This is a genomic window from Phytohabitans aurantiacus (assembly GCF_027923225.1).
GTDB lineage: Bacteria > Actinomycetota > Actinomycetes > Mycobacteriales > Micromonosporaceae > Phytohabitans > Phytohabitans aurantiacus.
The window spans coordinates 19,063-130,913 of the sequence record NZ_BSDI01000013.1; the positions used below are offsets into that span (position 1 = coordinate 19,063).

Here is a 111,851-nt window from a genome sequence, read left to right on the forward strand (position 1 = left end):
AAGTCGCTCTAGCGACTTGAGGGACGCCCTGATCACGAGTTAGAGGGAAAGGGTTTGGGCTACTGCTACCAGGTCGGAGGTGTGGGAGCCGGCCACGCCTACGCCGGGTGGGCGGGGGATGTAGCCGGGGAGAGCCGTCAAACCGTCGCTGCCGTCCATCACGCGGAAGCGCACCGGGGAAGCGGCGGACGGGCGGAGGACCAGGTCCAGCTCGATGCCCTCGGGCGGTGGGGCGTGGAAGACGAGGCCGAAGGACCAGCGTTCGCCCTCCCGGCCTACCGGTGCGGGCTGGCCCGCGATCCGGGCCGATATGACTGTCGCGGTGGCGGCGTCGACGTGCAGCGCGACCATTCGCACCGGGCGCTGGGGGCGCAGCCGGAGCCGGAGAGTCCGTTCGGTGCCCGCTGTCGTCGAGGAGAGTACCTCCAGTGCTGGCGCCGGCAGGGTGGCCGCCGGAGCGGGGCCGGTGCGTAGCGGGTCGGTGCCCAGGGCCGGGAAATCACCGTCCACTGTGGCGCGAGCTGAGACGTAGTGTGAGGTCCAGTCCTGGACGGTTGACTCTTCGCTCAGCCAGCGGGCCTGCCCGGTGCCCGCGTCCAGGGCGTACATCAAGTGTGTCGGGATCGGGTGCGCGGTGTCGAAGCGGTCGGCGCGTAAGCCGGTGCCGGCGAGCACCAGCGCGGCCAGGGTCGCGGCGAGTGGCGGGTACATCGCGCGGCGGCGGGCGCGTGCCGCGTGCATGCCGAGTTGGCCGCCGGCCTCCGGCCACAGTAGATCGAGTATCGGCAGTGCGGCGAGCCCCAGCAGGATGGCGAACAGGGCGGCGGCTCCGCCGGTGGCCATGCCCAGCGCGGGAAACAGCAGGGCGACCGTGGGCACGAGGATCAGGACGGCGACGGTGGAGCCGAGGGTCAGGATCGGGACCGCGAAGCGGGGGAACGCCAGAGCCGCCAACCCGGCCAGGGCACCCGCGAGGCAGGGGAGCGTGGCGAGGTACGCCCCGCCGGGCGTGACCGCCGCCAGTGCGGCGCCTATGACGGCCAGCCAGCCGAGTCCCCCGATCGCCAACGAGCCAGGGCCGAGGCGCCGGCGCAGAAACGCGTACCAGATCATCAGGACCGCGGCGGCGAGCGCGATGACCGCGAGCCTGAACCACAGTGGACGGTATGGGTCGAGCACCGCGGCGTAGCCGGGCCGTACCGCGGTGATGGCGGCCCACAGCAGTTGGGCCGCGGCCGGGCCGGCGGCGACGGGGATGAGCGCGAGGCCGAAGCCGCCCGCGACGCGGGGCCAGGTGGTGAGACCGCGGCGGCGAGCCAGCCAGGCGAGCGCGGCCACCGCGGCGAGGGCGAGTGCGGCGAGCGGCCAGGTCAGCCAGCCCGGGTACCGGATGAGCGCCCCCGGCACCGGAAAGTAGGTGGCGTCGCCACCAGCGTCCAGGGTGGACATGTCGGTGGCGCCGAACTCTCGGGCCAGCCCGAGCGCGTTGTCGCCGTGGTGCTGGAGGCTTGCGCGGTTCATGGCGGCGGGAGTGTCGAGCGGCGTGTGATAGACCGCGCCGCCGTCGATGTAGGCGGAGTTGAGCCCGGTGAAGCCCTTGTCGAGGAACGCGGTGAAGTCGGTGTCGTTGGGCAGCAACCGGTAGACCTCGACGGCGAACGACGTGCCCACCGGGTGTGGGGCCGCCCGGCCGTAGACGCCGACGAGCGCGGCGTTGCGCTCGGACGTCTCGAACATGATCACGGGACCGGTGCTGCCGCGCGCCTCCAGGTTGAGCACCACGCCGCCGCCGGCCGCGAGCGGATGGCTGCCCGCGAAGGCGGCGGCGCCGCACAGGCACGCCTCCTCGGCGTCGGTGAGCACGAACACGATGTCGTTGCGCGGGCGCGGCCCGACGGCCAGCGCCCGGGCCACCTCCAGGATCGTGCCGACGCCGGCGCCATCGTCGTTGCCGCCCGGACCGGTCTGCACGGAGTCGTAGTGCGCGACAAGAAAGAGCCGTCCGGTCGGCGCGGTGCCCGGCAGCAACGCCACGACGTTGCGCACCCGGGCGAACGTGCTGCCGCCCTCTCCGCCGGAGAGTTGCCCGGCCTCCGGTCCGACGGTGTCCTGGACCGACGTGTCGAGGCCCAGGCCGCGCAGTGCGGCGGTGACGTGGTCGCGGACCTGGTCGTTCGCGGCGCTGCCGGCGACGTGGGTGCGCGCGCCGACGGCACTCACATGGGTGAACGCGCGCTCGGCGCTGAAGGCGTCCGCTGGCGCCCCGGCGTCGCGCGGTGCCGGCGGCCGGATATCGAGCAGGGTGACGGCGCCGACCGTTGCCAGCACGAGGATCGCGGCCGCGGCGGAGAGCGCGCGGCGGTGCGGGCGGGCGAGCGCCCGGTCGGCGTTCGGAAGCAGCACGACGGCCATGTCGAACATCATGCTCGGCGGGTGGGTCGCACGCCTCCGGTGCCGTGTCCTAGCGTGTGCGCATGACTCCTGGCTCTCGGGTGTCCGCGACGCAGCCGTATCCACACGGTGGTCGCGGTCCGAGCGGTCGCGTGCCCACAGAGGAACGCTTGCGGGTCCTGCTGGTCGAGGACGACGAAGCGGACGCCTTTCTGGTCGGCGAGCTGCTCGTCGAGGCCGACGCCCGCGTCGACCTGGTGGTAGCGACCAGTCTCAACGAGGCACGCCAGCGGATCGCTGGCGTCGACTGCGTCCTGCTCGACCTCGGGTTGCCCGACGCGCAGGGCCTCGACGGCCTGCGCCAGGTGCTGGCCATGGCGGGGCCGGCGGCGGTGTGCGTGCTGACCGGCCGGCAGGATGAGCACGTCGGCATCGGCGCGGTGGCCGAGGGTGCCCAGGACTACCTGCTCAAGGGTCAGGTCGACGGTGTGTTGCTCGCGCGGGCGCTGCGATACGCCGTCGAGCGGAAGCGCTCCGACGAAAACGCCCGGCGGCTGCGCGAGATCGAGTTGCGCCAGGCCGAGTCGGCACGCCTGGAGCGCGGCCTGCTGCCGCAGCCGCTGATGACCACCGACCAGGTGCGGATGTACCCGTTCTACCGGCCCGGCCGCCACGCCGCTGTGATCGGCGGCGACTTCTACGACGTGGTGCAGACCGGCGAGCGGCTGCACCTCATCGTCGGTGACGTGTGCGGGCACGGCGCCGACGAGGCGGCACTGGGCGTCGAGTTGCGGGTGGCCTGGCGGGCACTGATCCTGGCCGGCGTGGCCGACGAGGCGGTGCTGCCGGCGCTGGAGCAGGTGTTGGTCAGCGAGCGCCGGGCGAGGGAGATCTTCGCCACAGTCGCAACGGTGTGCCTGGAGCTCGCCGAGGGCCGCGCCACGGTCAGGCTGGCCGGTCATCCGCCGCCGCTGCTGCTCTCCGGCGGCAAGGTCGCCCCGGTGCCGGCGCCGCACGGGCTGCTGCTCGGCGTGCAGCCGCGCAAGCCACCGGCGTTCGACCTCGCGTTCGACCGGGACGACTGGTCGCTGCTCATGTATACGGATGGGCTGATCGAGGGTCGGGTCGGGCGCGGCGACGAGCGGCTCGACGTGCCCGGGCTCTGCGAGCTGCTCGGCGAGCCCGAGGCGCGCGAGGTGCCACTGCCGTCCCTGCCGCAGTGGCTGGTCGGGCGGGCCGAGAGCGCCAACGGCGGCCCACTGGCCGACGATGTCGCCATGCTGCTGGTCACGAAGAGCGATGGCCGGTGAAGGAAGGCGGCGGTATCACCATGCTGCTGGTCACGAAGGGTGCTGGTCGTGAAGGGTAATGACCGGTGAAAGAACGGTGGACGCTGCGGCGCCGGGTCACCGTGCTCTGCATCGTGGTCGGCGGGCTGCTGGGCGTGGTCGCGGTGCTGGCGGCCGGCACGGCCGCGGCGACCCGGGGGCAGGTCGACACGCTCGCCGACCGGGCGGGCCCGCTGCGCTCCGACTCGGAGGAGCTCCTCACGAGGCTTGTCGACCAGGAGACGTCGGTGCGCGGCTATGCCGTGTCCGGCGACGTGGCAGACCTGGTGCCCTACAACGACGGGCGGGTTCGCGAAGGCGAGCTGCTCGCTCACATGGCCGAGCTGGCGGCGGGCCACGACGTCCTGCTGGCCCGGCTCCGCGACGTTTCCGCCCGGTCCGCCGAGTGGCGCCAGACGGTGGCCGAGCCGGTGATCGACGCGGTCCGGAGCCAGGGCCCGGCTGCTGGCCAGATCCTGCTGGGCGTCACGGCTCGGGAGAAGTTCGACACGATCCGCAGCGCCGTGGACCTCCTGGAGGTAGAGATCCAGGGGTTTCGGGAGGACGCCTCCAACCAGGCCAAGGAGAGCAGCAACATCCTCGTGCTGCTGTTGATCGCCGCGACAGTGATCGTCGTGGTGGCCGGAGTCGCGCTGATGGTGTCGCTGCGCCGCCTGGTGATCGTGCCGATCACCGACCTCGCGGAGTCGGTGCGGCGCATCGCCGGAGGTGATTACGAACACACCATCAACATGGACGCCGCGCCCGAGCTGGCCCGGCTGGCGCACGACATCGACGGTATGCGCCGCAGGATCGTGGCTGACCTGGGTGAGGTGCGCGAGGCCCGGGAGCGCGTCGAGTGGGTCAACAACCAGCTTCAGTCTCAGGCCGAGGAGCTGCTTCGCTCCAACCGCGACCTGGAGCAGTTCGCGTATGTGGCCTCGCACGACCTGCAGGAGCCGCTGCGGAAGGTGGCCAGCTTCTGCCAGCTGCTGCAACGGCGGTACGCGGGCCAGCTCGACGAGCGGGCTGACCAGTACATCGCGTTCGCGGTGGACGGTGCGCAGCGGATGCAGCGGCTGATCAACGACCTGCTGGCGTTCTCGCGTATCGGGCGGATGACGAGCGGCTTCACCGAGATCGACCTGAACGCGGTCATGTCGGATGTATCCGGGCAGCTCGAATCCGCGCGGCAGTACGCCTCCGGCGAGATCACCTGGGGGGACCTGCCGACCGTAGAGGGCGAGGAGGCGCTGCTCACCACGCTGCTGGCCAACCTCGTGTCGAACTCGCTCAAGTTCCGGCACCCCCAGCGGCCGCCGCGGGTGCACATCTCCGGTCGCCGTGACGGCGACGAGTGGGAGATCACCTGTCAGGACAACGGCATCGGCATCGAGGCGGAGTTCGTCGACAAGATCTTCGTCATCTTCCAGCGGTTGCACGCGAAGGACGCATACCCGGGTACCGGGATAGGGTTGGCCATCGCGAAGAAGATCGTCGAGTATCACGGAGGGCGAATCTGGGTAGACCCAGAGGTGTCGGAGGGCACCGCAATCCGATTTACACTCCCGGTGACCACTTCGCCGGCGCGCTCCGACGCGGACGCCGAGCTAGACGACAAGACCGAGGTGACGACAGCATGAGCGCTCCGACGGGCGAGACATCCCAGATCGAGGTGCTGCTGGTCGAAGACGACCCCGGCGACGTGCTCATGACGCAGGAGGCGTTCGAGGAGCACAAGCTTCGCAACCGGCTCACCGTCGTGTCGGACGGCGTCGAGGCGCTCGCCTACCTCCGGCGCGAAGGCCAGTACGCCGACGCGGTCATGCCCGACCTGATCCTGCTCGACCTCAACCTGCCCCGCAGAGACGGTCGACAGGTGCTCGCCGAGATCAAGGACGACGAGCAGCTCGGCAAGATCCCGGTGGTGGTGCTCACCACATCGCAGGCCGACGAAGACATCCTGCGCAGTTACCAGTTGCACGCCAACGCGTACGTGACGAAACCGGTCGACTTCGACAGGTTCATCGCGGTGGTCCGGCAGATCGACGAGTTCTTCGTCAGCGTGGTGAAGCTGCCCCCGCGTGGCTGACCTGATCGAGTCCGTCGGCGGGCTGCTGCGCGAGGTGGCTGCCACGGTCGTGCTGCCCATGTACCAGCACCTTGCCGAGGACGACGTGGAGGAGAAGGCGCCGGGCGACCTGGTGACCGTCGCCGACCGGCGCGCCGAGGAGCGGATCTCGGCCGGCCTGCTCGACCTGCTGCCCGACTCGGTGGTGGTCGGCGAGGAGGGCGTCGCGGACGACCCCGCTGTGCTGCGCAGGCTCCGCGAGCCAGGGCCGGTGTGGCTGGTCGACCCGATCGACGGCACCGGCAACTTCGCGGGTGGGCGAGGGCCCTTCGCGATGATGGTGGCGCTGCTGCGCGGCGGTGCGCCGGTCGCGGGCTGGATCTACCAGCCGCTGGAGGAGACGCTCGCGGTCGCCGAACTTGGCTCCGGGGCCTACGTCGACGGGGTGCGCGCCACACCGAACGGCGACGTGCTGGCAGCGAGCGGGCTGCGCGGCGCGGCGACGACCCGGTACCTGCCACAGGACCTGCGAACGGCGGTCCGCGACGGCAGTTCCCGGATCTCCGAGCTGCTGCGGCCGCAGCACTGTGCCGGCCGGGAGTACGTCGACATCGTCACCGGGCGCCAGCATTTCGTGATCTTCTGGCGCACCCTGCCGTGGGACCACGCACCGGGTGCGCTGATGGTCGAGGAGATCGGTGGGGTGGTACGCCGGATCGACGGTGCGCCCTACGACCTCGCCGACGACCGCTACGGCCTGCTCGCCTGCGCCAGCGAGGCGGTGTGGGACCAGGTGCGGGCGGTACTGCTCAGCTGACGGCCTCGCTCGCCCACTGCGTGCCCACCACGCTGAGCAGCTTCAACGCCTCCGCCGACGCGCTGCCGGGCGCCGCGCTGTAGATCACGAGGCGCTGGCCGTGACCGGCGATGTCGAGCACCTCGCACTCCAGGGTCAGCTCGCCGATCACCGGGTGCTTGAGGTGCTTGGTCGTGGAGCCCTTCCGCACGCACACCTGGAGCTCCTCCCAGCGCCGGACGAACTCCGGGCTCGCCGCCCGCAGCCGCCGGATCAGATCCTGGATGCCGGCGTCGTCCGGGTACTGTGCCGCGGCGGCGCGCAGCTCGGCCACGCACTCGTAGGCGAACCTGGACGCCTCCGGGTCTGCCAGGGCCATCTCGGAGTGTTCGCCGGCGAAGAGGTTCCAGATCAGGTTGCGCTGGTGCGGCGGCGGCTCGCCCATCAGCGCGGCGGCCATCGGGTTCCAGGCCAGCAGCTCGTACTTGGCGTCGATGACGTACGCCGGGGTGTCGTCGAGCCGGTCGAGCAGGTGCAGGACGCCGGCCGGTACGTCGCGGCTGGGGCCGGTCGGCGGGGCGGGCACCTCGCCGACCAGGTGATACAGGTGAGCCCGCTCGGCGTCGAAGAGCCGCAGCGCGCGGGCCAGCGCGGAAAGCACCTGCCGGGAGGGGCGGGGCCCGCGTCCCTGCTCCATCCGCGCGTAGTAGTCGACCGAGATGCCCGCGAGGCGGGCCACCTCTTCGCGGCGCAGGCCGGGCGTGCGGCGCCGGGTACCGGTGGGCAGTCCCACGTCGGCGGGGGTTACCCGGGCACGGCGACTGCGCAGGAACTCGGCGAGCTGGCGGCGGTCCATGCGGCAATCCTCCGCCGCGGGCGGCGGCGTAACCAGGGACCGGGAGTCCGTGGTTAAGCCGGTCTCTCCTCAACGGGCCGGATCCGCCGCACGGTGTGTCCATGAGCGAAACGAAGGTCGCCCTCGTGACGGGTGCCAACAAGGGAATCGGGTACGAGATCGCGCGCGGACTGGCTGCCGCGGGCGTGACCGTGCTGGTGGGTGCGCGGGACGCGGCCCGCGGGGCGGAGGCCGCGGGAAAGCTGGCCGCCGAGGGATACACGGCGGTGCCGGTGGAGCTGGACGTGACCGACCCGCTGTCGGTGTCGGCCGTCGCGGCGCGCGTCGAGCGGGAGTACGGCCGGCTGGACGTACTGGTCAACAACGCCGGCATCCTCGTCGAGCGCGGCCAGCGGCCCAGCGAGATGCCGGTGGAGGCGCTCGCGCGCACGTTCGCCACCAACGTGTACGCGATCGTGGCGCTGACCAACGCGCTGCTCCCGCTGATCCGGCGATCAGCGGCCGGCCGGATCGTCAACATGTCGAGCGGGCTGGGCTCGCTCGCGGCCACCAGCGATCCCAGCGGTCCCTACGCGGCGTACCCGTTGCTCGCGTACAACGCGTCGAAGAGCGCCGTGAACTCGGTCACGGTGTCGTACGCGAACGAGCTGCGGGACACCGGCATCAAGGTGAACGCGGCCGACCCCGGGTACTGCGCCACCGACATGAACGGGCACGCCGGCCCGCGTACCCCGGCGCAGGGGGCGATCGCCGCCGTGCGGCTCGCCACGCTGCCGGACGACGGCCCCACCGCCGGCTTCTTCAGCGAGGACGGCGCCGAGCCTTGGTGAGTGATCAGGGCGTCCCTATCGCCCTAACGACTTCAGGGACGCCCTGATCACGAAGGATAAGGTGGGCCGCGTGGCGGGCTTTCTTGACGAGCTGTTCTCGCTGGACGGTCGGGTCGCCCTGGTGACCGGCGGCAGCTCGGGGATCGGGCGGACCATCGCGGAGGCGTTGGGCCGAGCCGGTGCCCGGGTCGTGCTGGTCGCGCGGCGGCCCGAGCCGCTCGACGCGGCGGTCGCCGAACTGGCCGGGCACGGCGTCGAGGCCACCGCGGTGCCCGCCGACCTCGCCGACCGCGCGGCGCTGAAGGCCGCGGTGGAGCGGGTCGCCGAGGTGTACGGCGAGCCGGACATCCTGGTCAACTCGGCCGGGATCAACCTGCGCCCGCCGATGTCCGACCTGACCGAGAGCGACTGGGACGCGACGATCGCCGCCAACCTGGACGCGCCGTTCCTGCTCGGACAGCGGTTCGGTCCGGCGATGGCCGCCCGGGGCTGGGGCCGGATCATCAACATCGTGTCGCAGCAGGCCGTGCGGGCGTACGGCAACAGCGGGGCGTACGGCGCGGCCAAGGCGGGGCTCGCCGGCCTCACCCGATCGCAGGCGGAGGCGTGGTCGCGGCACGGGGTGACCAGCAACGCGATCGCCCCTGGTGTCGTGCCGACGCCACTGACCAGGGAGTTCTTCTCCGACGCCCAGCGGGTGGCCACCGCGGCGGCCCGCAGCATGGTCGGGCGCAACGGCGAGGTCGGCGACTTCGCGGGCGTGGCCGTGTTTCTGGCGAGCACGTCCAGCGCCTACGTCACCGGACAGACAATCTTCGTCGACGGCGGGTTCTCCGTGACCTGACCGTTCGGATCTGGTAGTGCAGCGCGGCCTTAATTCTGAGGCTGGAGGGACTTGTGGGGCCGGTGTGTCCGGTACTCTGACGCACCGTGCTTCGTCCTCTAGCTGTGGCGCTGGTCGTCGTCGCGTCGGTCGCCTTCGGTGGCCAGGCGCTCGCGGCGCCCAACACCGACGATGAGGGTGGCACCAAGACGCTGCGCGCCGCTCTCGAAGCCGCCGCCAAAGGCCACGTCGAGGCCCAGACCAAGCTCGACAACTCCAAGAAGCGCCAGCTCGAGCTGAGTGTCGAGCTGACGCGCGTGGAGAACCGGCTGGCCGAGGTCAGCGTCGAGGTGAGCGCGATCGCGGCCCAGTCCTACCGGGTCGGCCGGCTCACACCCATCTCCATGCTGCTCAACAGCGCCTCGCCCGAGGATTTCCTGGAGCGCGCGGCCGGGCTGGAGCTGCTCGCCCAGCGTGACGGTGTGCAGATGCGCGAGCTCAGCGAGGCCCGTGAGTCGGTGACCCGCACCAAGGCGGCCATCGACAACGAGGTGCGTGAGCAGGAGAAGCAGGTCGCCATCATGGCGAAGAAGAAGAAAGACGCCGAGCGGGCGCTCGGCGCCTCGGGCGGCACGGCCACCGGCGGCTTCATCAACGCCAACTCGCCGCTGGCCAAGCCAGCGCCGAAGAACTCGGACGGCTCGTGGCCCAAAGAGTCGTGCACCGTCGACGACCCGACCACCAGCGGCTGCATCACCCCACGCACCCTGCACGCGATGAACCAGGCCCGGGCCAACGGCTTCACGCGGTACCGGTCCTGCTACCGCGGCAGCGGCGGCGGCGAGCACCCCAAGGGCAAGGCGTGCGACTTCGCGGCCGCCCCGAACGGGTTCGAGAACGTCAACGCCACCGGCGGCGACAAGGCGTACGGCGACCGGCTGGCCGCCTTCTACGTCAAGAACGCGAGCCGGCTCGGCGTCATGTACGTGATCTGGTACCGGCAGATCTGGATGCCCGGCAACGGCTGGCGGGCCTACAGCGGCAGCGGCGGCCCGGCGGCCACCCACACCAACCACGTGCACCTGTCGATGCTCTAGAACGGGCCCTGATTAGGCTTCACGGGTGGAGCCCCTGCCTTCCAAGCTCGCCGCGACGCTTGTCTTCCTCGCAAGCGGCGCCGTGCTCGTTCTCGAAACCGTCGCGTTGCGCCTCGTCGGGCCGTACATCGGGGTGACCCTTCAGGTCACCAGCTCGGTGATCGGCATGGCGCTGGGCGCGATCGCGTACGGCGCCTGGCTCGGCGGGTTCCTCGCTGACCGGTACGACCCGCGCAAGCTGCTCGCCCCCGCGCTGGTGCTCGCCGCCATCGCCACCGCCGTGACGCTGCCGATCGTCCGGTACGCCGGCGAGGTACTGCGCGGCGAGGCTGCCGGCGGCATCCTGCTGCTCACCGCCCTGGCCGTATTTGTGCCGGCGGGGCTGCTCTCGGCGGTCACCCCGCTGGTGGTCAAGCTGCAGCTCGGCGACCTGGCCCGCACCGGCCGGGTCGTGGGCCGGCTGTCGAGCATCGGCACGCTGGGCGGCATCACGGCGACCCTGGCGACCGGGTTCGTGCTGGTCGCCGCGCTCTCCACGAGCACGATCATCGTGAGCCTGGCGGCGGCGCTGGGCCTGACCGGGATCGGCCTCTGGCTGTACCTGCGCCGTCGCGCGCCGATTCCGGTCACCCGTACCGGTGCCGCGCTCGCCGCCCTGGGAGTGGTGGGCGCCGGACTGTCCACAGTGGCGCCCAACCCGTGCGACATCGAGACCGCGTACCACTGCGCGACGGTCACCACCGACCCCGCCCGGGACACTGGTCGCACGCTGATCCTCAACTCGGCCAACCACTCGTACGTCGACCTCGCCGACCCGCGGCACCTGGAGTTCGAGTACACCCAGTGGTTCGGGGCGGTGGCCGACGTGATGGCGCCGGCGGGCCAGCGGCTGGACGCGTTGCACCTTGGCGGTGGCGGGTTCACGATGCCGCGGTACCTGACCGCCACCCGGCCCGGCACCGACAACGACGTGTACGAGATCGACGGCGGCCTGGTCGACCTGGCCCGCCGCGAACTGGGCCTGCGCACCGGTCGCGACCTCACAGCCGTGGTCGGCGACGCCCGGGTACTTGTCACCAACCGGCCCAAGGACAGCGCGGACCTGGTGGTCGGTGACGCCTTCGGGCACCTTGTGGTGCCGTGGCACCTAGCCACCCGCGAGATGGTCGTCGAGATCCAGCGCGTCCTTCGCCCGCAGGGCATCTATACCCAGAACGTGATCGACTATCCGCCGCTGCGCTTCATCCGCGCCGAGATCGCCACCGTGGCGGACGTGTTTGCGCACGTTCTGCTGATCGGGGAACCGGCCGCGCTGGCCGGCGAAACGGGTGCGAACTTCGTGATCGTCGCATCCGACGCGCCGCTGCCGCTGGAGGAACTGCGCGCTCGGGTGGGCCCCGGCGTCACCGTGCTCGAAGGCGACGAACTGGCCGACCTCGTCGGCAACCCGCACGTACTAACCGACGAGTTCGCGCCGGTCGATCAGCTCCTGGCCCGCTAAAGCCCTGCGAGAGGCGGGTGTAAGGGGCGCCGCGGGTGGGCATCGGAAGGTAATGACACTCCTTGGCGGCAGGTACCGCCTGGTGGAGCGGCTGGGCACAGGCGGCATGTCGATCGTGTGGCGCGGGTTCGATGAGGTGCTCGGGCGCCAGGTGGCGGTCAAGGTGCTCGACGGCACGCTGGCGTCGGACCCCGCGTTCCGCCGGCGGATCCGGATCGAGGCGAGAGCGGCCGCACGGCTCTGCCACCCGCACATCACCAACGTGTACGACTACGGCCAGTCGGACGGCACGCCGTTCGTCGTCATGGAACTCGTCGACGGCGAACCGCTCGCCGATGTGCTCGCCCGCGACGGCATGCTGCCCTGGCAGGACGCGGTGACGATCTGCGGCGAGGTGGCGTCCGCGCTGGTGGCGGCGCACCGGCACGGCATCGTGCACCGCGACGTGAAGCCGGCCAACGTGATGCTCACCGACGCCGGGGCGAAAGTGGTCGACTTCGGGCTGTCCGCGCTCATCGGCGAGAGCGACGTCGGGCCGGACGGGAACCTGCTCGGCACGCCCGCCTATCTCGCGCCGGAACGGCTCGACGGCGGCGCGGTCTCGCCCGCCGCCGACGTGTACGGCCTCGGCCTGCTCCTCTACCGGACCCTGAGCGGTCAGCGCCCGTGGCACGTGGCATCGATGACCGACATGCTGCGCGCGCACCGGTACGCCGAGCCGATCCCGCTGCCGCCGGTCGACGGGCTACCCGAAGAGGTGGCCGAGTTGTGCGAGCGCTGCCTCGCCAAGGACCCCCACGAGCGGCCCACGAGCGTCGAGGTGGCCGAGGCGCTGGGTGCCGACACGGTCCGGCCCCGCCTCGACGACACGGCGGTCCTGCCCCTGCCGCCGGCCCCCGTACCGGCCGAAGGGGTCGGGTTTCGCAGGCGCGCCCAGGCCGCGCTCGTCGGCGTGGTGCTGATGGCGGCGACCGGCCTGCTCTGGGCGAACGCCGCGCATTCTCCGGGCGGCGGCACGGCCGGCAGCGGTGCGGCAGCGGCGGCGACTCCCACGACTCCCAGCGCGGCTGCCAGCGTTTCCGCCGGCCCAGCGCCGGCCGGGGCGGTCGCTTGCCGGGTCCGCTACGCCGTGCGGCAGGACTCCGGCAGCACCTTCCGGGCCGACGTGACCGTCACGAACGCGGGGCCCAAGCCGGTGGCGGGCTGGCGGTTGACCTTCGCCTTCCCGGGCGACCAGGAGGTCACCGAGTCGGCACGGGTCGCGCAGGCCGGCCAGCGGGTATCGGCGCGCGGCGACGCTATTCCCGCGGGCGGGTCGACGACGCTGGCGCTCGCTGGCCGGTACGGCGAGGCAAATCCGGCGCCGGTCGGTTTCGCGCTCGACGGCATGACGTGCGAGATGTCCGTCGCCGACCTGAGCGCGCCGCCGCCCACGACGGCGTCCGCCGTGGGCGAGCCGGACAACGCCGGCAAGGGCGGTGACAACAAGGGCAAGGGCAAGAAGGGCAAGGGCTGAGCGCTACGTGGCGGCCGCGAATCGCTGGACCTGCTCGGTGGTACCGGCCACGATCAGCAGACTGCCCGACGGTACGACGGTCTCTGGACGGGCGTAGGTGAAGTCGGCGCCGCGTTCCTTGACCCCGACGACCGTCACGCCGAACTTGCTGCGCAGCGCCGCCTCGGCGAGCGTCCGGCCGACCGCGTCGGCCGGTGGCCGGGTCTTCGCGATCGCGAAACCGTCGTCGAACTCGATGAAGTCGAGCATCCGGCTGGTGATGAGATGGGCGACGCGGTCACCCATCGCCGCCTCCGGGTAGATCACGTGCTGCGCGCCCACCGACTTCAGGATGCGGCCGTGCTTCTCGGAGATCGCCTTCGCCCAGATCTCCCGTACCCCGATCTCGGTGAGCGCCAGCACGGTGAGCAGGCTCGCCTCGATGTCGGTGCCGATGCCGACCACGACGCGGGGAAACTCGGCCAGTCCCACCTGCCGTAGAGCCGCCTCGTCGGTGCTGTCGGCCTGCACCACGTGGGTCAGGTCTTCCGACCACTGCTGCACGATCTTGGGGTTTTCGTCGACGCCCAGCACCTCGTGCCCCAGCCGCACGAGCGACTTGGCCACCGTGCCGCCGAACCTGCCCAGACCGATCACGGCGACGTTTTCGTCCGCTGTCGGTGCCTTCGCGTTGTTAGCCAACGATGGGTCTCTCCTCTGGGTATCGGTACAGCCGGCGCCGGGTCTTCAGAGCCAGCGCCGAGGCGACGGCGATGGTGCCCACGCGGCCAACGAACATCAGGACGGCCAGGACGATCTGCCCGGCCTCGTTGAGGGTCGCCGTCAGGCCCGTGGACAGGCCGGACGTGCTGAAGGCGGACATCGCCTCGAAGAGCACCCGGTCGAACGGTACCCCCGACGTGAGCCCGAGAAGGATCAGCGTGCCACCCGCGACCACCGCCACGCCGAGCAGCGCCACCGAGGTCGCCTGGCGCTGGGTCGATTCGGCGATCCTCCGGCGGCCGACGACCACGTCGGGCTCGCCGCGTGCCTCGCTCCAGATCACGTACGCGAGCAGGAAGAACGTCGTCACCTTGATGCCGCCGGCGGTACTCGCGCTGCCCCCGCCGATGAACATCAGCCCCGTCGTCACCGCCAGCGTGTCGGTGTCCATGGCCGAGAAGTCCACAGTGTTGTATCCGCCCGAGCGCGGGATGGTGCCCTGCACGAACGATGCCAGGATCTTCTCGGTCACCCCGAGCGGGCCGAGGGTGCCCGGGTTGCTCCATTCGAAGCCGAGGACCGTCGCGAACCCCACGGCGAGCAGGATCAGCGAGCCCCACACGGTGAGCCGGGTGTGCGTCGACCAGTGAACCGGGCGGCGTAGCTCGCGGGTCACCTCGACGAGTACCGGCACGCCGAGCCCGCCGACGATCACGGCGAGCGTGAGCGGTACGCAGATCCACCAGTCGGCGACGAAGCTCAGCATCCCGTCGCCGCGCAGCGCGAACCCAGCGTTGTTGAACGCTTGTATGGAGGTGAAGGCGCCCTCCCACAGCGCCGCGCCGAACGGTTCGTCGTAGGCGGTCCACAACCGCACCGTCACGATCAGCATGGTGACGAACTCGGTAGCGAACATGATCACGGCGGCCCGCATCAGTACGCCGCGGACCTCGCCGAGCGCGATGCCGGGGCTGGTCTCGACCTGCGCCATCAACCGGCTGCGCAGCCCCAGCCGGCGCGACACGAGCATGCCCAGCAGGGTCGCCATCGTCATGATCCCGTACCCGCCGAGCTGGGTCAGCACGGCGAGCATGGCGTGGCCGAAGCCCGACCAGTACGTGGCGGTGTCGACCGTGGCGAGGCCGGCCGTGCAAATGGCGGAGGTCGCCGTGAACAGGGCGGTGATCAGCGGCGCGTGCCCGTCGCCGGCCCGGGACACCGGCAACATCAGCACGACGGTGCCGACCGCGATCGCACAGACGAACGCGAACGGGACTATCCGGGCGGGGTGTTGCAGGGTCCTGCGCATCCCGCCTGTCTTACCACGGGTGATCAAACCGCAGTTCACCCGGTGGACAGGTGGCGGTCGCCCGGGACGGTTTGACTCCGTCCGAGCGTCCACATCGCGAGGAGAAAATCGTGAAACCCACCATTCCCGTACTCGGCCTTGCCGGCGCGCTGCTGGCGGCTCTGGTCGCCGTCCCGTCCAGCGCAACCGCGCATCGGGAGGAGGAGCCCATCGTCATCGGCCACCGGGGCGCGAGCGGATACCGGCCCGAGCACACCCTGGAGGCGTACCGGCTGGCGATCGCACAGGGCGCCGACTACATCGAGCCGGACCTTGTCTCCACGAAGGACGGCGTGCTTGTCGCGCGGCACGAGAACGAGATCTCCGGCACCACCGACGTGTCGGCGCGCCCCGAGTTCACGGCGCGCAGGACCACCAAGACCATCGACGGTACGGCCGTCACCGGGTGGTTCACAGAGGACTTCACGCTGGCCGAGCTGAAGACGTTGCGCGCCAAGGAGCGGCTGCCCCAGGTGCGCCCGACGAACACCGTGTTCGACGGGCGGTACGAGGTGCCGACGCTGCAAGAGGTGATCGACCTCGCGAAGTCGGAGAGCCGGCGGCTCGGCCGGACGATCGGCGTCTACCCGGAGACCAAGCACCCCACGTACTTCCAGAACATCGGGCTGGCGCTGGAGGAGCCGCTGGTGCGGGTGCTGCGCCGCAACGGGCTGACCAAGAAGAAGGACGCGGTGATCATCCAGTCCTTCGAGACCGCCAACCTGCGCAAGCTCAACAGGCTCACCGACGTCAAGCTGGCCCAGTTGATGGACGCCAGCGGTCGGCCGTACGACTTCGCGGTGGCCGGTGACACGCGCACGTACGCCGATCTCGCCAAGCCTGACGGTCTCAAGTGGATCGCCACGTACGCCGACGGCGTGGGCGTCAACAAGAACCTGATCGCGCCCGGCGGCGTGCCGACGACGCTGGTACGGGACGCGCACCGGGCCGACCTGATCGTGCACGCGTGGACGTTCCGCGCGGAGAACCAGTTCATGGCGGCGCCGTTCCGGATCGGCATGGATCCGAACGCCCGCGGTGACATCACGGCGGAGTACGCGCTCTTCTTCGGTCTGGGACTGGACGGAGTCTTCGCCGACCACCCCGACACCGCGGTAGCCGCCCGAGCCGGCCGCTAACCGCCTGCGGACGTCACGGCCACCGTCGGTCCGTCCAGGTCCGTGGGGTCCGCGGGAGTCCGGCGGCGGTACCACCAGCCGAGCGTCCCCACCGCGAGGACCGCGGCCGCTGCCAGGGCCAGCCCGGCGCCGATCAGCGGCGCGGATGGGCCGCCGGCGAGTCGGTCACTCTGGCTCAGTGCCGGCGGCTCGGTCGCCGCTGGTTCGTCGCCGCCCGCCGGGCCCGGGGATTCCTCGTAGGCGGGCGCCTCGGTTGTGGGGGGAGCCTCTGGAGTGGACGGTGCCTCCGTGGGCTCGGAAGGCATTGGCTCAGAAGGCGTCGGCTCGGGCTCCTCCTCCAGTGGCGGTTCCTCTTCCTCCGCCGGCGGTTCCTCTTCCTCTTCGTCCGGCGGGGGTAGGGCCACGGCGCCCGCCACCACGACCGTCTCCGTCGCGTTGCCGAGCGGCTTGCCCGCGGGCGAACTGACGGCGACGTCGAGCCGGGCCTCGCCGGTCGGTGCCTCGTCGGCGAACGTGATCCGGTACCGGGCGGCGGCCGTGGCGTCGCCACAGATGAGGGTCGCGTCGGCGAGCGGGTCGAGCGCGGTGACCGTGCCGTTGGCGGCGGTCTCGACGAGCACCAGCGGCACGCCGGCGGTCACCCGCTCCACGCGTACGTGCCGGGCCCGGAGGCCGTCCAGGGCGACGGAGACCGTGCGGCGGGTCGGGGTGCAGCCCTTGCCGTTGCGGGCCACCTCGATGTCGAGAGTCACGGGCGTTCCAGCACTGGAAACGCCGGGCGCGTCGGCCGCCACCTCGCAGCACCTGTCCTTGCTCGCGGCCAGCGTCGGCACTGTCAGCGCCAACCCGGTCAAGCCAGCGGCCACCGCGCCGACGCGCGCGAAACTCCGCAGTCCCGACATGTCACCCCCACCTGTGTGGACCCAAACCTATGCGGACGCGCGCTGTCCGTTAAGGCCGCTTTCTCGCACCTTCTGCTGATCAAGGGCCGGCTTAACGCGGACGGTGGTGAACCGGGCACGGGCGGTGATCTTCCCCGGTCACCTGGTAGGAAGGTTCGATGCGGGAAGAGGCGGAAGCGGTACTGCGACGGCTGGCCGGCGAGCACGCGCGGCTCCGGGACGACCAGTGGCGGGCCATCGAGGCCCTGGTGGCCGATCGCCGCCGGGTGCTGTGCGTGCAGCGCACGGGCTGGGGAAAGTCCGCGGTGTACTTCGTCGCGACCGCGCTGCTGCGAGCCCGCGAGACCACCGGGCCCACCGTGATCGTGTCGCCGCTGCTCGCACTCATGCGCAATCAGGTCGAGGCGGCCGCTCGTGCGGGCATCCACGCCCGCACGATCAACTCCGCCAACCTCGACGAGTGGGACGAGATCACCGAGCAGATCCACGCCGGCGCGGTCGACGTGCTGCTCATCAGCCCGGAGCGCCTCAACAACCCAGACTTCCGCGACACCGTCCTGCCCCGGCTCGCCGCCACGACCGGCCTGCTGGTGGTCGACGAGGCGCACTGCGTCTCCGACTGGGGCCACGACTTCCGGCCCGACTACCGGCGGCTGCGCACGTTCCTCGCCGGGCTCCCCGAGCGCACCCCGGTACTGGCCACCACGGCGACGGCCAACGCCCGGGTCACCGCCGACGTGGCCGACCAGCTCGGTGACGCGCTCGTGCTGCGCGGTGCGCTCGACCGCGACTCGCTGCGGCTGGCCGTCCTCGACCTGCCGACGCCCGCTCACCGGCTTGCCTGGCTGGCCGACCACCTCGACAAGCTGACCGGGTCGGGCATCGTCTACACGCTGACGGTGGCGGCCGCCGGCGAGACCGCCGAGTTCCTGCGGTCCCGCGGTTACGCGGTCGCCTCGTACAGCGGGCAGTCCGACGACACCGACCGCCGGGCCGCCGAGCAGGACCTGCTCGATAACAAGATCAAGGCGCTGATCGCGACGTCCGCGCTCGGCATGGGATTCGACAAGCCCGACCTCGGCTTCGTCGTGCACCTCGGCGCGCCGCCCTCGCCGATCGCGTACTACCAGCAGGTGGGCCGTGCCGGCCGCGGCGTCGACCAGGCTGAGGTGCTGCTGCTGCCAGGGCCGGAAGACGCGGCGATCTGGCGGTACTTCGCGTCGCTCGCGTTCCCGCCCGAGGAGCAGGTGCGGTCGGTACTCAACGCGCTGTCCACCGACCGTCCACTGTCGACTCCAGCGCTGGAGCCGATCGTCGACCTGCGGCGCACGCGGCTCGAACTGATGCTCAAGGTGCTCGACGTCGACGGTGCCGTGCGCCGGGTACGCGGGGGATGGCTCGCGACCGGCCAGCCGTGGGAGTACGACGCCGCGCGGCTGCGGCGGGTCGCCGAGGCGCGCACCGCCGAGCAGCGGGCCATGCGGGAGTACGCCACGACGGGCGACTGCCGGATGGAGTACCTGCGCAGGTGCCTCGACGATCCGGGCGCGGCGCCCTGCGGCCGCTGTGACCGTTGCGCCGGCCCGCGCTTCGACTCGGAGGTCTCGCAGCCCGCCTTGGCGGCCGCGCAGGCGTTCCTGGGCCGGCCCGGCGTCGAGATCACGCCGAAGAAGATGTGGCCGACCGGGTTGGAGGCGGTCGGCGTGCCGCTTCGGGGAAAGATCGCACCAGGGGAGCAGGCGGCTTCCGGCCGCGCGGTGGGGCGCCTGTCCGACCTCGGCTGGGGCTCGCGCCTGCGCGGGCTGGTGGGCCCCGAGTCGCCCGACGCGCCGCTGCCCGACGACGTGGCCGGCGCGGTCATCGAGGTGCTCAAGGCGTGGGCGCGGGGCGACGACCCGTGGCCGGCCCGGCCGGTGGGGATCGTCGCCGTGGACTCCCGGCGGCACGGCCAGCTCGTGCGCGGCCTCGCCGAGCGGGTCGCGGCGGTCGGCCGGCTGCCGCTGCTCGGCGCGGTGCGGCGGGTCGGTGGCGGTGCCGGTCCGCGAGGCAACAGCGCCCAGCGGGTACTGGCGCTGCACGACGCGTTCGAGGTGCCGCCGGAGCTCGCCGAGCGACTGGCCACACTGGACGGTCCGGTACTGCTGGTCGACGACCTGGTCGACTCCGGCTGGACGCTGACGATGGTGGCGCGCCTGCTGCGCCAGGCCGGCGCCCCAGCGGTGCTCCCGCTGGCGCTTGCGATAGCCGGCTAGCCCGGCCGTCCGTAGCCGTGGATCGGTTGGTAATCCACGTTGTCGACGCGCACCGGTTCGCCGTGCTGCGGGGCGTGGATCATCTTGCCGCCGCCGACGTACATCCCCACGTGGTGGATGCTGCGGTAGTAGAAGACCAGATCGCCGGGCTTCAGCTCGTCGCGGCTGACCCGGCTGACCGCGCGCCACTGGCGGCGGGCGTTGTGCGGCAGGGGTACGCCCGCCTTCGCCCAGGCCGCCGAGGTGAGACCCGAGCAGTCGTACGAGTTGGGGCCGTCGCTGCCGAACCGGTACTGCTTGCCGAGCTGGGCGTACGCGAACCGCACCGCCGCGCCCGCCCGGCCCGGTGAGAACGTCGGCTTGAAGCCCTTGATCGTGGGACGCGGCTTGAAACCGGTCTGCTCGCGCAGTCGCTCCAGCCGGGTGATGTTCTCCTCGATCTGCTGCTTCTTCGTGGCGAGCGCGAGTTCCTGAGACGCCTGCTGGCCGGCGGCCGCGTCGAGGGAGCGGCGGGCCGCCTCGACGCGATCGCGGGCCGCGCTGAGGCTGTCGATCGCCTCCTTCTGCTCGCTCGCCAGCCGGTCGAGCACGAGCAGCCGGTCAGCGAAGTCCGACGCGGACTCGGCCGAGATCACCGCGAGGGCGGTGCTGACGCCGCTCGACCGGTACGCGGCCGTGGCGATCACGCCCACGCGGGCCCGCCGGGCGGCCAGCTGCCGCTCCAGCGGCCGGATCTCCTCGTTGAGGTCGGCGATCTGGCGGCGGGTGGTGCGCAGGTTGTCGCGGACCTCGTTGTAGTCCTCGATCACCTTCTCCAGGTGCTCGCCGGCCGTGTCGAGCTGGTCGCCGATCGGTGTGGCCTGCGCGGGTGCGGGTAGCAGCACGATCACGAGGGCGGCGATGAGGGCGGTCGTCGGGACGGGGATACGCACGCAGACCTAACGAGGCATCTCGGGCAAAAGCCACGCAAGCGTGATCCCGCATACATGGCTGGCGCGCTGCCAGGGAAGAATCCCACCTATGCCCGCACCCACCGCCCGGATCGCCATCGTCGCCGCCGCCCTGGTGGTCGCGCTGCTGGGCGGGTTCGGTCTGGGGCGCCTGACCAGCGGCGACGGGCAGGGGGCCACGGCCAACCCGCCGGCCGCTACGGACCCCGAGGCGAGCCCTCATTCGCACGGCACCACGGCCGGCCAGGCCACCGCCGATGTGGGCGGGCTCGCGGTCAGCTCGGGCGGATACACGCTGGTGCCCGAGGAGACCGCCTTTACCGCCGGGCAGCCCCGCGACTTCGCTTTCCGGATCGTGGGCCGGGATGGCAAGCCGGTCACCACGTTCGCGGTCGTGCACGACAAGCCGCTGCACCTCATCGTGGTGCGCCGGGACCTGTCGGGGTACCAGCACCTGCACCCGGCGATGGCGGTGGACGGCAGGTGGCGGGTGCCGCTCAACCTGCCCGCGGCGGGCGCCTGGAGGGCGTACACGGACTTCACCGTCGACGTGGGTGGGCAGCAGACGGCGCTGACGCTCGGCGTCGATCTGTCCGTGGCCGGCGACTACGCCGCGCGGGCGCTGCCCGCGCCGGCCCGCGAGGCGGCCGTCGGGGGCTTCTCGGTGAGCTATGAGGGCGCGCCGGTGCCGGGTGCGACCCAGCCGATCTTCTTCCGGGTACCCGGTGCCACGCTGGAGCGGTACCTCGCCGCGTACGGGCATCTCGTGGTGGTGCGCGAGGGCGACCTCGGGTACGTCCACGTGCACCCCGAAGACCGGCTCGTCGACGGGGCCGTGAAGTTCTGGCTGGCGGTGCCGAGCACCGGCCGCTACCGGATGTTCTTCGACTTCCAGGTGGCTGGAAAGGTGCACACGGCGGAGTTCACTCTCGTGGTGAGCTGAGCAGCGACTCAAGTGCCGGGCGCACACCCCACTGCGTGGTGAGCGACGCGTACTCGGCCCGCTGCTCCACTGTGGGCGGTGCGTCGGCGCGGCGGGCACGCAGCATCAGATTGCGCGGAGTGTGTTTGGAGTCAACGAACTCCACAACCTCCACTTTGTACCCGTAGAGGCGCAGGATCGCGGCCCGCAGCGCATCGGTGAGTACGTCGGCGAGGCGCTCGCGCAGGATGCCCTGCCGGGTGATGAGGGGGTACGGCTCAGGCGCCGGCTGGGCGCGCAGCTGCGCGGCGATGTCGTGGTGGCAGCACGGCGCCGCCAGCACCCACCGCGCGTCCCAACGCACCGCTCGGGCCAGCGCCTCGTCGGTGGCGGTGTCGCACGCGTGCAGCGCCAGTACCAGATCGGGCCTCAGATCGACCTCGGCACCGGCGATCGTGCCCGCCACGAACCGCACCTTGTCGGCACAGCCCAGCCGCTCGGCCACCTCGGTGTTGCGGCGCCGCTGGTCTTCGCGCACGTCGACGCCGACGATCCGCACGTCGACGCCCAGCCCGGTCAGGTACCGGTGGGCGGCGAACGTCAGGTATGCGTTGCCGCACCCCAGATCCACCACGTCCAGCCTGGCGGGTGGCTCGGGCAGGGTGGCCGCCAGCGCCCGCAGGAACGCGTCGACCTGCCGGCGCTTCGCCGCGTTGCCCCCGATCACGTCGAACAGCGGGTCACCCGGATCGAGCAGGTACTCCTTGGCACGGTCGTGCTCGGTGTCGGGCGCCTCGCGGGCGGCGGTCGCGCGGTGCACCTGGGCGTCGCCCTTTTTCGTGACCCGCAACTGCACGGTCGCCTCGCCCGTCTCCACATGCCAGTTTCCGAACGGCTCCGCCAGCAGCGAATCCACCGCCGCTCCCGCGTCGGCCCCGGCCACGTTGCGAGTGTGCGGCCGGGCACCGTCGGACGTCACGATCTGCAGGTGTGGCCCGCCCTTCAGGGTGACCGGGCGCAGCTCCGCCCGCACCAGGGAAGGGGTCTGACCCCGGCGCCGCCCCGCGGCGACCGCGCGCACGAGTCCAGGGTCGAGCAGCAGCTCACGCACCTCTGCCAGCGCGTCGTCCAGTTTGACCGGCATCCTCCGAGCCTAGATCTTCTCGAAAGTCGCGTTGAACCATGGGAGCGCGTCCACCGTAAGAAGATGCGAGGCGGACGGCGAAACCAGCCGTCGGACGGCGCTTCTCATCCACCGGCGAGCCCGCGAACAAGTGGCGCGGCTGCCGGCCACCTTAGGCCCGAAGGGTTGGGTTGTCACGCGCATGTCCACGAGCACGCACGAGTACAAGGAACGGCGCACGTTCGGTCGCCGCTGGAAAATAGCCGCCACCGCGGGTGTCGCCGTCGCCCTTGTCGGGGGCGGGATCGGCGTCGCGGCGGCCGGTGGTGAGGCCGCCGCTTCCACGATCAGCTGTCCGACGGTCGCCGACAAGCTGCAGAATGTGCCGGCCTCCGCCCAAGCGGAGGTGGAGCGGAACCTGGCACTGCTCAACACGCAGATCGCCGAGGCAAACCAGCGCCTCGCCACGAGCAAGGGCCAGGGCGGGCCCAACTTCGTCCAGAACGCCATCCTCGGCCCGCTGGCCAGTAAGCGTGGCGCCGCCATCGACCGGATCGCCATCGCGATCGGCCGGCAGGGCACCCGCCCTCAGGGCCTGGAGTCGCTGGCCACGTGCACGCTGGGAACCGGTGGCGGCAGCACCGCGACCGAGCCCGCTGAGCTGCCGGAGACGGCTGCCGGCGGCGCTGCCGCTGGGCCGGGCACGATCGTCTGCCCGGACGTGAAGAGCCAGCTCCCGGCTGTACCGGCCGGTGCGCAGGCGGAGGTCGACCGCAACCTCGCCCAGCTCCAGACGCAGATCAACGAGGCCAACGCGCGGCTCGTCGCGACGGTCGGCCAGGGCGGACCGAACTTCGTCCAGAACGCGATCCTCGGCCCGCTGGAGGACAAGCGCGTCGCGGCGATCAACCGCATCGCGACCGCGATCGGCCGCATCAACGCCCGCCCGCAGGGCCTGGACGCGCTCGCGCCGTGCCAGATCCAGGCGGACGGTGCCGCCGGTGGCGACGACGCGGCCGGTGGCGACGACGCCGCTGGTGGTGACGATGCCGCGGGTGGCGATGACGCGGCCGGTGGCGACGCCGGTGACGGTGGCGCCGCCGAGGTAGGCACGATCAGCTGCCCCGACGTCGGCAGCCAGCTCCCGGCTGTTCCGGCCGGTGCCCTCGCCGAGGTGGAGCGCAACCTGGCGCAGCTCGACACGCAGATCGCGGAAGCCAACGCGCGCCTGCAGTCCACCGTCGGCCAGGGCGGACCGAACTTCGTGCAGAACGCGATCCTTGGTCCTCTGGAGGACAAGCGGGTCGCAGCGATCAACCGCATCGCGACGGCGATCGGTCGGATCGACGCACGCCCCGTGGGTCTCGACGCACTGGCCCCCTGCACGGTCAGTTGACCCACGGCACCTCGGTGCGACCCGCAGCGCACTGAGGACGCAGGCCCCTCCGCCGAGCCCTTGTCGAACCCCCGGCGGAGGGGCCTCCTTACACAAAAGACCGCGCCCGCCGTTTCCGGCGGGCGCGGTCTCGTGTGAACGGTTACTCCGTGGGCGACGCGGCGGGGGAGCGGCGACGGCGACGGCGGCGGGGCTTCGCAGCCGCGGTCGCGTCGGTGGCCTCCGCGACCGGCGCGACGTCGGCGGTCTCAGCGGCGGTCGCGGCGACTGCCGCGTCGCCAGCTACCACCTCGCCGGCACGCCGGCGACGGCGAACGCGGGCCGTCGCGGGCGCCTCGTCGGTCGTCGCGGGCGTCTCGGCCTCGGCGGTGCTGCCGCCACCGCTGTCACCGCTGCCACCGCGGCGGCTACGGGACCGGCTGCGGCCGCCTTCGGCGCGCCGGCGGCCGCGCGTCTTGGGGTTGAGGTCCTCCTCGACCTCCGCCGACAGCCCGGCGCGGGTGCGCTCGGCGGTCGGCAGCGTGCCGCCGACCTCGGACGGGATGTCGAGGTCCGTGTACAGGTAAGGCGACGTGTGGTACGTCTCCGGCGGCTCCGGCATCTCCAAGCCAAGCGACTTGTCGATGAGCCGCCACCTCGGCATGTCTTCCCAGTCGACGAACGTCACGGCCACGCCGCTGGCGCCGGCCCGACCGGTGCGCCCGATGCGGTGGGTGTACGTGTCGGGGTCTTCGGGGCAGTCGTAGTTGATGACGTGGGTGACGCCGGAGACGTCGAGCCCTCGGGCGGCGACGTCGGTCGCGACCAGTACGTCGATCTTGCCGGCCCGGAACGCGCGGAGCGCCCGCTCGCGCGCGCCCTGGCCCAGGTCGCCGTGGACCGCGGCGGTGGCGAAGCCACGGAAGTCGAGGTCTTCGGCCACCCGGTCGGCGGCACGCTTGGTGCGCGTGAAGATCATCGTCAGCCCACGCGCCTGCGACTGCAGGATGCGGGCGACCACCTCGACCTTGTTCATCGGGTGGGTGCGGTAGACGAGCTGCTTGGTCAGCGGTGACGGCCCGGTCTCGGCGGTGTGGCCGGCGTGGATCGTCACCGGGTGGCGCAGGAACCGCCGCGCCAGCGCGACGATCGGGTCAGGCATGGTCGCGGAGAACAGCATGGTCTGCCGGTCTTCGGGCAGCATGGCCAGGATCTTCTCGACGTCGTCGAGGAAGCCCAGGTCGAGCATGCGGTCGGCCTCGTCGAGCACGAGCGCGTGCACGCGGTCGAGGCGCAGCTTCTTCTGCTTGGCGAGGTCCATCAGCCGGCCAGGCGTGCTGACCAGGATCTCCACGCCGGCACGCAGCGCCTCGACCTGTGGCTCGTACGCCACGCCGCCGTAGATGGGCAGGACGCGCACGCCGCGGGTCTTGCCCGCGGTGGCGATGTCCTTGGCGACCTGGAGGCCCAGCTCGCGGGTCGGGACGATGACCAGTGCCTGCGGTACGCCGTCGCTGCCCTCGCTGGGGGCGAACACCCGCTGGAGCAGCGGGACGCCGAAGCCGAGTGTCTTGCCGGTGCCGGTGGGCGCCTGGCCGATGAGGTCGGTGCCGCGCAGCGCGATCGGCAGCGCGTACTCCTGGATCGCGAATGCCCTCGTGATGCCCGCGGCAGCGAGCGCCTCCACCGTCTCGGTGCGCACACCGAGGTCGGCGAAGGCGGGGCTGTCGGGTCGTACGGGAGCTCGCGTGATGGTTTCTTCGGTTTCGCTCATGGAGTTTTGGGGGTGCCCTCTCGTGGTGCGCCCCGTCGCATCCGAGGGCGCTAATTCGGTATGGCGCGGGCCGCACGCGATCGCAGTGGTCGATGCGATCGCGGGCCACACGCGCGCCGCGGGCTGGGGTAATTACTGATCTAGTGCCGCGGCAACAGCGCAATGTTACCTGACAGGCATGAACGGCGCCTCAGGCGTCAGGTTGGCGGCGCCGTGACACCCGTCGAAATGTGGCGCGGATCACGCAACGCTGAGGCGATCGGGTGGGCGAGCGGCGTACCGCGCCCGGCGGTAGCCTGCGGGCGTGTCCCAAGGAACAGAGCCGGCAGGTCCGGAGAGCGCGGCGGTCGTCGACCTGCTCGGCATGGTGGCGTACGCCGAGCTGCTCGCGTTCGAGCGGATGGCGGTCGACGCCCGCCTCGCTCCCGATCTGCGCCGGCGCGCCGTGCTCAGCGAAATGGCCGCTGCCGAGATCGACAACTATCGCCGTCTCGCCGGTCGCATGGCCGAGCTGGGCGCCGACGCGGAGAAGGCGATGGCGCCCTACGTCACGCCGCTGCAGGAGTACCACGAGCTGACCGAGCCGAAGGACTGGCTGGAGGCGCTCACCAAGGCGTACGTGTGGGACAGCATCGCCGACGACTTCGTGCGCGAGGTGGCCCTGTTTCTCGCCTCGCCCGACCGCGACCTCGTGCTCGACGTGCTGCACGACTCGCAGTACAGCGACTTCGCCGCCGCCGAGATCCGGGCCGCGATCGCGGTCGACCCCAAGGTGGCGAACCGGCTCTCGATGTGGGCCCGCAGGCTGGTCGGCGAAGGGCTCTCGCAAGCTCAGCGAGTGGCGGGCGAGCGGGTCGCGCTGACCATGCTGATCATGCAGGGCTCCGGCGACCAGGCGGGCGTGCAGGGGCTGTTCAAGCGGCTGACCGCCGCACATACCACTCGGATGGCGGCGGTCGGCCTGAACAACTGACCCCGAAAGGGCTTAGCGGGCGGTGAAGCCCACCGCACCCACGGTGCGCTCGGCGATCTCTACGTAGGCGAGCTTGTCGACCGGCACGATCACTCGGCGGCCCTTTTCGTCCAGCAGCGTGAGGATGCCCTGGGTCTCAATCGCCTCTGCCACGATCTTCTCGACCTCGGCCTGCGACTGAGCGCTCTCCAGCACCAGCTCGCGCGGGGCGAACTGCACGCCGATCTTGACCTCCACGGAATCCTCCTCAAGGCTTTGCCGCTGCAAACGTTAGCCGACTGTCTGGGGTGGTTGTCAGGCTGACTCGCCTTGCAGCGGGAAGCTCGCGATACCGCGCCAGGTCAGGGTCGCGAGCAGCGCCTCGGCGTCGGCCTTGGGCACCTTGCGGCCGGCGGCGAGCCAGAACTGCGCCGCGGTCTCGGCGGCACCCACCAGACCGGAGGCGAGCAGCTCGGCGTGCGCGCGGCTGACGCCGGTGTCCGAGATGATCGTATCTGTGATGGCTGCGATACAGCCCTTTTCCACCCGCTCCACGCGTTCCCGCACGGCGGGCTCGTTGCGCAGGTCGGACTCGAAGACCAGCCGGAAGGCCTCGCTCTCGTGGTCGACGAAGTCGAAGTACGCCTGGACCGCGCCCTTGACCCGCTCCTTGTTGTCAGACGTGCCGACCATCGCGGACCGCACCTGCGCCACGATGGCGTCGCAGTGCGTGTCCAGGAGCGCCAGATACAGCTCCAGCTTTCCGGGGAAGTGCTGGTAGAGGACTGGTTTGGAGACGCCCGCGCGCTCGGCGATGTCGTCCATCGCGGCGGCGTGGTAGCCCTGCGCGACGAACACCTCCTGCGCCGCGGCGAGCAGCTGCTTGCGGCGCGCCGAACGCGGCAGGCGGGTGGGCCGCCCCGTCGGCGGCGCGCTCCCCGACCCTACGGCCATGCCGTTCACCTCGACTTTCGGTCTCTCTACTATGACTTGCGGCCAATGCGGCGGATCGGTAAACACACCCCGACCGCCGAACTAGCCGGACGTTGCGGCTTATCGCCACTGCAAGCACACGGTAGCCTCAGCGGGGGCGACCGAGGAGCGCACGGTGGACGAAACAGGGCAACACGGTGGCGCCACACCGGGAGAGAACGGCAACGGCGCAGGTCCGCACGGTGACAATGGCGGTCCGGCCCGGCGGGGTGGCTGGGCGGCCGCCGATTCCGCGTGGTCGAACGCGGGCTCCGCGCTGGAGCCGAGTGGCGAGCCGGTGCGGCCGAGCTGGCGCACGTCCGGCCAGCAGCCGGGGGGCGACAGCGCCGCAAGCCGGGGCTGGGCCGACGCGTCGCCGCGCTACGCCGACCTGCTGTCGCCGCTGAGTCCCGCCGCGCCCCTCCGCCCGGTCGCCAACGGCGCCACCTACGAAGACCGGCCCACCGGCGAGCACACACCCATCGCCCTGCGCGTGCCGGCGAGCGCCCCGCCGTACCCGTACGAGGGCGACCTCGAAGACCGCACACCGCCGCCGATTCCGGCTGAGCGGCCGGCACCAACCGTCGAGCGTGACTCGGCACCGGCCCTGCCGCCCGTCGCCGAGGCGGCCCGGCACGCGATCGAGGAGTCCACGCCCTCCGGCGGCCTGCCGCAGGCGTCCCGGGGGGAGCGCCCGCAGGCCGAGCCGCCCGCGCCGCGCTGGCCCGAGCGGCCGGAGCTGCCCCAGCCACCACCGGGCGGGCCCGCCGCTCCCGCTATGCCCACCGCTCCCGCCATGCCGGGCTATGCGTCGTTGGAGAGCCCGCCGGCGTACGAGCCGCCGCCTGGGTTCCGGCCACAGCCCGAGCGCCCCCTCCGGCCGTACGACACCTCGATGTACGAGCGCCCGCCGTCGCCCGGTCCCAGCCGGTCCAACACGCCCTGGGATTGGCGCCCCGAACGGTCGCAGGAGAGCACCGAAGCCCGCCGCGCCGCACCCCCTGAGCCAACCCTGGAGCCACCACCCCCACCTCCAGCGGTTCTGCAAGCACCGGCACCCCCGGCAGTTCCGGCGGCGACCCAGGCGCCGCCCCGACGCACACCTGAACCGGTGCCCGACGCGCTGCCGCAGCGGGTGCCGGCCGAGCCGGACGTGCCCACCGTGCCCGAGCCACCCACCGTCGAGCCTTCCGCCGACGCCCCTGACCTCACCCGCATCTGGAGCCACCTGCGCCGCGACGACGTGCAGCCGCGCGAGCGGCCCGAAGGCTTCGACGTGCAGGCGATCGTCGCCGCCGTGCGCGGCGTCGAAGGTGTCCGTGACGCATCCGTCCGCCAAACCCCGTCCGGAGCGCACAACCTGCGGCTCGACCTCGCCGACGGCGCCGACCCGGCCGAGGTGAGCCGGATGGTCGCGCGCCTGTTGCAGGAGCGCATGGGGCTGGCGGCGGCACCGCGCGAGGTCCCGGCGGCCGCCGCGCAGCAGCAGCCTCAACAGCCCCAGCCCTCATCGGGCTCGTCTTACGTGCCCGCCCAGCCGCAGCCGACCGGTCGCGCGTCGGTGCCGAGCCCGGGCGAGCCGCGCCGGCGGGCCGCACGCCGGGCGTACCAGGAGGACGAGGAGGAGTTGGCGCCGCCGCCGCGGGTGGTCGCGGCTCCGCCGGCCGCCGTCCCGCCGCCCGGGGTGGCGCCTGACGAGCCTGAGGAGCCGGCGTATCCGCTGGGCCAGAGCGCCCCGGTGGAGGCCGCCCCGCCCCGGCCGCTGAAGCCGCTCCCCAACCCGGGCCCGCGCGTGACCATCGACGAGGTACAGGTCAGCACGTTCGGCCTGGACGCCACGGTCGAGGTACGGCTGGCCGCCGACGAGCGGCGTGCCACCGGTCGGGCCAACGGTCCGGCGGTCGACGCGTACGTGCTGCGGCTGTGCGCCACCGCGGCGGCGGCCGCGATCGACGATCTGCTCAGCACCGCCGAGCAGCCCACCGACCGCGGGCGGTGCTTCGTCGAGCACACCGCGGTGGTGCCATTCGGCACCTGCGAGGTCGCGATCGTCGTGGTGCTGCTGGTGTGCGGTGGCTGGGTCGAGCAACTGGCCGGCTCCGCGCTCGTGGCCGGCGACCCCCGGCAGGCGGTGGTGCGCGCCACACTCGGGGCCGTGAACCGCCGGCTGGAGTCACTACTCTCGTAACACGCGGCACACTAGATAGATGAAGCGCGCGGCCCTCGTGGCGGATCAGCTGTTTCCGCCTGACGACGCGCCGCCGCCGTGGCCCGGGCGTTCGGTGCTCCTCGACGGCTCGATCATGTACGTGCGGGACACGCCGGCCACCTCAGCCGGCGCCGAGCCGGCCCTGTACGTCCACGGGCTCGGCGGCTCGTCGACGAACTGGACCGACCTCGCCGGCCTGCTCGCGCACCGGCTCGACGGGCAGGCGATCGACCTGCCCGGGTTCGGTCGCAGCGAGCCCGCCCGCAGTTACAGCATCCCGGCGCAGGCCGCTCGCGTCGCGCGCTGGATCGAGTACAGCGACCGTGGCCCGGTGCACCTGTTCGGCAACTCGCTCGGCGGTGCCATCGCCGTGCGGGTCGCGGGCACCCGGCCCGACCTGGTGCGCACGCTGACCCTGGTGTCGCCCGCGATGCCTTTCCTCGACCCGAGGCGCTCGATGCAGAGCCGCATGCTGCCGCTGCTGGCCGTGCCGCTGGCCGAGCGGCTGGCGACCTGGCAGCTTGCGAAGATCACGCCGGAGGAGATGACCCGCCAGGTGACCGACGCCTGCTTCGCCGACCCGAGCAGGATCAGCGAGCAGCGCCGCCTGGAGGCGATCGAGGAGCTGAGGCGGCGCTACGAGGTCGATCACTACGTGGCCTCCTACCTGCGCACCTTCCGGGGTCTGATCTCCAGCTTCCTCCGGGCGTACCTGCCGGGGCCGGGCTCGCAGTGGAGGGTCGCCGCCCAGATCGGGGTGCCCACGCTGGTGATCGGTGGCCGGCAGGACCGGCTGGTCGACATCCGGGTGGCGCCGCAGGTCGCCAGGGTGATTCCCGACAGCCGGCTGCTTATTTTGGATGGCGTGGGGCACGTGGCGCAGATGGAGGTGCCACGGATGGTTGCCCGAGCTGTTGTCGCGCTACTCGACGAGGTCGGTCACCGGGCTGACGCCCGTTGAACGCCACGCGCGCGATCTTCCTGGCGGCGGCCGGGGTGATCCTGACCGGCCTCGCGCTGCCGAAGCTGGCGGGTGACACCGACACGGCGCCGGTGTCCGTGACGCCAACCTCGGCGGTGGCCACATCGGCCGCACCGTCCCCGACGCCGTCGCCATCACCGGCGGGAACACCACCGCCGGCCGATCCGATCGCGCTGCCCGGGCCGGTGCCGGCCCGTGGGGAGGGCACGTTCCAGTACGGGACGGCGGGCGGGCCGGTCTTCGGGCGCGGGGGCACGGTGCACCGGTACCGGGTGGCGGTCGAGCGCGGCTCGAACGAGGACGTGACGGAGTTCGCGGTGGCCGTCGACAAGGCGCTCGGCGACCAGCGGAGTTGGATCGCGGGCGGGCACCGGATGCAGCGGGTACCGGACGGGCAGGCGCACGAGTTCACGGTGTACCTGGCGACGGGCGAGACGGCCCAGCGGATGTGCGCGGCCGGAGGCGTGAACATCCAGGCGGGCGGCCGGCCGTACACGTCCTGCCGCACCAGCGGCAGAGTGATCATCAATCTGGACCGGTGGCGGCTCTCGATTCCGGACTACACGTCGGCAAAGGTGCCGCTGTCGGTGTACCGCACCTATGTGGTGAACCACGAGGTCGGGCACCAGTTGGGGCGCCAGCACGAGTTGTGCCCGGGAGCGGGCCGGCCGGCGCCGGTGATGATGCAGCAGACGCTCGGGCTGGACGGATGCGCGGCCAACCCGTGGCCGTACCTGAACGGCCGCCGGTACACAGGTCCACTGAAATAGCGTGTTAAATACGGACAATTGAGGATAGTCATGGCACGCTGAACGGACCATGGCGACTCCGGCGACCCGTCCAGTCCGCGCCACCGCAGACCACGTGGCAGCGCCCGGCAGCGTGTCCGATTCTCGCCGCCCGCCAGCACATCGGCTCGAAGGGCGCCGCATCGGGCAGGAACGCATGCGGCACCGGCAACGGCGGACGGCGGTACTCCTGCTGCTGGCATCGGCCGCGGGCCTGGTGCTGATCGACCTCGCGCGGGGCCGGCCGGTGGAGCTGCGGGTCGCGGCGCCGGAACCCACGCCGACCACCGCGGCGTCCGTGGTACCGGCGGCGGTCGCGCTGCGCCCCACGTCGCCGTCGCCGGAGCCGCCGTCGCCCACCCCGGTCGCGGTCGCCACGACGTTCCCGATCACCGGTCCGGGCACCTTCCGGTACGCGGACAGCACCGGCGCGCTCCTTGGTACCGCCGGCACGCTGCGCCGCTTCCGGGTGGCCACCGAAGACGGCCTCGCGCAGGACGCGAAGTCGTTCGCGGCGAGCGTCGACCAGATCCTGGGCGACCCGCGGAGCTGGATCGCCGGACGGCAGTTCCGGCTGCAGCGGGTACCGCGATCCGCCCCGGCCGAGTTCACGATCTTCCTCGCCACGCCGGCCACGTCGGAGCGGATGTGCGCGGCCGGCGGCCTGGCCACCGAACAGTACACGTCGTGCCGCCTGCCCGGTCAGGTGATCATCAACGTGGCGCGGTGGCTCACCGCCGTACCGGACTACGGCGCGCCGCTCGCGGAGTACCAGGCGTACGCGGTCAACCACGAGGTGGGCCACCAGTTGGGCCACGGGCACGAGCGCTGCCCGACGCCCGGCGGACCGGCCCCGGTGATGCAGCAGCAGACGCTCGGGTTGAAGGGCTGCGTCGCCTACGGCTGGCCGTACCTGGACGGGCGGCGGTACGCGGGCCCGCCTATTCCCTGACCGCCCGTGTGCCACGTCATTGCGGAGTGGCGTCGCGGGCGCGCAACAATAGTCCGGTATCGCTGCCGCTAGCTACCGGGAGTTGACCGTGTCGCTGCCCCCGCTCGTCGCACCAGCCGCCGAGCTCACCGTCGACGAGATCCGCCGTTACTCGCGCCACCTGATCATCCCGGACGTCGGGGTGGACGGGCAGAAGCGGCTCAAGAACGCCAAGGTGCTGTGTGTGGGCGCGGGTGGCCTCGGCTCGCCGGCTCTCATGTACCTTGCCGCCGCCGGCGTGGGCACGCTCGGCATCGTCGACTTCGACACCGTCGACGAGTCCAACCTCCAGCGGCAGATCATCCACGGTCAGTCCGACATCGGCCGCCCCAAGGCGGAGTCGGCCGCCGCGTCGGTCCGTGAGATCAACCCGTACGTCAACGTGGTGATCCACAACACCGCCCTCGACCGGGACAACGTCAAGGAGATCTTCTCCCAGTACGACCTGATCGTCGACGGCACCGACAACTTCGCCACGCGGTACATGGTCAACGACGCGGCGGTGCTGCTCGGCAAGCCGTACGTGTGGGGTTCGATCTACCGCTTCGACGGGCAGGCGAGCGTGTTCTGGGCCGAGCACGGCCCCTGCTACCGCTGCTTGTACCCCGAGCCCCCGCCGCCCGGCATGGTCCCGTCCTGCGCCGAGGGTGGTGTGCTGGGCGTGCTCTGCGCGTCGATCGGCTCCATCCAGGTCACCGAGGCGATCAAGCTGATCACCGGCATCGGCGAGCCGCTCGTGGGCGGGCTGACGGTCTACGACGCGCTGGAGATGACGTACCGGAAGATCAAGGTCCGCAAGGACCCGGCCTGCGCGCTCTGCGGCGAGAACCCGACGGTCACCGACCTGCTCGAAGACTACGAAGACTTCTGCGGCGCGGTGTCGCCGGAAGCCGAAGAGGCGGCCGTCGACTCCACCATCACCGCGCGGGAGCTCAAGGACTGGCAGGACTCCGGCAAGTCGATCTTCCTGGTCGATGTGCGCGAGCCGGCCGAGTACGAGATCGTGCGCATCCCGGGCGCGACGCTGATCCCCAAGGGCGACATCCTGTCCGGCGAGGCGCTGGCCAGGCTCCCGCAGGACCGGCAGATCGTGCTGCACTGCAAGTCGGGTGTCCGGTCCGCTGAGGCGCTCGCCGCTGTGAAGGCGGCCGGCTTCAAGGACGCGGTGCACGTGCAGGGCGGCGTGCTCTCCTGGATCAAGCAGATCGACCCGTCCCTGCCCGCGTACTAAACCACCACCGTGATCAGGGCGTCCCTCAAGGCGTTAGAGCGACTTCAGGGACGCCCTGATCACGGTTCAGCGGGCGGCGCGGATCGCCGTCAGGGTGGTGTGCACGTCGAACTGGCGGCCGTCGTCGCTGGGCCAGCCGCCGTCGCTGCGCTGCGTCTCCGAGAGGCGCCGGCGCGCGGCGGCGAGCAGCCAGTCTTCGGTTGCCAGTCCGGCGCGCCGCAGCCGCGCCGCCAGTAACGCGATGTCGGCCGGTGTCATCCGCGACAGCCGGTCGCCCAGCATGATCTGCAGCCGCGCCGACTCGTAGAACATGCCCTGCTGGTACAGGACGCCCGCGCCCAGCCAGGCGCTGACCAGGAACGACGGCCAACTGCCGTCTGGGCCGACGTGTGCGGCGATCACCTGGCTGGCGGCGCGGGCCGGGTCGGCGTACCCGGTCAGGCCGAGCCAGAACGCGGCGTTGGTGGTCAGGTAGAGGCGCGCCTCGGGGTCGCCCGGCTGCGCCCAGGGCGGCGCCTCGCCGGCCAGCGTCTCGTCTTCTTCCCACATGCCGTCCGGCCGCTGCGCGCTCGCGAGCCAGTCGAGCGCGGTGCGCGCGGCGGGACGGTCCAGCGCGCCGAGGTCGTCGAGTTCCGCCAGGCGAAAACACGTCGCGTCCACCGAGGCGACCTCGCCGCCCCAGGTTGCCGGCCAGCCGCCACTGGGCGCCTGCCCGATCTCGGCGTCGGCGAGCAGGTTTTCGCTGGGCATACCGCCCGTACGCAGGTGCGATAGGCGGGCCCGGTCCACGGCGTCGCCGTGGGCTACGACGAAGCCGATCGCGGCGTCCATGTCGACCACGGCGACACGCTACATCCACACCCGCCGCCCGGCGACCGCTCAGGAGCGGATGTGACCATCGCCCGTCACGATGTACTTCGTAGAGGTCAACTCGGGTAGTCCCATCGGCCCACGCGCGTGCAACTTCTGCGTGGAAATGCCGATCTCGGCCCCGAATCCGAACTCGCCGCCGTCGGTGAAGCGGGTGGAGGCGTTCACCATCACGGCCGCCGCGTCGACCCGGGCCACGAACTCGCGGGCGGCCGCCACCGACTCGGTCACGATCGCCTCGGTGTGCTGCGACCCGTACCGGGTGATGTGCGCGACGGCGGAGGAGAGCGAGTCGACCACCGCGGCCGAGATGTCCGCGGAGAGGTACTCGGTGCCGAAGTCCTCCTCGGTGGCGGGCACGACCGTGTCTGAGTACGCCGCGACGGCCGGGTCGCCGTGAACCGTGACGCCCGCCTCCTGGAAGGCTGCCAGTGCGCGCGGGAGGAAGGCGTCGGCGACCGCGGCGTGCACCAGTACCGACTCGGCGGTGTTGCAGGTGGACAGGCGCTGCGTCTTGCTGTTGAGCAGCACGGTGAGCGCCTTGTCGAGATCGGCCGCCGCGTCGACGTACACGTGGCAGTTGCCGACGCCGGTCTCGATGACGGGCACGGTCGACTCCTCGACCACGGTCTTGATCAGGGAGGCGCCGCCGCGCGGGATGAGAACGTCGACCAGGCCGCGGGCGCGCATCAGCTCCTTGACCGAGTCGCGGGACGAGGCGTCGAGCAGTTGGATCGCGTCGGCGGGCAGGCCGGTGGCGGCGACGGCGTCCCGGAGTACCGCCGTGAGGGCCGCGTTCGACCGAGCGGCCGACGAGGAACCGCGCAGCAGCGCGGCGTTGCCCGACTTGAGGCAGATGCCCGCAGCGTCCACCGTCACGTTGGGGCGGCCCTCGTAGATGATGCCAACGACACCGAACGGCACCCGGACCTGCCGCAGCTCCAGCCCGTTGGGCAGCGTGGAGCCGCGTACCACCTCGCCGACCGGATCGGGCAGCGCGGCCATCTCGCGCAGCGCCCCGGCCATCGCCTCGACCCGGCCCTCGGTCAGCGACAGGCGGTCGATGATCGCCGCCGTGAGGCCGTTGTCGCGGGCCGACGAGACGTCTTCCGCGTTGGCGGCCAGGATCTCGCCGGCGCGGGCGACCAGCGCGTCGGCCATCGCCAGTAGTGCCGTGTCTTTGGTGGCCCGGGTCGCGGTGGCCAGCGCGGCGGCGGCCTCGCGGGCTCGCTTGGCCTGCTCGTGAACACTCATTTTTCTCCCTAGAGAAGTACCAGGTCGTCGCGGTGCACCACTTCACGTTCGTATCCCGGGCCGAGCGCGGCGGCCAGCTCGACCGTGGACCGGCCGAGCAGCGACGGCAGCTCGACCGCGTCGTAGTTGACCAGCCCGCGGGCGACCGGGGCACCCGAGGCGTCGACCAGGTCGACAGGGTCGCCGGCGGTGAAAGCGCCGTCCACCGCGGTGATGCCCGCTGGCAGCAGCGACTTTCGCCGGCCCACCACGGCCTGTACCGCGCCCGGGTCCAGGTGCAACCGGCCGCGGGGCGAGGTGGCGTGCGCGAGCCAGAACAGGCGCGCGGTGGGCCGCTGGCGTACCGGATGGAAGAGCGTGCCCACCTCCTCGCCCGCCAGCGCTGACGCGGCGAGCGGCGCGGCCGTGAGCACCACGGGGATGCCGAAGCCGGTGGCGATGCGAGCCGCCTCGACCTTCGTGATCATGCCGCCGGTGCCGACGCCCGCCTTGCCCGCCTTGCCGATGGACACCCCGTCGAGGTCGTGCTCGTCGCGTACCTCGTCGATCCGCTGGGTGCCGGGCCGGCTCGGGTTGCCGGTGTAGAGCGCGTCGACGTCCGAGAGCAGTACCAGCAGGTCGGCGTGGGTCAGCGCGGCGACCAGGGCGGCCAGCCGGTCGTTGTCGCCGAAGCGGATCTCCTCGGTGGCGACGGTGTCGTTTTCGTTCACGATCGGTACGGCGCCCATGTCGAGCAGCTTGCGCAGCGTGCGGTACGCGTTGCGGTAGTGCGCCCGGCGGGTCACGTCGTCGACCGTGAGCAGTACCTGCCCGACGACGAGCGCGTGCCGGGCGAAGCTGGCCGCGTACCGGCCGATCAGCAGGCCCTGCCCCACGCTGGCGGCGGCCTGTTGGGTGGCCAGGTCACGCGGTCGGCGCGGGATCGACAGCGGTGCCAGACCGGCGGCGATGGCCCCGGAGGAGACCAGCACGATCTCCCGCCCGTCGGTGGCCAGGGCGCCGACGGCGTCTACGAGGGCGTCGACACGTTCGGTGTCGAGCCCCCCGGTGGCCGTGGTCAGCGACGACGAACCGATCTTGACGACGATCCGCCGTGCCGCTGTGACTGCTTCGCGCACCCAACCATTCTGCATAGGGTGTGTCCTCGTGACGCCGGAGGAGTACGTCGAAGAGGTGCTCGCAGTGGTCGAGCGGATCCCGTCGGGACGGGTGATGTCGTACGGGGCGATCGCCGACTACCTGGCCGACCGGTCTGGTCGCGCGTCGGCACGGCTGGTCGGCACGATCATGTCCCGGTACGGCGGCCCGGTCCCCTGGCACCGCGTGGTCAACAACGCTGGCCGGGTGGTGCCGGGCCACGAGCTGGAGGCGATGGCCCGGCTGATCGGCGAGGCCACCCCGATGCGCAACGGCCGCGTAGACATGAAGCGCGCGATGTGGTGGCCCGACGAAGCGTGATCAGGGCGTCCCCGAAGTCGTTAGGGCGACTTGAGGGATGAACGGTCCGAGTCGCCGCGCGGCGCTCGCGCACGACGGAGTATGCGACTCGGACCGTTCACAGCCCTGATCATGGGAGGACCGCGCCGACGCCGCCGCGGCGGGGGTCGCCCGCGGCGCCGGCCCGGCCAACCGCGCTGACGCCGCCGAAGTAGTGGTTCATGTCGGGCCACTGGTTGATCGTGTACCCGGCCGCCGACAGCGCGTCCAGCTCGTCCGCCGGGTACCCCAGCTCGGCGTGCACGACGTCGCCGACCACGTGAAACCGGGGCCGGGCGATCGCAGCGGGCATGTCCAGCCCGTCGATGAGTACGCCGAGCAGGGTGTCGACCAGGGCGGTGCGGATGCGGGAGGCGCCCGCCGAGCCGGCCGCCACCACCAGCCGCCCGTCTTCGTCGACCACGACGAGCGGGCACATCATCGACGACATCCGCCGCCCGGGCGCCAGGTCGGGAGTGATCAACTCGCCCTCGCCGAGCATCGAGTTCAGGTTGATGCCGCAGCCGGGCAGCCAGACACCCGAGCCGATACCGAGCGTCGTGGTGATCACGCAGGCGTCGCCCTCCGCGTCGACCACGGAGATGTTGGTGGTGTCGCCGAGGCGCTGCGCCCCGTACTGCCGGAGCGCGTTGGCCACGGCCACGGCCCGGTCCCGCCGGGACATATCGGGCAGCTCCGCCGGCAACGCGGCGATCGTGTGGATCGTCTCGTTCATGTCGTGCCGCGCGTAGATGTGGTTGTGGCCGAGCGTCGCGTGCCCGACCTCCAGCTCCAGCACGCGGTACGCCGCCAGGTCGGCCGGGCCGAGCGCCCCGCCACCCGCCCGTACCGTGTCGACCAGTAGCTGGCCCAGGCGGCCGGTGTAGAAGACGGACGGGCCTTCCTCGGCCATCGCGTCGAGGGCGCTGTCGAGCCCGGGGTGGTGCAGCAGCTCGCCGCCTTCGAGCAGCCGCCCCGTGGGCGCGTAGATGGCGGCTCCCTCGCCGGGCAGCAGGGCCGGGGCCACGGACACCAGCGTGCGGGCCTGGGCGGCCGGAAGCAGTACGCCGCTGCGGGCCAGCGTCACGGCCGGCTCGACGACGCGCTGCCACGGCAGCCGGCCCCAGCGCCGGTGCACCTCGCCGCAGCCGGCGGGTACGCCCGGTACGGCCACGCTGGCGCCGCCGATCGAGTAGATCTGGGGTACGGCCCCGAAGTACACCTCGATCGGGGTCATCGGGTCGGGCGTGACGTCGCCGTCCAACCCGGGCACCGAACAGAAGAAGTCGAGACAGGTGACCGTCTGGGTGGCCGCGTCGAAGTAGGTGGCGAAGCCGCCCCCGCCGATCCCGGTCAGGATGCTCTCGCTGACCGACGTGGCGAGCACAGCCGCCACCGCGGCATCCGCCGCCGACCCGCCCGCCGCGAGGATGCGCAGACCCACTTCGGCCGTGGCCGGGTGACCTGCGGCGACACCGGCGGGCACCCGCATCGCCTCCTCTCTGGGCGGCGCCGAGGCCCGGGCCGTCGCCGTGGGGACAGTAACAGTCACGGGGCGCAGCGTAGATGCATCTGTCCTTCCGCGCGTCCCGATGGCTAACATCCGCGCGCATGAGTACTGGGTTGGCGCGGCGGGTGCATCTCGGGTACGCGCTGGGGTCGCTGGCCACGGGCGCGTTCGGCACCGTGCCCGGGCTCCTGCTGCTGCCGTACCTGACGGACACGCTCGGCATCGCGGCCGGCGTGGCGGGGCTGCTGGTGCTCGTGCCGAAGGCGTGGGACGTGCTGGTCAACCCGGTCGCCGGACGGATTTCCGACCGCTGGGGTGGCCGCCGCCAGTACCTGCTGGCCGGTGGTCTCGCGATGGCCGCACTCTTCGCGGCGATCTTCGCCGGTCCGCTGGGCACCGGAGCGGACGCCGGCGCCTACGCGGCCTTCGCCTTCCTCGCCACCGCGACCGCGTACGCGTTCTTCCAGGTCCCCTACGTGGCGATGCCGGCCGAGATGACCGACGGCTACGCCGAGCGGACCCGGCTCATGACCTGGCGGATCGCCGTGCTGGCGCTGGCGATCCTGATCTCCGGCGCGGTGGCCCCGCTCGTGGTGACCGCCGGCGGCGACGGCATCCCCGGCCATCGCTGGATGGGCCTGTTCGTCGCCGCGCTGATCGTGGTGGGCGTGCTGGGGGTCTACGCCGGCACCCGGGGCGTCGGCGGCGCCAGCGTCCGGGACATCGAGCCGAGCCTGCGTGCCCAGCTCCGGGTCGCCGCCAGCAATCGTCCCTTCCGGCTCCTGCTGACCTGTTTCGTCATCCAGGCGGCGGGCATCGGCACGATGCTGGCGGGCGTCAAGTACTTCGCCGACCACGTGCTCGAACGCCCCGACGACGGCCCGACGGTGCTCTTCGCGTGCTTCGTCGGCCCGGCTCTGCTCGTGATGCCCGCCTGGCGGCGGGCGGGGGAGCGGCTGGGCAAGCTCCGGTCGTTCGCCGCCGCCTCGGTGATCTTCGCGGCCGGGGCGCTCGCGCTCGTCGCCGCGCCCGCGCTGCCGGCGGTAGCCGTCTACCTCCTGGTCGCCGCGATCGGCTGCGGGTACGCCGGGCAACAGGTCTTCGGCTTCGCCATGCTGCCGGACTGCATCGCCCACGACACCGCACGCACCGGACGCCGGCAGGCCGGCGTCTTCACGGGCCTATGGACAGCCGGGGAGACGCTCGGGCTCGCGCTCGGACCCGGGATCTACGCCGTGGTCCTGCAGCTTTTCGGGTACGCCTCGTCAGCCACCGGTCAACCGATGGCGCAGGACGGCACGGCCCGCCTCGGGGTACTGCTGGGCTTCACGGTCCTCCCCGCGGTGGTGGTCGCCGTGGCGCTGGCATTCCTGCGCGGGTACGACGACACTTTCGCCCGTGATCCCGATGTCGTTGCCGAAGGACGGCCTGCCGGCTGAGCAGGTACTCGACGAGATCCGTGCACTGCGCACGGCCGACCGCCCCACCCATGGCGGCCGCCTCTTCGCGTACGTCTACGACCCCGCCGTACCAGGGCTCGACGAGCTGGCGATGTCCGCGTACTCGCTGGCCGCACACGTCAACGGCCTGGACCCCACCGCGTTCCCGTCCCTGCTGGTCATGGAGAACGCCCTGGTCGGCGCGGCGGCGCAGGTGCTCGGCGGGCCGCCCGGCGTGGTGGGCAGCGTGACCAGCGGCGGCACCGAGTCGCTGCTGCTGGCGGTTAAGACGGCACGGGACGCGCGACCCGATGTCGACCGGCCGCGGATGGTGGCCCCGGTGACCGCGCACGCCGCGTTCGCGAAGGCGGCGCACTACCTGGGCGTGGCGCTCGACCTGATACCGGTGGACCCGGATTCCTTGCGGCCGCTGGCGACGGACGTGGCCGCCGCCATCGGACCCGACACCGTGCTCGTGGCCTGCTCCGCGCCGTCGTACGCCCACGGCGTGGTCGACCCGGTGGCCGAGATCGCGGAGGTGGCCGCCGCCGCGGGCGTGCGCTGCCACGTCGACGCCTGCTTCGGCGGCTGGACGCTGCCCTACCTGCGCCGCCTCGGCGTCGATGTGCCGCCGTTCGACTTCGCGGTGCCCGGTGTCACGTCGATCTCGGTGGACCTGCACAAGTACGCGTACTGCCCCAAGGGCGTGTCGGTCCTGCTGCACCGCGACGAGGAGCTGCGCCGGCCGCAGTACTTCGGGTACGCCGGCTGGCCCGGGTACACGATGGTCAACCCCGTGATCTCGTCGACCCGGTCCGGTGGCCCGATCGCGGCGGCGTACGCCGTGCTCCGCCATATCGGCGACAGCGGCTACCTCGCGCTCGCTGGCCGTACCCGGGAAGCCGTCCGCGGCCTGGCGGCGGCGGTCTCCGATGTGGACGGATTGCGGTTGCTCGCGCCGGCGGAAACGACGGTCGTGTGCTTCACCTCGGACGGCGACCCGGACCTGTTCGTACTCGCCGACGAACTCGCCGCGCGGGGCTGGCACACCCAGCCGCAGTTTGCGTTCGGTGACCTGCCGGCGAGCATCCACCTCACCGTGGCCGCCGCGGTGGCGCCGCAGGTGGCGGCGTTCGCCACCGACCTGGCCGTGGCGGTGGACGCGGCGAGGGCGGCCGGCCCGGTGGTCCTGCCACCGGTGGATCCGTCCGCCCCGCTTCCGGAACTGCTGGCCGCCCTGGGCCTTTCCGGGGGCCTCCCGGAGCGCATGGCGACGGTGAACACGCTGCTCAACGCCGCGCCGCCCGCGCTCCGGGAGCGACTACTGATCGACTTCCTCAGCCACCTCCAGCGGCCCTAGAAGGTCACCTTGAAGGCGTCCCCATTGTCGGACTCCTTGAGGTCCCCCGACGGATCGCGGTTGATGTTCAGCCGCATGACCCTGGCCGTTCCGGAGGCAGTGGCCGTCGTGCCGGTTTTCTTCATGCCGAGGGTCAGCGTCTTCGTCTCGCCCGCCCGCATCGGGCCGACCAGGCACTCCAGCGTGATCGGCGGGTGTTCCTTGTTGAGGTTCGACTCCTTGCACGCGGACCAGCCGGCGCCGTCGAGGTCCACGTCGCTGTCGCCCATTTCGAGCCATAGGAAGACGTTCTCGGCATCCACCGGTCCGGCGTTACGCACCGTGACTTTGATGCTGGCCTTGCCGTCGGCGCCGAAGACCACGTCGGTCGCCGTCACCCGGAGGTCCGTCAGCGGCTTGTCGGGAAACACGGTGGGGCCGCCGCTCTGCCGGAACTTGTCACCGTTCCAGGTGTAGGTGCGCCATTGCTTCCGCGCGGCGCTTGCCGGCGTGTCGCAGCAGGGCTGGATGTCACCGACCTGGACCTGTATCGAGCCGGGCGTGTCGATCTTGAGGGTGATGATCCAATCGAAGCCGATGCCGGTGCGGACGACCTGGCCGAACGTGTGAATCTTGCCGGCGGCGTCCCGATCGAACACGACCACCTGCTGCATGGCCGCCTCGCCCGGCCGGCAGCCGAGGATCGCGATCGTCTCCTGCGTGCCGTCGCCGTCGGCGTCGCCGTAGGTCAGGCTCATGAGGCCCGGCCTGCCGGTCTTCGCCTCGGCGTCCAGCCGGACGTCCTTGGTGACGCAGCCCGACGGCGCGTCGCTCTGCCACGCTGGCAGGGTCAGCTTCGCCTTGAGCAGGTCGGCCTTCGTGATCCGGCCGTCGGGCCCGGCCGGCGTCGTGGCGCTCGCGCTCGGCGACGGGCTGGCCGACGGCGAGGGGGACGCCGAGATCGTGGGCTCCGAAGTGGTGCCTGGTGCTGGAGGTGCCGGCCCTCGGCTGAGCGCCGCGAAACCCGCAGCCGGGCCGGCGATGAGTGCGATCGCGAGGGCGGTGCCGGCCGTGACCGCGACCCTGCGGCGCCGCCGCACCGTCATGCGTACCGCATCCGTGCCGGCGGGCGTCACGTCCGCGATCAGCTCGTTGCGGTAGGCGGCGAAGTGGCTGTTCAGGAAGGTGTCGTCGTCGTTAGGCACGGCGGTTCTCCTCGGTGCGCTCGGACAGGTGGACGGCCAGGGCGGTACGGCCCCGGTGAAGCCAGGACTTGACGGTTCCCTCGGGGATGCCTTCCTGGCGGGAGATCTCCGAGATGGGCATGTCGGCCAGGTGGTACAGGACGACGACGCGGCGCTGATTGGGAGGCAGGAGCGCCAGGGCCGCCTCGAGGGCGACGCGATCCGGACTAGGGCCCGGCACATGCTCCTCGCGCTGTTTGCGCAGGAAGCGCTGAGCGGTACGCACGCGGCGCCACCGGCTCGTGGCCAGATTCCAGGCGACCTTGCGGACCCAGGCCACGGGGTCCTCGTACCGGACGATCTTCTGCCACCGCGTGAACGCGCGGCAGAACGCCTCCTGTACCAGGTCCTGGGCGTGCCCCAGGTCACCCGTGTACGCGCACAGCTGGGTGGTCATCGCCCGGTAGTGCGCCTGGTAGAAGGCGTCGAAGTCGACCTCGGTCGACTTCCGGCCGGCGCCTGGCGGTGGTGGCTCGTCGAGGCGCGGCGGTGTGGACAAGTGCACGATCCCTCCCCTGTAGCTCCCGATCACCATCGGGAAGCGCCGGTAACACGTGCGGTCCCCGGGAACGGTTGCGGCGAGTTGCGTTGTGATTGACTTGTGTCGTGCAGTTGCCAGGAGTGCTTGGTGAACCGATCCGGTTCGTCCTGAACTGGGGCCGGCGGTACTCGCTGTGGGTCTTCAACTTTGGCTTGGCGTGCTGCGCGATCGAGTTCATCGCGACGAGCATGGGGCGCCACGACTTCATCCGGCTGGGCGTGATCCCGTTCGCGCACGGCCCTCGGCAGGCCGATCTGATGGTCGTGTCGGGCACCGTCACCGACAAGATGGCACCCGCGATCAAGCGGCTCTATGACCAGATGCCCGAGCCGAAGTACGTCATCTCGTTCGGCGCCTGCTCGAACTGCGGCGGCCCCTACTGGGACTCGTACTCGGTCACCAAGGGCGTCGACCAGATCATCCCGGTCGACGTGTACGTCCCCGGCTGCCCGCCTCGGCCAGAGGCGCTGTTGCACGGCATCCTGCGCCTACAGGAGAAGATCGCCGGCGAGCAGGCCGGCATCGGTGGGGTGTCCCGCCCCGATCCGCTCGCGGTGACGAAGGGCCACGACGCCGAGGCCCTGACCGCGCCCCTGGTGACCGGTCCGGAGCAGCCGCACAAGCGCGTCGTCTTCCCCGACAACATCGACTGGCACCGCACCGTCCCGCCGCCGCTGCCGCCTCCGGTCGGGCCCGACGGCCGGCTGCCCGTAACGGAGATCACCGGCGACCGGCAGGGCGCCGGCGCACCGTTCGGCGACGACCGCGACCTGCCGCTGCCCTCGACCGACCTGGACTACCAGCACCCCCACCCCGAAGACCGCGACTGACCGATCCGTTCGGACGGGCCCGGGGCTGGTCATGGCCGGCTACCGTCCGAATATGGGTGACGACGAGCGGCCCGAGATGATCACCGAGGTGCTGCTGCGCGAGTTCGGTGCGCTGATGGCGATCGACCCGGCCGCGTTCCGGCGCAAGTTTCGCAAGATGGCGGCCTCCCCCTTCGCGTTCTACCGGGGCAGCGCGGCGCTGTTCTACGCCGACGTGACCGGTGACTTCGCCGACGACCGGTTCCTCGACGAGTGGACCAGCCGGGTGTGGATCCACGGCGACCTGCACGCGGAGAACTTCGGCACGTACATGAACGCGTCCGGCCAACTCGTCTTCAACGTCAACGACTTCGACGAGGCGTACGTCGGGCCGTTCGTGTGGGACCTCAAGCGGTTCTGCGCGAGCGTGGCGCTCATCGGGTACGCCAAGGCGCTCTCCGACGCGGTGATCACCGACCTGGTGACCCGCTTCGCCGGGGCGTACCTGACCGAGCTGCGCGCGATCGCGGCGGGTGGCGACGACGCGATCGGCTCGATCACCCTCGACAACGCCGACGGCGTGCTGCGCACCGTGCTCCAGCAGGCTCGGCTGAACGCCCGGGTGGAGTTGCTCGCCACCCAGACCACGATCGACAACTACGAGCGGCGCTTCTCGCTGGGCGACGGCGTGTACGAGATCGACGAGTCCACCAGGGAGGTCGTGGTGGCCGCGTTTGAGCAGTACCTGACGACGCTGCCGGCGGGCAATGAGGCGCACCGGCCGATCGCCTCGCACATCAAGGATGTCGTGCTCCGTAAGGGCGTCGGCATCGGCTCGGCCGGCCTGCCGTCGTACAACCTGTTGCTGGAGGGGCACACCCAGGCGCTGGAAAACGACGTGATCATCTACGTGAAGCAGGCGCAGGTGCCGGCGGTGGCCCGGCACATCGCCGACGAGAAGGTGCGCGCCTACTTCCGGCACCAGGGGCACCGCACGGCGGAATCGCAGCGGGCGCTCCAGGCCAGCGCCGACCCGTGGCTGGGCTTCACCGAGCTGGGCGGCGTCGGCCAGCTCGTCGCCGAGGTGTCGCCGTACGCCGCCGACCTGGACTGGGCCGACGTCAACGAGGCCGACGAACTGGCGGGCGTGGTCACGGACCTCGGCCGGGCGGTCGCCCGGATGCACTCGGTCGCCGACGACGAGTCCAGCCACGACCTGGTCGACTTCTCCACCGAAGAGGCGATCGTCGCGGCCGTCGACCGCGACCCCGACGGGTTCGTGCCACACCTGGTCGAGTTCGCCCACGCATACGGCGCCCAAGCCCGCCGCGACCACCAGATCTTCGTCGACCTCTTCCGCAACAGCCTCCTCCCCGGCCTCTAGTTTTGAGCTGCCGCGACGCCCGTCGCGCTCCATACCGTCGCTCCCGCGGCCGCACCCTCCGCGTCCCCACGACCCACCCCGCCTCGGCGGGGGTTGACCGTGACTCGCGCAGGGCGAGGCTGCGGGCGATCAAGGGCAATCGCCGGGATCAAGGGCGAACGCACGCGGAAAAGCGATCGAACCACGTGCATTTGCCCTTGATCGGCGGAAAGAGGGGGCGGTGGGCGGCGGGGCTAGGCGGAGGCGATTAGGTCGTTGATTTCGGCTTCGTAGAGGAGGGCGGGGTCGAAGCCCATTGTCTGGAAGTGGCCTTCGACCTCCAGGCTCAGTACGCCGTGCATGCGGGTCCAGCCGGTCACGCCCAGCCGTAGCGTCGCACCCGCCCAGCCGGTGTTGCCGTCGCGGTCGGCGAGGCTGGTGGCCAGTTGCCGTTCCAGCTCCGGGTGGCGGGCGGCGGAAGCCAGCTCGGCCAGCGGCTCCAGGAACGCGCTCAGCGTGCGGGTCGCCGCCTGGATCGTGTGCGCCGGTGCGGCGTATCCGGGCACTGGTGTGCCGAACAGCAGCAGGTACCGGTGTGGCTGGGCGAGCGCCCACTCGCGGTACGCCCGGGCGAGCGCGCGGATGCGGTCCGCTGGCGGCTGGCCCTCCACCGCCGCTCCCGCTGTCAGGACCGCGTCGGCCAGATCGTGGTATCCGTCGCTGATCAGCTCGGTGAGCAGTTCGTCCCGCCCCGCGAAGTACCGGTAGAGAGCCGGCCCGGTCATCCCCAGCTCCTTGCCGATCGCGTTCAGCGACAGCGACTGCGGCCCGGCGGCGGCGATCTGCCGTAGGGCGGCCGCCTTCGCCTCCTCGCGTGTCTGAGCGCGGATTCTCTCCCGGCGTGTTGCGTTCTCCACGGATGAGAGTCTAACCTGAGTTAGAGCTTCTAACGTATGTGAGGAGATATAACGATGGAGACGGCGCAGGTGGTCATGCCACACGCGGGCGGGCCCGAGGTCCTGGAGCTTCAGCGGCGCGAGCTGGCCGAGCCCGGGCCGGGCGAGGTGCGGCTGCGCGTCGAGGCGACCGGAGTGGCGTTCGCCGAGGTGCAGATGCTTCGCGGGCGGTACTACGCGCAGCCGAAGTTCCCGTTCGTGCCCGGATACGACCTGGTCGGCCGGGTCGAGGCGGTTGGATCAGGCGTCGCACTGCCGGTCGGCGCGCGGGTGGCCACGATGACGCGCACGGGTGCCTGGGCTGAGCGGATCGTGCTGAAGGCGACCCACCTCGTGCCAGTACCGGATGAGTTGGACGCCGGCGAGGTCGTCGCGCTCATCACCAACGGTGTCACGGCGTACCAGATGACGCACCGCGTCGCGAAAGTGCGTCCCGGTCAAACCGTGCTTGTCCACGGCGCCGCGGGAGGTGTCGGCACGCTGCTGGTCCGGCTCGCGCAGCGGGCCGGCGCCAAGGTCATCGGCACCGCCTCGCCCGGCAAGCACGACACGCTGCGCGCGATGGGCGTGATCCCTCTCGACTACCGCGAGCCGGGCCTGGCTGACCGGGTCCGCGAGCTCGCGCCCGACGGGGTAGCGGCGGTCTTCGACCATGCCGCCGGCCCCGGCCTGCGCGAGTCGCACCGGGCGCTCGGCCGCGGCGGGATTCTGATCGTGTACGGCAGCGCCGCGACCGTCGACGACAATGGCTGGCGCCTCGCGCCGTTCGCGTCCGCGATGGGCAAGATGCTGTGGTGGGCGCTCAAGCCGGACGGCCGGCGGGGCCGCTTCTACTCGATCAACCACGAGCGGCACTTCGACGAGGACCTGGCCACGGTCATCGATCTGCTGCGCACCGGTGAGCTGCGGCCCGACGTGGCTGTCCGCATGCCGCTCGCCGAGGCTCCGAAGGCGCTGCGCATGCTCACGGACCGTGCCGTCGTCGGCAAGATCGTGCTAGAGCCCTAGCACCACCTTGATGTCGTTGTCGTCGCGGGCGTAGGCGTCGGCGTACTGGTCGAGGGAGACTCGGCGGCTGATCAGCTTTTCGAGCCACCGCAGGTCGGCCCGGCCCAGCGCGACCGCCGCCGCCGTCCAGTGTCGACGGTTGGCGTTGACCGAGCCGAAGACGACGTTGTTCTCCAGCACCACGGCCCGGTTGAGGGCTCCCACGTCGACGCCGACCTGCTTGCCGGCCGACGACACGCCGGTCAGGCACACGATCCCGGTGGGGCCGACCTTGTCGATGACCTGCACGACCACCGGGGGAGCGCCGGTGCACTCCACGACGATGTCGGGCTCAAGGTCGAGGTCGGCCACCTGTCCGGTGTGGTAGGTCGCGCCCAGCGCGGTGACGAGCGCCGGTTTCGGCCCGTCGACAGCCCGATCCAGCACGTGTACTTCCAACCCGCGCTGCGCACCCAGCAGCGCGGCGAGCAGGCCGATCGGGCCCGCGCCGGTGACCAGTACCGTCTCCGGCTCCCAGCGGGCCCGGACGCCGACCCGCTCGATGTGCTCCCACGCCTTGGCCACGACACTGGTCGGCTCCAGCAGCGTGCCGACGGACTCCAGGGCGGGATCGAGCCGCACCGCGAAGTCGGGCTCGACCCGCCAGCGTTCGCGGGCGAAGCCGTGGCGCGCCTTGATGCCATGCTCGGTGTACAGGCCGTTGCGGCACATGTCCCACTCGCCGACCGCACAGTTCAGGCAGGGCACCGGGTCGGGGAGCCGCACGATGCCGGCCACGAGATCGCCCGGTTGGAGGGTGCCGGTCGGGTCTTCGATGACCCGGCCGAGCGACTCGTGGCCGATGATCAGCTGGCCGGTACCCGGTGGCGCCTCGCCGTATTCGCCAGCGATGATCTCGCGGTCGGTGCCGCAGACGCCGACGGCGATCGCGTGCACGAGCACCGCGCCCTCGGACTCGGGCGGCTCTGGAGCGTCGTCGACGAGGCGCAGCGAGTTCGGCTGTCCCGGGGTGATCGTGACTGCTCGCACCCCGCCATCATGTCGGATGATCAGGTTGATGAGGGAGAAACCGGGGTCTCCACACAGACGTCGGCCTTGCTGGAGTCGATGACGTTGGAGTAGCCGCCGCCGTCGGGCGGGATGAGTTCGCGGATCTCGGCGGAGCCGGCGCCGACGTACCACGACCGGCAGTCGCCCGACGGGAGCCGCACTTCCAGGCGCACGGTGGGCTGGCCGGCGTCGAGCCGCCCGGTCCCGGAGTCGAAGAGCCGCTGGATGCCGCCCGGGTCGATCTCGTACGACGCCCAGAAGACCCGGATCACCTCGCCGGGGCACAGCTTGCGCTCGTCGCCGGCGTCGACCCGCGCGGCGAGCGTGATCGCGCCGTCGGTCATCGGCTCGGCGATGTCGACCTCGCCGTACTCCCGGCACGTCTTGCCGCCCTGGTTGCCGCCGTCCTTGCGCGGCGTCTGGTCGCCCGCGTCCGGGCGTACCTTGGTCGCGCCGGCCGACGGGCTCGGCGTGGCGCTCGGCGATGGTGAGGTCGCTGGGCTGGCCGAGTCTGTGATCTCCGGTTCCGCGCTGAGCGGCCCGGCGAGCGCGACCCCGGTCAGGGTCAGTACCGCGACCACGGCGACCGCCGCGCCGCTCTGCACAGCGCGCCGGCGGATCCACCGGCGGCGTACGTCGGTCACGCCGGGTGCCTGGAGGTCCGGCAGCGCGTCGGCGCGGAAGCCGTCGAAAGCGGAGCGCAGAGGGTCGTCGTCAGACATCCTCCGTCTCCCTTCCGGCCGGTTCCCGATCAGCCATTCTGATGGCGAGCGCCGCTCGCGCGCGATGTAACCATGATTTGACGGTGCCTTCGGCCACCCCGGCGATGTCGGCGATCTCATTAACCGGCAGGTCGGCCAGGTAATGCAACACCACGGCCTGGCGATGGCGTGGCGGCAACGTCGTCAGGGCCTCCATGAGCGCTATGCGATCTGGGGTCGGCCCGGCGACGGGCTCGACGCGCTGGTGGCGGGTGAGGTCCAGCAGCCGTCGGGCGCGCCGCCACCGGCTGGTGGCGAGGTTCCACGCTACCCGGCGCACCCAGGCGGCCGGGTCGTCGTAGCCGCTCAGCTTCGACCATCGGGGGAGTGCGCGGCTGAACGCCTCCTGCACGACGTCTTGCGCTTCGGTGAGGTCACCGGTGTACGCGTACAGCTGGAGGGTCAAGGGACGGAAGGTCGCGGCGTAGAAGTCCGCGAAATCCCCGTTCTCGGCCACGGCCAAGGGTAACCGCTTGCGTCACGCCCCGTGGGGAGTAATAGTTGACGGAGTCAAAGGAAAGGTTGAGTGGGGCAATGAGCGATCGTGTTGCGGAGATCCGCGCTTTCAACCGCTTCTACACCCGGGTGATCGGCGTCCTTGGCGAGGGCATGCTGAGCACTCCGTACACGCTCACCGAGGCCAGGGTGCTCTTCGAGCTCGCGCACCGGGACTCCGTCGAGGTCGTCGACCTGCGCCGCGCGCTCGACCTGGACGCGGGCTACCTCAGCCGCATCCTGGCCCGCTTCGAGTCGGACGGCATGATCACCCGGTCCCGATCGGCCGTCGACGCCCGCCGCCAGGTGATCGAGCTGACCGAGGCCGGCCGCGCCACCCAGGCCGAGCTGGACAAGCGCACCGACGTGCAGATCGGCGAGCTGGTGAGCGGCCTGGGCGAGGCCGACCAGCGCCGGCTGCTCGGCGCCATGGCCACCATCCAGGACCTGCTCGGCGAGCCGACCCGCCGCGACCTCGTCGTCCTGCGCCCACCGACCCCCGGCGACCTGGGCTGGATCGTGCAGCGGCACGGCGCGATCTACGCACGGGAGTTCGGGTGGGACGCCAGCTTCGAGGCGCTCGTCGCGCGGATCGTCGCCGACTACGCCGCCGACCACGACCCGCGCCGCGAGGCCGTCTGGATCGCCGAGGTCGACGGTGCTCCGGCCGGCTGCGTCATGTGCGTACGCCGCGACGACAAGACCGCCCAGCTCCGGCTGCTGCTGGTCGAGCCGAGCGCCCGAGGCATGGGCGTCGGCGGCCGGCTCGTCGAGGAGTGCCTACGCTTCGCCAAGCGCACCGGGTACGAGCGGATCATGCTGTGGACGTACGACGCGACCAAGGACGCGCACCGCATCTACGAGCGCGCCGGGTTCACGCTCGACGAGCAGCGCGAGGCCACCGCCTTCGGCTTCAAGATGGTCGACGAGATCTGGTCACGGGACCTGTAGCCATGGAACTCCTGATCCTGGCCCTGTTCCTGCTGGCCCTCGGCGCCGCGTCCGCGCTCGGCCTGACCGTCGACAGCCGCGACAGTGCCGACTGGGCGCCCAGCGAGGGCGGGTTCAGAGCACGTCGCCGGACAGCTGCGGGAACACCTTCGCGACCTTCCCGAGCAGGTAGTCGCCGTACGTACCGGTGAAGGCGCGCGGGTCTGCGCCATCCCACCATGGCTCGCCGGCCGCGGTGGTCCGGGTTCGCGCCGGCAGCGCCGGCACCTCGGCGGTGAAGTCAGGATCGAAGAAGAAGGGGTACGACAGCCGGTCGCGCCCGCTCACGTTGCGCACCCGGTGCAGCGTCGAGCGGTACCAGCCGCCGGTCAGCTTCTCCAGCATGTCGCCGATGTTGCACACGAACGTACCGGGAATCGGCGGCGCGTCGATCCAGCCGTCCGGGGTACGCACCGAGAGGCCCCCGTTGTCGTCCTGGGCGAGCAGGGTGAGCAGCCCGTAGTCGGTGTGCTGCCCGACGCCCCAGTCGTCGCTGCCAGGCGGGGAGGGCGGGTAGTGGAAGATCCGGAAGAGCACGGTCGGCTCGGCCGTGTAGCTCGCCTCGAAGTAGTCCGCCGGCAGGTCCAGGCTCCGGGCCACCGCACGCAGTACCGAGTGGCCGACCGAGGTGAGGGCGTCCAGGTACGCCAGCACCGCGGCGCGCAGCTCCGGCACCTGGCGGGGGAAGAGGTTGCGGCCGTGCAGCGGGAGCCCGGCGCGTACCCGGGGGTGGTCGTCGGGCAGCTCGGTGCCGAAGTACACGCCCTCCTTGAGGTCGGGTCGGCCCGACGTCAGCTCGCCGCCCACCGGGAAGTACCCGCGCCAGGCGCGACCGCCGCGGTCCATCGCGATCTCCATCTTGTCCGCTTCGGGCAGCGCGAAGAACGCCCGGCTGGCGGCGTCGAGGCTCCCCAACAGCCCCGGAGGCACCCCGTGCCCGGTCAGGTAGAAGAAGCCGGTGTCGCGGCAGGCCGCCTCGATCTGCCGGGCCGGGCGGTCACCGGGCGCCGAGAGGTCGATCACGGGCAGGGTGGGAGTGCTTGTCATAGCCCTATCCTTGACGCTTGTGACGTTCCTGGTAGTGGGCGAGAGCCTGGTCGATCTGATCAGTCGTGGCGGCAGTTGGAGCTTCGACGCGAAGCCGGGCGGGAGTCCGCTCAACGTGGCGGTCGGGCTCGTCGCCGACGGGCACGAGGTGCGGTTCGCGACCGAGATCGGCGGGGACCTGTTCGGTGGGCTGCTGCGGGAGCACCTCGACACGTACGGCGTCGCGCCTACGGACATCGCGGTCACCGAGGCGCCTACCAGCGTGGCGTTCGCCCGGATCGACGAGGTCGGCGGCGCGACGTACGACTTCCGTTTCGGTTGGGCGTACCAGGGCAAGCCGGCCCTCGACGGCGTCACCCTCCTGCACACCGGCTCGCTGGCGACGGCGGTGCCGCCGGGCGCGGACGCGGTGCTGGAGCTGATCCGGGCCGCCCGGAGTGCCGGCACGCTCGTCTCGTACGACCCCAACGTCCGGCCCAAGCTCGTCGGCGACCGGGCCGACGCGCTCGCCCGGGTCGAGGAGATCGTGCGCACCGCCGACATCGTCAAGGTCAGCGACGAGGACCTGCGCTGGCTGCTGCCCGGTGAGTCCGACGTCGAGGTGGCGCGGCGGTGGGCCGGGTACGGGCCGCGCCTCGTCGTGGTGACACGCGGCGGCAAGGGCGCCGTGGGCGTACACGATGGGCAGGTGGTCGAGTGCGCCGCGCCGAAGATCACCGTCGCCGACACGGTCGGCGCGGGTGACGCGTTCACCACCGGCCTGCTCTCGGCGCTGAGCCGCGCGGAGGGCTTCAGCCCCGAGGCGGTCGGCCACGCCATGCGGTACGCCGTGGCGACCGCCGCCGCCGTCTGCGCCCGCCCTGGCGCGCTTCCCCCGCCGCGCGCCGAGATCGCAGCGCTCCTTGCGTGATCAGGGCGTCCCTGACGTCGTTAGAACGACTTGAGGGACGCCCTGATCACGACGCGGCTTCGGCGGGCCCGAGGGCCTAGACTCCCCTGCATGACGCCGGAGGAGGTCGGGGAGCGGCTCGCCGGGCTGGTAACGGACGGCGTGGCGACCGTATCGGGCGGTGGGGCGTACGCGCGCGGCACCGTCGACGTACCACCGGACGCCTGGGCCGGCGCGCTGACCACCGCGCGCGACGACACCAGCCTCGCGTGCGACTTCTTCGACTGGCTGTCGGCGGTCGACGAGCTGGAGTCCGGGTTCGGGATCGTCGCGCACCTGTGGTCGACGAGCTGGCGGCACGGCGTACTGGTCCGCACGGTCGTGCCGCGCGCCGAGCCCGCCGTCCGGTCGGTCGTGTCGATCTACCCGGGTGCCGCGTGGCACGAGCGGGAGACCCACGAGATGTTCGGCGTCGACTTCGTCGGTCACCCCGGCCTCGCGCCACTGCTGCTGCCACCCGAGTTCGAGGGGCACCCGCTGCGCAAGGAGTTCGTGCTCGCTTCCCGCGTCGCGAAGGCGTGGCCGGGCGCCAAAGAGCCAGGCGAGTCGGGGCACGGCGGCGGCAAACGGGCTCCCATGCGGCCGCCCGGCGTGCCCGCGCCCGGTGAATGGGGGCCTGCCTGATGCCCCTGTGGCTGGAGCTCACCATCCGGGTCGCCGGCGTGGTGGTCGCCTTCCTGACCCTGCCCCTGATCGTCGGCCAGGCCGAACACAAGGTGATGGCGCACATGCAGGGCCGCCTCGGCCCCATGTACGCGGGCGCGTTCCACGGCTGGGCCCAGCTCATCGCCGACGGCGTCAAGTTCGTGCAGAAGGAAGACGTGACCCCGCGCGCCGCCGACCGGCCCGTGTTCCAGTTGGCGCCGCTCGTCGCGCTCGTGCCGTACCTGCTGGTGCTGCTGGTCATCCCGCTCGGCCCCGATGACCTGGTCGGGCAGGCGCTCGACATCGGACTGTTCTTCGCGCTCGCCGTCGTGGGCGTCGGCGTCGTGGCTGTACTGATGTCGGGCTGGGCCTCGGCCAACAAGTACAGCCTGCTAGGTGGGCTGCGGGCGGCGGCCCAGCTGCTCGGGTACGAGCTGCCGCTGGTGCTCGCCGCGGCCAGCGTCGCGATGGCGGCGGGCACGCTGTCGTTGCCGGGCATCGTCGAGGCGTGGGAGCCGTGGTGGCTGCTGTGGCAGGCGCCCGCCCTGGGGGTCTTCTTCATCGCCGGTGTCGCCGAGATTCGGCGGCCGCCCTTCGACATGCCGATCGCCGACTCCGAGCTGGTGTTCGGGTACATGACCGAGTACACGGGACTGCGGTTCGCGTTCTTCCTGCTCGCCGAGTACGTCGGCATCGTGGTGATCGCCGCGCTGACGACCGTGCTGTTCCTGGGCGGCTGGCAGGGGCCGTTCGGCGACGACTACCTCGGCTGGCTGTGGACGCTGATCAAAGTGTTCGCCGTGTCGTTCGTGATCATCTGGCTGCGCGTGACGTACCCGCGGCTGCGCGAGGATCAGCTCCAGCGGCTGTGCTGGCTGGTGCTCGTACCGGTCGCTCTGGCCCAGCTCGTCTTGACCGCCGCCGTCAAGATCGCGACGTAGCTAGTAGCCGGGTGCTCGCGCCGCGGAGTCAGACGGGGCAGGATATGCGGCATGGGCGTGCCTGGCGAGGGGTTGGCGAAGGGGCTGGCGGTCACCCTCAAGACGATGACCCGCCGTTCCCACACACGGCAGTACCCGGACGTCGAGCCTGACCTGCCCCCGCGCTCGCGGGGCGTGATCGCGCTGCTCGAAGAGAACTGCACGGTCTGCATGCTGTGCGCCCGCGAGTGCCCCGACTGGTGCATCTACATCGACTCGCACAAGGAAGAGGTCGTGGTGCCCGGCGCGGCCCGGGCTCGGCAGCGCAACGTGCTCGACCGCTTCGACATCGACTTCTCGCTGTGCATGTACTGCGGCATCTGTATCGAGGCGTGCCCTTTCGACGCCCTGTACTGGACACCCGAGTTCGAGTACGCCGAGTACGACATCCGCGACCTGCTGCACGACAAGAGCCGCCTCGGCGAGTGGATGGCCACCGTGCCGCCGCCGCCACCGCACGACCCCAACGGCGAGCCCTCCAAGGAGGAGACGGCCGCCGTCAAGAAGGCGGCACCGAGGTGACCGCCGCTGACGTGTTGCTGCTCGGGCTCGGTGCCGTGGCGGTGGGCTCCGGGCTGCTCGTGGTCACCACGAGACATCTGGTGCGCGCCGGCCTGTACCTGGTGGTGTGCCTGGGGGCGGTGGCCGGCCTGTACCTGGTGTTGACCGCCGAGCTGGTCGCCTGGGTCCAGGTGCTGATCTACGTCGGTGCCGTCGTGGTGCTGCTGCTCTTCGCGGTGATGTTGACCCGGGCGCCGATCGGGGCGTCCGACGACCTCGACCGGCCCGGCTGGCCGGCGCTCCTGGTCGGAGGCGGCGCGGGGCTGGGCCTGGCGGCGCTGCTGGTCGACGCGTTCCGGTGGACCAAGGTCGACCTGCCCGAGGCCGGCACCGCTGAGCGGCTCGGCACCGAGATCTTCCGCTCCTGGGTGCTGCCGTTCGAGGTGCTGTCCGTGCTGCTCCTGGCGGCGCTGGTCGGGGCCATCGTCGTGTCCCGCCCCGACATAGGGACACGAGAATGAGGCCCGTCATCCCGTACGTCACCGCCGCGCTGCTGTTCGGCCTCGGCGTGTACGGCGTGCTCCGCCGCCGAAACGCGGTGCTCGTGCTGATGTCGGTCGAGCTGATGCTCAACGCCGTCAACCTCATCCTGATCACCGCCGACACCACGGTCCGGGCCGCGCTGCCGCAGACCGGGCAGGTGTTCGCGCTCTTCGTGATCGTGATCGCGGCCGCCGAGGTGGGAGTGGGGCTGGCGATCGTCCTCCAGCTCTACCGCCTCCGGGCGACCGTCGCGGTCGACGACGTACCCCTAGAAAAGGTCGACGCATGAGTGGGGTCGGGTTCGCGCTGCCGGCCGTGCCCTTCGCCGTGGCGCTGATCGGCCTCCTCCTGCCCCTACGAGCCCGCGCGGTGGCGGCCGCCCTCGCGGTGGCCGGTGCGGCGGTGGCGCTCGCGCTGGCGATCTGGGTGCTGGCCGCCGTGGGCGACGGGCACGAGAGCAGCCGGGAGTGGGTCGACTTCGGCGGGCTCGCGGTGACGCTCGGCGTCCGCCTCGATCAGGCGTCCGCGCTGGTGGCGGTCGCGGTGGGCGTGGTGGCGCTGGCCGTACAGGTCTACTCGATCACGTACCTGCGTGACGACGACCGGTACGCCCCGTACGCCGCCCAGGTCAGCCTCTTCACCGCGGCGATGCTGCTGGTCGTGGTCGCCGGCGACCTGATGATGCTCATGGTCGGCTGGGAGGTCATGGGCATCTGCTCGTACCTGCTCATCGGCCACGACCGGCGCCTGCCCGAAGCGCCCGCGGCGGCGGTCAAGGCGTTCCTCGTCACCCGGGTCGGCGACGTCGGGTTCCTGCTCGGCATCGCGGTACTCGGCGTATCGGCCGGCAGCTTCCGCATCGCCGACGTGCTGGCCGCCGACCTGAGCGGCACCACCGTGACGGTCTCCTGCCTGCTGCTGCTCGCCGGGGTGGCGGGCAAGAGCGCGCAGTTCCCCCTGCACACCTGGCTGCCCGACGCGATGGCCGGCCCCACGCCGATCTCCGCGCTCATCCACGCGGCCACGATGGTCGCGGCCGGCATATACGTGGTCGTCCGGCTGTACCCGCTGTTCCTCTCCTCCGGCGCGGCGCTCGCCGTGCTCGGCGTGATGGCGGCCGTCACCCTGCTGATCGGCGCGCTGACGGCGACCGCGCAAGACGACATCAAGCGGGTGCTGGCCTGGTCGACGGTCTCGCAGATCGGGTACATGGCTGGCGCGCTCGCGGTCGGCTCCACCTCGGCGGCGCTGTTCCACCTGCTCACGCACGCCGCGTTCAAGGCGCTGCTCTTCCTCGCGGCCGGCTGCGTGATCCACGCCGTCGGCAGCAACCTGATGTCCGCGATGGGTGGGCTGCGGCGCGACATGCCGGTGACGTTCTGGTCGTTCGCGATCGGGCTCGGCGCGCTCGCTGGGCTGCCGCCGCTCGCCGGCTTCTGGAGCAAGGAAGGGATCATCGCGGTCGCGCGGCACCCTGAAGGGCCGGCGCCCGCGTGGGTGGGCTGGCTGGTGCTCATCGCCGCTCTGGTGGGCGTGGCGGTCACCGCGTGGTACGCGACCCGCCTACTGCGCCGCACCTTCCTCGGGGTGAAACACACATCGACCGCGCACGATCCGCCGCCGCTCATGCGGTGGCCGGTGGTCGTGCTGGCCGTGCCGAGCGCCCTGCTCGGGCTCGCGGCCTTCCTGCCGGCGTTCCGCGACGCGCTCGGCCTCGACGACGTGCACATCGACGCGTGGCTGCTGCTCCCGGTCGCGCTGCTCGCGCTGGGCGTCGCGCTCGGCTGGCGCGACCTGCCCGCCGTCCCGGCCTTCGCCCGCGCGTTCTGGCTCGACGAGGTCCAGCACGCTCTCGTCGTACGTCCGGCACGCGCCCTCGCCGCGGTGGTCCGGCGCGCCGACGAGTCCCTGGTAGACGGAGCGGTCGAAGGCACCGCGACCGGTACCGTGACCCTTGCCCGGCGCGTCGCCGGCGCCCACCGGTCCGCACTCCCGAGGGCCGCCACCGCGGTCCTGGCGGCCGCTGTCCTCCTCGCGGCGGTAGGAGCCTTCCTGTGAACGCGCTGCTCATCGTGGTGCTCGCCGTGCCGGCCGCCGGTGCGGCAGCCGCCGCGCTGCTTCCCGACCGCGTGGGGCGCATCGCCGGCACGGTCGCGGCGGCCGTCGCCCTGCTCGCCAGCCTGCCGCTGTACCGGGACTCGTGGTTCTCGTACGGGCCGGCCGGGGTGCGGCCCTGGCACGAGGTCGACTACTCCTGGGTACCGGCGCTCAACCTGCACTTCCACCTGGGCGTCGACGGTGTCTCGTACCCCCTTGTCGTGCTCACCGCCCTGCTGACGTTGCTGTGCTGCGGGTTCACGCTGTGGCGGGCCCCCGAGCCGGGCCGCGGCAACACGCTCGTCGCGCTGCTGCTGGTGATCGAGGTCGGCATCCTGGGCACGTTCCTGGCGCTCGACCTGGTGCTCTTCTTCGTGTTCTTCGAGGTCGTGCTGCTGCCGATGTACGCGGTCATCGCCGTCTGGGGCGACCGCGACCGGGCGCACGCCGCGCGCAAGTTCGTGCTCTACACGCTCTTCGGCTCGGTGCTGCTGCTGGTCGGCGTGTTCACGGTGGTGGCGAGCGCGGGCACCGCCGACATCGTGGCGCTCACGGGAGGCGGCGAGCTGTCGCGCACCACCCAGCTCGTGGCGTTCACGCTGCTGGCGATCGGGTTCGCGGTGAAGAGTCCGCTGTGGCCGCTGCACACGTGGCTGCCCGACGCGCACACCCAGGCACCCACGGTCGGCAGCGTGATACTGGCCGGCGTGCTGCTGAAGATGGGCACGTACGGCCTGATCCGGGTCGCCGTCGGGGTGGCCCCCGAGGGCGCACGCTGGGCCGCGCCGGTGCTCGGTGTGCTGGCCGTCGCCGCGATCATCATCGGCTCGCTGGTCTGCCTGGCGCAGACCGAGCTGAAGCGCCTGATCGCATACTCCAGCGTCGGCCACATGGGCTTCGTCCTGCTCGGCATCGCCACGCTGACCGCCACCGGCATCCAGGCAGCCCTCATCGGCAACGTCGCGCACGGCGTCATCACCGGCCTGCTCTTCTTCCTGGCCGGCGCCATCAAGGAACGCGCGCACACCGGCGACCTCGCCCAGCTCGGCGGCCTCCGCGAGACCGCGCCCCGGCTGGCGGGCGTGCTCGGCTTCGCGGCGATCGCGTCGCTTGGCCTGCCGGGGCTGGCCGGGTTCTGGGGTGAGGCGTTCGCCGTGGTCGCCGCGATCGACCGTGGCGGACCACTGTGGACGACCCTCGGCGTGGTGGCGGCGGTGGGTGGCGCGCTGACCGCCGCGTACTTCCTGCGCCTGCTCCGCCGCGTCACACACGGCCCGGCGATCGGTTCGCTCGCCCCACCGACCCTGGCACCCGTCGAGGTGGCCGCCTGGGCGCCGCTCGTGGTGCTCGCGCTCGCCGTGGGGCTGGTGCCCGGCCTCGTACTAGGAATGGCCGACGGCCCCGTGCAGGCCCTCTTGGAGGCGCTGCCATGACCCTGGAATTCCACGCTCGCCTCCGCTCGCGGGGATCACGCGCCCCGAAGCCTCCCGGTAGCCGCAAGTCGCTGCGCTCCCTCCGCTTTGTGGCGGCTGCGGGAGGCGGCGCATGACCCAGCAGGTCGACCACGTTGCACTGCTGCCGGCGTATCTGGCGGCCGGCACCGCCGTACTGGCGCTGCTCGCGGATCTGTTCGTAGGGCGACGCGGGGTGGTTTTCGCGTCGGCGGCCCTGGGTGCGGCGGCGACCGCCGCGGGCGCCGTGATCGTGGGCCGGGGCGACGACCGGGCGACGTTCTGCGCGGGCGACGCGTGCTCGTTCCTGTCGACCGACAGGTCGGCGCTGGTGGCGGCCCTGTTCGCGCTGCTCACGCTCGGTGTGCTGGGCATCTCGGCCGCGACCCGCGACATCCCGCCGGGGGAGTACGCCTTCCTCCTAGCCTGCTCGATGACCGGCGGCGTGGTCCTCGGCTCGGCCGGCGACCTGATCACGTTGATCGTGGCGCTGGAGACCCTGACCCTGCCCCTCTACGTGCTGGTGGGCCTGCGGCGGCGCACAGTGGCGAGCGCCGAGGGCGCGGTCACCTTCTTCGTGGTGAGCGTCGTGGCGACCGCCGTGACTCTGCTCGGCGCCGCCCTCCTCTACGCGGTCGCGGGCCGGGTGCACTTCAGCACCCTCGCCACCGGCGACCTGCCCGACCTCCCGCTGACCAGCGTGGCGGTGGTGCTCATCCTCGCCGGGCTCGCGTTCAAGGTCGCGGCGGTGCCGTTCCACGCGTGGGCCCCCGCCGCGTACGACGGCGCCCCGGTCCCCATCGCCGCCTACCTGTCGACCGCCTCGAAGCTGGGCGGCATCATCGCCATCCTGTACGCCGTGGTCGACGGGCTGCGCCCCGCACTCGACAAGTCCGGTCCGGCGCTGGCGGTGCTCGCCGTGCTGACCATGACCGTTGGCAACCTGGTCGCCCTGCGGCAGACCCGGATGGTGCGCCTGCTGGCCTGGTCGTCGGTGGCGCAGGCCGGGTACATCCTGGCGCCGCTGGGCGCGTTCATGCTGGCCGACGGCCGCGCCGAGCTGGGCACGGCGGTCGCGGCGACGCTCGCGTACACCGTCTTCTACGTGGTGCTGGAGCTCGCCGCCTTCGGCGCGGTGGTCGCGCTGCGGCCGGGCGACGACGGCGGGACGCTGGAGGAGTACCGCGGCGCCGCCCGGCAGCGGCCCTGGGTGGGCGCGGCGCTGGTGCTCGCGCTCATCGGCCTCGCCGGGCTGCCGCCCGGATTGGCCGGCCTTTTCGCGAAGGTCGCGGTCGTGCGATCACTGCTGGAAGGCGGTGCCGGCTGGCTCGCGGTCGTCGTCGCACTCAATGCCGTGGTCGGTTTGGCCTATTATGTACGTGTTTCCGCACTCCTCTACGCTCCGGTGATCCGTGCCACTCCGCCTCGCGTGCCGTGGCCGGTCGTCACCACGCTCGCCGCCGTCACATTGATCGTGGTGATCGTCGGATTCGCCCCTCAACTAGTGCTCGACGCGGTTAACAGCTAACTCTCAGCTACGCGCGGAAGATCAGAGGGGTACCCGGTTGTTTGAAGGGGTACCGGAGCCCACAGGCTTCGCGTGCTGAAGGAGTGATCGTGCACAGCTTCCGGAACGGTCTCAAGACGGCCGCTCTGCTCGGCCTGCTATCCGCATTCGTGCTGGCCGTCGGCTACTGGTTCGGCGGCACCTCTGGTCTGGTCATCGCGCTGTTCGTCGCGCTGGCCATGAACGGCATCAGCTACTTCTTCTCCGACAAGATCGCACTGCGCTCGATGCGGGCCCAACCGGTCAGCGAGGCGCAGTTCCCCGCGCTGTACCAGATGGTCCGTGAGCTGGCCACCGAGGCCGGGCAGCCAATGCCCCGCCTCTACGTGAGCCCGACGCCACAGCCCAACGCGTTCGCCACGGGACGCAACCCGCGCAACGCCGCGGTCTGCGTCACCCAGGGCATCACCGAGATCCTCGACTACCGCGAGCTGCGCGGCGTCATCGGTCACGAGCTGTCGCACGTCTACAACCGCGACATCCTGATCGCGAGCGTCGCCGGCGCGCTGGCGAGCATCATCACCGTGATCGCGCACATGGCGATCTTCCTGCCGTTCGGCGGCAGCGACGACGACGGCGTCAACCCGGCAGCCCTGCTGCTCATGCTGATTCTCGGCCCGCTGGCCGCCGGCGTGATCCAGATGGCGATCAGCCGGAGCCGCGAGTACCAGGCTGACGCGTCGGGCGCGAGCCTCACCCGTGACCCGCTGGCGCTGGCATCGGCGCTCCGGAAGATCCACTACGGCACCCAGAAGCTGCCGCTCCCGCCCGAGGGTCAGCTCGCCAGCCAGGCTCACCTGATGATCGCCAACCCGTTGAAGGGCGGCGGCCTGGCGGGCCTCTTCTCCACCCATCCGCCGATGGCCGAGCGCGTCCGCCGCTTGGAGCAGATGGCCGCCCAGTCCGGCCCCATCGAGTACCGCTAACAACCGCCCGCGCTCCGCGCCCCGCTTTGCGGGGCTCCGCGCGGTCCGCGGGCGCGCCGCGCTGGCCGCTCTTTCCGCCGATCAAGGGCGAACGCACGTGGTTTGATCACCGATCCGCGTGCGTTCGCCCTTGATCCATGCGGATGCCCTTGATCGGCGGATGGTGTGACGTCCGGCACCACGGCCTTCGTGCCGGCCAGGCTCTCTGGTTAGGGTCGAAGCGGCAGTTCGCTCATTACATGGGGAGGTTGGCTGTGGCGGCGCTGGGCCGTTACCTGGCGGTATGGCGGATTCCCGGCGCGCCGGTACTGCTCGTCGTGGGGATCATCGCTCGCCTAGGCATCGGCATGACCCCGCTCGCTCTCCTGCTCCTCGTCGAGGACCTCGCCGGCCGGTACACGCCCGCCGCCATCGCGGGCGGCATCTACGCCATCGCCGGCGCCGCGCTCAGCCCGGTCGCCGGGCGCGTCGCGGACCGGATCGGTCCGTCCCGGGTACTCCTTGCCACCGGTATCGCGCACCCGCTCGCCCTGATCGTGCTCCTGGCCGCCACGGCCGCCGAGGCGATGCCCCTGGTGTTCGCCGGCTCGGCGCTGGCCGGTGCGACGTACCCGCCGCTCACCGCCGCGATCCGCGGCGCCTGGAGCAGCCTGACCGACCCCGGCGGCGGCCGTCACCACCTGCGCGGCGCCGCCATGGCTGTGGAAACCTCGCTGTTCGAACTCGTGTTCGTGTTCGGCGCGCTACTGGTCGCCGGCTTCGTACTGGTAGCCAGCCCCGCCGCCGCGATCCTCGGCGTCGCCACCGTCACGCTCGGCGGCACCGTGGCCGTCGCTCGTGGCCGGGCGATGCGGGCCTGGCGCCGCCACCCGGACGAGGCCCAGACGCGAGGCCTCGGCCCGCTCCGCGTCGCCGGCTTTCCCGCCCTGCTCATCTGCGCCGCCGGCCTGGGCACCGCCTTCGGTGCGGCGGCCGTGACTGTACCCGCCTACGCCGCCGCCCACAGCACCGGCGACAGCCTCGGCGGCGTACTGCTCGCCGTGTGGGCGCTGGGCAGTGCGGTGGGTGGCATCTGGTTCGGCGTACTGCGTCCCGCCCGCAACCAGGCCCGGCAGTTCGCGCTCCTGCTCGGTGCGCTGGCGGCCACGTTTGCGGTGTTTCCGCTCATGCCCAGCCCGATCGCACTAGGCCTGGCACTCGCGGTGGGCGGCGCCACGATCGCGCCGGCCCTCACCGTCGAGAACAACATGGTCGGCCGGATCGCCCCGCCCAGCATGCTGAACGAGGCGTACACCTGGATGGTGACCGTGGCCGTGGCGTTCAGCGCGGTCGGCGGCTCCGTCGCGGGCGTGATCGTCGACCAGCCCGGTGGAGTGCCGTGGGCGTTCATCTTCGCGGGCGCGGCGGTGGGCGCCGCTGCCATCGTGACCGCGATGCCATCCGGCGGTATCGCCCGCGCGGACGCCCTCGCCACCGCCCGCCTCGACCAGGCGCTGGCCGCTACCGGTAGTTCGTGAACTGGAGTGCGACCCCGAAGTCTTCCTGCTTCAGCAGCGTGATGACCGCCTGCAGGTCGTCCTTCTTCTTGCCGGTCACCCGCAACTGGTCACCCTGGATCTGCGCCTGAACGCCCTTCGGGCCCTCGTCGCGGATCTTCTTGGTGATCGCCTTGGCCTTCTCCTGGTTGATGCCCTGGAGGACCGTGCAGTCGATCTTGTACGTCCTGCCGGAGCTACGCGGCTCGCCGGACTCCAGGGACTTGAGCGAGATGTTCCGCTTGACCAGCTTCTCCTTGAAGACCTCCAGAGCCGCCTTGACGCGGTCTTCGGTCTCCGCCTGCAGGCTCACGCCTTCCTCGCCTGACCAGGAGATCTGGGCACCCGTGCCGCGGAAGTCGAAGCGAGTGGAGAGCTCCTTCTCCGTCTGGTGGAGCGCGTTGTCGATCTCCTGCCGGTCGACCTTGCTAACGATGTCGAACGACGGGTTCGCTGCCATGATTCATGCTCCTGCTACGTGGCGTCCGTGGGTCTCTGGTGTCCGACCGTACCCGTTTGCAGGGCACCCCGGTGCACCCGCTATCCTTGCTTCCGCTGCCGCGAACGATGCGGCGGCACGCCCTAGGCGGGTTGCCCGAGCGGCCAATGGGAGCGGACTGTAAATCCGTCGCGAAAGCTACAGAGGTTCGAATCCTCTACCCGCCACAGGCTCTCCGATCGGCCCCTGACCAGCGTTGATGCTGGCAGGGGCCGATCTTGTTGTGTCCCGCTATCCGCCGGGCGCTCTCGGTGACAACGTCTGTCCACAGGCGACACGCCTGCGCTGGTCAGGCACGGCCCTTGCGAGTCTGCGCGACCCGCCACCCATCAGCAGCGCCGCTCGATCAAGGAAGATTGCGTTGATCAAGGGCAAATGCACGCGAAAAAGAGATCCAACCACGTGCGTTTGCCCTTGATCGGCGCGCCAGGCGCGCCGCGCGGGGCGGGGTGCGCGGGGCGGGGTGCCGCGCTGCGCGGCGCGGCGGGGAGTGGGTATGGGTGTCGATGGACCTAGGGGTGCTGGTGTCGGTGGGGGTGATCATGGGGGGTGAAGAAAAGAAGTGGTAGACAAACCAGACGAACAGCAAACATCGCCACTACCGCATAAAGCGCTTCCTATCGCCTCTATTGACTCCTCGCAAAACCGGGAAAACCGAACTTTTCTCAAGTGTTGTGCCTGGTCAGCGTGTTCCTGGTGGTGCCAGAAGTGAGCCGTGACTTAAAACTAAGCCAAGGTTGCGGTCAGCCTTTCAGTCAGGATTTTGCGTACTGTGGTGCCAACGGGCGGATGAGTGTGTGTCTCGCCGCCTGGATGTGGCACGATCAGGGGAACCTCTCACTGACCCGTCATATTTGGTCATCCCCCGACAGGAGCGATTCGATGCGCGCAGGCAGACTGGGCCGACTCGCCGGCTTGGTTCTGGCGCTGGCCGCTGTGGTTGTCGTCTCCACCGTGGGCTCCGGCGGTTTCACCACCATGGACTGGGACTGGGGCGCAGTGTGGACCGTGCCAGGTGTTGACGGTGGTTCCGGGGCGGGAGCCGGCAGCATCTTCGGGCTCTGAGTCATGGCCCAACGGCAGCGCGTCGGGCGCCGTTCGGCCAACCAGGCTTGGCTGATCACGGGCCCGCTGGTAGTTCTCGCGACGATCTGGGCAACAGCGATCGGGTTGGTCGACGGCCAACCGGCCGGAGCGTGGGCTGACGCTGGTCTCATCCTGGGCGTCTTCGTGGCCGCCGAGGTCGCGGTCTTCCACTTCGTGGTGCGCCGCCAGGGATACTTCATCACGATCAACGAGATCCCTCTGACGCTCGCGTTCTTCTACCTGCCGACGCTGATGGTGGTGTTCGTCTTCACGGTCGGCGCGATCATCACGCAGTTGCGTCGCCACAGCGCGCCGGTGAAGGCGGGATTCAACGTCGCGAAGACCGCCGCGGCGACGTCGCTCGCAGGCTTGGTGCTGCTGGCATTCCCCCCGATGGAGGGGGTGGGGCCGGGCACCTGGGGCATCCTCTTCGCGGCCGTGAGCACGAGCACCCTGGTTACGTTGGCCGCGGTGGCCGGCGTGCACACGCTGGTACAGGGGACGCAGGCGGGCATCGAGGTCTTGCGCACCGCCGGGATCGGGCTGATCACAGCGGCGATCAACGTGGTGGTCGGCCTGACGATCGTGATCGTCCTATCTGTGACGCTGTGGGCAGCGTTGTTGCTGGCCGCACTCGCCGTCGTGCTGGTGCTGGTCTACCGGTCATATGCGCGGTTCCTGCGCCAGCACAGGATGCTCTCCGATCTGTACGACCTGACCCGGGCGATCAGCGAGGCGCCTCAGGGCGGGTCGCTCGCCGACGCGCTGCTGGGTCGCGTGCGCGCCATGATGCAGGCCGAGTACGCGACGCTGTGGCTGCCCGCGCAGGGGCGGCACCCGGAGGTGTTGCTCTCCGCACGCGTCGATGATTCCGGACTCCTCGACATCGCGCCGGCGCCCGCAGAAGTGCGGGCCCTGGTAAGGAAGGATGGCGGCCAGACGGTCGCTCTCGGCGCCCGGCTCGGTGGCGACGAAGGCTTGCGACAGACGCTCCGCGAGGCGCGGGTCAAGGATGTCATCATCACGCCGCTGCGCTCTGGCCGGGCGGTCGTGGGCAGTCTCGAAGTGGTCAACCGGATGGGCGACCTCGGCCAGTTCACGAGCGGCGACGTGCGGATGCTCGAGACGATCGCCGCTCACACCGGTGTCGCGGTGGAAAACTCGCGGCTCGTCGACCGGTTGCGCTACGACGCCTACCACGACGGCCTCACCGCCCTCGCCAACCGCCGGCGCATCACCGAAGCGCTGGAAGAGTCGGTCGCGGTGCGCGCGCCCGGCGAGGTGGTCGCGGTACTGCTCTTCGACATCGACCGGCTGCGCGACGTCAACGAGTCACTCGGGCACGCCGCCGGCGACAAGCTGCTCGCCGAGGTGGCCAGCCGGCTGCGCCGGCACGCTCCGCCGGCCGCCCTGGTGGGACGCGTCGGTGGCGACGAGTTCGTGGTCAACCTGCGGGCCGAGAGCGCCGAGGCGGCCACCGACCTGGCCATCCAACTGCGCGAGCAGGTCCGCGATCCCATGGTGTTCGGCGCGCTGACGCTCGACGTCGACATGGCCATCGGTGTCGCCGTCCATCCTGATCACGGAAGCGACCCCGCGACGCTGCTGCAGCGTGCCGACGTGGCCGCGACGTCCGCCAAGGCCATGCCCGGTGGAGTCCAGCTTTTCAGCGCGGGCTTGGAGTCGCGGTCGGTGCGCCGCCTGGAGCTCGCCGGCGACCTGCGCCGGGCGCTCGACAACGACGATCTCGAGGTGTACTTCCAGCCGAAGGTGCTGCTGACCGACCGCCGCCTGGTGGGTGTCGAGTGCCTCGCACGGTGGGAGCACCCCGCGCATGGCGCGGTGGCGCCGGAAGACTTCGTCGCCGTCGCGGAGCACACCGGCCAGCTCGGCCGGCTCACCGAAGCGGTGCTCAGGGAAGGGCTACGGCGCTGCCGAGACTGGGCCGACGCCGACCGCCCGCTCTCCGTCGCGGTCAACCTTTCTCCTCGTACTCTCATCGACCCGGGCTTCCCGGCGCGGGTGGAGGCCCTTCTGGGCGAGTACGGGGTGGCACCCGAGCAGGTCACCTTCGAAATCAAGGAAGACAGCGTCGTCGGGCCGACCGAGCGCCCGATGCCCACCTTGCGCCGGCTGCGCGACCTGGGCGTACGGCTCTCGGTCGACGACTTCGGCACCGGGTACTCGTCACTGTCCTATCTGCGCCGCCTGCCAGTACACGAGGTGAAGATCGACCGGACCTTCGTGCAGGGCATGGCGACCGACCCCGGCGACCTGGCGATCGTGCGGGCCGTGGTGGCGCTGTCGCTGCAGTTCGGGCTGACCGTGGTGGCCGAGGGCGTCGAGAGTGAGCTGACGCTGGAGCTGCTCAAGGAGATGGGCTGCGAGGTCGGGCAGGGCTTCCTCTTCAGCCGTCCGCTGCCGTACGAGCGGCTGGAGGCGTGGTTCGGTGCGCGTACCGAATCGGAGCCCACGCCGCTCGGCGAGGTCCGCCGTCTGCGGGCCGTGACTTAGGTCCAGACGTAAGCCTCGACACGGCCTATCCGATTTCCTGTCGCGGAGGCTGCCGTGTACTCTTACCCCTGCGCACGCGCCCCCTTAGCTCAGTCGGCAGAGCGTCTCCATGGTAAGGAGAAGGTCTACGGTTCGATTCCGTAAGGGGGCTCAGCGGGTCACCTTGGGCCCAACGCGGCGGTGTAGCTCAGATGGCAGAGCAAGCGGCTCATAATCGCTGTGTCGCCGGTTCAAGTCCGGCCACCGCTACGCACGAGACGGGCGCCGGTTGGCGCCCACTTTGCGTGTCCGGGTACTCTCGTACGCCGGTAGGTTAGTCCGTTAGCGAGGAAGGCACTCCGCCGTGGCCAAGGCGACCGACGTCCGTCCCAAGATCACTATGGCGTGTGTGGAGTGCAAGGAGCGCAACTACATCACGCGCAAGAACCGTCGCAACGACCCGGACCGCATCGAGCTGAAGAAGTTCTGCCCGCGTTGCGGCAAGCACACCGCACACCGCGAGACTCGATAGGTTGAAAGGGCCTGCTGCCGGTAAGTTCGGCGGCATGCCCTTGGACCCGTCCTTCGCCGGTCGCAGCTATCCGCCGACCGCTTCTTACCAGGTCGGCCGCGAAAAGATTCGTGAGTTCGCGACTGCCATCGGTGCCGCCGACGACCTGCATCACGACCCCGAGGCCGCGCGCGCGGCGGGCTATGCCGACGTCGTCGCGCCGCCCACCTTCGCAGTCGTGATCACGATGGCGGCCAACCGCCAGATCGTCGACGACCCGGAGCTGGGCGTCGACTACAGACGTGTGGTGCACGGCGACCAGCGCTTCGAGTACACCCGGCCGATCGTCGCCGGTGATGAGCTGGTCTCCACCAACACGATCGAGGAGATTCGGTCGCGGGGCGGGCACGACTTCCTGACCATGCGCACCGACGTCGCGTCGGCATCCGGTGATCTGGTGGTCACGGCTTGGTCCAAGCTCGTCGTGCGCGGGGAGGGCTGACATGGAGCTGCCGGTTCAGACGTTTCGCGTGACCCGGGCCGACCTCGTCCGGTACGCGGGTGCCTCGGGTGACTTCAACCCGATCCACTGGAGCGAGCGGTTCGCCACCAAGGTCGGCCTTCCGGGCGTGATCGCGCATGGCATGTACACGATGGCGCTGGTCGGTCGCGCGGTGACCGCCTGGGCCGGGTCCGCGGACGCCGTGGTCGATTTCAGCGTGCGATTCAGCCGGCCGGTGCCGGTTCCTGACGACGACGAGGGCACCGAACTAGAGGTCCGAGGCGTGGTCAAGGGCCAGACCGAGGCGGGGCTGACGCAGATCGATGTCACCGCGACCTGCCGTGGCGAGAAAGTGCTGTCCCAGGCCAGAGCGTTGGTGCGCCGACCCGCCTAGCCCAGGTTGGGAAACTCAGGTGTCTACCCGTACACTGGTCCGCCGTGGGGTAGTAACCCCTGCCCGAGCGCGCCTCGGGCGGGTAACTGCCCCCACAGGGGTGTGGCGCAATTGGCAGCGCAGCGGTCTCCAAAACCGCAGGTTGCAGGTTCGAGTCCTGTCGCCCCTGCGCCTAAGGCCTGACCGGCCCCGGGGTTGGTCCCGCCGGCTGTAGCTGGTCGTGGTCCTTCCTCAGCCGGTGGGTCGCCGCCGCAGTACCCAACGACCCACGGAGGGCGAAGTGGCCGACAGAAATCGGCGCGACGACGACGATGCCGTCGACGACCTCGACGAGTCCTTCGACGACGCTGTCGACGACGACGCCGACGACGAGGATGACGCCGACGAGCCGGTCTCGCGCGGTGGCACCGCCACTCGGGCGCGCCCAAAGGCGGAGCCGACCGACAAGCCGAAGGCCAAGAAAGACGTCTCCCGGGTCGGAATCTTCGGGCGGCTGGTGCGGTTCGTCCGCGAGGTCGTGGCTGAGCTGCGTAAGGTCATCTGGCCGACGCGCAGGGAGCTGCTGACCTACACCGCAGTTGTGGTCGTGTTCGTCGCATTCATGCTGGCGATCGTGGCCCTGCTGGACTACGGGTTCGCCAAGGGCGTGCTGTTCGTCTTCGGCAACCAGGAATAACAACACGGAAGTGAGCGAGCGTGCCTGAGTACGACGAGACCGCTGAAATCGCCGACGAGCAGTCCTCGGTGGCCACCGCCGCCGACGACCGCGTCGTGGCCGACAGCGAGCCGGAGTACGCGCCGGTCGCAGAGCCGGACGGCGACTTCGACCCGGTCGCCGAGCTGCGCCAGAAGCTGCGCTACGCGCCGGGCGACTGGTACGTGGTGCACTCGTACGCCGGCTACGAAAACAAGGTCAAGACCAACCTCGAGACGCGCATCACGAGCCTCGACATGGAGGATTACATCTTCCAGGTCGAGGTACCGACCCGCGAAGAGGTCGAGGTCAAGAACGGCAAGCGCCTGCAGGTGCAGAACAAGGTCTTCCCCGGCTACATCCTGGTCCGCATGGAGTTGACCCCGGAGTCGTACTCCTGCGTGCGGAACACCCCGGGCGTCACCGGCTTCGTCGGTGCGACCGACCGTGCCGATCGCCCGGCGCCCCTGTCGCTCGACGAGGTGCTGAAGTGGCTGGCGCCGGCGGTCGAGACCGAGCAGAAGAAGGCCAAGCCCGAGGTCAAGGTGCTCGACTTCGAGGTGGGCGACTCGGTGACCGTCACCGACGGCGCGTTCGCGTCGCTGCCCGCGACGATCAGCGAGATCAACGCCGATCAGCAGAAGCTCAAGGTGCTGGTATCGATCTTCGGTCGTGAGACCCCGGTCGAGCTCAACTTCAACCAGGTCGCGAAGATCTAATCGGTCTGCGCTACGCTTGAACGTCGGCCTGCGGCCGCGTTGCCTGCATTCGGGCAAGGGTGCGAAGCGCCCGCCCGGGGAGATGATCCGTGCGCGCCCGCGGCCGCCAGTTTGTGTGCTGGCCGTGCGGCCGGCACGTCACCACCACCGCCCAGGAAGAGACATGCCTCCGAAGAAGAAGAAGCTCGTCAAGACGTTCACGCTTCAGCTCCCGGCGGGCCAGGCCACCCCGGCGCCGCCGGTCGGCCCGGCGCTCGGTCAGCACGGCGTCAACATCATGGAGTTCTGCAAGGCGTACAACTCCCAGACCGAGTCGCAGCGCGGCGACATCGTCCCGGCTGAGATCAGCGTGTACGAGGACCGCTCGTTCACGTTCGTGCTGAAGACGCCCCCCGCCGCCCGCCTGCTGATCAAGGCTGCTGGCGTGCAGAAGGGCTCCGGCGTCCCGCACACCGACAAGGTCGGCTCGGTCACCCGCGCCCAGCTGCGCGAGATCGCCGAGAAGAAGATGGCGGACCTCAACGCCAACGACGTCGAGCAGGCCGCGAAGATCATCGCCGGCACTGCCCGGTCGATGGGTATCACCGTCAAGGACTGAAAAGCCCGCTACGTGGGAGGGCCGCGCACCGGCCCGCCAATGACCACAGGAGAAACAAGCAATGCAGCGCAGCAAGAGCTACCGCAAGGCACTCGAGCAGATCGACCGCAGCCAGCTCTACACCCCGGTTGAGGCGATCAAGCTCGCCAAGGAGACGTCGCCGACCAAGTTCGACGCCACGGTCGAGGTCGCCATGCGCCTCGGCGTCGACCCCCGGAAGGCTGACCAGATGGTCCGCGGCACGGTCAACCTGCCGCACGGCACCGGTAAGACCGCCCGCGTGATCGTCTTCGCGGCAGGCGCGAAGGCGGAGGAGGCAGCCGCCGCTGGCGCCGACGAGGTCGGCACCGACGAGCTGGTCGCCCGCATTCAGGAGGGCTGGCTGGAGTTCGACGCGGCGATCGCCACGCCGGACCAGATGGCCAAGATCGGTCGGATCGCGCGGATCCTGGGCCCGCGCGGTCTTATGCCGAACCCCAAGACCGGCACGGTGACCATGGATGTCACCAAGGCGGTTACCGAGATCAAGGGCGGAAAGATCACCTTCCGGGTGGACAAGCACTCCAACCTGCACCTGATCATCGGCAAGGCGTCGTTCGCCGAAGACAAGCTCCTCGAGAACTACGCCGCCGTCCTCGACGAGGTGCTGCGGGTCAAGCCGTCCGCGGCCAAGGGCAAGTACCTGAGGAAGGTCACGGTCGCGACGACGATGGGGCCCGGCGTGCCGGTCGACCCCAACGTGACGCGTAACGTCGCCGAGGTCGAGAGCTAGTCGCCGTTCTCCGTCGATCAAGGGCAAATGCACGTGGTTCGATCTCAAATCCATGTGCATTTGCCCTTGATCGATACGATCTTCCTTGATCGACGCCCAGCCGGGGCGCCGCCCCCTCCAAACCAGAATCTGAGCTACCGCGATGTTCGTCGCGGTCCAGACCGCTGCTCCCGCGGCCTCACCCGCCGCGTGTGGTCGCGCTCACCCCTCTTCGTCGCCTCGCCGCCCGCGCTCAAGGTCCCGACGAAGTCGCTGATTTTTGTTGCCTCGACCGCACTCGAAGGCCGCAGTTTCATGGATCGCGCCGCAACGCGAGCGCGGGGCTGGAGACCGCGGAGGATGCGGCCGCGGGAGCAGCGATCCGGACCACGACGGGCATCGCGGTAGCCCACTATTTCTTGGAAGAGATCGACTACTCCCCAGGCGTTCCCACCGACGGCGCGGTCCCCTGTGATGGGGAACGCGCCGTTCGCGATTTGGAGGCACGCGGGGAGGCCGCGTATTCTTCGATCCGAAACTGGATGATGCAGGCAGGGATTCCCTGCGAGGCATCGTGCAGTTTCTAGAACCACCCGAAGACCGCTGGTCACCACGCATTGCGTGGTCGAAGGTCCCGCCTCGACGGGGCGACCCGCGCAGGGCGGTGTACGAACCGCGTGACCATGTCTCGCCCCGTGCGCCCCTTGCGCCGGGGCGTTTCTCGTTGTCGGGCCTGGCTGCACCAGCCTGGAGCAACGAGAGGAGGGACATGGCGGACAAGCCGGTTCGGGCCGACAAGGCCACCGCCGTCGCCGAGCTCACCGACCGCTTCCGCACCGCGGACGCGACCGTGCTGACCGAGTACCGCGGCCTCACGGTCGCGCAGCTCACCAAGCTGCGGCGCACCCTGGGCAAGACCGCGTCGTACTCGGTGGCGAAGAACACCCTGGCGAAGCGGGCTGCGGCAGAGGCGGGGATCAGCGGACTCGACGAGCTGTTCACCGGTCCTACCGCGCTCACCTTCGTCTCCGGCGATGTCGTGGAAGCGGCGAAGGGCCTGCGCGAATTCGCGAAGGCCAACCCGCATCTGGTCATCAAGGGCGGCGTTTTCGAGGGCAAGGCGATCTCGGCGGCCGAGGTCAACAAGCTCGCCGACCTCGAGTCCCGTGAGGTGCTGCTGGCCAAGCTGGCCGGCGCCATGAAGGCGAACCTGAGCAAGGCCGCGGCCCTGTTCCAGGCTCCGCTTACCAAGACCGCTCGTCTGGCGGCTGCCCTGCAGGAAAAGCGCGAACAGGAATCCACAGCCGCGTAAGCGGCCTACCCGAAGGAAAGGACGCCAGACATCATGGCGAAGCTCAGCACCGACGAGCTGCTCGACGCGTTCAAGGAGATGACGCTGATCGAGCTCTCCGAGTTCGTGAAGCAGTTCGAGGACACCTTTGACGTCAAGGCCGCCGCGCCGGTAGCCGTTGCCGCCGCCGCCCCGGGCGCCGCGCCGGCCGAGGCCGAGCCGGAGCAGGACGAGTTCGACGTCGTCCTCGAGTCGGACGGTGGCAAGAAGATCCAGGTCATCAAGGTCGTGCGTGAGCTGACCGGCCTGGGCCTGAAGGAGGCCAAGGACGTGGTCGAGGCCGCGCCGAAGGCCATCCTGGAGAAGGTCAACAAGGAGACCGCCGAGAAGGCCAAGACCAAGCTCGAGGGCGAAGGCGCCAAGGTCACCCTCAAGTAGGTTTTCGAAGAGCGCCGAGCGTTCTTCGCAGAACAGCGCGAAAGGCGCCGTCCGGACAGGGCGGCGCCTTTTTCGTATCGCGACACGCCGGGGACACGCCGGGCAAAGTGCCTGATCAGCCGCGAGGATGGTGACGTGGCGCCGATCACGGCAGTCCGACCCGCGGCAGAACCCTTGACGCAGCGTTTGCTGACAGGCACGCTGACATCAGCAAGTCCTTCCGCACTTGCAACGGCCACCGGTCGGGCGGCAGCGCTTGAGATCGCAAGATCGCAACGCTGTCGGCGTCTGGCCGGCACACCGCGGTTAGCGCCGCGTTCTGAGCGGCCCGGAGGCACCGCAGAGGTGTTGATGGGAGCGTTCCGCGACGCGCTGCCGTAAGGTGGGCTGGGTGGGTGGACAGCGGTTAGCCGCTCGGCTACACTGCTAGTTTGCGCTGCCTTCCGACTTCAGCCCTGCCCGGAATGTCCGAAACTGGCCTTCTGGATCGGGTCCAGTCGGGGTGCGCGCGCAACGGCCGTTTTGCAGCACCGGTCCTCGGAAGGACGCATCTTGGCAGCTTCCCGCCCTGCGAAGACCAGTCGTACGTCGAGCGCATTCGCTCCGCGCCGAGTTTCATTCGGCAGGATCACTGAACATCTCGAGGTCCCCAACCTCCTCGCCATCCAGAACGAGTCTTTCGACTGGCTGGTCGGCAACGAGGGCTGGCAGGGCCGGTCGGCTGACGACCCGCACGCCCGCTCTGGTCTCGCGGAGATCCTCGAAGAGATTAGTCCTATTGAGGACTTCTCGGGCACCATGTCCCTTTCCTTCTCCGCCCCGCGCTTCGACGAGGTCAAGGCCTCGATCGAGGAGTGCAAAGAGAAGGATCTGACCTACTGCGCGCCACTGTTCGTGACCGCGGAGTTCACCAACAACACCACTGGCGAGATCAAGAGCCAGACGGTGTTCATGGGTGACTTCCCGATGATGACGCCCAAGGGCACCTTCATCATCAACGGCACCGAGCGCGTCGTGGTCAGCCAGCTCGTCCGGTCTCCGGGCGTCTACTTCGACAAGCAGCCGGACAAGACGTCCGACCGCGACCTCTCCAGCGTCAAGGTCATCCCGAGCCGGGGTGCCTGGCTGGAGTTCGACATCGACAAGCGCGACACCGTCGGTGTCCGCATCGACCGTAAGCGCCGCCAGGCCGTCACGGTCCTTCTCAAGGCCATCGGCTGGACCGCAGAGCAGATCCGCGAGCGGTTCGGTTGGTCCGAGCTCATGATGACCACCCTGGAGAAGGACCACATCGCCGGCGTCGACGAGGCGTTGCTGGACATCTACCGCAAGCTGCGGCCGGGTGAGCCGCCGACGCGGGAAAACGCGCAGACCTTGCTCGACAACCTCTTCTTCAACCCGAAGCGGTATGACGTCGCCAAGGTCGGCCGGTACAAGTTCAACAAGAAGCTCGAGGTCGAAGTACCGATCACCACGGGCGTCCTCACCGTCGAAGACATCGTGGCGACGGTCGAGTACCTCTGCCGGCTGCACGCCGGTGAGGAGGGGTACGAGGCCGACGACATCGACCACTTCGGCAACCGCCGCCTGCGCACCGTCGGCGAGCTGATCCAGAACCAGGTTCGGGTCGGTCTCTCCCGGATGGAGCGGGTCGTCCGCGAGCGGATGACCACCCAGGACGTCGAGGCGATCACGCCGCAGACCCTGATCAACATCCGCCCGGTGGTGGCGGCGATCAAGGAGTTCTTCGGCACGTCGCAGCTCTCGCAGTTCATGGACCAGACCAACCCCCTGGCGGGCCTGACCCACCGCCGGCGCCTCTCGGCGCTGGGCCCCGGTGGTCTGTCCCGTGAGCGGGCCGGCTTCGAGGTCCGTGACGTGCACCCGTCCCACTACGGCCGGATGTGCCCGATCGAGACGCCGGAAGGCCCGAACATCGGCCTGATCGGCGCGCTCTCCACCTTCGGGCGCGTCAACCCGTTCGGTTTCATCGAGACGCCGTACCGGAAGGTCGAAAACGGTCGGGTCACCGACCAGATCGACTACCTGACGGCCGACGAAGAGGACCGGTTCGTCAAGGCCCAGGCCAACGCTCCGTTGAAGTCCGACGGCACGTTCGCCGAAGACCGGGTGCTGGTCCGCCGGAAGGGCGGCGAGGTCGACTACGTCGTCCCGGCCGCCGTCGACTACATGGACGTCTCGCCGCGCCAGATGGTGTCGGTCGCGACCGCCATGATCCCGTTCCTCGAGCACGACGACGCCAACCGGGCGCTCATGGGCGCCAACATGCAGCGCCAGGCGGTGCCGCTGGTCAAGGCCGAGTCGCCGCTGGTGGGCACGGGCATGGAGTACCGTGCCGCGGTCGACGCCGGTGACGTGGTGGTCGCCGAGGTCGGTGGCGTGGTCGAGGACCTGTGTGCCGACTACGTGACGGTGCACCAGGACGACGGTCACCGCCGCACCTACCTGCTGCACAAGTTCCGCCGCTCCAACGCGGGCTCCTGCGTCAACCAGAAGCCGGTCGTGTTCGAGGGTGACCGGGTCGAAGCCGGTCAGGTGATCGCCGACGGTCCGTGCACCGACGAGGGCGAGATGGCGCTCGGGCGCAACCTGCTCGTGGCGTTCATGTCCTGGGAGGGGCACAACTACGAGGACGCGATCATCCTGTCGCAGCGCCTGGTGCAGCAGGACGTGCTCACCTCGATCCACATCGAGGAGCACGAGGTCGACGCCCGCGACACCAAGCTGGGCCCGGAAGAGATCACCCGTGACATCCCGAACGTCAGCGAGGAGATGCTCGCTGACCTCGACGAGCGCGGCATCATCCGGATCGGCGCCGAGGTCGTCCCCGGCGACATCCTGGTCGGCAAGGTCACGCCCAAGGGCGAGACGGAGCTGACCCCGGAAGAGCGGCTGCTGCGGGCGATCTTCGGTGAGAAGGCGCGCGAGGTGCGTGACACCTCGCTGAAGGTGCCGCACGGCGAGACCGGCACGGTCATCGGCGTACGCACCTTCTCCCGGGAAGACGGCGACGAGCTGCCTCCGGGCGTCAACGAGCTGGTCCGGGTCTACGTGGCCCAGAAGCGCAAGATCCAGGACGGTGACAAGCTCGCGGGCCGCCACGGCAACAAGGGCGTCATCTCCAAGATCCTGCCGGTCGAGGACATGCCGTTCTTGGAGGACGGCACGCCCGTCGACATCGTGCTCAACCCGCTGGGTGTGCCGAGCCGTATGAACATCGGTCAGGTCCTCGAGACCCACCTTGGCTGGATCGCCAAGACGGGTTGGAAGGTCGAGGGCGAAGACACCGACTGGAAGCGCGCTCTGGCTTCCATCGGGGCCAGCGAGTCCGAGCCGGGCACCAACGTCGCGACGCCGGTGTTCGACGGTGTGAAGGAAGCCGAGATCACGGGTCTGCTCGCCAGCTCGCTGCCCAACCGGGACGGCGTGCAGCTTGTCGGCGGTTCGGGCAAGGCCCGGCTGTTCGACGGGCGCTCCGGTGAGCCGCTGCCCGACGCGATCGCGGTCGGCTACCTGTACATCCTCAAGCTGAACCACCTGGTCGACGACAAGATCCACGCTCGGTCGACCGGCCCGTACTCGATGATCACGCAGCAGCCGCTGGGTGGTAAGGCGCAGTTCGGTGGCCAGCGGTTCGGCGAAATGGAGTGCTGGGCCATGCAGGCCTACGGCGCCGCGTACGCCCTCCAGGAGTTGCTGACGATCAAGTCCGACGACGTCCTCGGCCGGGTGAAGGTGTACGAGGCGATCGTCAAGGGCGAAAACATTCCCGAACCGGGCATCCCGGAGTCGTTCAAGGTGCTGCTCAAGGAGCTGCAGTCGCTGTGCCTCAACGTCGAGGTGCTGTCCAGCGACGGCGTCGCCTTGGAGATGCGCGAGACCGACGACGAGGTCTTCCGGGCCGCGGAGGAACTCGGCATCGACCTGTCCCGGCGTGAGCCGAGCAGCGTCGAGGAAGTCTGAACCGTGGTGCCGGAGCGGGCGACCGCTCCGGCACCANNCCCCCCCCCCCCCCCCACGACAAGGCCTAGAACCCACCCTGCAACACGAAATACGAGGGATAGGACCAAGTGCTCGACGTCAACTTCTTCGACGAGTTGCGCATCGGCCTGGCCACCGCTGACGACATCCGCCAGTGGTCGCACGGCGAGGTCAAGAAGCCCGAGACCATCAACTACCGCACGCTCAAGCCGGAAAAGGACGGGCTCTTCTGCGAGAAGATCTTCGGTCCTCAGCGGGACTGGGAGTGCTACTGCGGTAAGTACAAGCGGGTCCGCTTCAAGGGCATCATCTGTGAGCGCTGCGGCGTCGAGGTGACCCGCTCCAAGGTGCGGCGTGAGCGGATGGGCCACATCGAGCTGGCCGCGCCGGTCACCCACATCTGGTACTTCAAGGGTGTCCCCAGCCGGCTCGGCTACCTGCTCGACCTGGCTCCCAAGGACCTCGAAAAGATCATCTACTTCGCGTCGTACGTGGTCACCGGTGTGGACACCGAGGCCCGGCACCGCGACATGTCGACGATCGAAAACGAGCTTCTCGCCGAGAAGCGGCAGTCGGAAAACAGCCGCGACTCCGAGATCGAGAAGCGGGCCGCCAAGCTCGAGGCCGACCTGGCCGAGCTGGAGGCCGAGGGCGCCAAGGCCGACGTGCGGCGCAAGGTCAAGGAGGCTGGCGAGCGCGAGATGCGCCAGATCCGTGACCGGGCCCAGCGCGAGATCGACCGGCTCGACGAGGTGCTCGACACGTTCCGCAAGCTCGAGCCCAAGCAGCTGGTCACCGACGAGCTGCTGTACCGCGAGCTGCGCGACCGGTTCGGCGAGTACTTCAACGGCGCCATGGGTGCCGAGGCGATCAAGGCCCTGCTCGAAAACATGGACCTGGACGCCGAGGCCGACAACCTGCGCGAGATCATCCGGTCCGGCAAGGGCCAGCGGAAGATCCGGGCGCTCAAGCGGCTCAAGGTCGTCGCGGCGTTCCTGAACACCCGCAACTCGCCGCTCGGCATGGTGCTCGACTGCGTACCGGTGATCCCGCCGGACCTGCGTCCGATGGTGCAGCTCGACGGTGGCCGCTTCGCGACCTCCGACCTCAACGACCTGTACCGCCGCGTGATCAACCGGAACAACCGCCTCAAGCGACTGATCGACCTCGGCGCGCCCGAGATCATCGTCAACAACGAGAAGCGGATGCTGCAGGAGGCCGTCGACGCGCTGTTCGACAACGGTCGCCGTGGCCGTCCGGTCACCGGTCCGGGTAACCGCCCGCTCAAGTCGCTGTCCGACATGCTCAAGGGCAAGCAGGGCCGGTTCCGCCAGAACCTGCTCGGCAAGCGCGTCGACTACTCCGGCCGTTCGGTCATCGTGGTCGGCCCGCAGCTCAAGCTGCACCAGTGCGGCCTGCCCAAGCAGATGGCGCTGGAGCTGTTCAAGCCGTTCGTGATGAAGCGCCTGGTCGATCTCAACCACGCGCAGAACATCAAGTCGGCGAAGCGCATGGTCGAGCGCCAGCGCCCGGTCGTGTGGGACGTCCTGGAAGAGGTCATCGGGGAGCACCCGGTGCTGCTCAACCGGGCACCGACCCTGCACCGCCTCGGCATCCAGGCGTTCGAGCCGCAGCTCGTCGAGGGCAAGGCGATCCAGATCCACCCGCTGGTCTGCACCGCCTTCAACGCCGACTTCGACGGTGACCAGATGGCGGTACACGTGCCGCTGTCCGCCGAGGCGCAGGCCGAGGCGCGGATCCTGATGCTGTCGTCGAACAACATCCTCAAGCCGGCTGACGGCAAGCCCGTCACCATGCCCACGCAGGACATGGTCATCGGGCTGTACTACCTGACCCACCTGAAGCCGGAAGGCAAGGGCAAGGGCCGGGAGTTCAGCTCGGACGCCGAGGCGCGGATGGCCTTCGACAACGGCGAGCTGCAGCTGGGTACGCCGATCCGGATCCGGTTGCGAGGTGTGGTCGAGGTCGACAACGGCGTCGGCGGTGCCGAGTGGACCCCGCCGGAGGGCTGGACCCCCGGCGAGCAGCTCATCGTCGACACCACGATGGGGCGTGTCCTCTTCAACGAGACCCTGCCCCAGGGCTACCGCTACGTGAACTACGAGATCCGCAAGAGCCAGCTCTCGGCGATCGTCAACGACCTCGCCGAGCGGTTCCCGAAGGTGGCGCTGGCCGCGACGCTCGACGCGCTCAAGGAAGCTGGCTTCCACTGGGCGACCTGGTCCGGCGTGACCATCGGCATGGAAGACGTCATCGCTCCGGCGCGTAAGCCCGAGATCATGGAGCGGTACGAGAAGGAAGCCGAGCGGATCGACAAGCAGTACCAGCGTGGTCTGATGACCGCGGAGGAGCGCCGCGGCGAGCTGATCGAGATCTGGACCAAGGCGACCAACGAGGTTTCCAAGGAGATGGAGACCTCGCTGCCGCAGGAGAACCCGCTGTGGGTCATGATCAACTCTGGCGCTCGCGGTAACCTGCTCCAGCTCCGTCAGATCGCGGCGATCCGTGGCCTGGTGGCCAACCCCAAGGGTGAGATCATCCCGCGGCCGATCAAGTCGAGTTACCGCGAGGGCCTGTCGGTGGTGGAGTACTTCATCTCCACGCACGGTGCCCGCAAGGGTCTGGCCGACACCGCTCTGCGTACCGCCGACTCGGGTTACCTGACCCGTCGTCTGGTCGACGTGTCGCAGGACGTGATCATCCGCGAGGAAGACTGCGGCACCGACCGCGCCATCACGATGGCGGTCGGCCAGGTCATCAACGGTGATCTGCAGGTGCACGAGCACGCCGAGACCGGTGTGCACGCCCGCACCCTGGCCGACGACATCAAGGGCCCCGACGGCGCCGTCGTGGCCGAGCGCGGCAACGACCTCAACTCGATCCTCGTCGACCGGCTGGTCGCCGCGGGTGTCGAGAACGTCCGGGTACGCAGCGTGCTTACCTGCGAGTCGAAGCTGGGCGTCTGCGCGGCCTGCTACGGCCGGTCGCTGCCGACCGGTAAGACCGTCGACGTCGGCGAGGCGGTCGGCATCATCGCCGCCCAGTCCATCGGTGAGCCTGGCACGCAGCTGACGATGCGTACCTTCCACACCGGTGGTGTCGCCGGTGAGGACATCACCCAGGGTCTGCCGCGTGTGCAGGAGATCTTCGAGGCCCGGGTGCCCAAGGGCAAGGCGCCGATTGCCGACACCCCGGGGCGCATCCGGATCGAAGATGGCGAGCGCTCGCGGAAGATCATCGTGGTGCCCGACGACGGCAGCGACGAGATCGTGCACGACAAGATCTCGAAGCGCGTCCGCCTGCGAGTGCACGACGGCGACCACGTCGAGGTCGGCGAGAAGCTCACCGAGGGCACCATCGACCCTCACGAGCTCCTGCGCATCCTCGGCCCGCGCGCGGTCCAGGTCCACCTGACCCAGGAGGTCCAGGAGGTCTACCGCTCGCAGGGTGTGCTCATCCACGACAAGCACATCGAGATCATCATTCGGCAGATGCTGAAGCGCGTCACGGTGATCGACTCGGGCTCCACCGAGTTCCTGCCGGGCGTCCTGGTCGACCGGGCGGTCTTCGAGTCGGAGAACCGCCGGCTCGTGGCCGAGGGTGGCGAGCCCGCCGCCGGTCGTCCGGTGCTCATGGGTATCACCAAGGCGTCGCTGGCGACCGACTCCTGGCTCTCGGCGGCCTCCTTCCAGGAGACCACCCGGGTGCTGACCGACGCGGCGATCAACGCGCGTAGCGACTCGCTGATCGGTCTCAAGGAGAACGTCATCATCGGTAAGCTCATCCCGGCCGGTACGGGCATCAGCAAGTACCGCAACATCCGGGTCGAGCCCACCGAGGAGGCCAAGGCCAAGGTGTACTCGATGACCGGGTACCCGGAGACCGACTACGGGTTCGGGCCGGCCAGCGGCCAGGCTGTGCCGCTGGACGACTTCGACTTCGGGTCGTACCGGTAAAGAGCTGTTGGTCAAAGAGGCGCCCCGCACTGTTTCAGTGCGGGGCGCCTCCGCTTTGTAGGCTTGTGGCGTGGTGACGTCGCCGGCCCTGCGCCATCCGATGGATCCGGAGCCGGTGCGCTCCACCAAAGCCGGCACCGTGTTCGCGCTCGGCCTGATCGGGCTCCTCACCGGCCCGATGGTCGGCGGGGTGGTGCCAGCCACCATCGCGCTCGTCCTGTCCATGCAGGCGCGCCGCGAGGCGTACGCCTCCGGGGGCTATCTGACCGGCGGCGCGTGGCTGCGCCGCGGTGAGCGGCTGGCCTGGGCCGGCATCGCGCTGGCCGCGATCACCGTGGTGATCGCGCTGATCATCGGCGTGGTTGACTTCGCGGGCAGCCCAGCCGGGCGCGACTTCAGCCCGACGGTCGACTAGGGGGACAGATGAGTACCGACGGGGCGCCGCCGGACGGGGCTCCGACCCCTACAGATCCGCCCACGGCGCCGCTCTCGCCTGGGCCGGCGGGGTCGACAGACCCGGCACCGGCGCCATCTGCCCAGCCGCTGGCGCCGGAGCTGGCGTGGTCGACGGATTCGCCGTGGTCAGTAGGTGCGGTTCCGCCTCCAGTGCCGCAGCCTGTCCCGACCGCCGGGTGGTCCGGCGCCGCTGGGCCGCCGCACCTCGGCGCACCGGGCCAGGTGGCAGCGGCAGAGCCGCCCGGCGCGCCGCCGCGGCCCGTTCCGCCGCCGCCGCGCGAGGCATGGGCGCGGCCGCGCAAGGTCGAGGCCGTGCCGGGCACCAGCTTCGCCCTGGTACACCTCGACGTCCCGCCGGTCACCTCTGGGCTGGCGGTCGGCGCGCTGGTGGCAGGCATCGTGTCCATCCTGGTTTCGTTCGTCGTCGGCTGCTTTGGTCTCGCCGGCGCGCAGGACGGCTGGGGCGTCTGGGTTGGTGGGGCGTTCGCTCTGGTGGCCGCCGTCACGGGAGGCGCCGGCGTCGTGCTCGGCTGGCTGGGCATGCGCCAGATCCGGCAGGTGGCCCCACCGCCAGCGATCCGCTTCACCGGCCGCGGCGTCGCGATCTCCGGCATTGCCTGCGGCGCTACCGGCCTGGGCCTGACCGTGCTGGGCTTGGCGATGGCCGCCCTGATCCAGGCGGCCTCCTAGCACCTGCCCGCGGGCCGGCGGGTGTGGGCGGGGGATGGGTGCCCCGGGCCGGTGGGGGTGGATCGGGGCGAGGTACACTTGTCAACTGGAGTCGTCCGCCGGTGGGTGGGATGGGGAAGAGGGAGTCCTCCGTTTTGACCTGTGCGCTCACGGTGGGTACTCTTTCCCCTCGTGCCCGGGCTTGCCCGGGCAATCCGTGCGTGCGCCCTTAGAGGGTCGCCGCACGACAACGAGACAGCCCGGTTCACGCGTCAGCGTGCGCCGGAACCGTGTGCCGGACGACACGCCCGACCGCGGGTGCCGGAGAAGCCCGCGAGGGCCGACCCGGAAGCACGACAGAAGGCACACAAAAAGAAGCAAGCAAGGGAGCGGAGAGACCCCGGTGCCCACGATCCAGCAGTTGGTCCGCAAGGGCCGTCAGGCGAAGACGAGCAAGACCAAGACGCCGGCGCTGAAGGGAAGCCCTCAGCGGCGCGGTGTGTGCACGCGCGTCTACACCACCACCCCGAAGAAGCCGAACTCGGCGCTGCGCAAGGTCGCTCGTGTGAAGCTGAGCAGCCAGATCGAGGTGACCGCGTACATCCCGGGCGTCGGCCACAACCTGCAGGAGCACTCGATCGTGCTCGTCCGCGGCGGCCGGGTGAAGGACCTCCCCGGCGTGCGGTACAAGATCGTCCGTGGTTCGCTGGACACGCAGGGCGTCCGCAACCGCAAGCAGGCCCGCAGCCGCTACGGCGCGAAGAAGGAGAAGAGCTGACATGCCGCGTAAAGGCCCCGCTCCGCGCCGGCCGCTGGTCGCGGACCCGGTGTTCAACTCGCCGCTGGTCACCCAGCTGATCAACAAGATCCTGATGCGTGGCAAGCGTCAGCTCGCCGAGCGGATCGTGTACGGCGCGCTCGAGGGCTGCCGTGAGAAGACCGGCACCGACCCGGTCGTCACGCTGAAGCGCGCGATGGACAACGTCAAGCCGACCCTCGAGGTACGCAGCCGCCGTGTCGGTGGCGCGACCTACCAGGTTCCCGTCGAGGTGCGTCCGCCCCGGGCGACCACCCTGGGCCTGCGGTGGCTGGTGACGTACTCGAAGGCGCGTCGCGAGAAGACCATGATCGAGCGCCTGCAGAACGAGCTGCTCGACGCGAGCAACGGCCTCGGTGCCGCCGTGAAGCGGCGCGAGGACACGCACAAGATGGCGGAGTCCAACAAGGCCTTCGCTCACTACCGCTGGTAACCACAGCGGTCACCGACGAGACGAAGAAGTAGGGATTATCGTGGCTGCCGCCGACAACGCGCTCGCCAAGCTTCGCAACATCGGCATCATGGCGCACATCGACGCCGGTAAGACCACCACGACCGAGCGGATCCTGTTCTACACCGGCATCACGTACAAGATCGGTGAGGTCCACGAGGGCGCCGCCGTCATGGACTGGATGGAGCAGGAGCAGGAGCGGGGCATCACCATCACTTCCGCCGCCACCAAGGTGGAGTGGAAGGGTCACCCGATCAACATCATCGACACGCCGGGCCACGTCGACTTCACGGTCGAGGTGGAGCGCAACCTCCGCGTGCTCGACGGTGCGATCGCGGTGTACGACGGTGTGGCGGGTGTCGAGCCGCAGACCGAAAACGTCTGGCGCCAAGCGGACAAGTACAACGTCCCGCGGATGTGCTTCGTCAACAAGCTCGACCGCACGGGTGCCGACTTCTTCCGCTGCGTGCAGATGATGATCGACCGGCTCAACGCCATCCCGCTGGTGCTCCAGATCCCGATCGGCCTCGAAGGCGACCACATCGGCGTCGTCGACCTGATCGGGATGCGCGCGCTCACCTGGCGCGGCGAGACCATGAAGGGCGAGGACTACGCGGTCGAGGAGATCCCGGCCGACCTTGCCGACGACGCCGCCCTGTGGCGCGACAAGCTGCTCGAGACGCTCGCTGACGTCGACGACGCGATCATGGAGAAGTACCTCGAGGGTGAGGAGCTCTCCGGCGACGAGATCAAGGCGGGCATCCGCCGGGCTACCGTCGCTGGCAAGGCCAACCCGGTGCTGTGCGGTTCGGCGTTCAAGAACAAGGGCGTCCAGCCCATGCTCGACGCCGTCATCGACTACCTGCCGTCGCCGCTCGACATCCCCGCGATCGAGGGCACCGCGACGGACGGCGAGACGCCGCTGCTGCGGAGGCCGTCGGTGAGCGAGCCGTTCTCCGCGCTGGCCTTCAAGATCCAGACGGACAAGCACCTCGGCAAGCTGACGTACGTGCGGATCTACTCCGGCAAGCTGGAGTCCGGTTCCCAGGTGATCAACTCCACCAAGGACCGCAAGGAGCGCATCGGCAAGATCTACCAGATGCACGCCAACAAGCGTGAGGAGAAGTCGTCGGCGCAGGCCGGTGACATCATCGCCGTGCAGGGTCTCAAGCAGACCACCACCGGTGACACGCTGTGCGACCCCGCCAACGCGGTGATTCTGGAGTCGATGACCTTCCCCGAGCCGGTCATCCAGGTGGCGATCGAGCCGAAGACCAAGGCCGACCAGGAGAAGCTGGGCACCGCGATCCAGCGTCTCGCCGAGGAAGACCCGACGTTCCGCGTCGCCAATGACGAAGAGACCGGCCAGACCGTGATCTCCGGCATGGGCGAGCTGCACCTCGACATCCTCGTCGACCGCATGCGTCGCGAGTTCAACGTCGAGGCCAACATCGGCAAGCCGCAGGTCGCGTACCGCGAGACGATCCGCCGCAAGGTGGAGAAGGTCGAGTACACGCACAAGAAGCAGACCGGTGGCTCCGGTCAGTACGCGAGCGTCATCATCAGCATCGAGCCCCTGCCGCTCGACAATGACTCTCCGACGTACGAGTTCCAGAACTCGGTCACCGGTGGTCGCATCCCCAAGGAGTTCATCCCGTCGGTGGACGCCGGTGCCCAGGACGCCATGCAGTACGGCATCCTCGCCGGCTACCCGCTGGTCGGTGTGAAGCTGACCCTGGTGGACGGCAAGTACCACGAGGTTGACTCGTCCGAGATGGCGTTCAAGATCGCCGGTTCGATGGTGCTCAAGGAAGCGGCCCGCAAGGCCGACCCGGCACTGCTCGAGCCGATGATGGCCGTTGAGGTCACCACTCCTGAGGAGAACATGGGTGACGTCATCGGCGACCTCAACTCCCGCCGGGGCATCATCCAGGCGATGGAGGAGCGCGGGGGTGCCCGCGTCGTCCGCGCCCTAGTTCCCCTGTCGGAGATGTTCGGCTACGTCGGCGACCTGCGGTCGAAGACCCAGGGCCGGGCGAGCTACAGCATGCAGTTCGACTCCTACGCCGAGGTTCCGCAGAACGTCGCGAAGGAAATCATCGCCAAAGCAACAGGCGAGTGAGAGCTGCGCTAGACCGGGCCTGATGGCCGCACAGTTGCAAGACCAAGCGTACGAACCAAGAAGTCCACAGGAGGACACCAGTGGCGAAGGCGAAGTTCGAGCGGACTAAGCCGCACGTCAACATCGGCACCATTGGTCACATCGACCACGGTAAGACGACGCTGACCGCGGCCATCACCAAGGTCCTGCACGACAAGATGCCCGACCTGAACCCCTACACGCCGTTCGACGAGATCGACAAGGCGCCGGAGGAGAAGGCCCGCGGCATCACGATCTCGATCGCGCACGTCGAGTACCAGACCGAGGCGCGCCACTACGCGCACGTCGACTGTCCTGGTCACGCCGACTACATCAAGAACATGATCACCGGTGCCGCCCAGATGGACGGCGCGATCCTGGTGGTCGCGGCGACCGACGGCCCGATGCCGCAGACCAAGGAGCACGTGCTCCTGGCCCGCCAGGTCGGCGTTCCCTACATCGTCGTGGCGCTCAACAAGAGCGACATGGTCGAGGACGAGGAACTGCTCGAGCTGGTCGAGCTCGAGGTCCGCGAGCTGCTGAGCACGTACGAGTTCCCGGGCGACGACGTCCCGGTCGTGCGCGTGTCGGCGCTCAAGGCCCTCGAGGGCGACGCCGAGTGGACCGAGAAGCTCATGGAGCTGATGGGCGCGGTCGACACCGCGATCCCGCAGCCCGAGCGTGAGACCGAGAAGCCGTTCCTCATGCCCATCGAGGACGTCTTCACGATCACCGGTCGCGGCACCGTGGTGACCGGTCGCGCCGAGCGCGGCATCCTCAAGCCGAACGAGGAGGTTGAGATCGTCGGTATCCGCGAGAAGTCGATCAAGACCACCTGCACCGGCATCGAGATGTTCCGCAAGCTGCTCGACGAGGCTCGCGCTGGCGAGAACGTCGGTCTGCTCCTGCGTGGCGTCAAGCGCGAGGACGTCGAGCGCGGCATGGTGGTCGTCAAGCCGGGCACCACGACCCCGCACACGGAGTTCGAGGCGACCGTCTACATCCTCTCCAAGGAGGAGGGTGGCCGGCACACCCCGTTCTTCCAGAACTACCGGCCGCAGTTCTACTTCCGCACCACCGACGTCACCGGTGTCGTCACGCTGCCCGAGGGCACCGAGATGGTCATGCCGGGCGACAACACCTCGATGACCGTGAAGCTCATCCAGCCCATCGCTATGGACCTGGGTCTGAAGTTCGCGATCCGCGAGGGTGGCCGCACCGTCGGCGCCGGTCAGGTTACCAAGATCATCAAGTGAGCTGGGTAACCCGATTGGACCTGCTGTACGCGAGTACGGCATACTAGTCAGGTTGCGCTTTGCGCGGGGTGGCCGGCTGCCCATTGCAGCCGGCCATCCTCGCGGGTGGCCGGGGGTTTGATACGCCCGGTACCTCGAACCCCGCACCAACCAGATCGCCTCGTTCGCACGGGGCGGAGCCTGGCCAAGGGGCGCGACACGCCCGACCGCGGGGGTCGGACAAGGGGTGCGAAGCCCCTCACCACAGCGGCATCGAGAGAAGGAAACAGAAGCCACCATGGCGGGACAGAAGATCCGCATCCGGCTCAAGGCCTACGACCACGAGGTCGTCGACTCCTCGGCGCGCAAGATCGTGGAGACGGTGACCCGTACCGGTGCTCAGGTCGCGGGCCCGGTGCCGCTGCCAACGGAGATCAACCGTTTCTGCGTGATCCGTTCGCCGCACAAGTACAAGGACTCGCGCGAGCACTTCGAGATGCGCACGCACAAGCGTCTGATCGACATCATCGACCCGACCCCCAAGACGGTCGACTCGCTCATGCGTCTCGACCTGCCGGCTGGCGTCGACATCGAGATCAAGCTGTAGGGACTGCGAACTCATGGACAGGCAAGTGAAGGGCATCCTGGGCGCCAAGCTCGGCATGACCCAGGTCTGGGACAACGGCCGCGTCGTCCCGGTGACCGTGGTTCAGGCCGGCCCTTGTGTCGTGACCCAGGTCCGCACCCCCGACAAGGATGGCTACTCGGCGATCCAGCTCGCGTTTGGCGCGATCGACCCCCGCAAGGTGAACAAGCCGGAGTCCGGCCACTTCGCCAAGTCGGGTGCCGCGCCGCGCCGGCACATCGTCGAGCTGCGCACGACCGACGCGAGCGAGTACGAGCTGGGGCAGGAGGTCACCGTCGAGGCGTTCGAGTCCGGCGCGCTGATCGACGTCACCGGCAAGACCAAGGGCAAGGGCTTCGCGGGTGTGATGAAGCGTCACGGCTTCCACGGCCTGCGCGCGAGCCACGGTGTCGAGCGCAAGCACCGCTCGCCCGGCTCGATCGGCGCCTGCGCCACCCCTGGCCGCGTCTTCAAGGGTGTTCGGATGGCTGGCCGCATGGGCGGCGTCCGGTACACCGTGCAGAACCTGACGGTGCAGCGGGTCGAGTCTGACGACAACCTGCTGCTGATCAAGGGCGCGATCCCCGGCCCGAAGGGTGCGCTCGTGTTCGTGCGCTCCGCGGCCAAGGCGCCCGCGAAGGGTGGTGCGGCGAAGTGACCACGGTTGGCGTTCTGACCCCCGAGGGCACCACGGCCGGCTCCGTCGAGCTGCCGGGCGACGTCTTCGACGTGCAGGCGAACATCCCGCTGATGCACCAGGTCGTCGTCGCCCAGCTCGCGGCCGCGCGCCAGGGCACGCACAAGGTCAAGACCCGCGGTGAGGTCGCCGGTGGCGGCAAGAAGCCGTACAAGCAGAAGGGCACCGGCCGCGCCCGTCAGGGCTCGATCCGGGCGCCGCAGTTCGCCGGCGGTGGCGTCGTGCACGGCCCCGTGCCGCGCGACTACAGCCAGCGGACCCCCAAGAAGATGAAGGTGGCCGCCCTGCGCGGTGCGCTGTCCGACCGGGCCCGCGAGGGGCGGGTGCACGTGGTCCAGGCCTTCATCGGCGGCGAGAAGCCGTCGACCAAGGAGGCGCTGAAGACCCTGCGCACCGCCACCGAGCGCGCCCGCGTCCTGGTCGTGCTGGGTGCGGAAGACGAGCTGAGCTGGCTGTCGCTGCGCAACCTCGCCGGCAACGGCGTCCACGTGCTCGACGCGGGTCAGCTCAACACGTATGACGTGCTGGTCTCCGACGACGTCGTGTTCACCAAGGACGCTCTCGACGAGTTCCTGGGCCGGGGCGCCAGCCAGGCCGAGACCAGCGAGGAGGCGGACAAGTGACCACCATCGCGGATCCGCGCGACATCATCGTCGCGCCGATCGTTTCGGAGAAGAGCTACAGCGTCCTCGACCAGAACTGGTACACGTTCCTGGTCCACCCGGACGCGAACAAGACCCAGATCAAGATCGCTATCCAGCAGATCTTCAACGTCCGGGTCCTGACGGTCAACACCGCCAATCGCGAGGGCAAGCGCAAGCGCACCCGCACCGGATGGGGCAAGCGCAAGGACACCAAGCGGGCGCTGGTGAAGCTGGCTGACGGTGACCGCATCGAGGCCTTCGGCGGCCCGGTCAGCTAAGGGGTTGTCTAAAAATGCCGATTCGTAAGTACAAGCCGACGACGCCGGGCCGCCGTGGCTCCAGCGTTGCCGACTTCGCTGAGATCACCCGGTCCACGCCGGAGAAGTCGCTCCTGGCTCCGTTGCCGAAGAAGGGCGGCCGCAACGCCCACGGCAAGATCACCACGCGGCACCAGGGCGGCGGCCACAAGCGGCAGTACCGCCTGATCGACTTCAAGCGGGTCGACAAGGACGGTGTGCCGGCGAAGGTCGCGCACATCGAGTACGACCCCAACCGCACCGCCCGCATCGCACTGCTGCACTACGCCGACGGCGAGAAGCGCTACATCATCGCGCCGAAGGACATCAAGCAGGGCGACCGGATCGAGTCCGGCCCGGGCGCCGACATCAAGCCGGGTAACAACCTGCCGCTGCGCAACATCCCGGTGGGTACCCAGATCCACTGCGTGGAGCTGCGTCCCGGCGGTGGCGCCAAGATGGCCCGCTCGGCCGGTGTCGGCATCCAGCTGCTCGGCCGCGAGGGCGCGTACGCCACGCTCCGGATGCCCTCGGGCGAGATCCGTCGCGTCGACGTGCGCTGCCGCGCGACCGTTGGCGAGATCGGCAACGCCGACCAGTCAAACATCAACTGGGGCAAGGCCGGCCGTATGCGCTGGAAGGGCAAGCGCCCGACCGTCCGCGGTGTCGCCATGAACCCGGTCGACCACCCGCACGGTGGTGGTGAGGGCAAGACCTCTGGTGGTCGCCACCCGGTGAACCCTCAGGGCAAGCCCGAGGGCCGCACCCGCCGCAAGGGCCAGCCGAGCGACCGGCTGATCGTCCGCCGTCGTTACGCCAACCGGAAGCGGGGTTAACCCATGCCGCGCAGTCTCAAGAAGGGCCCGTTCATCGACGACCACCTGCTCAAGAAGGTGGAAGTCCAGAACGAAAAGGGCTCCAAGAACGTCATCAAGACCTGGTCTCGGCGTTCGACGATCATCCCCGAGATGCTCGGGCACACGATCGCCGTTCACGACGGCCGCAAGCACGTCCCGGTGTTCGTCACCGAGTCGATGGTCGGGCACAAGCTCGGCGAGTTCGCGCTGACCCGCACGTTCAAGGGTCACGAGAAGGACGACCGCAAGAGCCGCAGGCGCTGAGCGGGCAAACGGATTAGGGATCAAGGGGTTTACAGCGATGCCAGTTAAGGGCGACGCTCCGGTACTCCCGGGCGCCCGGGCGGTTGCACGCCACGTGCGTATCTCGCCGACCAAGGCGCGCCGGGTGGTCAACCTCGTCCGCGGTTTGCCCGCGCAGGAGGCGCTCACGGTGCTGAAGTTCGCGCCGCAAGCCGCGAGCGAGCAGGTCTACAAGGTCCTCGCCAGCGCGATCGCGAACGCCGAGAACAACGAGCGGCTGGACCCCGACGCGCTGCTCGTCAGCGAGGCGTACGTCGACGAGGGTCCGACGCTCAAGCGGTTCCAGCCGCGGGCGCAGGGCCGCGCGTACCGGATCCGCAAGCGCACCTGCCACATCACGATCGCGGTCGAGGCCGTGGCGCCCTCGGCGCCGGGTCCTCGCAAGGCTGCTAACAAAGCCGCGGCCAAGGCGGCCGAGCCGGCCGCCGAGACGAAGCCGGCCGAGACCAAGGCCGAGGCTGCCGAGGAAGGGACCGAGTAATGGGTCAGAAGGTTCACCCGCACGGGTTCCGGCTCGGCATCTCGACCGACTGGAAGTCCCGCTGGTACGCGGACAAGCTCTACAAGGACTACATCGCGGAGGACGTCAAGATCCGCCGGATGATGTCCAAGGGGCTTGAGCGTGCCGGCATCTCGAAGGTCGACATCGAGCGGACTCGCGACCGGGTGCGCGTCGACATCCACACCGCCCGGCCGGGCATCGTCATCGGCCGCAAGGGCGCTGAGGCCGACCGCATCCGTGGCGAGCTGGAGAAGCTGACCGGCAAGCAAGTGCAGCTCAACATCCTCGAGGTGAAGAGCCCCGAGTCGGACGCCCAGCTCGTCGCGCAGGGCGTGGCCGAGCAGCTGTCCAGCCGGGTCAGCTTCCGCCGGGCGATGCGTAAGGCCATGCAGTCCGCGATGAAGAACCCGATCGTTCGGGGCATCCGGGTGCAGGTCTCGGGCCGCCTGGGCGGCGCCGAGATGAGCCGCACCGAGTTCTACCGCGAGGGCCGCGTGCCTCTGCACACCCTGCGGGCCAACATCGAGTACGGCTTCTTCGAGGCGCGTACCACCTTCGGCCGGATCGGCGTGAAGGTCTGGATCTACAAGGGTGACGCCGTGCCGGGTCGCGAGGCTCCGGCCGAGGCGGGCCCGCCGCGTCCGCGCCGCGACCGTGGTGACCGTCCCGACCGTCCGCGTCGTGGCCGTTCCGGTTCGTCGGGCACGACCGCCGGCGGCACCGAGGCGGGTCGTGCCGCGGCTGCGGCTTCCGCCGCGGCCGCCGAGCAGACCGCGCCCGCCGCGGAGGCTGCGCCCGCTACGGCGCCGAGTGAGCAGCAGGAGGGCTGACACATGCTGATGCCGCGTAAGCCCCCGAAGGGCTTCCGCAAGCCGCACCACCCGTCGCGTACGGGTGCGAGCAAGGGCGGCAACCGGGTGGTCTTCGGCGAGTTTGGTATCCAGGCTCTGGAGCCCGCCTACGTGACGAACCGGCAGATCGAGTCGGCGCGTATCGCGATGACCCGTCACATCAAGCGTGGTGGCAAGGTCTGGATCACGGTCTTCCCGGACCAGGCCCTGACCAAGAAGCCTGCCGAAACCCGGATGGGTTCCGGTAAGGGTTCGCCGGAGTGGTGGGTCGCCAACGTCAAGCCGGGACGGGTGCTCTTCGAGATGTCCTTCCCGAACGAGACGATCGCGCGAGAGGCGATGCGCCGCGCGATCCACAAGCTTCCGATGAAGTGCCGCATCGTGACGCGCGAAGTGGGTGAAGTCTGATGGCAGCGGGCACCAAGGCCGCTGAGCTGCGCGAGCTTCCGGACGAGGAGCTCGTGGCGCAGCTGCGGGAGGCCAAGGCGGAGCTGTTCAACCTCCGGGTGCAGAACGCGACCGGTCAGCTTGACAACAACCGCCGGCTGCAGGTCATCCGTCGGGAGATCGCCCGGATTTACACGATCATGCGTGAGCGTGAGCTGGGGCTCTCGGCCGCGCCGACTGAGGTGACTGCGTCATGAGCGAAAACACTGTGCAGCGCAACCAGCGCAAGGTCCGCGAGGGCCTCGTCGTGAGCGACAAGATGGACAAGACCGTGGTCGTCGAGGTCGAAGACCGGGTCAAGCACCCGCTGTACGGCAAGGTCATCCGCCGTACCAGCAAGCTGAAGGTGCACGACGAGCAGAACGCGTGCGGCATCGGCGACCGCGTGCTGCTGATGGAGACCCGCCCGCTGTCCGCTACCAAGCGGTGGCGGGTCGTGGAGATCCTCGAGAAGGCCAAGTAGCAAAGCCGACCGTTCCGCCAAGCTCCCTGGGAGAACTGGCAGACATAGGAGTTTGACGTGATTCAGCAGGAGTCGCGACTGCGCGTCGCCGACAACACGGGTGCTCGGGAAATCCTGTGCATCCGGGTTCTCGGTGGCTCGGGTCGGCGCTACGCCGGCATCGGCGACGTCATCGTGGCCACGGTCAAGGACGCGATCCCCGGGGCGGGTGTCAAGAAGGGCGACGTCGTCAAGGCGGTCGTCGTGCGCACCGCCAAGGAGAAGCGGCGGCCCGACGGGTCGTACATCCGCTTCGACGAGAACGCGGCCGTCATCATCAAGGACGGCGGCGACCCCCGCGGCACCCGTATCTTCGGCCCGGTTGGGCGCGAGCTGCGGGACAAGCGGTTCATGAAGATCATCTCGTTGGCACCGGAGGTGCTCTAACCGTGAAGGTTAAGAAGGGCGACACGGTCGAGGTCATCGCCGGCAAGGACAAGGGTGCCCGGGGCAAGGTCATCGCGGCCTACCCGCGGCAGGACAAGGTCATCGTCGAGGGCGTGAACCGCGTCAAGAAGCACACCCGCATCCGCACCACCCAGCGCGGTGCGAAGACCGGTGGCATCGTCACCCAGGAAGCCGCGATCCACGTTTCGAACGTGGCTGTCGTGGACTCCGACGGCAAGCCGACCCGCGTCGGTTTCCGGGTCGACGAGAACGGCCAGAAGGTCCGCATCTCGCGCCGTACCGGTAAGGACCTGTGATGACTGCCCCTGTGAAGACTCTCCCGCGCCTCAAGGAGCGGTACCGCAACGAGATCGTGGCGCAGTTGAAGGAGCAGCACAACTACGCCAACCCGATGCAGGTGCCCGGCCTGGTCAAGATCGTCGTCAACATGGGTGTCGGCGAGGCCGCTCGTGACGCCAAGCTGATCGACGGCGCGGTCCGCGATCTCGCCACGATCACCGGCCAGAAGCCGCTGGTGCGTCGGGCCAAGAAGTCGATCGCGCAGTTCAAGCTGCGCGAGGGCATGCCGATCGGCGCCAAGGTGACGCTCCGCGGCGACCGCATGTGGGAGTTCCTGGACCGCCTGCTGTCGATCGCGCTCCCGCGTATCCGCGACTTCCGTGGTCTCGACGCCCGCAAGCTCGACGGCAACGGCAACTACACGTTCGGTCTGACCGAGCAGTCGGTGTTCCACGAGATCGACCAGGACCGGATCGATCGTGTCCGGGGCATGGACATCACGGTGGTCACCACGGCCACGACCGATGACGAGGGCCGGGCGCTGCTCAAGCTCCTGGGCTTCCCGTTCAAGGAGAACTGAGTTAATGGCGAAGAAGGCGCTGATCCTGAAAGCGGCCGCGAAGCCGAAGTTCTCGGTGCGCGCATACACCCGGTGCCAGCGTTGCGGGCGTCCGAAGGCGGTCTACCGCAAGTTCGGTCTCTGCCGGGTCTGCATCCGGGAGATGGCTCACCGCGGTGAGCTGCCAGGCGTTTCCAAGGCATCTTGGTAGAACTTCTCTTCGCCGTAGGCCCGGCGGGGCTGGGAACCGCGGCGAGAAAGGCTGATTCACACCCATGACGATGACTGACCCGATCGCAGACATGCTCACGCGTCTGCGTAACGCCAACCAGGCGTACCACGACCGGGTGACGATGCCCTACTCGAAGATCAAGGCGAACATCGCCGAGGTCCTCAAGGCCGAGGGTTACATCGCCGCCTGGTCTGTCGAGGAGCCCGAGGAGGGTGTCGTCGGCAAGCGACTGAACGTCGAGCTCAAGTACGGCCAGAGCCGCGAGCGCAGCCTCGCCGGCATCCGCCGCGTGTCCAAGCCCGGCCTGCGCGTGTACGCGAAGTCGCCGGAGCTGCCGCGTGTTCTCGGCGGCCTGGGCGTAGCGATCATCTCGACGTCTCAGGGACTGCTCACCGACCGGCAGGCCCGCAAGCGAGGGGTGGGCGGGGAAGTCCTCGCCTACGTCTGGTGAGGAAGATCTACCATGTCGCGAATCGGACGTAAGTCGATCCCGGTCCCCGCGGGCGTCGACGTCACCATCGACGGCCGGACCGTCAAGGTCAAGGGCCCCAAGGGCGAGCTCTCGCACACCGTCGCCGAGCCGATCTCGGTCGAGCGCGGCGACGACGGCCAGCTGAACGTCATCCGGCCGAACGACGAGCGCAAGGCCAAGGAGCTGCACGGCCTCTCCCGCACCCTGGTCGCCAACATGATCCTTGGCGTGACCGAGGGATACCGGAAGAGCCTGGAGATCGCTGGCACCGGTTACCGGGTCACGGCCAAGGGCAAGGACCTCGAGTTCGCCCTCGGCTTCTCGCACCCGGTACTGGTCGAGGCGCCGGACGGCATCACCTTCACGGTGGAGCGGCCGACCCTCTTCCACGTGGCCGGCATCGACAAGCAGCAGGTCGGCGAGGTTGCCGCCAACATTCGGAAGATCCGCCCGCCGGAGCCCTACAAGGGCAAGGGCGTCAAGTACCAGGGCGAGGTCATCCGCCGTAAGGCTGGAAAGGCAGGTAAGAAGTGAGCGCGACTCTGCTTAAGCGCCGCCGCGGTGTCGCCGCGCAGCGCGCCGTCGGGCGGGCGCGTCGGCACTTCCGCGTCCGCAAGAACGTGCTCGGCTCGTCCGAGCGTCCGCGCCTCGTGGTCACGCGTTCGTTGCGGCACATCACTGCTCAGGTCGTCGACGACACCAAGGGGCACACCCTGGCGTCCGCCTCGACGCTGGACGTGTCCATCCGTAGCGCCGAGGGCGACAAGAGCGCGCTCGCCGGCAAGGTGGGTACGTTGCTCGCCGAGCGGGCCAAGGCCGCGGGCATCTCCCAGGTCGTCTTCGACCGCGGTGGCAACAAGTACGCGGGGCGCATCGCCGCCCTCGCGGACGCCGCCCGCGAAGCCGGACTCGAGTTTTAGGAAGGAAAACCAATGCCAGGTCAGCAGCGCCGCGGCGGCGGGTCCGGTAACACCGAAGGTGGCGGCCGTCGCGAAGGTCGCGGTCGGGGTCGTGACGGGGGCAACGCGCCCGTCGAGAAGACCCCGCATCTCGAGCGAGTAGTCACCATCAACCGGGTTGCCAAGGTCGTCAAGGGCGGCCGCCGGTTCAGCTTCACCGCGCTGGTCGTGGTGGGCGACGGCGACGGCACGGTCGGCGTCGGCTACGGCAAGGCCAAGGAGGTGCCGGCCGCGATCGCCAAGGGCGTCGAGGAGGCCAAGAAGCACTTCTTCAAGGTGCCCCGCATCGCCGCCACGATCCCGCACCCCGTGCAGGGCGAAGACGCCGCCGGCGTCGTCCTGCTCAAGCCGGCCTCTGCCGGTACCGGTGTCATCGCCGGTGGCCCGGTGCGTGCCGTGCTGGAGTGCGCGGGCATCCACGACGTGCTCTCCAAGAGCCTCGGCTCGTCCAACCCGATCAACATCGTGCACGCCACGGTCCGGGCCCTGAAGAGCCTGGAGGCGCCCGAGGCGGTCGCCGCCCGTCGTGGCCTGCCGGTCGAGGATGTCGCGCCCGCGGCGATGCTCGCGGCTCGTGCGGGGGTGGGGGCGTAATGGCACGCCTTAAGGTCACCCAGGTCCGGTCCGAGATCGGCTCCAAGCGCAACCAGCGGGACTCGCTGCGGTCGCTCGGGCTGAAGCGGATCAATGACGTGGTGGTCAAGGAGGACCGCCCCGAAATCCGGGGCATGATCTTCACGGTGAACCACCTCGTGAAGGTCGAGGAGGTCGAGTAATGACGATCATCAAGGTCCACCACCTCCGGCCCGCCCCGGGCGCCAAGACCGACAAGACCCGTGTGGGTCGCGGTGAGGGCTCCAAGGGCAAGACGGCCGGTCGCGGTACCAAGGGCTCGAAGGCCCGGAAGAACATCTCGGCGGCGTTCGAGGGTGGGCAGATGCCGATCCACATGCGCCTGCCGAAGCTGAAGGGCTTCAAGAACAAGAACAAGGTCGTGTTCCAGGTCGTCAACCTGGACCGGCTGGCCGAGCTGTTCCCGCAGGGCGGCGAGGTCGGTCCGATCGAGCTGGTGCAGGCGGGCGCGGTCCGCAAGGGCCAGCCGGTCAAGGTACTCGGCACGGGCGACCTGGGTGGCGTCACGCTCCAGGTGTCGGCGCACGCTTTCAGCGCGTCGGCCAAGGAGAAGATCACTGCCGCAGGTGGCGCGGTCACCGAGCTGTAGCGAGAGAGTGCGGACGTGGCGCCCGATCAGTTGCCTGGCGACTGACGGGCGCCACGCCCTACTATCTGGTGTTTCGTCCCGTTAATATAGTGACCGGTGTATGTCCCCGGGCGCATCTGCCCGAACTCACACCGTACTGTTAGAGTCCGTTCCCAGTATGGATATCGGGCGTCCGCCCGGTGCCCAAACCCGCCCCGCCACCTGAGGCGGCCGCCTCGCGCAGGAGGAAGAAGTTGCTCTCCGCGTTTCTCAGTGCGTTCCGCACGCCTGACCTGCGCAAGAAGCTGCTGTTCACGATAGGTATCGTGGCCATCTATCGGCTCGGCGCGACACTTCCGAGCCCGGGTGTTTCCTACGGCAACGCGCAGAAGTGCATCGAGGCGTTGGAGACCGGCACGCCCGGTGTCTTCACGCTTCTCAACCTTTTCTCCGGCGGCGCGCTACTGTCGCTGTCGGTCTTCGCGCTGGGCATCATGCCCTACATCACCGCGTCGATCATCCTGCAGCTGCTCACCGTCGTGATCCCGCGGCTGGAGCAGCTCCGCAAGGAGGGTCAGGCCGGCCAGGCGAAGATCACCCAGTACACGCGGTACCTGACGCTGGGCCTCGCGATCCTCCAGTCGTCCGCCTTCGTGGCGCTGGCGCGGTCCGGTCAGCTCTTCAACAACCGGTGCAACGAGTGGCCGCTGATCCCCGAGGGCACCGGAATGCCCATGTGGATCACGCTCGTGACGCTGGTCGTCACGATGACCGCCGGCACCGGCGTCGTCATGTGGCTGGGCGAGCTGATCACCGACCGCGGCGTCGGCAACGGCATGTCCGTCCTCATCTTCACCTCGATCGCCGCCCGGCTTCCTTCCGAGGGTTGGTCGATCAAGGAGAGCCAGGGCTGGGACGAGTTCTTCCTGGTCATCGCGCTCGTTCTCGTGGTCATCACCGCGGTCGTCTTCATCGAGCAGGCGCAGCGGCGCATTCCCGTGCAGTACGCGAAGCGCATGATCGGCCGGCGCATGTACGGCGGCACCTCGACGTACATCCCGCTCAAGGTCAACCAGGCGGGTGTCATCCCGGTCATCTTCGCGTCGTCCCTGCTGTACCTGCCGCAGCTCGCGCTCCAGTTCGGCGACCCGAACGACCTCAACAGCTTCGAAGCGTGGATCCAGAACCACCTGGCCAACCCGGCCGACTGGGTCTACATCGTCGTCTACTTCTTCCTGATCATCTTCTTCACGTACTTCTACGTCTCGATCACGTTCAACCCGACCGAGGTCGCGGAGAACATGAAGAAGTACGGCGGCTTCGTGCCGGGCATCCGTCCTGGCAAGCCGACCGCCGAGTACCTCGACTTCATCCTGAGCCGGATCACCCTTCCGGGCTCCCTGTACCTGGGCTTGATCTCGGTCCTGCCGAACTTCTTCTTCATCTGGCTCGACAGCACCGCCTACCAGAACTTCCCGTTCGGTGGCACCGCCGTGCTGATCATGGTCGGTGTCGGCCTGGAGACGGTTAAGCAGATCGAGAGCCAGCTCATGCAGCGGAACTACGAAGGGTTCTTGCGGTAGATGAGGTTGGTATTGGTCGGTCCTCCCGGGGCGGGCAAGGGAACCCAGGCCGAGTTCATCGCCGCACACCTGGCGGTGCCCAAGATTTCGACGGGAGACATCTTCCGGTCGAACGTCTCGCAGGGCACTCCGCTAGGTGTGGAGGCACGGCGATACATGGACGCCGGTCAGCTCGTCCCGGACGAGGTGACGATCAACATGGTGCGCGATCGCCTGGCCGAGCCGGATGCCGCCGACGGCTTCCTGCTCGACGGCTTCCCGCGCACCACCCCGCAAGCGGTGGCGCTCGACAAGCTGCTGGCTGACCTCGGCACCGCGCTCGACCTCGTGATGGAACTCGTGGTCGACGACGACGAGGTCATCCGGCGGCTGTCGGGCCGGCGCACCTGTCGTGGCTGCGGCAAGATCTGGCACGTCGAGTTCGACGCCACCACGCACGAAGACGTCTGCGACCGGTGCGGCGGGCAGCTGTTCCAGCGCGACGACGACAAGCCGGAGACGATCGCCAACCGGCTTGTCGAGTACGCGCAGAAGACCTCGCCGCTGGTCGACTACTACGGCGCGCAGGGCAAGCTGGTGGGCATCGACGCGACCGGCCCGGTCGAAGATGTCACGGTGCGAGCGATCGACGCCCTGCGCTCGTACGGCGGTTAGCCTCAGTCTTATGCGCCGCCACCAACTCGCCATTCAGCTCAAGACGCCGGCCCAGATCGAAAAGATGCGCGCCGCCGGCCTTGTCGTCGCGGCCGCGCTGGCCAAGATGCGTGACGCGGTGGCGCCCGGCGTCTCCACGGCCGAGCTGGACGCGATTGCCGAGTCGGTGATCCGGGAGGCCGGGGCGGTGCCCTCGTTCAAGGGCTACCACGGCTTTCCCGCCTCGATCTGCTCGTCCGTCAACGAGCAGATCGTGCACGCCATCCCGTCGCCGAAACAGGTGCTCCGCGACGGCGACATCATCTCGATCGACTGCGGGGCCGTACTGGACGGCTGGCACGGCGACGCCGCGGTCACGGTACCGGTCGGCGAGGTGCGACCCGAGCTGCTGCGCATGGCACAGGTGGCGGAAGACGCGATGTGGGCGGGTATCGCCGCCGCCGCGCGTGGCGCCGCCTCCGGTCGCGGTCGCCTGACCGACATCTCGTACGCCGTGGAGTCCGCCGTACGGCACGGTGGGCGCTACGGGATCGTCGATGGCTACGGCGGCCACGGCATCGGCACCGAGATGCACCAGGACCCGCACGTGCTCAACCACGGCCGCCCGGGACGCGGTCCGCGACTGGTACCCGGGTTGGCGCTGGCGATCGAGCCGATGATCACGATCGGCTCGCCGCGCACGATGGAGCTGGACGACGGCTGGACCGTGGTGACCCGCGACGGCTCGGTGGCGGTACACGTCGAGCACTCCATGGCGATCCTCGAAGACGGCGTGTGGGTGCTGACCGCCGAGGATGGTGGCCGCAACCGTCTCGGCAACCTGGTGAGCTCGCTGGCTGCCGTCGGTTGACGGGTGAGGCATTCTCGTATGTATGGGAGTGCCGGACGGGATGCGCGCGGGAGACGCTGACCGGCAGGCGGTGGCCGACAAGCTGCGCGCCTCGCTCGACGAGGGCCGGCTCGATCTGCACGAGTACGACGAGCGCCTCCAGCAGGCATACGCGGCGAAGACGTACGGCGACCTGGACCGCCTGCTCGCCGATCTGCCGGGCACCGTGCCGACGGAGCGCGCCCAGGTGGTGCCCGTGCAGCCAGCCCAGCCGCCCGAGGTGGTCCCGGATGCGACCCGGCGATGGCTCGCCGAGACGTGGGACGGGTACTTCGGCGTCGTGGCGGTGTGCGTCGCGATCTGGGCGGTCATCGGCATCATGGTCGGCGACATCATGTATTTCTGGCCCGGATGGGTGGCCGGCCCGTGGGGTGCCGTGCTTCTCGTCACCACCGTAAACGGCCTGGTCACCGGTGAGCCCCAGAAGTGGGCTGCCAAGCAGGCTCGCAAGAAGGCCGCGAAGATCGAGAAGAGGGCCCGTAAGCAGGGCGAACGCGAACGTGAGGCGAGCGAGGGCGCCGACTGACGGCTCAGTTTGCTGTCGATACGTGAACGGGCGTACACTGGCTGATCGGCGCGCAGCGTCCACTCCGGCATGCCCACCTGCGCTCTTGTGGGCATCTGGAGCCGCGGCTGGCGCGGGTCCCTCAACCCGTGAAACAGACGTTGCGAGCCTGTCCGAAGAACCCGACGTCAGGACAGCGGAGGACATGCCCAAAAAAGACGGGGCCATCGAGATCGAGGGCCGAGTTATCGAGCCACTCCCGAACGCCATGTTCCGGGTGGAGCTCGCCAACGGCCACAAGGTACTGGCTCACATCAGCGGCAAGATGCGGCAGCACTACATCCGCATCCTGCCCGAGGACCGGGTCGTCGTCGAGCTATCGCCGTACGACCTGACTCGTGGGCGGATCGTCTACCGCTACAAGTAGTCGGGTTCAACCACTTCAGTCCGGCACCGCGACGCGTCGCGGCCACGGGCGTGGATGAAGTAAAGGCAAACCGTGAAGGTCAAGCCGAGCGTCAAGAAGATCTGCAACAAGTGCCGGGTTATCCGCCGGCACGGCCGGGTCATGGTCATCTGCGCTGACCCGCGCCACAAGCAGCGCCAGGGCTGACGCGCCCAACTGAAAATGCTCGCCCCAGCCGCAGAGCGGTCTACCCCCGGTCGGAGGCCGGGGCCTCACCAGGGCAGGTGAGGGGTGGGGCGGGTCCAGACCTCCGTGAGATACCTGAGGAGTACGCCCGCACATGGCACGTCTAGTCGGCGTCGATCTCCCCCGCGAAAAGCGGATGGAGATCGCGCTCACCTACATCTTCGGGGTCGGTCGCACCCGCGCCAGCGAGACGCTGGCCGCCACCGGCATCAGCCCCGACAAGCGCGCCAAGGACCTCACGGACGACGAGATCGTTCAGCTCCGTGACCACATCGAGACCAACTACAAGGTCGAAGGTGACCTGCGCCGCGAGGTCGCCGCGGACATCCGCCGCAAGGTCGAGATCGGCTGCTACGAGGGCATCCGGCACCGCCGGGGCCTGCCGGTGCGTGGGCAGCGCACTCGCACCAACGCCCGCACTCGCAAGGGCCCGAAGCGGACCGTCGCCGGCAAGAAGAAGCCCGGCAAGAAGTAATTAGGAGCGCATCAACCTATGCCACCGAAGGCTCGTGCCGGGGCCGTCAAGAAGGTCCGGCGCAAGGAACGCAAGAATGTCGCGCACGGTCAGGCGCACATCAAGAGCACGTTCAACAACACCATCGTCTCGATCACGGACCCGACCGGTGCGGTGATCTCCTGGGCGTCCGCCGGTCAGGTGGGCTTCAAGGGCTCCCGCAAGTCGACGCCGTTCGCCGCGCAGCTCGCCGCCGAGGCGGCCGCCCGCCGCGCCATGGAGCACGGCATGCGCAAGGTCGACGTGTTCGTCAAGGGTCCTGGCTCCGGCCGGGAGACCGCCATCCGTTCGCTGCAGGCCGTTGGCCTTGAGGTCGGCCAGATCGCCGACGTCACGCCGCAGCCGCACAACGGGTGTCGTCCGCCGAAGCGGCGCCGGGTCTGAGGGAGAACGAGAGATGGCTCGCTACACAGGTGCTGACTGCCGCCGTTGCCGGCGGGAGAAGATGAAGCTGTTCCTCAAGGGCAGCAAGTGCGATGGTCCGAAGTGCCCGTTCGAGTCCCGGCCGTTCCCGCCCGGGCAGCACGGCCGCGGTCGCACGAAGGAGTCGGAGTACCTGCTCCAGCTCCGCGAGAAGCAGAAGGCCCGCCGCGTGTACGGCGTGCTGGAGAAGCAGTTCCGCGGGTACTACGAGGAGGCTGTCGCCAAGCCGGGCAAGACCGGTGAGGTGCTGCTGCAGATCCTCGAGTCGCGGCTCGACAACGTGGTCTACCGGGCCGGCTTCGCCAAGTCTCGTGACATGGCCCGCCAGCTCGTCAAGCACGGCCACTTCCTGGTCAACGGCAAGAAGGTCGACATCCCGTCCTTCCGGGTCACCGAGCACGACATCGTCGACGTGCGCCCGAAGTCGAAGGAGCTGACCCCGTTCATCGTGGCGCAGGCCGAGGCCGGCTCGAAGACGGTGCCGGCGTGGCTGGAGGCGATCCCCAGCCAGATGAAGATCCTTGTGCACACCCTCCCGGCCCGGCAGGTCATCGACACGCAGGTCCAGGAGCAGCTGATCGTCGAGCTCTACTCCAAGTAAGGCTCGTTGGCCCGGCGCGTCCTGCAAGGGGCGCGCCGGCCATCAGGTTCGCGGTCGTCAAATAGTGGGCGGCCCCGGCAGAAAAGAGAAACACAGTGCTCATCACCCAGCGGCCGACTCTCTCCGAGGAGTCGATCAGCGAGACCCGTTCGCGGTTCACCATCGAGCCGCTCGAGCCGGGTTTCGGCTACACGCTTGGTAACTCCCTCCGGCGTACCCTGCTCAGCTCCATCCCCGGTGCCGCGGTCACCAGCATCAAGATCGACGGTGTGCTGCACGAGTTCACCACGATCCCCGGGGTCAAGGAAGACGTCGTCGAGCTCGTCATGAACGTCAAGGAGCTGTGCGTCAGCTCCGAGCACGACGAGCCGGTCAGCATGTACCTGCGCAAGCAGGGCCCGGGCGACGTCACTGCTGGTGACATCCAGCCCCCGGCCGGCGTGTCCGTGCACAACGCCGACCTCAAGCTCGCGACCCTCAACGGCAAGGGCCGGCTCGACATGGAGCTGACCGTCGAGCGGGGCCGCGGCTACGTCACCGCCGCGCAGAACAAGCAGGCCGGCGCGGAGATCGGCCGCATCCCGGTCGACTCGATCTACTCGCCGGTGCTGAAGGTGACGTACCGCGTCGAGGCGACCCGTGTCGAGCAGCGCACCGACTTCGACCGGCTGATCATCGACGTCGAGACCAAGGCGTCGATCGGCCCGCGTACGGCGCTGGCCTCGGCCGGCTCCACCCTGGTCGAGCTCTTCGGCCTGGCCCGCGAGCTCGACGAGACCGCCGAGGGCATCGACATCGGCCCGTCGCCGCAGGACGCGCAGCTCGCTGCCGACCTGGCGCTGCCGATCGAGGAGCTGGACCTGACCGTCCGGTCCTACAACTGCCTCAAGCGCGAGGGCATCAACACGGTGGGTGAGCTCATCGGGCGCACCGAGGCCGACCTCCTCGATATAAGGAATTTCGGTCAGAAGTCGATCGACGAGGTCAAGATGAAGCTCGCCGGGATGGGTCTGGGTCTGAAGGACTCGGCGCCCAGCTTCGACCCGGCGCACGTCGTGGACTCCTTCGGCGAGGTGGACTACGACTCCGACGACTACCGCGAGACCGAGCAGCTCTAGCGGGTCCCTGAAATAACGAGGAGCACCAACGATGCCCACGCCCACCAAGGGCCCCCGCCTCGGCGGCAGCCCCGCGCACGAGCGGCTGATGCTGGCCAACCTGGCCACAGCGCTGTTCCGGCACGGCAAGATCACTACCACCGAGACCAAGGCCAAGCGGCTCCGCCCGCTCGCCGAGCAGCTCATCACCAAGGCCAAGCGCGGTGACCTGCACGCCCGGCGCCGGGTCCTGACGGTCGTCAGGGACAAGGACGTGGTCTACGAGTTGTTCGACCAGATCGCGCCGCGGTTCGCCAACCGTCCCGGTGGCTACACCCGGATCGTGAAGACCGGTCCGCGCAAGGGTGACGCCGCGCCGATGGCGATCATCGAGCTGGTCGAGGAGCTGGTCGTCGCCGCGCCGCCGGCCAAGAAGACCGCTAAGAAGGCCGCCAAGAAGGCCGCGCAGCAGGACAAGGTCGAGGCGCTCGCCCCCGACGACGAGCCCACGCCCACGTCGACCGAGCCCGCCGCCGAGGCGAGCGACGCCGACGAGGCCGAGGCCAAGTAACGCACGAACCGTGATGGAGGCGTCCTTCGAGTCCCTGTGACTTGAAGGACGCCTCGGTCTTTGAGGAGAGAAGTGACGCGGGTACGGCTGGATGTCGCCTACGACGGCACGGACTTCTCGGGCTGGGCGGCTCAGCCCGGTCGCCGCACCGTCGCCGGCGTACTGGCCGAGGCGCTCGGCGTGCTCGTCGGCCCGGAGCAGGTGGTCGGCCTGACCGTCGCTGGGCGTACCGACGCCGGCGTCCACGCCACCGGGCAGGTGTGCCACGTCGACCTGCCGCCAACCGCGCTGGAGCTGGGCCTGGTACGCCGGTTGGCGGCACTGCTGCCACCGGACGTCCGCGTGCGGGCGGCCACCGAGGTACCGCCGGAGTTCGACGCCCGGTTCTCGGCGACGTTCCGCCGGTACGAGTACCGGGTCACCGACGCCCCATACGGTGCCGATCCACTGCGCCGGCACGACACGCTCGCCTGGCCGCGCCCGTTGGACCTGGACGCGCTCGGCAGGGCGGCCGCCGGACTGCTGGGTGAGCACGACTTCGCCGCGTACTGCAAGCGCAAGGAGCACGCCACCACGATCCGGGCGATCAGCCGGCTCGACTGGCGGCGGGAGGCAGACGGCGTACTTGTCGCGACCGTGCAGGCCGACGCGTTCTGCCAGGCGATGGTGCGCAGCCTGATGGGCGGGCTGCTGTCGGTCGGCGACGGGCGCCGGCCGGTGGACTGGCCCGCCGGGCTGCTCAGCCGCCGGGAGCGCGCCAACGAGGTCATGGTCGTACCCGCACACGGCCTGACTCTTGTCGAGGTTGGATACCCGGAGACGTCCGCCGAGTACGCCGAGCGTGCCGACCTGACGAGGCGGCTACGAGCCTGAGACCGGGGCGGTGGCACGTTTCTCGATGACGCTGCCCCGCAGGTGGGTCTCCAGCAGGTCGGTGAGGATCTGCCCGACCCGCTGGTCGCCGTCCATGATCGGCCTGCGATCGGCGCGGGCGATCACGCAGTACACGAGGTAGTGCCCCCGCACATGCCAGCCGACCTGTGCCGACGAGAGCGCGATGGCCTCGGTACCGCGGCCGGCGAGCAGGCCGTCGAAGCGTCCCTGCTCGGCCTCGACCATCGGTTTGATCTTCTCCCGCGCCCACTCCGCGCCTTCGACGTCGGAGAGGTTGAACACGCCCGCCGTGACCAGGTACCGGCCGTCCGACGAGCGCAGGGTGCCACGTACCACCTGGCTGCACCCGAGTTCGTCGAGCAACTGGGCGACGCGGCCCGCCGCGGCGCCACGGCAGTCCTTGCTCGCGGCGGTGCGCAGCACCAGGTACGGCGGCTGGGCCGGGTCGATGGCGAGCTGCTCGCCGGGGAAGACCTCGGCGGCGGAGAGCGGCTCCGGGTCGGCCTCGCGCGACCCGATGTCACGCGGCACCGCCGTCGGCAGCGCGGCACCGGAGGCGATCGCGTCGCGGCCCTGCCGCTCGTCGGCCACGATGAAGAACGAGCTCAGGCCGCACACCGACAGCAGCGCGACCACCCCGAGGGACGTGATGATCGCCTGCCAGATTTGCCGGGAAGGTCGCCGGGCGCGCCGGCGCGGTTTCCAATCCGCTGGCGGAGCGGGTGTCGGGCAGTGCAAGGGCCGGCGAGCGCGGGCGCCACGGCTCCGCGTGCGGGCACGGGGCAGGGTGCGGGCATGCCTCGGCGGGGGTGACCACCCGCCGGGTCCAACGCTGGGCCCGAACACCATGGACGCCAGGGTAACGGGACCAAATACGCTAGATATCTCGTTTCACAACACACCCCTAAAAGGCGGACAAATTTCGAAGCAGGCTCACGTGTGAGAATTCCAGCCGTGAACCACTACTTCAGCGCCGAGCCGGAAGCTGGCGCGCAGCGCCGCGACATCGCGTTCACGATCGCCGGGCGCGAGTTCTCGCTGGTGAGCACCGGGGGAGTGTTCTCCGCCGACCGGCTCGACCCGGGCACCGCGGTACTGCTGCGCAAGGCCGACCTGCCCGGGCCCGACGCCGCCGGTCCGTTCCTTGACCTGGGATGTGGCTACGGCCCGATCGCTTCCGTCCTCGCGACCGTCGCGCCGCGCGCCACGGTGTACGCGATCGACGTCAACTCCCGGGCGCGCGAGCTGGCCACGGAGAACGCCGCCCGCGTCGGTGCCACCGCCCGCGTTCACGTCGCGGCGCCCGACGAGGTACCGGACGACGTGCGGTTCGCGCAGCTCTGGAGCAACCCGCCGATCCGCGTCGGCAAGCCCGAGTTGCACGCGATGCTCGACCGGTGGCTGCCCCGGCTCGCACCCGGTGGCGTGGCCTGGCTGGTGGTGGCGCGGCATCTCGGCGGCGACTCCCTCCAGAAGTGGATCATCGAACGTGGCTGGCCCGTCGCTCGGCACGCCAGTCAGAAGGGCTACCGGGTCCTGAAAGTCGGATGACCGCGGGCGACGCATCGGGGAGGATGCCGGCGTGGGTTACGTGGACGTCGCGGGTGTCGCGCACGCGCTGCCGGACGGCCGGGAGCTCTTCGCCGACGTGTCGTTTCGGGTCGGCGAGGGTGCGAAGGTGGCCCTGATCGGGCCGAATGGCGCCGGCAAGACGACTTTGCTCCGGATGGTCTCCGGCGACCTGCCCGTGCCCGTGGGCGGCGTTGCCCGTGCGGGTGGGCTGGGCGTCATGCGGCAGTTCATCGGCATGATCGGCGACGAGACCACCCTTCAGGGGCTGGCCATGTCGCTGGCGCCGCCGCGGCTGCGCGAGGTGGGTGAGCGGCTCGCCGCCGCCGAAGCCGCGCTGCACAAGAGCCCTGAGTCCGAGCGCGCCCAGATCGGATACGCCAACGCGCTCGCCGTCTGGGGCGAAGCCGGCGGGTACGACGCGGAGGTGCTCTTCGACACCGTGTCCACCCTCGTGCTCGGCAAGCCGTGGGACGCGACCCGCGACCGGCCGGTACGCACGCTCTCCGGTGGCCAGCAGAAACGGTTCGCGCTCGAACTGCTGCTGCGCGGCCCCGACGAGGTACTGCTGCTCGACGAGCCCGACAACTTCCTCGACGTGCCCGGCAAGCGCTGGCTGGAGGAGCGGCTGCGCGAGTCGGCCAAGTCCGTGCTGTACGTCTCGCACGACCGCGAACTGCTCGCCCAGACCGCCGACAGGGTCGTCACCGTCGAGGGCGGCAGCGCGTGGGTGCACCCGGGCGGGTTCGCGTCCTGGCACGAGGCCCGGGTCGCCCGGCACGAGCGGCTGGAGGAGTCCCGGCGCCGCTGGGATGAAGAGCATCAGAAGCTGCGCGAGCTGATGCTGATGTACAAGCAGAAGGCCGCCTACAACGACGGCCTGGCGTCGCGGTACCAGGCGGCGCAGACCCGGCTCCGCAAGTTCGAGGAGGCCGGACCGCCGCCATTGCCGCCCCGCGAGCAGGACATCCGCATCAAGCTGCGCGGTGGGCGCACAGGCAAGCGAGCCGTGATGTGCGAGCAGCTCGAGCTCGACGGCCTCACCTACCCCTTCGACCTGGAGATCTGGTACGGCGACCGGGTGGCGGTGCTCGGCGCCAACGGCACCGGCAAGTCACACTTCCTCCGGCTGCTGGAGACACCGTCGTCCGTGGCTCACGGTGGGGTGGCCCGGCTTGGTGCCCGCGTACGTCCCGGCCACTTCTCGCAGACGCACGATCATCCCGAGCTGATCGACAAGACGCTCGTCGAGGTGCTCTGGCGCGGCGATGACCACCGCGACGGCATGGACCGGCACGGCGCGATGAAGGTGCTCAACCGCTACGACCTGGCGGGGCAGGGCGACCAGAGGTTCGGCACGCTGTCGGGCGGGCAGCAGGCGCGCTTCCTGGTACTCCTGCTGGAGCTCTCCGGTGCGACGCTGCTGCTGCTCGACGAGCCGACCGACAACCTCGACCTGGCATCCGCCGAGGCGCTGGAAGAAGGGCTGAAGGCGTTCGAGGGAACTGTCATCGCGGTCACGCACGACCGGTGGTTCTGCCGCTCCTTCGACCGGTACGTGGTGTTCCAGAACGATGGCGAGGTCAAGGAGAGCACCGAGCCGGTCTGGGATTGAACCTTTCCGGACGCGCGTCCGAACTACAGGTATGCGTCGCTGGGTGCGGGCCCTGCTCGTGGGGATGTTCCTCGCCCTTGCCATGCCCGCGACCCCGGCCAGCGCCCACGCCGCGCTGGTCGCGACGACACCCACCCAGGGCGCGGTCGTCGGCTCCTCGCCCACCGAGGTGCGGCTGACCTTCAACGAGCCGGTGGGCGTCATTCCCGGCAAGACCCAGGTGATCGCCCCGAACGGGAAGCGGATCAACGAGGGCGATCCGGTCGCTTCCAACGGCACCCTCACGATCGCCGTCCGCAAGGCGGACCGGCCACTCGGCACGTACCTCGTCAGCTATCGCGTGATCTCGGCGGACGGGCACCCGCTGGCCGGTGGGTTCATGTTCTCCGTGGGTGCGCCCTCGCAGACCGCGCCCGAGGCGGCCGGCGACGACAAGTCGGTGACGGTACTGCTCGGCGTCGCGAAGTACCTCGGATATGTCGGCCTGACGCTGGTGGTCGGCCCGATCCTCATGCTGGCGGTGCTGTGGCCGCGCCGGCTGTCCACGCGCGGGCCGCTGCGGCTGATCCGCATAGGACTGGCGGCGCTGGCGGTGACCACGCTGGCGTCGTTGTGGCTCCAGGTGCCGTACCTGTCCGGCGCCGGGCCGTTCGAGGTGTCGGGCGTCGAGCTTCGCCAGGTGCTGACGAGCACGGTCGGCATCGCGCTGCTCGTCCGGCTGGTGATCATCGCCGCGGTGTGGGTACTGGTCCGTCCCCGTCCCGGCCGGCGTCGCGGTCTCCTGCTCGCCGCCCTCGGCGCCGGCGGCCTCCTGACCTGGGCGCTCGCCGGACACCCGGCCGCCTCGCCGATCCCGCCCGTCTCGGCGCTCGCCGACGTGCTGCACCTCGCCGCGATGTCCGTCTGGCTCGGCGGCCTGGTCGTACTGGTCGGGTTCCTCCTGCGCCGCGCCGACCCGCGTGAGCTGCACGTCATCCTGCCCGTGTGGTCGCGGTGGGCGGCGGCCGCCATCCTGTGGCTCGTCGGCGGCGGCGCCGTACAGGCCCTGATCGAGTTGGGTGGGCTCGGCGCGATCACCGGTACCGACTACGGCCGGCTCATACTGATCAAGGTCGGCCTGTTCGGCGCCATCATCGGCGTCGCGTACTTCTCGCGCCGGCTCGTGCTGCGCCGCGGCTCGCCGGGACGGCTGCGCCGGCTGGTCGGTATCGAACTCGGCATGACCGCGATCGTGCTGGTGGCCAGCTCGCTGCTAGTACAGACCACGCCCGGCCGGTCGGCGAACGTCGAAGCCGCGGCGGTGGCCGAGGCGCGCGGCTTCTCCACGACGCTGAGCAGCCCGGTCTTCTCGGTGCAGTTCGAGATCTTCCCCGTGCAGATCGGCGACAACAACACGCTGCACGCGTTCGTCTACACGCCCGAGGGCAAGCCGGTCGACGTGGCGGAGTGGAAGGTCACGGCCGCCCTCCCGGAAAAGGGTGTCGAACCCTTCGACAACCCGATCGCCACGATCCGCGGCAACCAGGGGATCGGCGCGGTGACCTTTCCGTTCCCCGGCAAATGGGAGCTGACCCTGACAATCCGGGTCTCCGACATCGACCAGGCGACGGTAAAGACCACAGTCCCCGTCCCCTGAGAACCCTTTACGGAAGTGTGATGCGGCCCTTACTGTGAGGGCAGGAGTGACCCACGGGAGCCCGGTGCACCGGGCTGAGAGGGGGGCATGCAGCCCCCGACCGTCGAACCTGATCCGGGTAATGCCGGCGCAGGGAGGAGTGTTGCATGCCGTTTCCTCGGCTTCACCTCATCACCGATTCGTTCGCCGTCGCGCGGGCGGCTGTCGACGCCGCTGGGCCGGAGCTGGCCGTACAGGTACGGGTCGAAGACGGCGTCGACGACCGGGACGCGTACGAGCTGGCCGGCAAGGTTGTCGAGCTGTGCGTTGGTGCGGGGGCGTTGTGCCTGGTCAATGACCGGTTGCACGTCGCGCTCGCGGTCGGGGCCGGCGGTGGGCACGTGGGCGCGCTCGACCTGCCCGTCGACGCCGCCCGGCGGGTGCTCGGGCCGGGCGCGGTGCTCGGCGCGACGGCTCGCGATCCCGGCACGGCGAGACGGGCGGTCGCGGCGGGCGCCACGTATCTGGGCGTCGGGCCGGCGTACGCCACGTCCACAAAGGACGGACTGCCGCCACCGATCGGCCCGGCAGGGGTCGCCGCGGTGGCGGCCGCTGTCGGCGTACCCGTCATCGCGATCGCCGGTGTCACCGCCGCCCGGGTGCCCGAACTGCTCGAAAGCGGCGCGTACGGGGTCGCGGTGATCGGCGCGATCGGCCGGGCGCCCGATCCCGGCGCCGCCACGATCGAACTGCTGAAAGCCCTCTCATGAGTACCGACATCGAGGTGGTGGGCGCGGGGCCGATTGGGCTTGCCATCGGGTGGCGGTGTGCGCAGCGGGGCATGACGGTGCGAGTCGTCGACGATGGACGTACCGGTGCCGCGCATGCCGCCGCCGGGATGCTGTCGCCGGTCGCCGAGGCGTACTTCGGTGAAGAGGCGCTCACCGGGCTGCTCGTCGAGTCGGCGAAACGGTGGCCCGCGTTCGCCGCCGAGCTGGGCGACGTCGGATATCGCGACGACGGCACCCTGGTGGTGGCGCTGACCAGCGACGACCTGGCCGAGGCGGAGCGCCTGCGCGCGTACCAGGCAAGCCTGAGGCTGCCGATCACCGCGATGCGCGCGTCCGAGCTGCGAGACCGCGAGCCTCGCCTGTCACCCCGAATCCGCGGCGGCGCCCTCGCCGCCGGCGACCACCAGGTAGATCCCCGCAAGCTCGTTCCCGCGCTGCGCGAGGCAGCGATCGCGGCCGGCGCGTCGATCACCCTCGGCGAGGCCGGGCCCGCGGGGGTCACGGTCGTCGCGGCGGGGTGTGGGTCCGCCGCCCTCGCCGGCGTGCCGGTCCGGCCGGTCAAAGGGCAGGTGCTGCGGCTTCGTGCGCCCGATCCGGGACCGCCGGGCTTCCGGCACGTGATCAGGGGGTACGCCGACGGCCGCCACGTCTATCTCGTGCCGCGAGCCGATGGGGAGGTCGTGGTCGGCGCGACCGTCGAGGAGCTCACCGACTCGGCGGTGACCGCGGGTGCGGTGCTCGACCTGCTGCGGGCCGCGACTGACCTGATGCCGGACATCGCCGAGTACCACCTGGTGGAGGTGGTCGCCGGGCATCGACCCGGTACCCCCGACAACGCGCCGATCCTCGGGGCGCTCGACGGACGGCCGGGCGTCGTGGTGGCCACCGGTCACTACCGCCACGGGATCGTGCTGACCCCGATCACCGCTGATCTGATCGCCGACCTGGTCGAAAAGGGTGTGCCCGACCCGATGCTGGCCCCGTTCACCCCAGCGAGGTTCCTCTCATGAATGTGCTCCTCAACGGGTCCGCGCACGTCCTGCCCGACGGGGCGACCGTAGCCGAGGCGGTCGCGGTCGCCACCGACCGCGCGCGCGGCGTCGCCGTCGCGGTCAACGGCGAGGTCGTACCGCGTACCGGCTGGCCGGATGCCG

The 111,851-nt window shown here is 70.0% G+C and carries 117 protein-coding genes, 4 tRNA genes, 1 pseudogene and 1 riboswitch (1 of these 123 running past the window's edge); of the genes and pseudogenes, 99 read left to right on the plus strand and 23 right to left on the minus strand.

Annotated features, from left to right (window positions below; all coding sequences use genetic code 11):
* Positions 1-39 precede the first annotated feature (39 nt).
* Positions 40-2,412, minus strand: coding sequence for a M28 family peptidase (locus QMG73_RS15500; RefSeq protein WP_281896041.1), 2,373 nt, complete (start codon positions 2,410-2,412; stop codon positions 40-42).
* Between the two features lie 62 nt (positions 2,413-2,474).
* On the opposite strand from QMG73_RS15500, the gene QMG73_RS15505 reads away from it, so the two are divergent.
* From QMG73_RS15505 to QMG73_RS15520, 4 genes are all read left to right on the plus strand, one after another.
* A complete protein-coding gene (locus QMG73_RS15505) occupies positions 2,475-3,701 on the plus strand; it encodes a PP2C family protein-serine/threonine phosphatase (protein WP_281896044.1) in 1,227 nt (408 codons plus the stop codon).
* 65 nt (positions 3,702-3,766) lie between these two features.
* A complete protein-coding gene (locus QMG73_RS15510) occupies positions 3,767-5,362 on the plus strand; it encodes a sensor histidine kinase (RefSeq protein ID WP_281896047.1) in 1,596 nt (531 codons plus the stop codon).
* Positions 5,359-5,811: a response regulator gene (locus tag QMG73_RS15515; protein WP_281896050.1), complete on the plus strand. Its 453-nt coding sequence runs from the start codon at positions 5,359-5,361 to the stop codon at positions 5,809-5,811. Before QMG73_RS15510 ends, QMG73_RS15515 begins: the two co-directional genes overlap by 4 nt.
* Entirely contained in the window at positions 5,804-6,607 is an 804-nt protein-coding gene (locus QMG73_RS15520; protein ID WP_281896051.1) for an inositol monophosphatase family protein, read from the plus strand. Before QMG73_RS15515 ends, QMG73_RS15520 begins: the two co-directional genes overlap by 8 nt.
* Here QMG73_RS15520 and QMG73_RS15525 read toward each other — a convergent pair.
* A complete protein-coding gene (locus QMG73_RS15525; protein WP_281896052.1) occupies positions 6,600-7,442 on the minus strand; it encodes a helix-turn-helix transcriptional regulator in 843 nt (280 codons plus the stop codon). The two genes, QMG73_RS15520 and QMG73_RS15525, sit on opposite strands and share 8 nt — an antisense overlap.
* 101 nt (positions 7,443-7,543) lie before the next feature.
* Between QMG73_RS15525 and QMG73_RS15530 the strand changes: the two genes are divergently transcribed.
* From QMG73_RS15530 to QMG73_RS15550, 5 genes are all read left to right on the plus strand, one after another.
* Positions 7,544-8,272 carry an SDR family oxidoreductase gene (locus tag QMG73_RS15530; RefSeq protein WP_281896053.1) on the plus strand — a complete coding sequence of 243 codons (729 nt, stop codon included), beginning with the start codon at positions 7,544-7,546 and terminating at the stop codon, positions 8,270-8,272.
* A 70-nt stretch (positions 8,273-8,342) separates the two neighbouring features.
* On the plus strand, positions 8,343-9,116 hold the full coding sequence (locus QMG73_RS15535; RefSeq protein WP_281896054.1) for an SDR family NAD(P)-dependent oxidoreductase: 774 nt from the start codon (positions 8,343-8,345) through the stop codon (positions 9,114-9,116).
* An 86-nt stretch (positions 9,117-9,202) separates the two neighbouring features.
* Entirely contained in the window at positions 9,203-10,192 is a 990-nt protein-coding gene (locus QMG73_RS15540) for a coiled-coil domain-containing protein (protein WP_281896056.1), read from the plus strand.
* A gap of 25 nt (positions 10,193-10,217) precedes the next feature.
* Complete coding sequence (locus QMG73_RS15545; RefSeq protein WP_281896059.1) at positions 10,218-11,693, plus strand: fused MFS/spermidine synthase; 1,476 nt, start codon at positions 10,218-10,220, stop codon at positions 11,691-11,693.
* A 52-nt stretch (positions 11,694-11,745) separates the two neighbouring features.
* The gene (locus QMG73_RS15550) at positions 11,746-13,209 is read left to right on the plus strand and encodes a serine/threonine-protein kinase (protein WP_281896061.1); all 1,464 of its coding nucleotides are present in this window, start codon (positions 11,746-11,748) and stop codon (positions 13,207-13,209) included.
* A gap of 3 nt (positions 13,210-13,212) precedes the next feature.
* Here QMG73_RS15550 and QMG73_RS15555 read toward each other — a convergent pair whose 3' ends face one another.
* Positions 13,213-13,890: a potassium channel family protein gene (locus QMG73_RS15555; RefSeq protein WP_281896063.1), complete on the minus strand. Its 678-nt coding sequence runs from the start codon at positions 13,888-13,890 to the stop codon at positions 13,213-13,215.
* Positions 13,883-15,220 carry a TrkH family potassium uptake protein gene (locus QMG73_RS15560; protein WP_281896065.1) on the minus strand — a complete coding sequence of 446 codons (1,338 nt, stop codon included), beginning with the start codon at positions 15,218-15,220 and terminating at the stop codon, positions 13,883-13,885. Before QMG73_RS15560 ends, QMG73_RS15555 begins: the two co-directional genes overlap by 8 nt.
* A 107-nt stretch (positions 15,221-15,327) precedes the next feature.
* Here QMG73_RS15560 and QMG73_RS15565 point away from each other — a divergent pair, with 107 nt between their 5' ends.
* Positions 15,328-16,398: a glycerophosphodiester phosphodiesterase gene (locus QMG73_RS15565; protein WP_407676813.1), complete on the plus strand. Its 1,071-nt coding sequence runs from the start codon at positions 15,328-15,330 to the stop codon at positions 16,396-16,398.
* On the opposite strand, the gene QMG73_RS15570 is transcribed toward QMG73_RS15565, so the two are convergent.
* Entirely contained in the window at positions 16,395-17,300 is a 906-nt protein-coding gene (locus QMG73_RS15570; protein ID WP_281896071.1) for a hypothetical protein, read from the minus strand. The two genes, QMG73_RS15565 and QMG73_RS15570, sit on opposite strands and share 4 nt — an antisense overlap.
* A gap of 158 nt (positions 17,301-17,458) precedes the next feature.
* Between QMG73_RS15570 and QMG73_RS15575 the strand changes: the two genes are divergently transcribed.
* Complete coding sequence (locus QMG73_RS15575; RefSeq protein ID WP_281896073.1) at positions 17,459-19,552, plus strand: RecQ family ATP-dependent DNA helicase; 2,094 nt, start codon at positions 17,459-17,461, stop codon at positions 19,550-19,552.
* Here QMG73_RS15575 and QMG73_RS15580 read toward each other — a convergent pair.
* Complete coding sequence (locus QMG73_RS15580; RefSeq protein ID WP_281896077.1) at positions 19,549-20,484, minus strand: C40 family peptidase; 936 nt, start codon at positions 20,482-20,484, stop codon at positions 19,549-19,551. The two genes, QMG73_RS15575 and QMG73_RS15580, sit on opposite strands and share 4 nt — an antisense overlap.
* Positions 20,485-20,572: 88 nt before the next feature.
* On the opposite strand from QMG73_RS15580, the gene QMG73_RS15585 reads away from it, so the two are divergent.
* Complete coding sequence (locus QMG73_RS15585) at positions 20,573-21,445, plus strand: hypothetical protein (protein WP_281896078.1); 873 nt, start codon at positions 20,573-20,575, stop codon at positions 21,443-21,445.
* Here the strand turns inward: QMG73_RS15585 and QMG73_RS15590 are convergent.
* Positions 21,426-22,568: a class I SAM-dependent methyltransferase gene (locus QMG73_RS15590; RefSeq protein ID WP_281896079.1), complete on the minus strand. Its 1,143-nt coding sequence runs from the start codon at positions 22,566-22,568 to the stop codon at positions 21,426-21,428. The genes QMG73_RS15585 and QMG73_RS15590 overlap by 20 nt on opposite strands.
* Before the next feature lie 181 nt (positions 22,569-22,749).
* On the opposite strand from QMG73_RS15590, the gene QMG73_RS15595 reads away from it, so the two are divergent.
* On the plus strand, positions 22,750-23,943 hold the full coding sequence (locus tag QMG73_RS15595) for a hypothetical protein (RefSeq protein WP_281896080.1): 1,194 nt from the start codon (positions 22,750-22,752) through the stop codon (positions 23,941-23,943).
* A gap of 142 nt (positions 23,944-24,085) precedes the next feature.
* On the opposite strand, the gene QMG73_RS15600 is transcribed toward QMG73_RS15595, so the two are convergent.
* Positions 24,086-25,696 carry a DEAD/DEAH box helicase gene (locus QMG73_RS15600; RefSeq protein ID WP_281896081.1) on the minus strand — a complete coding sequence of 537 codons (1,611 nt, stop codon included), beginning with the start codon at positions 25,694-25,696 and terminating at the stop codon, positions 24,086-24,088.
* Between the two features lie 304 nt (positions 25,697-26,000).
* On the opposite strand from QMG73_RS15600, the gene QMG73_RS15605 reads away from it, so the two are divergent.
* Positions 26,001-26,669 (plus strand): ferritin-like fold-containing protein, encoded by a 669-nt coding sequence (locus QMG73_RS15605; RefSeq protein ID WP_281896083.1) that lies wholly within the window; start codon positions 26,001-26,003, stop codon positions 26,667-26,669.
* A gap of 12 nt (positions 26,670-26,681) precedes the next feature.
* Here QMG73_RS15605 and QMG73_RS15610 read toward each other — a convergent pair whose 3' ends face one another.
* Positions 26,682-26,906, minus strand: coding sequence for a DUF3107 domain-containing protein (locus tag QMG73_RS15610; RefSeq protein ID WP_265248958.1), 225 nt, complete (start codon positions 26,904-26,906; stop codon positions 26,682-26,684).
* Positions 26,907-26,963: 57 nt separating this feature from the next.
* Complete coding sequence (locus tag QMG73_RS15615) at positions 26,964-27,602, minus strand: TetR/AcrR family transcriptional regulator (RefSeq protein WP_281896086.1); 639 nt, start codon at positions 27,600-27,602, stop codon at positions 26,964-26,966.
* A gap of 154 nt (positions 27,603-27,756) precedes the next feature.
* On the opposite strand from QMG73_RS15615, the gene QMG73_RS15620 reads away from it, so the two are divergent.
* From QMG73_RS15620 to moeZ, 5 genes are all read left to right on the plus strand, one after another.
* Positions 27,757-29,808, plus strand: a complete 2,052-nt coding sequence (locus QMG73_RS15620) for a Daple (protein WP_281896088.1) — start codon at positions 27,757-27,759, stop codon at positions 29,806-29,808.
* A gap of 19 nt (positions 29,809-29,827) precedes the next feature.
* Positions 29,828-30,790 carry an alpha/beta fold hydrolase gene (locus tag QMG73_RS15625; RefSeq protein WP_281896089.1) on the plus strand — a complete coding sequence of 321 codons (963 nt, stop codon included), beginning with the start codon at positions 29,828-29,830 and terminating at the stop codon, positions 30,788-30,790.
* Positions 30,787-31,581, plus strand: a complete 795-nt coding sequence (locus tag QMG73_RS15630) for a DUF3152 domain-containing protein (protein WP_281896091.1) — start codon at positions 30,787-30,789, stop codon at positions 31,579-31,581. The genes QMG73_RS15625 and QMG73_RS15630 overlap by 4 nt, the downstream gene beginning before the upstream one ends.
* A gap of 49 nt (positions 31,582-31,630) precedes the next feature.
* The gene (locus tag QMG73_RS15635) at positions 31,631-32,551 is read left to right on the plus strand and encodes a DUF3152 domain-containing protein (protein WP_281896092.1); all 921 of its coding nucleotides are present in this window, start codon (positions 31,631-31,633) and stop codon (positions 32,549-32,551) included.
* Positions 32,552-32,639: 88 nt separating this feature from the next.
* Positions 32,640-33,821: an adenylyltransferase/sulfurtransferase MoeZ gene (gene moeZ, locus QMG73_RS15640; RefSeq protein WP_281896094.1), complete on the plus strand. Its 1,182-nt coding sequence runs from the start codon at positions 32,640-32,642 to the stop codon at positions 33,819-33,821.
* Between the two features lie 66 nt (positions 33,822-33,887).
* Here the strand turns inward: moeZ and QMG73_RS15645 are convergent, their stop codons facing one another.
* From QMG73_RS15645 to proB, 3 genes are read right to left on the minus strand one after another with little or no spacing between them, the layout of a single operon-like run.
* Positions 33,888-34,652, minus strand: a complete 765-nt coding sequence (locus QMG73_RS15645; protein ID WP_281896587.1) for a prenyltransferase/squalene oxidase repeat-containing protein — start codon at positions 34,650-34,652, stop codon at positions 33,888-33,890.
* 48 nt (positions 34,653-34,700) lie between these two features.
* Entirely contained in the window at positions 34,701-35,945 is a 1,245-nt protein-coding gene (locus QMG73_RS15650) for a glutamate-5-semialdehyde dehydrogenase (RefSeq protein ID WP_281896097.1), read from the minus strand.
* An 8-nt stretch (positions 35,946-35,953) separates the two neighbouring features.
* Positions 35,954-37,063, minus strand: a complete 1,110-nt coding sequence (proB, locus tag QMG73_RS15655; RefSeq protein ID WP_281896100.1) for a glutamate 5-kinase — start codon at positions 37,061-37,063, stop codon at positions 35,954-35,956.
* 28 nt (positions 37,064-37,091) lie between these two features.
* Here proB and QMG73_RS15660 point away from each other — a divergent pair, with 28 nt between their 5' ends.
* Complete coding sequence (locus QMG73_RS15660; RefSeq protein ID WP_281896103.1) at positions 37,092-37,403, plus strand: MGMT family protein; 312 nt, start codon at positions 37,092-37,094, stop codon at positions 37,401-37,403.
* A 109-nt stretch (positions 37,404-37,512) separates the two neighbouring features.
* Here the strand turns inward: QMG73_RS15660 and QMG73_RS15665 are convergent, their stop codons facing one another.
* On the minus strand, positions 37,513-38,973 hold the full coding sequence (locus QMG73_RS15665; protein ID WP_309299479.1) for a gamma-glutamyltransferase: 1,461 nt from the start codon (positions 38,971-38,973) through the stop codon (positions 37,513-37,515).
* 59 nt (positions 38,974-39,032) lie between these two features.
* Here QMG73_RS15665 and QMG73_RS15670 point away from each other — a divergent pair, with 59 nt between their 5' ends.
* Both QMG73_RS15670 and QMG73_RS15675 read left to right on the plus strand, forming a co-directional pair.
* Positions 39,033-40,370, plus strand: coding sequence for an MFS transporter (locus QMG73_RS15670; RefSeq protein ID WP_281896122.1), 1,338 nt, complete (start codon positions 39,033-39,035; stop codon positions 40,368-40,370).
* Positions 40,339-41,730, plus strand: a complete 1,392-nt coding sequence (locus tag QMG73_RS15675; protein ID WP_281896591.1) for a pyridoxal phosphate-dependent decarboxylase family protein — start codon at positions 40,339-40,341, stop codon at positions 41,728-41,730. The genes QMG73_RS15670 and QMG73_RS15675 overlap by 32 nt, the downstream gene beginning before the upstream one ends.
* On the opposite strand, the gene QMG73_RS15680 is transcribed toward QMG73_RS15675, so the two are convergent.
* Together QMG73_RS15680 and QMG73_RS15685 are read right to left on the minus strand one after the other, a co-directional pair.
* Positions 41,727-42,914: a hypothetical protein gene (locus tag QMG73_RS15680; RefSeq protein WP_281896124.1), complete on the minus strand. Its 1,188-nt coding sequence runs from the start codon at positions 42,912-42,914 to the stop codon at positions 41,727-41,729. The two genes, QMG73_RS15675 and QMG73_RS15680, sit on opposite strands and share 4 nt — an antisense overlap.
* On the minus strand, positions 42,907-43,488 hold the full coding sequence (locus QMG73_RS15685; RefSeq protein WP_407676806.1) for a SigE family RNA polymerase sigma factor: 582 nt from the start codon (positions 43,486-43,488) through the stop codon (positions 42,907-42,909). The genes QMG73_RS15680 and QMG73_RS15685 overlap by 8 nt, the downstream gene beginning before the upstream one ends.
* Before the next feature lie 71 nt (positions 43,489-43,559).
* On the opposite strand from QMG73_RS15685, the pseudogene QMG73_RS15690 reads away from it, so the two are divergent.
* Both QMG73_RS15690 and QMG73_RS15695 read left to right on the plus strand, forming a co-directional pair.
* A pseudogene (locus QMG73_RS15690) lies at positions 43,560-44,105 on the plus strand (NADH-quinone oxidoreductase subunit B); the annotation flags it as partial.
* 271 nt (positions 44,106-44,376) lie between these two features.
* Entirely contained in the window at positions 44,377-45,687 is a 1,311-nt protein-coding gene (locus tag QMG73_RS15695; protein ID WP_281896126.1) for a DUF2252 domain-containing protein, read from the plus strand.
* A gap of 233 nt (positions 45,688-45,920) precedes the next feature.
* Here the strand turns inward: QMG73_RS15695 and QMG73_RS15700 are convergent, their stop codons facing one another.
* A complete protein-coding gene (locus QMG73_RS15700) occupies positions 45,921-46,583 on the minus strand; it encodes a TetR/AcrR family transcriptional regulator (protein ID WP_281896129.1) in 663 nt (220 codons plus the stop codon).
* Between the two features lie 54 nt (positions 46,584-46,637).
* Here QMG73_RS15700 and QMG73_RS15705 point away from each other — a divergent pair, with 54 nt between their 5' ends.
* Positions 46,638-47,630 carry a medium chain dehydrogenase/reductase family protein gene (locus QMG73_RS15705; protein ID WP_281896131.1) on the plus strand — a complete coding sequence of 331 codons (993 nt, stop codon included), beginning with the start codon at positions 46,638-46,640 and terminating at the stop codon, positions 47,628-47,630.
* Here QMG73_RS15705 and QMG73_RS15710 read toward each other — a convergent pair.
* Genes QMG73_RS15710 through QMG73_RS15720 form a run of 3 tightly spaced genes read right to left on the minus strand, consistent with a single transcriptional unit; the run spans position 47,619 to position 49,898 of the window.
* A complete protein-coding gene (locus tag QMG73_RS15710; RefSeq protein WP_281896133.1) occupies positions 47,619-48,659 on the minus strand; it encodes a glucose 1-dehydrogenase in 1,041 nt (346 codons plus the stop codon). The two genes, QMG73_RS15705 and QMG73_RS15710, sit on opposite strands and share 12 nt — an antisense overlap.
* 20 nt (positions 48,660-48,679) lie before the next feature.
* Positions 48,680-49,402, minus strand: coding sequence for a hypothetical protein (locus tag QMG73_RS15715; RefSeq protein WP_281896134.1), 723 nt, complete (start codon positions 49,400-49,402; stop codon positions 48,680-48,682).
* The gene (locus tag QMG73_RS15720) at positions 49,395-49,898 is read right to left on the minus strand and encodes a SigE family RNA polymerase sigma factor (protein WP_281896137.1); all 504 of its coding nucleotides are present in this window, start codon (positions 49,896-49,898) and stop codon (positions 49,395-49,397) included. The genes QMG73_RS15715 and QMG73_RS15720 overlap by 8 nt, the downstream gene beginning before the upstream one ends.
* Before the next feature lie 77 nt (positions 49,899-49,975).
* On the opposite strand from QMG73_RS15720, the gene QMG73_RS15725 reads away from it, so the two are divergent.
* Positions 49,976-50,887, plus strand: coding sequence for a bifunctional helix-turn-helix transcriptional regulator/GNAT family N-acetyltransferase (locus QMG73_RS15725; RefSeq protein ID WP_281896139.1), 912 nt, complete (start codon positions 49,976-49,978; stop codon positions 50,885-50,887).
* A 114-nt stretch (positions 50,888-51,001) separates the two neighbouring features.
* Here QMG73_RS15725 and QMG73_RS15730 read toward each other — a convergent pair whose 3' ends face one another.
* Positions 51,002-51,973, minus strand: coding sequence for an isopenicillin N synthase family dioxygenase (locus tag QMG73_RS15730; RefSeq protein WP_281896141.1), 972 nt, complete (start codon positions 51,971-51,973; stop codon positions 51,002-51,004).
* A gap of 19 nt (positions 51,974-51,992) precedes the next feature.
* On the opposite strand from QMG73_RS15730, the gene QMG73_RS15735 reads away from it, so the two are divergent.
* The 11 genes from QMG73_RS15735 to QMG73_RS15785 all read left to right on the plus strand — a co-directional run bounded on the left by QMG73_RS15735 (position 51,993) and on the right by QMG73_RS15785 (position 63,149).
* Positions 51,993-52,883 carry a carbohydrate kinase family protein gene (locus QMG73_RS15735; protein WP_281896144.1) on the plus strand — a complete coding sequence of 297 codons (891 nt, stop codon included), beginning with the start codon at positions 51,993-51,995 and terminating at the stop codon, positions 52,881-52,883.
* A gap of 90 nt (positions 52,884-52,973) precedes the next feature.
* Positions 52,974-53,546 (plus strand): NADH-quinone oxidoreductase subunit C, encoded by a 573-nt coding sequence (locus tag QMG73_RS15740; RefSeq protein ID WP_281896146.1) that lies wholly within the window; start codon positions 52,974-52,976, stop codon positions 53,544-53,546.
* On the plus strand, positions 53,546-54,508 hold the full coding sequence (nuoH, locus tag QMG73_RS15745) for an NADH-quinone oxidoreductase subunit NuoH (protein ID WP_281896148.1): 963 nt from the start codon (positions 53,546-53,548) through the stop codon (positions 54,506-54,508). Before QMG73_RS15740 ends, nuoH begins: the two co-directional genes overlap by 1 nt.
* Before the next feature lie 51 nt (positions 54,509-54,559).
* Positions 54,560-55,069 (plus strand): NuoI/complex I 23 kDa subunit family protein, encoded by a 510-nt coding sequence (locus tag QMG73_RS15750; protein WP_281896150.1) that lies wholly within the window; start codon positions 54,560-54,562, stop codon positions 55,067-55,069.
* Positions 55,066-55,569: an NADH-quinone oxidoreductase subunit J family protein gene (locus tag QMG73_RS15755; RefSeq protein WP_281896153.1), complete on the plus strand. Its 504-nt coding sequence runs from the start codon at positions 55,066-55,068 to the stop codon at positions 55,567-55,569. Before QMG73_RS15750 ends, QMG73_RS15755 begins: the two co-directional genes overlap by 4 nt.
* Entirely contained in the window at positions 55,566-55,880 is a 315-nt protein-coding gene (gene nuoK / locus QMG73_RS15760) for an NADH-quinone oxidoreductase subunit NuoK (RefSeq protein WP_281896155.1), read from the plus strand. The genes QMG73_RS15755 and nuoK overlap by 4 nt, the downstream gene beginning before the upstream one ends.
* The gene (locus QMG73_RS15765) at positions 55,877-57,649 is read left to right on the plus strand and encodes an NADH-quinone oxidoreductase subunit 5 family protein (protein WP_281896158.1); all 1,773 of its coding nucleotides are present in this window, start codon (positions 55,877-55,879) and stop codon (positions 57,647-57,649) included. The genes nuoK and QMG73_RS15765 overlap by 4 nt, the downstream gene beginning before the upstream one ends.
* On the plus strand, positions 57,646-59,121 hold the full coding sequence (locus QMG73_RS15770; RefSeq protein ID WP_281896159.1) for a complex I subunit 4 family protein: 1,476 nt from the start codon (positions 57,646-57,648) through the stop codon (positions 59,119-59,121). The genes QMG73_RS15765 and QMG73_RS15770 overlap by 4 nt, the downstream gene beginning before the upstream one ends.
* A 112-nt stretch (positions 59,122-59,233) precedes the next feature.
* Positions 59,234-60,667 (plus strand): NADH-quinone oxidoreductase subunit N, encoded by a 1,434-nt coding sequence (locus QMG73_RS15775; protein ID WP_281896160.1) that lies wholly within the window; start codon positions 59,234-59,236, stop codon positions 60,665-60,667.
* 89 nt (positions 60,668-60,756) lie between these two features.
* Positions 60,757-61,632 carry a zinc metalloprotease HtpX gene (gene htpX / locus QMG73_RS15780; protein ID WP_281896163.1) on the plus strand — a complete coding sequence of 292 codons (876 nt, stop codon included), beginning with the start codon at positions 60,757-60,759 and terminating at the stop codon, positions 61,630-61,632.
* A 239-nt stretch (positions 61,633-61,871) separates the two neighbouring features.
* On the plus strand, positions 61,872-63,149 hold the full coding sequence (locus QMG73_RS15785; RefSeq protein ID WP_309299480.1) for an MFS transporter: 1,278 nt from the start codon (positions 61,872-61,874) through the stop codon (positions 63,147-63,149).
* Here the strand turns inward: QMG73_RS15785 and QMG73_RS15790 are convergent.
* Positions 63,133-63,627, minus strand: coding sequence for a YajQ family cyclic di-GMP-binding protein (locus QMG73_RS15790; protein ID WP_281896165.1), 495 nt, complete (start codon positions 63,625-63,627; stop codon positions 63,133-63,135). The two genes, QMG73_RS15785 and QMG73_RS15790, sit on opposite strands and share 17 nt — an antisense overlap.
* Before the next feature lie 125 nt (positions 63,628-63,752).
* Between QMG73_RS15790 and QMG73_RS15795 the strand changes: the two genes are divergently transcribed.
* The 56 genes from QMG73_RS15795 to truA all read left to right on the plus strand — a co-directional run bounded on the left by QMG73_RS15795 (position 63,753) and on the right by truA (position 105,086).
* A tRNA-Tyr gene (locus QMG73_RS15795) sits at positions 63,753-63,833 on the plus strand.
* Between the two features lie 715 nt (positions 63,834-64,548).
* A complete protein-coding gene (locus tag QMG73_RS15800; protein ID WP_281896167.1) occupies positions 64,549-64,731 on the plus strand; it encodes a hypothetical protein in 183 nt (60 codons plus the stop codon).
* A gap of 3 nt (positions 64,732-64,734) precedes the next feature.
* Positions 64,735-67,266, plus strand: coding sequence for a putative bifunctional diguanylate cyclase/phosphodiesterase (locus QMG73_RS15805; protein WP_281896168.1), 2,532 nt, complete (start codon positions 64,735-64,737; stop codon positions 67,264-67,266).
* Between the two features lie 78 nt (positions 67,267-67,344).
* Positions 67,345-67,417: transfer RNA gene (locus QMG73_RS15810), tRNA-Thr, on the plus strand.
* A gap of 25 nt (positions 67,418-67,442) precedes the next feature.
* Positions 67,443-67,515, plus strand: a tRNA-Met gene (locus QMG73_RS15815).
* Between the two features lie 94 nt (positions 67,516-67,609).
* The gene (rpmG, locus tag QMG73_RS15820) at positions 67,610-67,777 is read left to right on the plus strand and encodes a 50S ribosomal protein L33 (protein ID WP_167925014.1); all 168 of its coding nucleotides are present in this window, start codon (positions 67,610-67,612) and stop codon (positions 67,775-67,777) included.
* A gap of 34 nt (positions 67,778-67,811) precedes the next feature.
* The gene (locus tag QMG73_RS15825) at positions 67,812-68,258 is read left to right on the plus strand and encodes a MaoC family dehydratase N-terminal domain-containing protein (RefSeq protein ID WP_281896174.1); all 447 of its coding nucleotides are present in this window, start codon (positions 67,812-67,814) and stop codon (positions 68,256-68,258) included.
* Between the two features lies 1 nt (position 68,259).
* Entirely contained in the window at positions 68,260-68,652 is a 393-nt protein-coding gene (locus tag QMG73_RS15830) for a MaoC family dehydratase (RefSeq protein ID WP_281896176.1), read from the plus strand.
* Positions 68,653-68,748: 96 nt separating this feature from the next.
* Positions 68,749-68,821: transfer RNA gene (locus QMG73_RS15835), tRNA-Trp, on the plus strand.
* A 111-nt stretch (positions 68,822-68,932) separates the two neighbouring features.
* Entirely contained in the window at positions 68,933-69,328 is a 396-nt protein-coding gene (secE, locus tag QMG73_RS15840; protein ID WP_281896179.1) for a preprotein translocase subunit SecE, read from the plus strand.
* 20 nt (positions 69,329-69,348) lie between these two features.
* Positions 69,349-70,065, plus strand: a complete 717-nt coding sequence (gene nusG / locus QMG73_RS15845) for a transcription termination/antitermination protein NusG (RefSeq protein WP_281896180.1) — start codon at positions 69,349-69,351, stop codon at positions 70,063-70,065.
* 163 nt (positions 70,066-70,228) lie between these two features.
* Complete coding sequence (gene rplK / locus QMG73_RS15850) at positions 70,229-70,663, plus strand: 50S ribosomal protein L11 (protein ID WP_281896181.1); 435 nt, start codon at positions 70,229-70,231, stop codon at positions 70,661-70,663.
* A gap of 61 nt (positions 70,664-70,724) precedes the next feature.
* Entirely contained in the window at positions 70,725-71,435 is a 711-nt protein-coding gene (gene rplA / locus QMG73_RS15855; RefSeq protein ID WP_281896183.1) for a 50S ribosomal protein L1, read from the plus strand.
* Positions 71,436-72,183: 748 nt separating this feature from the next.
* Complete coding sequence (rplJ, locus tag QMG73_RS15860; RefSeq protein WP_281896185.1) at positions 72,184-72,726, plus strand: 50S ribosomal protein L10; 543 nt, start codon at positions 72,184-72,186, stop codon at positions 72,724-72,726.
* Between the two features lie 33 nt (positions 72,727-72,759).
* Complete coding sequence (gene rplL / locus QMG73_RS15865) at positions 72,760-73,143, plus strand: 50S ribosomal protein L7/L12 (RefSeq protein WP_281896187.1); 384 nt, start codon at positions 72,760-72,762, stop codon at positions 73,141-73,143.
* Between the two features lie 552 nt (positions 73,144-73,695).
* Entirely contained in the window at positions 73,696-77,127 is a 3,432-nt protein-coding gene (rpoB, locus tag QMG73_RS15870) for a DNA-directed RNA polymerase subunit beta (protein WP_281896189.1), read from the plus strand.
* 107 nt (positions 77,128-77,234) lie between these two features.
* Positions 77,235-81,122: a DNA-directed RNA polymerase subunit beta' gene (locus tag QMG73_RS15875; protein WP_281896191.1), complete on the plus strand. Its 3,888-nt coding sequence runs from the start codon at positions 77,235-77,237 to the stop codon at positions 81,120-81,122.
* 100 nt (positions 81,123-81,222) lie between these two features.
* On the plus strand, positions 81,223-81,537 hold the full coding sequence (locus tag QMG73_RS15880) for a hypothetical protein (RefSeq protein ID WP_281896597.1): 315 nt from the start codon (positions 81,223-81,225) through the stop codon (positions 81,535-81,537).
* Between the two features lie 191 nt (positions 81,538-81,728).
* Positions 81,729-82,268: a phage holin family protein gene (locus tag QMG73_RS15885; protein WP_281896192.1), complete on the plus strand. Its 540-nt coding sequence runs from the start codon at positions 81,729-81,731 to the stop codon at positions 82,266-82,268.
* Positions 82,269-82,650: 382 nt separating this feature from the next.
* A complete protein-coding gene (gene rpsL, locus QMG73_RS15890) occupies positions 82,651-83,025 on the plus strand; it encodes a 30S ribosomal protein S12 (protein WP_014440718.1) in 375 nt (124 codons plus the stop codon).
* Between the two features lies 1 nt (position 83,026).
* Positions 83,027-83,497, plus strand: a complete 471-nt coding sequence (gene rpsG, locus QMG73_RS15895) for a 30S ribosomal protein S7 (RefSeq protein ID WP_281896197.1) — start codon at positions 83,027-83,029, stop codon at positions 83,495-83,497.
* A gap of 34 nt (positions 83,498-83,531) precedes the next feature.
* Complete coding sequence (gene fusA, locus QMG73_RS15900) at positions 83,532-85,637, plus strand: elongation factor G (protein ID WP_456107251.1); 2,106 nt, start codon at positions 83,532-83,534, stop codon at positions 85,635-85,637.
* 80 nt (positions 85,638-85,717) lie between these two features.
* Positions 85,718-86,911 carry an elongation factor Tu gene (tuf, locus tag QMG73_RS15905; RefSeq protein ID WP_281896202.1) on the plus strand — a complete coding sequence of 398 codons (1,194 nt, stop codon included), beginning with the start codon at positions 85,718-85,720 and terminating at the stop codon, positions 86,909-86,911.
* Between the two features lie 277 nt (positions 86,912-87,188).
* Positions 87,189-87,497, plus strand: coding sequence for a 30S ribosomal protein S10 (gene rpsJ, locus QMG73_RS15910; RefSeq protein ID WP_007073037.1), 309 nt, complete (start codon positions 87,189-87,191; stop codon positions 87,495-87,497).
* Between the two features lie 13 nt (positions 87,498-87,510).
* Entirely contained in the window at positions 87,511-88,173 is a 663-nt protein-coding gene (gene rplC, locus QMG73_RS15915; RefSeq protein ID WP_281896217.1) for a 50S ribosomal protein L3, read from the plus strand.
* On the plus strand, positions 88,170-88,835 hold the full coding sequence (rplD, locus tag QMG73_RS15920; RefSeq protein WP_281896218.1) for a 50S ribosomal protein L4: 666 nt from the start codon (positions 88,170-88,172) through the stop codon (positions 88,833-88,835). Before rplC ends, rplD begins: the two co-directional genes overlap by 4 nt.
* Complete coding sequence (gene rplW / locus QMG73_RS15925) at positions 88,832-89,134, plus strand: 50S ribosomal protein L23 (protein WP_281896220.1); 303 nt, start codon at positions 88,832-88,834, stop codon at positions 89,132-89,134. Before rplD ends, rplW begins: the two co-directional genes overlap by 4 nt.
* A gap of 14 nt (positions 89,135-89,148) precedes the next feature.
* Complete coding sequence (gene rplB, locus QMG73_RS15930; protein WP_265248388.1) at positions 89,149-89,988, plus strand: 50S ribosomal protein L2; 840 nt, start codon at positions 89,149-89,151, stop codon at positions 89,986-89,988.
* 3 nt (positions 89,989-89,991) lie between these two features.
* Entirely contained in the window at positions 89,992-90,273 is a 282-nt protein-coding gene (rpsS, locus tag QMG73_RS15935; protein WP_281896223.1) for a 30S ribosomal protein S19, read from the plus strand.
* A 37-nt stretch (positions 90,274-90,310) separates the two neighbouring features.
* Positions 90,311-90,793, plus strand: coding sequence for a 50S ribosomal protein L22 (gene rplV, locus QMG73_RS15940; RefSeq protein WP_281896225.1), 483 nt, complete (start codon positions 90,311-90,313; stop codon positions 90,791-90,793).
* On the plus strand, positions 90,793-91,644 hold the full coding sequence (gene rpsC / locus QMG73_RS15945) for a 30S ribosomal protein S3 (RefSeq protein ID WP_281896227.1): 852 nt from the start codon (positions 90,793-90,795) through the stop codon (positions 91,642-91,644). The genes rplV and rpsC overlap by 1 nt, the downstream gene beginning before the upstream one ends.
* 3 nt (positions 91,645-91,647) lie before the next feature.
* Entirely contained in the window at positions 91,648-92,073 is a 426-nt protein-coding gene (gene rplP / locus QMG73_RS15950) for a 50S ribosomal protein L16 (RefSeq protein ID WP_281896230.1), read from the plus strand.
* Entirely contained in the window at positions 92,073-92,309 is a 237-nt protein-coding gene (rpmC, locus tag QMG73_RS15955; RefSeq protein WP_281896231.1) for a 50S ribosomal protein L29, read from the plus strand. Before rplP ends, rpmC begins: the two co-directional genes overlap by 1 nt.
* Positions 92,306-92,575 (plus strand): 30S ribosomal protein S17, encoded by a 270-nt coding sequence (rpsQ, locus tag QMG73_RS15960; RefSeq protein ID WP_281896232.1) that lies wholly within the window; start codon positions 92,306-92,308, stop codon positions 92,573-92,575. Before rpmC ends, rpsQ begins: the two co-directional genes overlap by 4 nt.
* 57 nt (positions 92,576-92,632) lie before the next feature.
* Positions 92,633-93,001, plus strand: a complete 369-nt coding sequence (gene rplN, locus QMG73_RS15965) for a 50S ribosomal protein L14 (protein ID WP_089244879.1) — start codon at positions 92,633-92,635, stop codon at positions 92,999-93,001.
* Between the two features lie 2 nt (positions 93,002-93,003).
* Positions 93,004-93,318, plus strand: coding sequence for a 50S ribosomal protein L24 (rplX, locus tag QMG73_RS15970; protein ID WP_265248394.1), 315 nt, complete (start codon positions 93,004-93,006; stop codon positions 93,316-93,318).
* Positions 93,318-93,881, plus strand: coding sequence for a 50S ribosomal protein L5 (rplE, locus tag QMG73_RS15975; protein WP_281896236.1), 564 nt, complete (start codon positions 93,318-93,320; stop codon positions 93,879-93,881). The genes rplX and rplE overlap by 1 nt, the downstream gene beginning before the upstream one ends.
* Before the next feature lie 4 nt (positions 93,882-93,885).
* Positions 93,886-94,071: a type Z 30S ribosomal protein S14 gene (locus tag QMG73_RS15980; protein ID WP_007073023.1), complete on the plus strand. Its 186-nt coding sequence runs from the start codon at positions 93,886-93,888 to the stop codon at positions 94,069-94,071.
* Positions 94,072-94,135: 64 nt separating this feature from the next.
* Positions 94,136-94,543, plus strand: a complete 408-nt coding sequence (gene rpsH / locus QMG73_RS15985; protein WP_281896240.1) for a 30S ribosomal protein S8 — start codon at positions 94,136-94,138, stop codon at positions 94,541-94,543.
* Between the two features lie 12 nt (positions 94,544-94,555).
* Positions 94,556-95,098, plus strand: a complete 543-nt coding sequence (gene rplF / locus QMG73_RS15990; protein ID WP_281896241.1) for a 50S ribosomal protein L6 — start codon at positions 94,556-94,558, stop codon at positions 95,096-95,098.
* Positions 95,095-95,484 (plus strand): 50S ribosomal protein L18, encoded by a 390-nt coding sequence (rplR, locus tag QMG73_RS15995; RefSeq protein WP_281896244.1) that lies wholly within the window; start codon positions 95,095-95,097, stop codon positions 95,482-95,484. The genes rplF and rplR overlap by 4 nt, the downstream gene beginning before the upstream one ends.
* 12 nt (positions 95,485-95,496) lie before the next feature.
* Positions 95,497-96,117 carry a 30S ribosomal protein S5 gene (gene rpsE / locus QMG73_RS16000; protein ID WP_265248399.1) on the plus strand — a complete coding sequence of 207 codons (621 nt, stop codon included), beginning with the start codon at positions 95,497-95,499 and terminating at the stop codon, positions 96,115-96,117.
* On the plus strand, positions 96,117-96,299 hold the full coding sequence (gene rpmD / locus QMG73_RS16005; protein WP_281896246.1) for a 50S ribosomal protein L30: 183 nt from the start codon (positions 96,117-96,119) through the stop codon (positions 96,297-96,299). Before rpsE ends, rpmD begins: the two co-directional genes overlap by 1 nt.
* Complete coding sequence (gene rplO / locus QMG73_RS16010) at positions 96,299-96,745, plus strand: 50S ribosomal protein L15 (RefSeq protein ID WP_281896248.1); 447 nt, start codon at positions 96,299-96,301, stop codon at positions 96,743-96,745. Before rpmD ends, rplO begins: the two co-directional genes overlap by 1 nt.
* A 233-nt stretch (positions 96,746-96,978) precedes the next feature.
* Positions 96,979-98,307, plus strand: coding sequence for a preprotein translocase subunit SecY (secY, locus tag QMG73_RS16015; protein ID WP_281896251.1), 1,329 nt, complete (start codon positions 96,979-96,981; stop codon positions 98,305-98,307).
* Positions 98,308-98,961, plus strand: a complete 654-nt coding sequence (locus tag QMG73_RS16020; RefSeq protein WP_265248403.1) for an adenylate kinase — start codon at positions 98,308-98,310, stop codon at positions 98,959-98,961.
* A 10-nt stretch (positions 98,962-98,971) separates the two neighbouring features.
* Positions 98,972-99,811: a type I methionyl aminopeptidase gene (gene map, locus QMG73_RS16025; RefSeq protein WP_281896253.1), complete on the plus strand. Its 840-nt coding sequence runs from the start codon at positions 98,972-98,974 to the stop codon at positions 99,809-99,811.
* Between the two features lie 40 nt (positions 99,812-99,851).
* Positions 99,852-100,376: a DUF1707 SHOCT-like domain-containing protein gene (locus QMG73_RS16030; RefSeq protein ID WP_407676814.1), complete on the plus strand. Its 525-nt coding sequence runs from the start codon at positions 99,852-99,854 to the stop codon at positions 100,374-100,376.
* A 184-nt stretch (positions 100,377-100,560) separates the two neighbouring features.
* Positions 100,561-100,782: a translation initiation factor IF-1 gene (gene infA / locus QMG73_RS16035; RefSeq protein WP_007073013.1), complete on the plus strand. Its 222-nt coding sequence runs from the start codon at positions 100,561-100,563 to the stop codon at positions 100,780-100,782.
* A gap of 72 nt (positions 100,783-100,854) precedes the next feature.
* Entirely contained in the window at positions 100,855-100,968 is a 114-nt protein-coding gene (gene rpmJ / locus QMG73_RS16040; protein WP_167925053.1) for a 50S ribosomal protein L36, read from the plus strand.
* A gap of 133 nt (positions 100,969-101,101) precedes the next feature.
* A complete protein-coding gene (gene rpsM, locus QMG73_RS16045; protein WP_281896261.1) occupies positions 101,102-101,482 on the plus strand; it encodes a 30S ribosomal protein S13 in 381 nt (126 codons plus the stop codon).
* A gap of 18 nt (positions 101,483-101,500) precedes the next feature.
* Positions 101,501-101,905, plus strand: coding sequence for a 30S ribosomal protein S11 (rpsK, locus tag QMG73_RS16050; RefSeq protein WP_265248407.1), 405 nt, complete (start codon positions 101,501-101,503; stop codon positions 101,903-101,905).
* A gap of 13 nt (positions 101,906-101,918) precedes the next feature.
* Positions 101,919-102,545, plus strand: a complete 627-nt coding sequence (rpsD, locus tag QMG73_RS16055; protein WP_265248408.1) for a 30S ribosomal protein S4 — start codon at positions 101,919-101,921, stop codon at positions 102,543-102,545.
* Between the two features lie 95 nt (positions 102,546-102,640).
* Positions 102,641-103,663, plus strand: coding sequence for a DNA-directed RNA polymerase subunit alpha (locus tag QMG73_RS16060; RefSeq protein WP_281896265.1), 1,023 nt, complete (start codon positions 102,641-102,643; stop codon positions 103,661-103,663).
* 31 nt (positions 103,664-103,694) lie between these two features.
* Complete coding sequence (rplQ, locus tag QMG73_RS16065) at positions 103,695-104,213, plus strand: 50S ribosomal protein L17 (RefSeq protein WP_281896267.1); 519 nt, start codon at positions 103,695-103,697, stop codon at positions 104,211-104,213.
* A 60-nt stretch (positions 104,214-104,273) separates the two neighbouring features.
* Positions 104,274-105,086: a tRNA pseudouridine(38-40) synthase TruA gene (gene truA, locus QMG73_RS16070; protein WP_281896269.1), complete on the plus strand. Its 813-nt coding sequence runs from the start codon at positions 104,274-104,276 to the stop codon at positions 105,084-105,086.
* On the opposite strand, the gene QMG73_RS16075 is transcribed toward truA, so the two are convergent.
* Positions 105,075-105,743 (minus strand): hypothetical protein, encoded by a 669-nt coding sequence (locus tag QMG73_RS16075; RefSeq protein WP_281896272.1) that lies wholly within the window; start codon positions 105,741-105,743, stop codon positions 105,075-105,077. The two genes, truA and QMG73_RS16075, sit on opposite strands and share 12 nt — an antisense overlap.
* A gap of 309 nt (positions 105,744-106,052) precedes the next feature.
* On the opposite strand from QMG73_RS16075, the gene QMG73_RS16080 reads away from it, so the two are divergent.
* From QMG73_RS16080 to thiS, 6 genes are all read left to right on the plus strand, one after another.
* A complete protein-coding gene (locus QMG73_RS16080) occupies positions 106,053-106,658 on the plus strand; it encodes a class I SAM-dependent methyltransferase (protein WP_281896599.1) in 606 nt (201 codons plus the stop codon).
* Positions 106,659-106,689: 31 nt separating this feature from the next.
* Positions 106,690-108,291 (plus strand): ABC-F family ATP-binding cassette domain-containing protein, encoded by a 1,602-nt coding sequence (locus QMG73_RS16085; RefSeq protein WP_281896274.1) that lies wholly within the window; start codon positions 106,690-106,692, stop codon positions 108,289-108,291.
* A gap of 31 nt (positions 108,292-108,322) precedes the next feature.
* Positions 108,323-109,927 carry a copper resistance protein CopC gene (locus QMG73_RS16090; protein ID WP_281896278.1) on the plus strand — a complete coding sequence of 535 codons (1,605 nt, stop codon included), beginning with the start codon at positions 108,323-108,325 and terminating at the stop codon, positions 109,925-109,927.
* Positions 109,928-109,971: 44 nt separating this feature from the next.
* Positions 109,972-110,080: riboswitch (TPP riboswitch) on the plus strand.
* Positions 110,074-110,676 carry a thiamine phosphate synthase gene (locus QMG73_RS16095; RefSeq protein WP_281896280.1) on the plus strand — a complete coding sequence of 201 codons (603 nt, stop codon included), beginning with the start codon at positions 110,074-110,076 and terminating at the stop codon, positions 110,674-110,676. Its footprint overlaps the riboswitch before it by 7 nt.
* Entirely contained in the window at positions 110,673-111,707 is a 1,035-nt protein-coding gene (gene thiO, locus QMG73_RS16100) for a glycine oxidase ThiO (protein WP_281896282.1), read from the plus strand. Before QMG73_RS16095 ends, thiO begins: the two co-directional genes overlap by 4 nt.
* A protein-coding gene (gene thiS, locus QMG73_RS16105) for a sulfur carrier protein ThiS (RefSeq protein WP_281896285.1) crosses the window boundary here: on the plus strand, positions 111,704-111,851 show its 5' portion. The gene runs 53 nt beyond the window's last position; 148 of the gene's 201 nt are visible here — the first part of the coding sequence; its start codon is at positions 111,704-111,706; its stop codon lies beyond the right edge, outside the window. Before thiO ends, thiS begins: the two co-directional genes overlap by 4 nt.

Excerpts from the sequence above, each read along its gene's own strand:
- QMG73_RS15790 (WP_281896165.1), bottom strand. The coding sequence starts at position 63,627 with ATGGCAGCGAACCCGTCGTTCGACATCGTTAGCAAGGTCGACCGGCAG.
- QMG73_RS15750 (WP_281896150.1), top strand. The coding sequence starts at position 54,560 with ATGGGCGTGCCTGGCGAGGGGTTGGCGAAGGGGCTGGCGGTCACCCTC.
- QMG73_RS15625 (WP_281896089.1), top strand. The coding sequence starts at position 29,828 with ATGAAGCGCGCGGCCCTCGTGGCGGATCAGCTGTTTCCGCCTGACGAC.
- rplP (WP_281896230.1), top strand. The coding sequence starts at position 91,648 with ATGCTGATGCCGCGTAAGCCCCCGAAGGGCTTCCGCAAGCCGCACCAC.
- QMG73_RS15740 (WP_281896146.1), top strand. The coding sequence starts at position 52,974 with ATGACGCCGGAGGAGGTCGGGGAGCGGCTCGCCGGGCTGGTAACGGAC.
- QMG73_RS16090 (WP_281896278.1), top strand. The coding sequence starts at position 108,323 with ATGCGTCGCTGGGTGCGGGCCCTGCTCGTGGGGATGTTCCTCGCCCTT.
- rpsD (WP_265248408.1), top strand. The coding sequence starts at position 101,919 with ATGGCTCGCTACACAGGTGCTGACTGCCGCCGTTGCCGGCGGGAGAAG.
- QMG73_RS15675 (WP_281896591.1), top strand. The coding sequence starts at position 40,339 with ATGTCGTTGCCGAAGGACGGCCTGCCGGCTGAGCAGGTACTCGACGAG.
- rpsH (WP_281896240.1), top strand. The coding sequence starts at position 94,136 with ATGACGATGACTGACCCGATCGCAGACATGCTCACGCGTCTGCGTAAC.
- rpsE (WP_265248399.1), top strand. The coding sequence starts at position 95,497 with ATGCCAGGTCAGCAGCGCCGCGGCGGCGGGTCCGGTAACACCGAAGGT.
- QMG73_RS15825 (WP_281896174.1), top strand. The coding sequence starts at position 67,812 with ATGCCCTTGGACCCGTCCTTCGCCGGTCGCAGCTATCCGCCGACCGCT.
- rplQ (WP_281896267.1), top strand. The coding sequence starts at position 103,695 with ATGCCCACGCCCACCAAGGGCCCCCGCCTCGGCGGCAGCCCCGCGCAC.
- QMG73_RS15715 (WP_281896134.1), bottom strand. The coding sequence starts at position 49,402 with ATGTCTGACGACGACCCTCTGCGCTCCGCTTTCGACGGCTTCCGCGCC.
- QMG73_RS15635 (WP_281896092.1), top strand. The coding sequence starts at position 31,631 with ATGGCGACTCCGGCGACCCGTCCAGTCCGCGCCACCGCAGACCACGTG.
- QMG73_RS15725 (WP_281896139.1), top strand. The coding sequence starts at position 49,976 with ATGAGCGATCGTGTTGCGGAGATCCGCGCTTTCAACCGCTTCTACACC.
- rpmD (WP_281896246.1), top strand. The coding sequence starts at position 96,117 with ATGGCACGCCTTAAGGTCACCCAGGTCCGGTCCGAGATCGGCTCCAAG.
- rplJ (WP_281896185.1), top strand. The coding sequence starts at position 72,184 with ATGGCGGACAAGCCGGTTCGGGCCGACAAGGCCACCGCCGTCGCCGAG.
- QMG73_RS15775 (WP_281896160.1), top strand. The coding sequence starts at position 59,234 with ATGACCCAGCAGGTCGACCACGTTGCACTGCTGCCGGCGTATCTGGCG.
- QMG73_RS15880 (WP_281896597.1), top strand. The coding sequence starts at position 81,223 with ATGGATCCGGAGCCGGTGCGCTCCACCAAAGCCGGCACCGTGTTCGCG.
- rpsC (WP_281896227.1), top strand. The coding sequence starts at position 90,793 with ATGGGTCAGAAGGTTCACCCGCACGGGTTCCGGCTCGGCATCTCGACC.
- nuoH (WP_281896148.1), top strand. The coding sequence starts at position 53,546 with ATGCCCCTGTGGCTGGAGCTCACCATCCGGGTCGCCGGCGTGGTGGTC.
- QMG73_RS15550 (WP_281896061.1), top strand. The coding sequence starts at position 11,746 with ATGACACTCCTTGGCGGCAGGTACCGCCTGGTGGAGCGGCTGGGCACA.
- rpsG (WP_281896197.1), top strand. The coding sequence starts at position 83,027 with ATGCCGCGTAAAGGCCCCGCTCCGCGCCGGCCGCTGGTCGCGGACCCG.
- QMG73_RS16095 (WP_281896280.1), top strand. The coding sequence starts at position 110,074 with ATGCCGTTTCCTCGGCTTCACCTCATCACCGATTCGTTCGCCGTCGCG.
- rpmC (WP_281896231.1), top strand. The coding sequence starts at position 92,073 with ATGGCAGCGGGCACCAAGGCCGCTGAGCTGCGCGAGCTTCCGGACGAG.
- QMG73_RS15800 (WP_281896167.1), top strand. The coding sequence starts at position 64,549 with ATGCGCGCAGGCAGACTGGGCCGACTCGCCGGCTTGGTTCTGGCGCTG.
- QMG73_RS15615 (WP_281896086.1), bottom strand. The coding sequence starts at position 27,602 with ATGGCCGTAGGGTCGGGGAGCGCGCCGCCGACGGGGCGGCCCACCCGC.
- QMG73_RS15705 (WP_281896131.1), top strand. The coding sequence starts at position 46,638 with ATGGAGACGGCGCAGGTGGTCATGCCACACGCGGGCGGGCCCGAGGTC.
- QMG73_RS15500 (WP_281896041.1), bottom strand. The coding sequence starts at position 2,412 with ATGGCCGTCGTGCTGCTTCCGAACGCCGACCGGGCGCTCGCCCGCCCG.
- QMG73_RS15695 (WP_281896126.1), top strand. The coding sequence starts at position 44,377 with ATGGGTGACGACGAGCGGCCCGAGATGATCACCGAGGTGCTGCTGCGC.
- QMG73_RS15585 (WP_281896078.1), top strand. The coding sequence starts at position 20,573 with ATGCCCGCACCCACCGCCCGGATCGCCATCGTCGCCGCCGCCCTGGTG.
- rplF (WP_281896241.1), top strand. The coding sequence starts at position 94,556 with ATGTCGCGAATCGGACGTAAGTCGATCCCGGTCCCCGCGGGCGTCGAC.
- rplO (WP_281896248.1), top strand. The coding sequence starts at position 96,299 with ATGACGATCATCAAGGTCCACCACCTCCGGCCCGCCCCGGGCGCCAAG.
- rplA (WP_281896183.1), top strand. The coding sequence starts at position 70,725 with ATGCAGCGCAGCAAGAGCTACCGCAAGGCACTCGAGCAGATCGACCGC.
- QMG73_RS15525 (WP_281896052.1), bottom strand. The coding sequence starts at position 7,442 with ATGGACCGCCGCCAGCTCGCCGAGTTCCTGCGCAGTCGCCGTGCCCGG.
- QMG73_RS15575 (WP_281896073.1), top strand. The coding sequence starts at position 17,459 with ATGCGGGAAGAGGCGGAAGCGGTACTGCGACGGCTGGCCGGCGAGCAC.
- QMG73_RS15570 (WP_281896071.1), bottom strand. The coding sequence starts at position 17,300 with ATGTCGGGACTGCGGAGTTTCGCGCGCGTCGGCGCGGTGGCCGCTGGC.
- rpsJ (WP_007073037.1), top strand. The coding sequence starts at position 87,189 with ATGGCGGGACAGAAGATCCGCATCCGGCTCAAGGCCTACGACCACGAG.
- QMG73_RS15560 (WP_281896065.1), bottom strand. The coding sequence starts at position 15,220 with ATGCGCAGGACCCTGCAACACCCCGCCCGGATAGTCCCGTTCGCGTTC.
- thiO (WP_281896282.1), top strand. The coding sequence starts at position 110,673 with ATGAGTACCGACATCGAGGTGGTGGGCGCGGGGCCGATTGGGCTTGCC.
- rplC (WP_281896217.1), top strand. The coding sequence starts at position 87,511 with ATGGACAGGCAAGTGAAGGGCATCCTGGGCGCCAAGCTCGGCATGACC.
- QMG73_RS15670 (WP_281896122.1), top strand. The coding sequence starts at position 39,033 with ATGAGTACTGGGTTGGCGCGGCGGGTGCATCTCGGGTACGCGCTGGGG.
- QMG73_RS15600 (WP_281896081.1), bottom strand. The coding sequence starts at position 25,696 with ATGAGCGAAACCGAAGAAACCATCACGCGAGCTCCCGTACGACCCGAC.
- map (WP_281896253.1), top strand. The coding sequence starts at position 98,972 with ATGCGCCGCCACCAACTCGCCATTCAGCTCAAGACGCCGGCCCAGATC.
- QMG73_RS15505 (WP_281896044.1), top strand. The coding sequence starts at position 2,475 with ATGACTCCTGGCTCTCGGGTGTCCGCGACGCAGCCGTATCCACACGGT.
- rplL (WP_281896187.1), top strand. The coding sequence starts at position 72,760 with ATGGCGAAGCTCAGCACCGACGAGCTGCTCGACGCGTTCAAGGAGATG.
- rpsK (WP_265248407.1), top strand. The coding sequence starts at position 101,501 with ATGCCACCGAAGGCTCGTGCCGGGGCCGTCAAGAAGGTCCGGCGCAAG.
- rplK (WP_281896181.1), top strand. The coding sequence starts at position 70,229 with ATGCCTCCGAAGAAGAAGAAGCTCGTCAAGACGTTCACGCTTCAGCTC.
- QMG73_RS15530 (WP_281896053.1), top strand. The coding sequence starts at position 7,544 with ATGAGCGAAACGAAGGTCGCCCTCGTGACGGGTGCCAACAAGGGAATC.
- QMG73_RS15765 (WP_281896158.1), top strand. The coding sequence starts at position 55,877 with ATGAGTGGGGTCGGGTTCGCGCTGCCGGCCGTGCCCTTCGCCGTGGCG.
- rplB (WP_265248388.1), top strand. The coding sequence starts at position 89,149 with ATGCCGATTCGTAAGTACAAGCCGACGACGCCGGGCCGCCGTGGCTCC.
- QMG73_RS16030 (WP_407676814.1), top strand. The coding sequence starts at position 99,852 with ATGCGCGCGGGAGACGCTGACCGGCAGGCGGTGGCCGACAAGCTGCGC.
- QMG73_RS15830 (WP_281896176.1), top strand. The coding sequence starts at position 68,260 with ATGGAGCTGCCGGTTCAGACGTTTCGCGTGACCCGGGCCGACCTCGTC.
- QMG73_RS15515 (WP_281896050.1), top strand. The coding sequence starts at position 5,359 with ATGAGCGCTCCGACGGGCGAGACATCCCAGATCGAGGTGCTGCTGGTC.
- QMG73_RS15685 (WP_407676806.1), bottom strand. The coding sequence starts at position 43,488 with ATGGTGATCGGGAGCTACAGGGGAGGGATCGTGCACTTGTCCACACCG.
- infA (WP_007073013.1), top strand. The coding sequence starts at position 100,561 with ATGCCCAAAAAAGACGGGGCCATCGAGATCGAGGGCCGAGTTATCGAG.
- QMG73_RS15650 (WP_281896097.1), bottom strand. The coding sequence starts at position 35,945 with ATGAGTGTTCACGAGCAGGCCAAGCGAGCCCGCGAGGCCGCCGCCGCG.
- rpsQ (WP_281896232.1), top strand. The coding sequence starts at position 92,306 with ATGAGCGAAAACACTGTGCAGCGCAACCAGCGCAAGGTCCGCGAGGGC.
- QMG73_RS15980 (WP_007073023.1), top strand. The coding sequence starts at position 93,886 with ATGGCGAAGAAGGCGCTGATCCTGAAAGCGGCCGCGAAGCCGAAGTTC.
- rpsS (WP_281896223.1), top strand. The coding sequence starts at position 89,992 with ATGCCGCGCAGTCTCAAGAAGGGCCCGTTCATCGACGACCACCTGCTC.
- QMG73_RS16020 (WP_265248403.1), top strand. The coding sequence starts at position 98,308 with ATGAGGTTGGTATTGGTCGGTCCTCCCGGGGCGGGCAAGGGAACCCAG.
- rplV (WP_281896225.1), top strand. The coding sequence starts at position 90,311 with ATGCCAGTTAAGGGCGACGCTCCGGTACTCCCGGGCGCCCGGGCGGTT.
- QMG73_RS15595 (WP_281896080.1), top strand. The coding sequence starts at position 22,750 with ATGTCCACGAGCACGCACGAGTACAAGGAACGGCGCACGTTCGGTCGC.
- QMG73_RS15730 (WP_281896141.1), bottom strand. The coding sequence starts at position 51,973 with ATGACAAGCACTCCCACCCTGCCCGTGATCGACCTCTCGGCGCCCGGT.
- rplE (WP_281896236.1), top strand. The coding sequence starts at position 93,318 with ATGACTGCCCCTGTGAAGACTCTCCCGCGCCTCAAGGAGCGGTACCGC.
- rpsM (WP_281896261.1), top strand. The coding sequence starts at position 101,102 with ATGGCACGTCTAGTCGGCGTCGATCTCCCCCGCGAAAAGCGGATGGAG.
- QMG73_RS15805 (WP_281896168.1), top strand. The coding sequence starts at position 64,735 with ATGGCCCAACGGCAGCGCGTCGGGCGCCGTTCGGCCAACCAGGCTTGG.
- nuoK (WP_281896155.1), top strand. The coding sequence starts at position 55,566 with ATGAGGCCCGTCATCCCGTACGTCACCGCCGCGCTGCTGTTCGGCCTC.
- QMG73_RS15645 (WP_281896587.1), bottom strand. The coding sequence starts at position 34,652 with ATGGACGCCGCGATCGGCTTCGTCGTAGCCCACGGCGACGCCGTGGAC.
- QMG73_RS15785 (WP_309299480.1), top strand. The coding sequence starts at position 61,872 with ATGGGGAGGTTGGCTGTGGCGGCGCTGGGCCGTTACCTGGCGGTATGG.
- QMG73_RS15590 (WP_281896079.1), bottom strand. The coding sequence starts at position 22,568 with ATGCCGGTCAAACTGGACGACGCGCTGGCAGAGGTGCGTGAGCTGCTG.